Source organism: Streptosporangium amethystogenes subsp. fukuiense (assembly GCF_042665875.1).
Classification (GTDB): domain Bacteria; phylum Actinomycetota; class Actinomycetes; order Streptosporangiales; family Streptosporangiaceae; genus Streptosporangium; species Streptosporangium fukuiense.
The window spans coordinates 1262579-1376108 of sequence record NZ_JBHTEE010000001.1 but is presented as its reverse complement, the minus strand read 5'-3'; the positions used below and the strand labels follow the sequence as shown (position 1 = coordinate 1376108).

At 70.7% G+C, this 113530-nt stretch carries 101 protein-coding genes and 1 pseudogene (1 of these 102 only partly in view); 65 read left to right on the top strand and 37 right to left on the bottom strand.

Features of this window, described 5'->3' with window-relative positions; genetic code table 11:
* Positions 1–162 precede the first annotated feature (162 nt).
* Entirely contained in the window at positions 163–603 is a 441-nt protein-coding gene (locus ACFQVD_RS05920) for a cold shock domain-containing protein (RefSeq protein WP_343977972.1), read from the bottom strand.
* A gap of 348 nt (positions 604–951) precedes the next feature.
* Positions 952–1602 carry an SRPBCC family protein gene (locus ACFQVD_RS05915; RefSeq protein ID WP_343977975.1) on the bottom strand — a complete coding sequence of 217 codons (651 nt, stop codon included), beginning with the start codon at positions 1600–1602 and terminating at the stop codon, positions 952–954.
* A 300-nt stretch (positions 1603–1902) separates the two neighbouring features.
* On the opposite strand from ACFQVD_RS05915, the gene ACFQVD_RS05910 reads away from it, so the two are divergent.
* Complete coding sequence (locus tag ACFQVD_RS05910; protein WP_343977978.1) at positions 1903–2865, top strand: threo-3-hydroxy-L-aspartate ammonia-lyase; 963 nt, start codon at positions 1903–1905, stop codon at positions 2863–2865.
* Between the two features lie 53 nt (positions 2866–2918).
* Here the strand turns inward: ACFQVD_RS05910 and ACFQVD_RS05905 are convergent, their stop codons facing one another.
* From ACFQVD_RS05905 to ACFQVD_RS05890, 4 genes are all read right to left on the bottom strand, one after another.
* Positions 2919–3107 carry a hypothetical protein gene (locus tag ACFQVD_RS05905; protein ID WP_343977981.1) on the bottom strand — a complete coding sequence of 63 codons (189 nt, stop codon included), beginning with the start codon at positions 3105–3107 and terminating at the stop codon, positions 2919–2921.
* Between the two features lie 270 nt (positions 3108–3377).
* Positions 3378–9749: a PKD domain-containing protein gene (locus ACFQVD_RS05900; protein ID WP_343977984.1), complete on the bottom strand. Its 6372-nt coding sequence runs from the start codon at positions 9747–9749 to the stop codon at positions 3378–3380.
* Positions 9750–10276: 527 nt separating this feature from the next.
* Positions 10277–11284, bottom strand: coding sequence for a 1-aminocyclopropane-1-carboxylate deaminase (locus tag ACFQVD_RS05895; RefSeq protein ID WP_343977987.1), 1008 nt, complete (start codon positions 11282–11284; stop codon positions 10277–10279).
* 28 nt (positions 11285–11312) lie between these two features.
* Entirely contained in the window at positions 11313–12008 is a 696-nt protein-coding gene (locus ACFQVD_RS05890) for a GntR family transcriptional regulator (protein WP_343977989.1), read from the bottom strand.
* Between the two features lie 164 nt (positions 12009–12172).
* Here ACFQVD_RS05890 and ACFQVD_RS05885 point away from each other — a divergent pair, with 164 nt between their 5' ends.
* The 3 genes from ACFQVD_RS05885 to ACFQVD_RS05875 all read left to right on the top strand — a co-directional run bounded on the left by ACFQVD_RS05885 (position 12173) and on the right by ACFQVD_RS05875 (position 15203).
* A complete protein-coding gene (locus ACFQVD_RS05885) occupies positions 12173–12874 on the top strand; it encodes a CBS domain-containing protein (protein ID WP_343977993.1) in 702 nt (233 codons plus the stop codon).
* 464 nt (positions 12875–13338) lie between these two features.
* Entirely contained in the window at positions 13339–14322 is a 984-nt protein-coding gene (locus ACFQVD_RS05880; protein ID WP_343977996.1) for a hypothetical protein, read from the top strand.
* 173 nt (positions 14323–14495) lie between these two features.
* Positions 14496–15203 (top strand): hypothetical protein, encoded by a 708-nt coding sequence (locus ACFQVD_RS05875; RefSeq protein WP_343977999.1) that lies wholly within the window; start codon positions 14496–14498, stop codon positions 15201–15203.
* A 92-nt stretch (positions 15204–15295) separates the two neighbouring features.
* Here ACFQVD_RS05875 and ACFQVD_RS05870 read toward each other — a convergent pair whose 3' ends face one another.
* On the bottom strand, positions 15296–16111 hold the full coding sequence (locus ACFQVD_RS05870) for an IclR family transcriptional regulator (RefSeq protein WP_386270549.1): 816 nt from the start codon (positions 16109–16111) through the stop codon (positions 15296–15298).
* A 169-nt stretch (positions 16112–16280) separates the two neighbouring features.
* Between ACFQVD_RS05870 and ACFQVD_RS05865 the strand changes: the two genes are divergently transcribed.
* The 9 genes from ACFQVD_RS05865 (at position 16281) to ACFQVD_RS05825 (ending at position 27254) form a co-directional block, all read left to right on the top strand.
* Entirely contained in the window at positions 16281–17570 is a 1290-nt protein-coding gene (locus ACFQVD_RS05865) for a flavin reductase (RefSeq protein WP_343978005.1), read from the top strand.
* 40 nt (positions 17571–17610) lie between these two features.
* A complete protein-coding gene (locus ACFQVD_RS05860; protein WP_343978008.1) occupies positions 17611–18888 on the top strand; it encodes an acyl-CoA dehydrogenase family protein in 1278 nt (425 codons plus the stop codon).
* Positions 18889–18926: 38 nt separating this feature from the next.
* Positions 18927–20366 (top strand): aldehyde dehydrogenase family protein, encoded by a 1440-nt coding sequence (locus ACFQVD_RS05855; RefSeq protein ID WP_364157959.1) that lies wholly within the window; start codon positions 18927–18929, stop codon positions 20364–20366.
* A gap of 217 nt (positions 20367–20583) precedes the next feature.
* Positions 20584–22017: an aldehyde dehydrogenase family protein gene (locus tag ACFQVD_RS05850; protein ID WP_343963055.1), complete on the top strand. Its 1434-nt coding sequence runs from the start codon at positions 20584–20586 to the stop codon at positions 22015–22017.
* A gap of 299 nt (positions 22018–22316) precedes the next feature.
* Positions 22317–23843, top strand: a complete 1527-nt coding sequence (locus tag ACFQVD_RS05845) for an ABC transporter substrate-binding protein (protein ID WP_343963056.1) — start codon at positions 22317–22319, stop codon at positions 23841–23843.
* Positions 23840–24793 carry an ABC transporter permease gene (locus ACFQVD_RS05840; RefSeq protein WP_343963057.1) on the top strand — a complete coding sequence of 318 codons (954 nt, stop codon included), beginning with the start codon at positions 23840–23842 and terminating at the stop codon, positions 24791–24793. Before ACFQVD_RS05845 ends, ACFQVD_RS05840 begins: the two co-directional genes overlap by 4 nt.
* Positions 24790–25617, top strand: a complete 828-nt coding sequence (locus ACFQVD_RS05835; RefSeq protein ID WP_343963058.1) for an ABC transporter permease — start codon at positions 24790–24792, stop codon at positions 25615–25617. Before ACFQVD_RS05840 ends, ACFQVD_RS05835 begins: the two co-directional genes overlap by 4 nt.
* Positions 25610–26524 carry an ABC transporter ATP-binding protein gene (locus ACFQVD_RS05830; RefSeq protein WP_343963059.1) on the top strand — a complete coding sequence of 305 codons (915 nt, stop codon included), beginning with the start codon at positions 25610–25612 and terminating at the stop codon, positions 26522–26524. Before ACFQVD_RS05835 ends, ACFQVD_RS05830 begins: the two co-directional genes overlap by 8 nt.
* Positions 26517–27254 (top strand): ATP-binding cassette domain-containing protein, encoded by a 738-nt coding sequence (locus ACFQVD_RS05825; protein WP_343963060.1) that lies wholly within the window; start codon positions 26517–26519, stop codon positions 27252–27254. The genes ACFQVD_RS05830 and ACFQVD_RS05825 overlap by 8 nt, the downstream gene beginning before the upstream one ends.
* A 3-nt stretch (positions 27255–27257) precedes the next feature.
* Here ACFQVD_RS05825 and ACFQVD_RS05820 read toward each other — a convergent pair whose 3' ends face one another.
* Together ACFQVD_RS05820 and ACFQVD_RS05815 are read right to left on the bottom strand one after the other, a co-directional pair.
* Complete coding sequence (locus ACFQVD_RS05820) at positions 27258–28559, bottom strand: LLM class flavin-dependent oxidoreductase (protein ID WP_343963061.1); 1302 nt, start codon at positions 28557–28559, stop codon at positions 27258–27260.
* Between the two features lie 73 nt (positions 28560–28632).
* Positions 28633–28914, bottom strand: a complete 282-nt coding sequence (locus tag ACFQVD_RS05815; RefSeq protein WP_343963063.1) for a Dabb family protein — start codon at positions 28912–28914, stop codon at positions 28633–28635.
* 88 nt (positions 28915–29002) lie between these two features.
* Here ACFQVD_RS05815 and ACFQVD_RS05810 point away from each other — a divergent pair, with 88 nt between their 5' ends.
* The 13 genes from ACFQVD_RS05810 to ACFQVD_RS05750 all read left to right on the top strand — a co-directional run bounded on the left by ACFQVD_RS05810 (position 29003) and on the right by ACFQVD_RS05750 (position 42252).
* Complete coding sequence (locus ACFQVD_RS05810) at positions 29003–30637, top strand: nitrilase-related carbon-nitrogen hydrolase (protein WP_386270545.1); 1635 nt, start codon at positions 29003–29005, stop codon at positions 30635–30637.
* On the top strand, positions 30634–31440 hold the full coding sequence (locus ACFQVD_RS05805) for an oxidoreductase (RefSeq protein ID WP_343963066.1): 807 nt from the start codon (positions 30634–30636) through the stop codon (positions 31438–31440). Before ACFQVD_RS05810 ends, ACFQVD_RS05805 begins: the two co-directional genes overlap by 4 nt.
* Complete coding sequence (locus ACFQVD_RS05800) at positions 31437–32348, top strand: alpha/beta hydrolase family protein (protein ID WP_343963067.1); 912 nt, start codon at positions 31437–31439, stop codon at positions 32346–32348. The genes ACFQVD_RS05805 and ACFQVD_RS05800 overlap by 4 nt, the downstream gene beginning before the upstream one ends.
* 8 nt (positions 32349–32356) lie before the next feature.
* Positions 32357–33493 (top strand): aromatic ring-hydroxylating dioxygenase subunit alpha, encoded by a 1137-nt coding sequence (locus ACFQVD_RS05795; protein WP_343963068.1) that lies wholly within the window; start codon positions 32357–32359, stop codon positions 33491–33493.
* On the top strand, positions 33468–34184 hold the full coding sequence (locus ACFQVD_RS05790; protein ID WP_343963069.1) for a hypothetical protein: 717 nt from the start codon (positions 33468–33470) through the stop codon (positions 34182–34184). The genes ACFQVD_RS05795 and ACFQVD_RS05790 overlap by 26 nt, the downstream gene beginning before the upstream one ends.
* Positions 34181–35104, top strand: coding sequence for a hypothetical protein (locus tag ACFQVD_RS05785; RefSeq protein ID WP_343963070.1), 924 nt, complete (start codon positions 34181–34183; stop codon positions 35102–35104). The genes ACFQVD_RS05790 and ACFQVD_RS05785 overlap by 4 nt, the downstream gene beginning before the upstream one ends.
* On the top strand, positions 35095–35859 hold the full coding sequence (locus ACFQVD_RS05780; protein WP_343963071.1) for an SDR family oxidoreductase: 765 nt from the start codon (positions 35095–35097) through the stop codon (positions 35857–35859). The genes ACFQVD_RS05785 and ACFQVD_RS05780 overlap by 10 nt, the downstream gene beginning before the upstream one ends.
* Positions 35856–36488 (top strand): hypothetical protein, encoded by a 633-nt coding sequence (locus ACFQVD_RS05775; RefSeq protein ID WP_343963072.1) that lies wholly within the window; start codon positions 35856–35858, stop codon positions 36486–36488. The genes ACFQVD_RS05780 and ACFQVD_RS05775 overlap by 4 nt, the downstream gene beginning before the upstream one ends.
* On the top strand, positions 36485–37228 hold the full coding sequence (locus ACFQVD_RS05770; RefSeq protein ID WP_343963073.1) for a maleate cis-trans isomerase family protein: 744 nt from the start codon (positions 36485–36487) through the stop codon (positions 37226–37228). Before ACFQVD_RS05775 ends, ACFQVD_RS05770 begins: the two co-directional genes overlap by 4 nt.
* 217 nt (positions 37229–37445) lie before the next feature.
* The gene (locus ACFQVD_RS05765) at positions 37446–38420 is read left to right on the top strand and encodes an alpha/beta hydrolase family protein (protein WP_343963074.1); all 975 of its coding nucleotides are present in this window, start codon (positions 37446–37448) and stop codon (positions 38418–38420) included.
* A 95-nt stretch (positions 38421–38515) separates the two neighbouring features.
* On the top strand, positions 38516–39421 hold the full coding sequence (locus ACFQVD_RS05760) for a hydroxymethylglutaryl-CoA lyase (protein WP_343963075.1): 906 nt from the start codon (positions 38516–38518) through the stop codon (positions 39419–39421).
* A gap of 71 nt (positions 39422–39492) precedes the next feature.
* Complete coding sequence (locus ACFQVD_RS05755; protein ID WP_343963076.1) at positions 39493–40989, top strand: class I adenylate-forming enzyme family protein; 1497 nt, start codon at positions 39493–39495, stop codon at positions 40987–40989.
* 12 nt (positions 40990–41001) lie between these two features.
* Complete coding sequence (locus ACFQVD_RS05750) at positions 41002–42252, top strand: DUF4437 domain-containing protein (protein ID WP_343963077.1); 1251 nt, start codon at positions 41002–41004, stop codon at positions 42250–42252.
* A 20-nt stretch (positions 42253–42272) separates the two neighbouring features.
* Here the strand turns inward: ACFQVD_RS05750 and ACFQVD_RS05745 are convergent, their stop codons facing one another.
* Positions 42273–42893: a hypothetical protein gene (locus ACFQVD_RS05745; protein ID WP_343963078.1), complete on the bottom strand. Its 621-nt coding sequence runs from the start codon at positions 42891–42893 to the stop codon at positions 42273–42275.
* Positions 42890–43024 carry a hypothetical protein gene (locus ACFQVD_RS05740; RefSeq protein ID WP_343963079.1) on the bottom strand — a complete coding sequence of 45 codons (135 nt, stop codon included), beginning with the start codon at positions 43022–43024 and terminating at the stop codon, positions 42890–42892. Before ACFQVD_RS05740 ends, ACFQVD_RS05745 begins: the two co-directional genes overlap by 4 nt.
* Positions 43025–43267: 243 nt before the next feature.
* On the opposite strand from ACFQVD_RS05740, the gene ACFQVD_RS05735 reads away from it, so the two are divergent.
* Positions 43268–43903 carry a helix-turn-helix transcriptional regulator gene (locus tag ACFQVD_RS05735; protein ID WP_343963080.1) on the top strand — a complete coding sequence of 212 codons (636 nt, stop codon included), beginning with the start codon at positions 43268–43270 and terminating at the stop codon, positions 43901–43903.
* Here ACFQVD_RS05735 and ACFQVD_RS05730 read toward each other — a convergent pair.
* The 4 genes from ACFQVD_RS05730 to ACFQVD_RS05715 form a co-directional block, all read right to left on the bottom strand.
* Positions 43882–44784: an alpha/beta hydrolase family protein gene (locus ACFQVD_RS05730; protein WP_343963081.1), complete on the bottom strand. Its 903-nt coding sequence runs from the start codon at positions 44782–44784 to the stop codon at positions 43882–43884. The two genes, ACFQVD_RS05735 and ACFQVD_RS05730, sit on opposite strands and share 22 nt — an antisense overlap.
* A gap of 215 nt (positions 44785–44999) precedes the next feature.
* Entirely contained in the window at positions 45000–45620 is a 621-nt protein-coding gene (locus tag ACFQVD_RS05725; protein ID WP_343963082.1) for an isochorismatase family protein, read from the bottom strand.
* A 109-nt stretch (positions 45621–45729) separates the two neighbouring features.
* Positions 45730–46926 (bottom strand): CaiB/BaiF CoA transferase family protein, encoded by a 1197-nt coding sequence (locus ACFQVD_RS05720; RefSeq protein WP_343963083.1) that lies wholly within the window; start codon positions 46924–46926, stop codon positions 45730–45732.
* Positions 46923–47555, bottom strand: a complete 633-nt coding sequence (locus tag ACFQVD_RS05715) for a GntR family transcriptional regulator (RefSeq protein WP_343963084.1) — start codon at positions 47553–47555, stop codon at positions 46923–46925. Before ACFQVD_RS05715 ends, ACFQVD_RS05720 begins: the two co-directional genes overlap by 4 nt.
* 319 nt (positions 47556–47874) lie before the next feature.
* Here ACFQVD_RS05715 and ACFQVD_RS05710 point away from each other — a divergent pair, with 319 nt between their 5' ends.
* Entirely contained in the window at positions 47875–48561 is a 687-nt protein-coding gene (locus ACFQVD_RS05710) for a class I SAM-dependent methyltransferase (protein ID WP_343963085.1), read from the top strand.
* A gap of 158 nt (positions 48562–48719) precedes the next feature.
* Here ACFQVD_RS05710 and ACFQVD_RS05705 read toward each other — a convergent pair whose 3' ends face one another.
* Positions 48720–49295 (bottom strand): helix-turn-helix domain-containing protein, encoded by a 576-nt coding sequence (locus ACFQVD_RS05705; RefSeq protein WP_364158007.1) that lies wholly within the window; start codon positions 49293–49295, stop codon positions 48720–48722.
* A gap of 212 nt (positions 49296–49507) precedes the next feature.
* On the opposite strand from ACFQVD_RS05705, the gene ACFQVD_RS05700 reads away from it, so the two are divergent.
* The 4 genes from ACFQVD_RS05700 (at position 49508) to ACFQVD_RS05685 (ending at position 54317) form a co-directional block, all read left to right on the top strand.
* The gene (locus ACFQVD_RS05700) at positions 49508–50263 is read left to right on the top strand and encodes an SDR family NAD(P)-dependent oxidoreductase (RefSeq protein WP_343963087.1); all 756 of its coding nucleotides are present in this window, start codon (positions 49508–49510) and stop codon (positions 50261–50263) included.
* A gap of 145 nt (positions 50264–50408) precedes the next feature.
* Entirely contained in the window at positions 50409–52037 is a 1629-nt protein-coding gene (locus ACFQVD_RS05695) for an FAD-dependent oxidoreductase (protein ID WP_343963088.1), read from the top strand.
* 133 nt (positions 52038–52170) lie between these two features.
* A complete protein-coding gene (locus ACFQVD_RS05690; RefSeq protein ID WP_343963089.1) occupies positions 52171–52803 on the top strand; it encodes a TetR/AcrR family transcriptional regulator in 633 nt (210 codons plus the stop codon).
* A complete protein-coding gene (locus ACFQVD_RS05685; RefSeq protein WP_343963090.1) occupies positions 52800–54317 on the top strand; it encodes an MFS transporter in 1518 nt (505 codons plus the stop codon). Before ACFQVD_RS05690 ends, ACFQVD_RS05685 begins: the two co-directional genes overlap by 4 nt.
* A gap of 273 nt (positions 54318–54590) precedes the next feature.
* Here ACFQVD_RS05685 and ACFQVD_RS05680 read toward each other — a convergent pair whose 3' ends face one another.
* Entirely contained in the window at positions 54591–55805 is a 1215-nt protein-coding gene (locus ACFQVD_RS05680; protein ID WP_343963091.1) for an acyl-CoA dehydrogenase family protein, read from the bottom strand.
* Positions 55806–56059: 254 nt separating this feature from the next.
* Positions 56060–57010, bottom strand: coding sequence for a glucosyl-3-phosphoglycerate synthase (locus ACFQVD_RS05675; RefSeq protein ID WP_343963092.1), 951 nt, complete (start codon positions 57008–57010; stop codon positions 56060–56062).
* 132 nt (positions 57011–57142) lie between these two features.
* Between ACFQVD_RS05675 and ACFQVD_RS05670 the strand changes: the two genes are divergently transcribed.
* The gene (locus tag ACFQVD_RS05670; RefSeq protein WP_364158017.1) at positions 57143–58927 is read left to right on the top strand and encodes a hypothetical protein; all 1785 of its coding nucleotides are present in this window, start codon (positions 57143–57145) and stop codon (positions 58925–58927) included.
* Positions 58928–58950: 23 nt separating this feature from the next.
* Here the strand turns inward: ACFQVD_RS05670 and ACFQVD_RS05665 are convergent, their stop codons facing one another.
* On the bottom strand, positions 58951–60420 hold the full coding sequence (locus tag ACFQVD_RS05665; protein WP_386270537.1) for a helix-turn-helix domain-containing protein: 1470 nt from the start codon (positions 60418–60420) through the stop codon (positions 58951–58953).
* A gap of 434 nt (positions 60421–60854) precedes the next feature.
* Here ACFQVD_RS05665 and aceA point away from each other — a divergent pair, with 434 nt between their 5' ends.
* Positions 60855–62147, top strand: a complete 1293-nt coding sequence (gene aceA, locus ACFQVD_RS05660) for an isocitrate lyase (RefSeq protein ID WP_030909255.1) — start codon at positions 60855–60857, stop codon at positions 62145–62147.
* Positions 62148–62322: 175 nt separating this feature from the next.
* Here the strand turns inward: aceA and mihF are convergent, their stop codons facing one another.
* Positions 62323–62631 carry an integration host factor, actinobacterial type gene (mihF, locus tag ACFQVD_RS05655; protein ID WP_343963095.1) on the bottom strand — a complete coding sequence of 103 codons (309 nt, stop codon included), beginning with the start codon at positions 62629–62631 and terminating at the stop codon, positions 62323–62325.
* Positions 62632–62794: 163 nt separating this feature from the next.
* On the opposite strand from mihF, the gene ACFQVD_RS05650 reads away from it, so the two are divergent.
* Positions 62795–62968, top strand: coding sequence for a hypothetical protein (locus tag ACFQVD_RS05650; RefSeq protein ID WP_343963096.1), 174 nt, complete (start codon positions 62795–62797; stop codon positions 62966–62968).
* Positions 62969–63328: 360 nt separating this feature from the next.
* Entirely contained in the window at positions 63329–63616 is a 288-nt protein-coding gene (locus ACFQVD_RS05645; protein ID WP_030909250.1) for an HU family DNA-binding protein, read from the top strand.
* 96 nt (positions 63617–63712) lie between these two features.
* Here the strand turns inward: ACFQVD_RS05645 and ACFQVD_RS05640 are convergent, their stop codons facing one another.
* From ACFQVD_RS05640 to ACFQVD_RS05625, 4 genes are all read right to left on the bottom strand, one after another.
* Complete coding sequence (locus tag ACFQVD_RS05640; RefSeq protein ID WP_343963099.1) at positions 63713–64528, bottom strand: ABC transporter ATP-binding protein; 816 nt, start codon at positions 64526–64528, stop codon at positions 63713–63715.
* An 83-nt stretch (positions 64529–64611) separates the two neighbouring features.
* Positions 64612–66195, bottom strand: a complete 1584-nt coding sequence (locus ACFQVD_RS05635) for a serine/threonine-protein kinase (RefSeq protein ID WP_386270536.1) — start codon at positions 66193–66195, stop codon at positions 64612–64614.
* On the bottom strand, positions 66192–67796 hold the full coding sequence (iscB, locus tag ACFQVD_RS05630; protein ID WP_386270535.1) for an RNA-guided endonuclease IscB: 1605 nt from the start codon (positions 67794–67796) through the stop codon (positions 66192–66194). Before iscB ends, ACFQVD_RS05635 begins: the two co-directional genes overlap by 4 nt.
* A gap of 344 nt (positions 67797–68140) precedes the next feature.
* Positions 68141–69247 (bottom strand): alpha/beta hydrolase, encoded by a 1107-nt coding sequence (locus ACFQVD_RS05625; protein ID WP_343963102.1) that lies wholly within the window; start codon positions 69245–69247, stop codon positions 68141–68143.
* 453 nt (positions 69248–69700) lie between these two features.
* Between ACFQVD_RS05625 and ACFQVD_RS05620 the strand changes: the two genes are divergently transcribed.
* From ACFQVD_RS05620 to ACFQVD_RS05610, 3 genes and pseudogenes are all read left to right on the top strand, one after another.
* The gene (locus ACFQVD_RS05620) at positions 69701–70777 is read left to right on the top strand and encodes an RNA-guided endonuclease TnpB family protein (protein ID WP_343963103.1); all 1077 of its coding nucleotides are present in this window, start codon (positions 69701–69703) and stop codon (positions 70775–70777) included.
* 351 nt (positions 70778–71128) lie between these two features.
* The gene (locus ACFQVD_RS05615) at positions 71129–71338 is read left to right on the top strand and encodes a hypothetical protein (RefSeq protein WP_343963147.1); all 210 of its coding nucleotides are present in this window, start codon (positions 71129–71131) and stop codon (positions 71336–71338) included.
* Positions 71280–71774, top strand: a pseudogene (locus ACFQVD_RS05610) (ATP-binding cassette domain-containing protein); the annotation flags it as partial. The gene ACFQVD_RS05615 and the pseudogene ACFQVD_RS05610, both read left to right, overlap by 59 nt.
* A gap of 27 nt (positions 71775–71801) precedes the next feature.
* Here ACFQVD_RS05610 and ACFQVD_RS05605 read toward each other — a convergent pair.
* Complete coding sequence (locus tag ACFQVD_RS05605) at positions 71802–72275, bottom strand: hypothetical protein (protein WP_343963104.1); 474 nt, start codon at positions 72273–72275, stop codon at positions 71802–71804.
* Between the two features lie 104 nt (positions 72276–72379).
* Here ACFQVD_RS05605 and ACFQVD_RS05600 point away from each other — a divergent pair, with 104 nt between their 5' ends.
* Both ACFQVD_RS05600 and ACFQVD_RS05595 read left to right on the top strand, forming a co-directional pair.
* Positions 72380–72934, top strand: a complete 555-nt coding sequence (locus tag ACFQVD_RS05600; protein WP_343963105.1) for an MFS transporter — start codon at positions 72380–72382, stop codon at positions 72932–72934.
* Positions 72935–72975: 41 nt separating this feature from the next.
* The gene (locus tag ACFQVD_RS05595; protein WP_343963106.1) at positions 72976–73719 is read left to right on the top strand and encodes a YcnI family copper-binding membrane protein; all 744 of its coding nucleotides are present in this window, start codon (positions 72976–72978) and stop codon (positions 73717–73719) included.
* Between the two features lie 87 nt (positions 73720–73806).
* Here the strand turns inward: ACFQVD_RS05595 and ACFQVD_RS05590 are convergent, their stop codons facing one another.
* The 3 genes from ACFQVD_RS05590 to ACFQVD_RS05580 are packed head-to-tail and all read right to left on the bottom strand — an operon-like array spanning position 73807 to position 76920.
* Positions 73807–74766, bottom strand: coding sequence for an ABC transporter permease (locus ACFQVD_RS05590; RefSeq protein ID WP_343963107.1), 960 nt, complete (start codon positions 74764–74766; stop codon positions 73807–73809).
* Positions 74753–75781 (bottom strand): ABC transporter ATP-binding protein, encoded by a 1029-nt coding sequence (locus ACFQVD_RS05585; protein WP_343963108.1) that lies wholly within the window; start codon positions 75779–75781, stop codon positions 74753–74755. Before ACFQVD_RS05585 ends, ACFQVD_RS05590 begins: the two co-directional genes overlap by 14 nt.
* Positions 75778–76920: a LolA family protein gene (locus tag ACFQVD_RS05580; RefSeq protein ID WP_343963109.1), complete on the bottom strand. Its 1143-nt coding sequence runs from the start codon at positions 76918–76920 to the stop codon at positions 75778–75780. The genes ACFQVD_RS05585 and ACFQVD_RS05580 overlap by 4 nt, the downstream gene beginning before the upstream one ends.
* 193 nt (positions 76921–77113) lie before the next feature.
* Between ACFQVD_RS05580 and ACFQVD_RS05575 the strand changes: the two genes are divergently transcribed.
* The 4 genes from ACFQVD_RS05575 (at position 77114) to ACFQVD_RS05560 (ending at position 81488) form a co-directional block, all read left to right on the top strand.
* Complete coding sequence (locus tag ACFQVD_RS05575; RefSeq protein WP_030909203.1) at positions 77114–77788, top strand: response regulator transcription factor; 675 nt, start codon at positions 77114–77116, stop codon at positions 77786–77788.
* Between the two features lie 13 nt (positions 77789–77801).
* Complete coding sequence (locus ACFQVD_RS05570; protein ID WP_343963110.1) at positions 77802–79238, top strand: sensor histidine kinase; 1437 nt, start codon at positions 77802–77804, stop codon at positions 79236–79238.
* Positions 79239–79297: 59 nt separating this feature from the next.
* Complete coding sequence (locus ACFQVD_RS05565; RefSeq protein ID WP_343963112.1) at positions 79298–79936, top strand: TetR/AcrR family transcriptional regulator; 639 nt, start codon at positions 79298–79300, stop codon at positions 79934–79936.
* Between the two features lie 133 nt (positions 79937–80069).
* Positions 80070–81488: a pyridoxal phosphate-dependent decarboxylase family protein gene (locus tag ACFQVD_RS05560; protein ID WP_343963114.1), complete on the top strand. Its 1419-nt coding sequence runs from the start codon at positions 80070–80072 to the stop codon at positions 81486–81488.
* Positions 81489–81498: 10 nt separating this feature from the next.
* Here ACFQVD_RS05560 and folP read toward each other — a convergent pair whose 3' ends face one another.
* Positions 81499–82332, bottom strand: a complete 834-nt coding sequence (gene folP, locus ACFQVD_RS05555; RefSeq protein ID WP_343963116.1) for a dihydropteroate synthase — start codon at positions 82330–82332, stop codon at positions 81499–81501.
* Between the two features lie 95 nt (positions 82333–82427).
* A complete protein-coding gene (locus ACFQVD_RS05550) occupies positions 82428–83297 on the bottom strand; it encodes a LysR family transcriptional regulator (protein ID WP_343963118.1) in 870 nt (289 codons plus the stop codon).
* Positions 83298–84038: 741 nt separating this feature from the next.
* On the opposite strand from ACFQVD_RS05550, the gene ACFQVD_RS05545 reads away from it, so the two are divergent.
* Complete coding sequence (locus ACFQVD_RS05545) at positions 84039–85688, top strand: LCP family protein (RefSeq protein WP_343963120.1); 1650 nt, start codon at positions 84039–84041, stop codon at positions 85686–85688.
* Between the two features lie 108 nt (positions 85689–85796).
* Here the strand turns inward: ACFQVD_RS05545 and ACFQVD_RS05540 are convergent, their stop codons facing one another.
* Positions 85797–87851, bottom strand: coding sequence for a spermine/spermidine synthase domain-containing protein (locus ACFQVD_RS05540; RefSeq protein WP_343963122.1), 2055 nt, complete (start codon positions 87849–87851; stop codon positions 85797–85799).
* A 170-nt stretch (positions 87852–88021) separates the two neighbouring features.
* On the opposite strand from ACFQVD_RS05540, the gene ACFQVD_RS05535 reads away from it, so the two are divergent.
* From ACFQVD_RS05535 to ACFQVD_RS05525, 3 genes are all read left to right on the top strand, one after another.
* Complete coding sequence (locus ACFQVD_RS05535) at positions 88022–89380, top strand: S8 family peptidase (RefSeq protein WP_364158355.1); 1359 nt, start codon at positions 88022–88024, stop codon at positions 89378–89380.
* 289 nt (positions 89381–89669) lie between these two features.
* Positions 89670–90161, top strand: coding sequence for a nitroreductase family deazaflavin-dependent oxidoreductase (locus ACFQVD_RS05530; RefSeq protein ID WP_343963126.1), 492 nt, complete (start codon positions 89670–89672; stop codon positions 90159–90161).
* A gap of 81 nt (positions 90162–90242) precedes the next feature.
* Complete coding sequence (locus ACFQVD_RS05525; protein WP_343963128.1) at positions 90243–90476, top strand: hypothetical protein; 234 nt, start codon at positions 90243–90245, stop codon at positions 90474–90476.
* 117 nt (positions 90477–90593) lie between these two features.
* Here the strand turns inward: ACFQVD_RS05525 and ACFQVD_RS05520 are convergent, their stop codons facing one another.
* Together ACFQVD_RS05520 and ACFQVD_RS05515 are read right to left on the bottom strand one after the other, a co-directional pair.
* Complete coding sequence (locus tag ACFQVD_RS05520) at positions 90594–91337, bottom strand: ABC transporter permease (protein WP_343963129.1); 744 nt, start codon at positions 91335–91337, stop codon at positions 90594–90596.
* The gene (locus ACFQVD_RS05515; protein WP_343963130.1) at positions 91334–92176 is read right to left on the bottom strand and encodes an ABC transporter ATP-binding protein; all 843 of its coding nucleotides are present in this window, start codon (positions 92174–92176) and stop codon (positions 91334–91336) included. Before ACFQVD_RS05515 ends, ACFQVD_RS05520 begins: the two co-directional genes overlap by 4 nt.
* 76 nt (positions 92177–92252) lie before the next feature.
* Here ACFQVD_RS05515 and ACFQVD_RS05510 point away from each other — a divergent pair, with 76 nt between their 5' ends.
* On the top strand, positions 92253–92903 hold the full coding sequence (locus tag ACFQVD_RS05510; protein WP_343963132.1) for a TetR/AcrR family transcriptional regulator: 651 nt from the start codon (positions 92253–92255) through the stop codon (positions 92901–92903).
* A gap of 92 nt (positions 92904–92995) precedes the next feature.
* Complete coding sequence (locus ACFQVD_RS05505; protein ID WP_343963133.1) at positions 92996–93937, top strand: ion transporter; 942 nt, start codon at positions 92996–92998, stop codon at positions 93935–93937.
* An 11-nt stretch (positions 93938–93948) separates the two neighbouring features.
* On the opposite strand, the gene rpsD is transcribed toward ACFQVD_RS05505, so the two are convergent.
* Complete coding sequence (rpsD, locus tag ACFQVD_RS05500; protein WP_343963134.1) at positions 93949–94563, bottom strand: 30S ribosomal protein S4; 615 nt, start codon at positions 94561–94563, stop codon at positions 93949–93951.
* 88 nt (positions 94564–94651) lie between these two features.
* Here rpsD and ACFQVD_RS05495 point away from each other — a divergent pair, with 88 nt between their 5' ends.
* Together ACFQVD_RS05495 and ACFQVD_RS05490 are read left to right on the top strand one after the other, a co-directional pair.
* Positions 94652–95377 (top strand): DUF2470 domain-containing protein, encoded by a 726-nt coding sequence (locus ACFQVD_RS05495; RefSeq protein ID WP_343963135.1) that lies wholly within the window; start codon positions 94652–94654, stop codon positions 95375–95377.
* Between the two features lie 451 nt (positions 95378–95828).
* The gene (locus ACFQVD_RS05490) at positions 95829–96023 is read left to right on the top strand and encodes a CsbD family protein (protein ID WP_030909134.1); all 195 of its coding nucleotides are present in this window, start codon (positions 95829–95831) and stop codon (positions 96021–96023) included.
* 88 nt (positions 96024–96111) lie between these two features.
* Here ACFQVD_RS05490 and ACFQVD_RS05485 read toward each other — a convergent pair whose 3' ends face one another.
* Positions 96112–96417, bottom strand: coding sequence for a hypothetical protein (locus ACFQVD_RS05485; protein ID WP_343963136.1), 306 nt, complete (start codon positions 96415–96417; stop codon positions 96112–96114).
* A 97-nt stretch (positions 96418–96514) separates the two neighbouring features.
* Here ACFQVD_RS05485 and ACFQVD_RS05480 point away from each other — a divergent pair, with 97 nt between their 5' ends.
* From ACFQVD_RS05480 to egtD, 12 genes are all read left to right on the top strand, one after another.
* The gene (locus ACFQVD_RS05480; RefSeq protein ID WP_343963137.1) at positions 96515–96880 is read left to right on the top strand and encodes a hypothetical protein; all 366 of its coding nucleotides are present in this window, start codon (positions 96515–96517) and stop codon (positions 96878–96880) included.
* A gap of 422 nt (positions 96881–97302) precedes the next feature.
* Complete coding sequence (locus ACFQVD_RS05475) at positions 97303–97569, top strand: hypothetical protein (protein ID WP_343963138.1); 267 nt, start codon at positions 97303–97305, stop codon at positions 97567–97569.
* Positions 97570–97867: 298 nt separating this feature from the next.
* A complete protein-coding gene (locus ACFQVD_RS05470) occupies positions 97868–99400 on the top strand; it encodes a S1 family peptidase (RefSeq protein ID WP_343963139.1) in 1533 nt (510 codons plus the stop codon).
* 371 nt (positions 99401–99771) lie between these two features.
* The gene (locus tag ACFQVD_RS05465) at positions 99772–101274 is read left to right on the top strand and encodes a S1 family peptidase (protein ID WP_386270534.1); all 1503 of its coding nucleotides are present in this window, start codon (positions 99772–99774) and stop codon (positions 101272–101274) included.
* A 245-nt stretch (positions 101275–101519) separates the two neighbouring features.
* Positions 101520–102737: an ABC transporter substrate-binding protein gene (locus ACFQVD_RS05460; RefSeq protein WP_343963142.1), complete on the top strand. Its 1218-nt coding sequence runs from the start codon at positions 101520–101522 to the stop codon at positions 102735–102737.
* Between the two features lie 18 nt (positions 102738–102755).
* Positions 102756–103721, top strand: coding sequence for a carbohydrate ABC transporter permease (locus ACFQVD_RS05455; RefSeq protein ID WP_343963143.1), 966 nt, complete (start codon positions 102756–102758; stop codon positions 103719–103721).
* Complete coding sequence (locus ACFQVD_RS05450) at positions 103718–104566, top strand: carbohydrate ABC transporter permease (protein ID WP_343963144.1); 849 nt, start codon at positions 103718–103720, stop codon at positions 104564–104566. Before ACFQVD_RS05455 ends, ACFQVD_RS05450 begins: the two co-directional genes overlap by 4 nt.
* 140 nt (positions 104567–104706) lie before the next feature.
* Positions 104707–106500, top strand: coding sequence for a DUF2264 domain-containing protein (locus ACFQVD_RS05445; protein ID WP_343963145.1), 1794 nt, complete (start codon positions 104707–104709; stop codon positions 106498–106500).
* A gap of 292 nt (positions 106501–106792) precedes the next feature.
* Entirely contained in the window at positions 106793–108052 is a 1260-nt protein-coding gene (gene egtA, locus ACFQVD_RS05440; RefSeq protein WP_364156419.1) for an ergothioneine biosynthesis glutamate--cysteine ligase EgtA, read from the top strand.
* A gap of 70 nt (positions 108053–108122) precedes the next feature.
* Positions 108123–109484: an ergothioneine biosynthesis protein EgtB gene (gene egtB / locus ACFQVD_RS05435; protein WP_343978795.1), complete on the top strand. Its 1362-nt coding sequence runs from the start codon at positions 108123–108125 to the stop codon at positions 109482–109484.
* The gene (gene egtC, locus ACFQVD_RS05430; protein WP_343978798.1) at positions 109485–110201 is read left to right on the top strand and encodes an ergothioneine biosynthesis protein EgtC; all 717 of its coding nucleotides are present in this window, start codon (positions 109485–109487) and stop codon (positions 110199–110201) included.
* 142 nt (positions 110202–110343) lie between these two features.
* Positions 110344–111324 (top strand): L-histidine N(alpha)-methyltransferase, encoded by a 981-nt coding sequence (gene egtD, locus ACFQVD_RS05425; protein WP_343978801.1) that lies wholly within the window; start codon positions 110344–110346, stop codon positions 111322–111324.
* A 304-nt stretch (positions 111325–111628) separates the two neighbouring features.
* Here the strand turns inward: egtD and ACFQVD_RS05420 are convergent, their stop codons facing one another.
* Together ACFQVD_RS05420 and ACFQVD_RS05415 are read right to left on the bottom strand one after the other, a co-directional pair.
* The gene (locus tag ACFQVD_RS05420) at positions 111629–113212 is read right to left on the bottom strand and encodes a right-handed parallel beta-helix repeat-containing protein (protein WP_343978804.1); all 1584 of its coding nucleotides are present in this window, start codon (positions 113210–113212) and stop codon (positions 111629–111631) included.
* A gap of 227 nt (positions 113213–113439) precedes the next feature.
* On the bottom strand, positions 113440–113530 hold the end of the coding sequence (locus ACFQVD_RS05415) for a pectate lyase (RefSeq protein WP_343978807.1). It continues 1169 nt past the right edge of the window; only the last 91 of its 1260 coding nucleotides appear in the window; its start codon lies off the right edge, out of view; it ends in the stop codon at positions 113440–113442.

Genomic DNA, 113530 nt, shown 5'->3' with positions numbered 1-113530 from the left:
CGGGACCGGTGCCCCGGCGATCTCCGCCGCACCGCTCGGCCCGCGGCGCGAGAAGGACGGCCCACATCACCCTCACCGGCGCGTCGGCCGGTTCTCGTTCGGCGACCGAAGCGGCCGCGGCCCGCGCATCCGGGAGGACGCGCGGGCCCCACGACAGAGGTGTCAGTCGTCGACCCAGCCGTGGGATCGGGCGAACGCCAGAAAATGCCGCCGGACCTGCCCGATCTGCGCACCCGTCAGCGTGGGCGCGTTCTCGATGAGCAATTCGGTGACCGCGCCACTGAAGGACTTCGCCGACAGCACGTCGCACACGCCGTCGTCGTCGCCGAACTGCGGGGAGGCGACCGAGGAGGACGTCACCGACGGCGCCGTCACCGCGACCGGCCGGCGCGCCGACGGCGGGTCCACCAGGCTGACCGTCGACACCTTCAGGCCGCGCTCACTCTCCATGACCTCGTACTCCACCCGAAGGCCCGGCTGAACCACATGCCGGTTCTCACCGAAGTCGTTGGCGTGGAAGAACACATCCTCGCCTCCTCCGACAGCGGCGATGAAACCGTATCCGCGCACCTCGTCGAAACGGAGGATCGTACCGACTGCCACCACAACACCACCTGCACAGAGAATCGCGACGCTCTACATGATCTTGCCGGATCCCTCCGGCCCAGGGATCCGGCCCGCCTGTCGCGCCGGATCACCGCTCTCCTCCTCATCGCTCTGTCACCCACCACCCGACGGCCCGGGCACCTCGCGGCCGGATCCAGAACCCGATCCGTGTGCGTTCCCGGCACCGGCCGCCTGCCGGAGCCCGCCGAGGGAGCGGGCCGGCACCGTCCCCGTTCAGGCCGGACGACCCGATGCTAGCCCGGACGGCGCGCCGCGCGCACCGATCCACGACCACCTCGACCGCTTTCGCCGTCCGTTCACCGGCTCCCCCGGCCGACCGGTGCGTCAGAGCTCGCTCGACGCCTCAGCGGCCGGGGCGGTGTAGGCGGCCATGACCTGATCCGCCGCCGCCTTCGCCCGGGCCTGGTCAGCACCCGCCGCGACGTCCGCCTCGTACCACCCCAGGCTGCTGAGTTCCATGAACCGCCTGCCCTGGTCGGACGCCACCCATGCCTCGGCCTCCTGCGGGTCCACGGCCTGTGCCGACGACAGATGGATGGCCAGGCCCACGAGCCCCAGGTCCCAGCCGACGCCGAGCGCGCCGGGCCCGAACTCCTCCCACCTGTCGTCGACATGAGCGATGTGCTCGAGTTCGAAACGCGCCCCGCCCCCGGGCTCGGCCGTCAGCCGGACTTCGATCCAGCTGATGTCCCCGCCGTACTCCCAGGTGGCGGCGTAGCCCTTGGGCGGGTCGCAACGCTCGATCCTGCCGCCGGCGTTGCCTTGAAGCTGGTAGCGGCCATGGAGCCGCAGGTCACCGGAGATGGGCAGGAACCATCGGGGGATGCGCTCGGGGTTGGTGCAGGCGTCCCAGAGGTCTTCGATCTCGGTGTCGTATGTCTGGCTGATGGTCACGACACGCGCCTCACCCGCCTCGAGCACGCGGCTGCCGACCTGCCGCCGTACGGCGCTGATCTGCCGGGTGACATCGATCATACGGTTCTCCTCTGGTCTGGTCCCTCGCCGGGATGGTGGAGGCGACATCGCGCAGCGGTTCGGTGCTCACCATGTGGAGGCGCCCCGGAGCGTGCCAAGAAATATTAGAACGTGCTTGAGTGGTGAACGGGTGGTTCGGTAAACACGTTCGACAGAGCAAGCCGGTCACCACGGCAGGCGGCAGCGGCGCTTTCCGCGCTCTGGGTAGGATCCTGCCCTCGCAGGAGGAGTACGGATCACCCAGGCCCCGGGCCGCCGAGATCGTGGCCCCGGCCGTGTCCAACAGAGAAGAGCCAGCCGATGTCCCAGTCGCCGACCTACGACGACGTCCGGAGCGCCGCCGCCCGCATCGCGTCACAGGCCCACCGCACCCCGGTGCTGCGCTCGCGGCTGATCAACGAACGCGTCGGTGCCGATGTGGTGTTCAAGTGCGAGAACTTCCAGCGTGTGGGCGCGTTCAAGTTCCGCGGCGCGTTCAACGCCCTGTCCCGCTTCACCCCCGGGCAGCGCCGCTCCGGCGTGATCACCTACTCCTCCGGCAACCACGCCCAGGCGATCGCCCTGGCCGCCCGGCTGCTGGACATCCCGGCCACGATCATCATGCCGCACGACGCGCCGGCCGCGAAGGTGACCGCCACCGAGGGTTACGGCGGGCAGGTCGTCCGCTACGACCGCTACACCGAGGACCGGGAGGAGATCGGCCGGGCGCTGGCCGCCGACCGCGGCCTCACGCTGATCCCCCCGTACGACCACCCCCACGTGATCGCCGGTCAGGGCACCGCGGCCGAGGAACTGTTCGACGAGGTCGGCGAGCTCGACGCGCTCTTCGTACCGCTGGGCGGCGGCGGATTGCTGTCCGGCACGGCGCTGTCGACCCGGGCGCTGTCACCGGACTGCGCGCTGTACGGCGTCGAACCCGAGGCGGGCGACGACGGCCGGCGATCACTGCGCCAGGGAACCATCGTGCACATCGACACCCCGAAGACCATCGCCGACGGCGCGCAGACCCAGCACCTGGGCACCTACCCGTTCGACATCATCCGCCGCGATGTCAACGACATCCTCACCGCCACCGACGCCGAGCTCGTCGAGAGCATGAGGATCTTCGGGTCCATCATGAAAACGGTGGTCGAGCCCACCGGATGCCTCGGTTTCGCCGCCGTCCGCAATCTCGCCCCCCAGCTGCGCGGGCAGCGGGTCGGTGTGATCATCAGCGGGGGAAACGTCGACCTCGACCGTTACGCGGCGCTGCTGACCTCTTGACCCGGCGAGCATCGACGCGACGCTCGCCTGCCGCACCGGGACGGGGAGGCGATTCACCTGCCCGGCAGCCCGCCCGCCGCACATGACCTGATCCGGCGGCGGGCTCCGTCCCCGGAGTCCGGATCCTCAGGGGTCGGCAGGCGATCGGCGAGACGGTCGACCCCCTGCCTGATCAACTGCCCGTACCCGTCGTCACCGAGCGCGTCGACCGAGGCGCGTCCGCGCCGGTGGCCCAGCTCCATTCCTTGGCCGATCCTGACCATCGTCGCGTCGGGCGTCGCGAAGCAGTGAACCGAAGGCAGATGTCAACACCCCGTTGATATGGAGACGGCGTGCTGTGATCCCTCCCGGGAGGCTCACCGTGTCAACGAGTCGTTGACACGGAAGGGTGACAGTGAGGGCCAGGCGGATGGAGCGCTTTCATGCTTGCTCAAGCGATTTGAGTGTGATTGGGGGTTTGAGCCGGATGTCCGCGGGCCTCAGGTGGTCTGAGGCCCGCGGAACTGTCAGGTTCAGCCGCTGACGCGGATGACGCCGGTCACCGGTGAGGTCGAGCCGGTCGGCTGGTTGTCATACACCAGCTTCCCGTTCTTGTCCCATGCCCTCACCCGCAGCTGGTCGGTGCGGTCGAGGGGCTTGCCGGAGTCGACAGCCGTGATCTCGAAGCTGACATCGGTGCTGTCGTTGACCCGTGCCTTTCCGCGCAGGATCGTGGTGCCGTCCGCCGCGGCGAGCACCGTGTAGGAGGTGTCACGCAGCTTGAAGTCGGGGGCCTGATAGTTCAGCGCCCCACTGGGCGTGGTGGCCTTGCGCGGGTAGCGGGCGGTGACCGCGAAGGTCGCCGTGCCCTCCTTGGCGCAGGCGGTGCTCAGCCGGCAGGCGCCGGCGGGCGAGGTCATCTGACCGGCGCCCACCAGCGAGCTGACCGGGTCGTAGACCAGCACATACATCGTGGCCCCGTCGACGGTGTCTGCGCTGGCCGCGCCGCCGTAGTCGTCGGTCACCGTCACCGCGATCGGGTAACGGCCGGCCTTTGTGAAGGTGTGCGAGCCGGTGACCGTGCCCTTACCACCGTCTTCGGCCACCGCCGCGGCCACCTGCTGTGTGCCGACTGTCCAGGTGGCAGTGTGGGTGTCGGCGGTGCCCGGATCGGTGAAGGAGGCGTTCAGCGACACCGGGGTGCCCACGGCCACGATCTTGCCGGCGGCCGGCGCCTTGACCGTCACCTCGGGTGCGGCGTTGGTGACATGGACGGTGAGCCGGGCGGTGCCCGTGGCGCCCTTGTCGTCGGTGACCGCGAGCACGACCGTGTGGTCACCGGCCGAGGCATACACGTGCTGGAGCTTCAACTGCCCCGCGGTCAAAGGCAGCGGCCGCGGCCCGGCCCCGTCCCCGTAGTCGGCGCTGTAGGTCCAGGAGCTGGAATCGGGATCGACGAACGAGCCCATCCCCACCCAGCCGCTGCCCGCCTCGACGGTGTCGAAATGCGTCTCCAACGTCACGACCGGGGCCTGGTTGGGGGTGTCGGCGGATACCACGGTGGCCTGGAAGGTGGCGGTGGCCTCCAGACCACCGTCGTCCTTCACCGTCACCGTGACCGGATACGTCCCCGCAGTGGCCCACTGGTGCTCCAGCGTGATCTGCCTGGCCCCGTCGGGCGTCACCGGCCGGGGGCCGGCCCCGTCGCCGTAGTCCACCCTCGCGCTCCAGGAGGTGGAATCGGGGTCGGTGAAGGTCACGACGCGCCGCAGCCTCTCCCCTGCGGTCAGCTCGACGTCGCCTCCGGCGTCCAGCACCGGGGCGGTGTTCGCCGCCGCCTCCTCGATGAGGTACGGCACGGCGGCCGTCCCGAGGGCGCCGCCGCTGTCGGTGACCATCACCAGCGCGGTGCCGGTGCGCGGTGTGGTGAAGGTGCGGGTCACCTCGATGGTGCCGCCACCGGGCCGCTGGGTCACCTCGGCCTCCACCGGGGGCCCGTCTCCCCAGGCCACTTTCGCGGTGTGGGTGTCACCGGCGTCGCCGTCGGTGAAGGGGATCTTCAGGGTGAACGGCTTGCCCACCGTGCCCCGCACCGGCGCGGCCGGCACCTGCACGACCGGTGTGCCGCCGGCTTTGGCGCCCTGACCCGTCAACGACACGGTGAACGCCGGCTCGGCGCCCTCGGCGGTGGTGAAGGTCAGCGCACCGCCGGCCGGGCCTTCCACGGTGGGAGCGAACCTGACCTGCACCGTGCACGCCTTACCCACCGCCAGCTCCACCGGACAGTCGTTGGTTTGGGTGAACGGCCCGCCGGCCGCGATCACCCTCAACGGGATCGGATCGTTGAGCCGGTTGGTCAACGTCACCGCGTACGGTTGGCTGACCTGGCCGATCTGCACCGCATCGGCCCAGTTGACCCCGGCAGTGTTCAACAACGGACGAACCGTGGAGGTGACCTCCGCCCCATTGTTTTCGATCTTGGGGTCGGACACGGCCAGGCTGTCCGCCATCGCGTGGGTCTTGAACTCGGTGCCGTCGGCGGTGCCGGCCGGAATGGTCGCACTCACCTCGACGGTGGCGCTCCAGCCCTTCTCCAAGACCTTGACCGTGTTGCGGAACCCGCCCTTGATCGGCGCGCACTTGCCCCGCCAGGTGTCACAGGCCGCGCCGGTGACGCCCGGGGGGGTGAACACATCCAGCCGAACATCGGTGGCGGTGTCCTCACCGGTGTTGGTCACCGTGGCCGTCCAGGTCACCTTCGCCCCCGGGCCCGGCTCGGTGGCCGACACCGCGGCGCTGACCTCCAGATCAGCCTGCGCCGTGGTCGGGGTCAGCAGGAACGACCGGTCCCGCTCGGGGAAGCCTTCGCTGTCCGGCGAGCGGTCGCGCACGTAGCCCTGCACCAGGATCTGGCCTGAGGAGTTGATGTCCTGTACCTTCCTCACGCCCATGCACGGCTGGATCGTCTTCAGGGCGTCCTGCGGGCACAACGGCCGAGACAGCACACCCGCCAGCGGGTACTTCGTGCCGTCCACCCACATCATCGGCTGCTTATGCCAGCCGAGATAAGGCTCCTGCTCGAAACCGACGATCACACCGTTGTCGTTGACCGCGGTCGCCTCACCCACACCCAGATCGGTCGGCTTGCCGTCCTTCCACACATGGGCGCGCTTGATCGTTTTGCCCTCGTCGCGGCCGCACCGCAGGGTGCCGACTACCAGACCGGCGTTGTTGATGTCGGAGGTTTGGCCGGCCGTCGCCGCACACCCCTCCACCGTGCCCGCGAGTTTGGTCAGCACACCATCGGTGTAGACCGCAGGACCCGAGTCCTGGGGGAGACCAGCGGCGTCCCGGCCAATCGCGTAGCCGCCCGTGACCGCACCGCGGCCGTTGATACGCGGGAGGTGGTTGGAGTACGGGTCGTCGTCGTAGCCGAGGCCCTCAGCGTACTCGGAAGGCAACGCAACCGCGGCCCCCCGGTCCCATATCACGTACCTGCGCACACCCGCATCACCGAACACCTGGCCGTTGTCGTTCACCGCGATGGCGGCGCTCACCGTGTTCGTCGCACTGTTGCCCGGCTGCAGATCGGTCACCGACCCGTCGTTGCGCCAGATAACGGCGTGCCGGGAGTTGCGGCCGTTCACCGACGCCACCGCCCAGCCGGACACATCCCCAGCCTGGTTGATGCCCAAGGCGCCGGCCCCGCACCTGTCGGTACTGCTGGAGCCGTCGGTGCAGGCCGGACCCCCCAGCTCGGTCACCTGCCCGTCCTGCCAGCGCACCGCGTGCGCCTTGCCGTCCTTGGTCACCGTGGCCGCGACCTGACCGCGGTCGTTCAGCGTCTCCACGTAGGTCCTCGAGGCGTCCCCGCCGGGCAGCGTGCCGATCTCGGTCACCTTGTAGGTGCCGAACCGTGCCTCCACCGTGTGCGCCTCGTTCATGACCAGCGTCAGCGCACCCGCGCCCCGCTCCTGACCATCGACCACCCACCCGATCGGAACACGCCCGGCCTCGGGGGTCGCGGTCACCGTCACCGTGGTACCGGGCCGATAGACCTCCTGCGCCGGCGACGCCGCCACCGAACCACCCGGCCCGGCCGATAACGTCAACGCGAACTCCCGGGTGTCCGGCTGCTTGACCTCGATGACATCAAGCGCGTCCCGCACGCCCTTGGCCGTGTCGGCCTTCACAGTGACCGCATACACGCCGTCAGCCAACGGCTCAGACGTGCCGCCGTACACGCCGTCATCGGCCGAACCGTCCCCGCCGGCCCCGTCATCGCTCAACGTCAGCTCAACACGGGTGGCGTCCTCCGCGAGCAGGACGGCCTTCACCGGTGCCCCGGTCACCGGCCGCCCGTCATCGGTCACGGTGGCCGACACCTTCACCCGGCCATCCTCTGACGGCTGCCGGACCTTGACCGCCACCTTCACCGGGTTACCCGCGACCCAGGCCACCACACCGGCCGTGACCGGCTCGGTGCCCGTGTTGGTGAGCTCCAGCTTCCAGGCCCCGGCCTGCGGCTTGGCGACCCTCAACCCCTGGATGGGCTGCTTGGCGGCGTCACCACCACCGGCGTACGACGCGGCCGGCTTGCCTGAGGGATCACGCAACAGCATCCCCACCGTCGCCGGCAACACCCCGGTGACACCGAACCCCGTGCCCGAGGGAACATCCAGCGGCACGCTCACCGTCTCACCCGGCGCCACCGTCACCGTAGGCGTCGCGAACGTCGAGGCAGCGTTGACGACGGCATCGCCATCGCCTTCGGCTGCGGTCGCGAGTGCGGTGCCCTCATCACGCTCCCCGGCGACGTCCTCAGCCGACTTCGCGTCCGGCCGCATATTCGGCCCGAACTCCACACCACCCGGATTGCTGGTGCTAGCCAGCACCGACGCAAGCCGTGTCTGAATGTAGGAGAGGGAGTTCGCCGGCATCTTCGAGTGACTAGTCAGGGTGTAGGGGATATCGGTATATGTGAACTTCGCGCTCGATTCCGGAACGTATGAGTCACCGTCTTCGGTCGGTAAGGTGACGTCACCGTCTTCATCAAACCCGGTGCAGTATACGCCGTTGCCCACGCCCACGAGATTGGAAGCCGTCACACCCTTCAGGTCGGTGACGTACTTGTTGAGGACTGTTTTGGCGTAATGCTCGCTCGTTTCGAGCAGGGCCGGCCAGTAGGACATAGGGGCGTTCACTTTGCCCAAACCGGCGATGATCATGTCCGCACAGGGAGTTCCCCTGTTCGGTGTGCCCATCTGGAGCATGCGATTCACCGCCGGCTTGCCGTCCCACGACTTCGGCATCAGGGTAAAGATGTATCCCCGGGCGATCAGGCCGCCCATGCCATGGCCGATGAGGTCGACATGGTTCGCGCCCTCCTTTTCGCGCACCTCCTCGACGTAATCTGCGACTTCCTTGGCGTTATCAAGGAGGTTCAGGGTCCCCTTGAAAGGGAGCCACACATTACCGGTTTCGAGTGTGTCGACCGCATATTTCTTCAGTCCCGGGTGAGCGGACGCCAGGATAGACGCGTAGTCGCCCCATGTTTCTTCGGCGTCGCTCTTGAAGCCGTGCACCAGAACCGCCGGCTTCGGCCGGACGATGATCGGCTCGGTTCTGCTGACGCTTCGATCACCGCCGGTGAAGAGCTGCGCGGTCATGGCGCGCTCCGAACGCGCTCGGCCCTTGTGCCAGGCGAAGCCTGCGGTGTCCCAGACCACCTGCCTCGTGATGGTCTCGTTCGGGGCGAAAATCAGGTCGATCCTCCCCCCGGGCAGGGTCTTAGCGGACACGTCCTCGACCAGCTGCAGCTGCGCGGACGCGGGCTGGTCGGTGCGGTTGACGGTCTCGACGGTGATGCGGACCTCGTTGCCGTCGACCGTCCCGTTCTCCGGCACCGGCACCCACTCCTTCAAGGGGTACAGCCGCGTCTCAAGTTTGAGCGACTTGATGGTGGGCGGAGTGAGTCCCAGGTCGAGCAAGAAGGCGTGGTCCTCAAGCGACGAGTCGTACCGGCCGACAACGGCGACCTGGCCGAGGTCGTTGATACCGGTGGCATACCTGAGGTTCACGTCCCAGCCCGCCGCTCGAACCGGGTCGGTCAGGTCGGTTCCGTGACCGTTCACATATATAGCGGCTCGTGGCCCGCCGTTAGAGGCGTACATCATTCCCGCGCCAATGCCGGAGTTGTTGATCGCCTCCACCCTGCCGCCGAAAGGGGTCGTCTGCTCCACGGCCCTGCCGCCTCCATCCCAGATGATGGGGATGTCAACGCCACCGTCCTTCCCGTAGCCGGAGACCTGGCCCTCGTCATTGACGCCGGTGGCCCGGGTGTCGGTACCGGCGAACTTCAGAAGGTCTCGGCTCATGTTGAGGGGCTCGCCGGGCTTGGTCCGGAAGGCGGAAAAACCGATGAGCGGACCAGGGTCTATGTCGGCGAAACCGACGACCGAACCGGAATTATTCAGCGAGCTAGGCTCAAAGTACTGATCCTTGAACGCTTGGAGCTTCAATAGAGAACCGTCGGCATCGCGTATCCAGCCCATGCCCGCGATTTGACCGCGGTCATTGATAGCCAGTCCCCGCCCGTCCAGGGGAGTTGCTTTGCCGTCTTTGAAGAGAAAGGAGCGCGTCGTGTCGCCGGTGGTGACAACCACCGCGCCGTCGTCGTTGACGTCCCAGGCGATACTCGCGCCGATGTCGCCGCTGAGGCTCCCGTGAATATCCGTGACGGATCCATCGGAAAACAACACGGCTTTAGGAGGCCTACTGGGATAATTAACGTTCCCGATCGCCCCAGCGACCTGGCCTTTGTTGTTGATGCTGTTAAGGTAGGCACTATTGCCCTCGAGGGAGCCGAGATCGATAAGCTTGACTCCGGACTCCGCGGCCGCCACTTTCTCGCCCCAAGATGATGCTGAGCCGGACGCCGCCAGCGCGGGTAAGGGTATGACGAGGGAGCCGACCAGCGCGGCTATCAGGGGAAGTGTGATCCGCTGAGCGGAGGCACGATTTGATAACCAGCGCAAAGGAGTGACTCCATGACTATGGCCGTGCCCTCCGAGCACGACTGGGGAATGTCGGTCACCGATCGTGACCGGTCGCGCTTGTGGGCCGCTTGGCCTCGATTGCAGCGAGCTTGTCGAAGGCATGCGGCACCGCCGTGGTCGATCGAGAGAGCTTCACACTCCGCACCTTCGACCCGGAGACAGGCGAGCCGAACGGACCCATCAGCGCGCACGACTTCGCGCGTGAGCTGATCCATGCCTTGGATCTCTGCGAGGACGCCCGGTGCTACGTTCCTCAAAGGCAGTGGCTAAACCGGCGACGTAGCTGTCCGGGGACCGCTGGTGGGCGTCCCCAGCCCCAAGGTTTGGCCCGCTGGTTGAGCTGGGCGGTGGCGATGCGGGCGGGGACGCGGGGGTCAGCGGAAGAGGGCGCTGTAGGCGTTGACGGCGGGCTGCCCGCCCAGGTGGGCGTAGAGCACGTTGGAGTCCGGGCCGATCTCACCGCTGCCGACCAGGTCGATGAGCCCGGCCATGGACTTGCCCTCGTACACCGGGTCGATGATCATTCCTTCCAGGCTGCCGGTGAGCCGCATCGCCTCCAGCGTCGAGGAGACCGGGATGCCGTAGAGGTCACCGGCCCAGCCCTCCAGCACGGTGATCTCGTCCTCCCGCAGGTCACGCCCGAGACCGATCAGCTCGGCGGTGTTGCGGGCGATCCTCTCCACCTGCGCCCGGGTCGCCTCGATCTTGGCGGAGGCGTCGATGCCGATCACCCGGCGGGGACGGTCCTGGCCGGCGAACCCGGCGATCATCCCGGCGTGGGTGGAACCGGTGACGCTGCAGACGATGATCGTGTCGAAGAACACGCCGAGCTCCCGCTCCTGCTGCTGGACCTCGTAGGCCCAGTTGGCGAAGCCGAGGCCGCCGAGGCGATGGTCGGAGGCCCCCGCCGGGATCGCGTAGGGCACGCCACCCGCCTGGCGCACCTCCGCGAGAGCCTGCTCCCAGCTGTCCCTGAAGCCGATGTCGAACCCCTCGTCGACCAGCCGCACCTCGGCACCCATGATCCGGGAGAGCAGGATGTTACCGACCCGGTCGTTGACCGAGTCGGGCCAGTCGACCCAGCTCTCCTGGACCAGCAGGGCCTTCAGCCCCAGCTTGGCCGCGACCGCCGCGACCTGCCGGGTGTGGTTGGACTGCACGCCGCCGATGGAGACCAGGGTGTCGGCGCCCTGGGCGAGTGCCTCGGGGATCAGGTATTCCAGCTTGCGGGTCTTGTTGCCGCCGAAGGCGAGACCGCTGTTGCAGTCCTCCCGCTTGGCCCAGATACGCGCTCCGCCCAGGTGCGCGGTGAGCCGGTCGAGCGGGTGCACCGGGCTCGGCCCGAACAGCAGGGGATAGCGGGGAAAGTCCGCGAGGGACATGTCGTACTCCTTGGGTTTCCGGGGCGATTCAGCTTGAAAGTCCCCACGCGCCGCCGGCCGCGTCCCCGGTCGCCGAGTCCAGCAGTGGTGCGAGGGTCTGCCAGTTGGCCCGCGCGGCCAGCGCGGCGCCGTCGGCGTCCCCGGCCGCGCACAGCGCGATGATCTCGTCGTGCATCTCCACGGATCCCCGGCCGGTGAGCGAGGAGAAGCGCAGCCGCTCGACCCGGCGCAGCGCGGGGGTGACCTGCTCGAGCACCGACCTGACCACGTTGTTCGCGCACGCCGTGACGGCGACCTGGTGGAAATCGTCGTCGGCGGCCAGCGCCCCGTCGACGTCACCGCGCCGCAGCGCCACCGCGAACCGCTCGTTGGCCTGACGCATCAGGTCGAGTTCCTCGCCCGACAGCACCGGCACCGCTTCGCGTACGGCCAGTTCGTGCATGGCCGCGGCGACGGACTGGGCGTTGCGGGTCTCCCTGTCGTCCAGCGGGCTGACGATGGTGAACCGGCCCGGTTTCGTCTGCACGAGACCTGCCTGTTCGAGACGGGCCAGTGCCTCGCGGATCGGCGTGCGGCTGATGCCCAGCCAGCTGATCAGATCGGCGTCGTTGAGACGTTCGCCGGGCGCGAGGGTGCCGTCGACGATCGCGTCGCGGAGGACGCGGTAGGCGTCCTCCCGCAGCAGGGACCTGGCGACGAGACCTTGGTTCTTCGGGACCGGCATGCAAAATATTGCACATCACACTTTGCGTATTGTCAATCGGCCCCGAACGCCGGACGCGCCTCACCAGGACCGAAAGACCACCGATGAAGGACTTCCGACCCTCACCCCGGGACGCGTCCCGCTGTCCAATGGAGGAGAGGCCTTCCCCCTTCGAGGAGGAAACGATGCGCGTGAAGGTGAACGAGGTCATGACGCGAGCTGTCGCGTCGGTCAACGGCAGCACGCCGTTCAAGGACGTCGCCGAGGTGCTCATCGCCCACGGGGTGAGCGCGGTGCCGGTCGTCGACGCCGAGAACCACGTCCTCGGCGTCGTCTCGGAGGCGGACCTGCTGGCCAAGGAGGAGTTCAAGGAGCAGTACTACCGCGAGGGCTACCGGCCGCCGCTGCGCGCCCGGCTGCGGTACCGGCTCAGCCGGGAGGGGCGTTCCGCCCAGGAGAAGGCCCGGGGCGACACCGCGGCCGAGCTGATGACCGCGCCCGCCGTCACCATCACCCCGAACGCCCCGGTGGTGTCGGCGATGCGACTGATGGACGAGCGCGGCGTCAAACGCCTGCCGGTGGTCGACCGTGAGGGCAGGCTGGAGGGCATCGTCAGCCGCCAGGACCTGCTCAAGGTGTTCCTGCGCACGGACGACGAGATCGCCCGCGAGATCAGGGAGGACGTCCTCGATCACTCCCTGTGGGTGGACACCTCCCAGGTGAAGGTCACCGTCAAGCAGGGCATCGCGAAGCTGAGCGGTCACATGGCACGGCACAGTGACGCGCTGATCGCGGCCCGGATGGCGCTGCGGGTCCACGGGGTGGTCGACCTGATCGACGAACTGGAGTGGGACGAGGACGACACCCCCGCGTGGCAGGGCCGGTAGGAGTACCCACCCGGACGTCACGTCGGCGACCGGGGCCGGCGGCGCCTGGAACCTGCCTCCTCATCAGCGGGCACGGAGAAGCCGCCCGCGCCGACCAGCGGCGCGGGCGGCTTCTCCGTGCCCGCACCGGCCCGCCGGGAGGCGAGCCACGCCCCGGACGACAGCTGGAACGTTCCCCGGAAGATCAAGCGATTCCGGGCATTGCATCGCGCGGACCTGAAGCCATACTGTGCGAAACAACGTTTCCATTTTTGCGAAACGGTGTTTCCATTTTCTCTGCCCGGAACCCGTGAAGGGGTGCCTCTTGACGCGTATCGATCAAGGCGTGATCTAACCCCGCGCTCGCCCCGGCCGGTGCGTTCACGACCGTGCCGGACGGCGTCATCCCGGGTTTCGGGAGCATCGCCGGATCTGCCGGCCCCGCCGGGCCGGTACCACCCCCCACCGAGCACACAGGGAGAAAAGTGAAGGTCAACGTCAACAGACGTCCCCGGAGGATCATGGCCGCGTTCGCCGCCGTGATCGGCGTGCTCCTGACGACCACGATCATGGCCGCCCCGGCCGCGCAGGCCGCCACGGCGTGCGGCGGCTACTCCTCGAGCACCACCACGTGTGTCACCGACTCCACGACCATCGCGGGAACCTCGTACAACCTGACCTGGTACCTGCCGAACGGCACCGCCACGGCCCTGATGCTCGCCCAGCACGGATTCAGCCGCAACTGCTCGCATCTGCGCAACACCAGCAAGGCGATCGCCGAGAAGGGCGTCATGGTGTTCTGCGTGGACGCCGACATGAGCAACGGCAACCCCGCACTGGGCAACCAGCTCGGCGACCTGCTCGGCTCTCGCGCGATCACCCCGCCGAACGGCAAGGCCCTGCCGGTGAAGTACATCGTCGGCGGGCACTCGGCCGGTGGCCACTTCGCGAGCGTCGTCGGCGCCCGCCTGGCCGGCAACGGCTACTCGAACCTGAAGGGCGCGATCCTCTTCGACGCGGTGGCCGCCTCGGGCTTCACCGAGAACCTCCTCGCCGTCTCGGCCGGCAACACCCGCCCCGTCCTCCAGATCGCGGCGCGGCCGAGCGTCATCAACCTGTTCAACAACTCCTTCGGCGCGCTGGCGGCGCTCGGGTCGAACTTCGTCGGCATCCAGCTCGTATGGACCAAGTACACCCTGGGCATCCCCTCCGGCGGCAGCTGCCACATCGACTCCGAGGGCGAGAACACCGACGCGATCGGCATCCTCGGCGCCACCTGCTCCCCCAACGCCACGCAGACCTCCTGGCTGCGGGACTTCGCCTCGACCTGGGCGCGGGACCTCGCGACCGGCTCGTACACCGCCTCCCACTACTGCACCGACTCCGACAACCTCTCGACGTGCGGCACCAAGGCCAACGTCGTCCTCGGCGGCGGCCTGCCGCTCGCGGCGGTCATCCCGAACTCCTGACACCGGGATCCGCCAGACATGAACGGTGCCGCCGGACGGAAACGGTCCGGCGGCACCGTGCGTCGAAGGGCCCCGTTCGAAAGGGGCCGGCTCTCCCCGGCCCGCCCCCCTTTCCCATCGTGTTTCGGACACTGTAACTTCGTTTCCAAACTTGACGATTAAGGGAGTGTTGAGTGGGACCTCATCCGCACGGCTGGTGGATCGTGCTCCACCTGGTGCTGTTCGTCTTCTGGCTGGGCGGGGACCTGGGCGTCTTCTACTCCAGCAGATCCGTGCTGAATCCGGCACTGACCCCCGCCGCTCGCGCCACCGCACTGAAGATCATGAGCGGCCTGGACCTCGGCCCGAAGATCTGCCTGGTGCTCTTCCTGCCCAGCGGGGTGACGCTCATGGCGCTCGAACCGCACGGGGCCGAACTCTTCGGCGTGCGCCTCTTCCCGCTCTGGTCGGTCCTGCTCGTCTGGGCCTTCGCCGCCCTCTGGCTGGTGCTGACCGTGGCCGACCACCGCACCCACGGCCGATTCCCCCGGGTACGGCAGGCCGACTGGGCGATCCGGATCGCGCTGGTCGCCGCGATCGTCGGGGCGGCGGGCTACACCCTGCTGGCCGACCGTCCCTTCGGGGTGGACACGAACCCCCGATGGCTGGGGGCCAAGCTGCTGCTCTACGCGCTGGCCCTCGCGGCCGGACTGGGCATCCGGCTCAAACTCCGCGCCTTCGGCCCCGCCTTCGGCACCCTTGTCAGCACGGGATCGACTCCGGAGGTGGAGCGCACGTTGCGCGGCTCCGTCGACGGGTGCCTGCCCTATGTCTGGGTGATCTGGGGCAGCGTGCTCGCGGCGGCCGTGTCGGGCGTGTTCAAACCGGGGGCGCTTCTCTGAGGGCGCCCCGCGCTCGCCCCGCCTCACCGTGACGGCTCCGGGAGAGAACCCGGCCGGCACGGGGGGCGGGGCACCTCACCGCCGCGGACGAATCAGCGGCGGTGACCGAGCTGGGCCGAAAGACGGTCGGCGGCCTCGACCACCAGGGGCGCCGACTCCTGCAGGTGTGACTTGAACCGGGTGCTCGGCCCGGACACGCCGATCGCCGCGATCACGCCGCCGCCATGGTCGAACACGGGGGCGGCGATCGATGTGGCGCCCTCCTGCCGCTCACCGTAGGAGGTGGCGTAACCCCGGCGCCGGATCGCGGCCAGCTCGGTGTGGAGCTTGGCCGGATCGGTGATCGTCTTGTCCGTGAGCGCCTCCAGGCCGTGCCGGCTCAGGTAGCCCTCGACCTCCTCCTCACGCAGGAACGCCAGGATGGCCTTGGAGGGACCACCGGCGTGCAGCGGGTAGGGGATGCCGAGCGAGACCTCTATCCGCAACTCCTGCTCGGGGACCACCTGCTCCACATAGAGGCGGGTGTCACCACGCCGTACCGACAGCGTGGCGGTCTCCTTCGTGCGGGCCGCCAGCCCGCGCAGCTCGGGGCCCGCCATGGCGCGCAGGTCGGTGCGGGCCAGATAGGCCCGGCCGAGCGCGATCGCGGCGTGCCCCAGTGAGTAGCGCCTGGTGACCGGGTCGGCCGCGATGAGCTCGCGGCTGCGCAGCGCGGTCAGGATACGGTGCACGGCCGCCTTGGTCAGGCCGAGCTCCGCGGCGATCTCGGTCACCCCCAGATCCGGACGGTTGCTGCGCCCGAACAGCAGCAGCACGTCCATCGCGCGTTCCACCGCCGCGATCGACCGGCTCTGGCCGTCGCCCTCGTCCGCAGCATCCGCCGGTCTCACGCTGGTCCTCGCTGACACCCGGCCCTCCTCTCCTCTTCGCAGGAGTCCACTCTACGGCGAGAGATTTCCCCATTGGAAACACGATCAGCTCCGCCTGGAAACACGGTCACCCCCGCGTTGACACCGGCCACGCAATCTCGTTACCTTCAGCGGTACAACGTTTCCAACAGTGAAACAGCGAGGGGCAGTGGCTACTGACGGTGTTTCCTTCCGCGCGGTGCTGGCGCAGTGGCCGAGCGGCGTGGTCATCGTGACGACCGGCACCGCCGGCGGCGAGTGGCACGGCATGACGGCCAGTTCGTTCTCCAGCGTCAGCGTGGATCCGCCGATGGTCCTGGTCTGTCTCGCGAAGACCAGCCGGACCCACCGCCTGGTCGAGGAACGGGGAACGTTCGCCGTGAGCATCCTCGGCAGGGACCAGGCGGCGCTCGGCCGCCGGTTCGCCGGGCAGGAGCCCGCGCCGGACGGCCTGTTCGCCGACGCGCACTGGGGCACGTGGGTGACCGGCTCCCCGGTGCTCGCCGACTCGATCGGCTGGCTCGACTGCCGGGTCGCGCACGCCTACCCGGGCGGCGATCACACGATCTTCGTCGGCGAGGTGCTGGCCGCGGACACGCCCCGGCGGGTGGCTCCCGTGCTGTTCCACTCCAGGGCCTGGGGCCAGCTCGCCGACCCGCTTCCCGACGAGGTCGCCGTCGCCGACACCGGCCTGCTGTCGATCCTGCGCACCCGCGGCTACGAGGAGGCCCGGCTGGCCAGGATCTCCCGCGCGCTGCGCGCCGCGGGCACCAGGGTCCGGCTGTTCGACCCGTACGGCGATCCGCTTCCCGCCGACGACCTCGACCCGGTCACGGCCTCCGCGTTGATCGCGGAACCCACCCGGGTCCAGTCCGCCGTTCGCGCGGGTGCCGGGGTGGTCGAGTTCGTCGTCTCGGCGGAGGAGTACAGCGCCTCCGCCGCACGTGCGGGCGCCGGCCCGCCGGCCCTGGAGAGCGCGGCCGCGACCGTGGAGGCCGCCCGGCGGGCGGGTCTGACGACGGTCGCGCACATAACCGAGTCCTTCGCCGAGGATCGCGCGGAGGCCGTCGTGTCCGCGGTCGGACGGCTGGCGGACCTCGGCTGCGACGAGATCGGGCTGGAGGAGGGCAGGCTCCCCGCCTCCCCGCTGCGGGTGCGCGAACTCCTGCGGGACGCCTCCGCCTCGGCCCGGTCCGCCGTCCTGCGAGTCCGCCTGCGAGAGCGGAACGGGATCGGCATGGTCAACGCGCTGGTCGCGATGAAGAGCGGGGTAGGACACTTCGACACCACGCTCGGCGGAGTGGACGGCTCACTCCCCGGGGAGGACGTGCTCTTCCTGGCCTCCCAGCTGGAGGTCGCCAGCTCCGTCGACCGTACCGCCCTGGTCGCCGGCGCCACCGAGCTGGAGAGCTCCTGGGGTTCTCCCCTGCCCGGACGCACCTACCGATTCGTCAGTTGAACCCGTACCACCCGACTCCACCTGCCTGAGGGGGCACAACGTGACCGACAAGCTGACCGGCGAACGTCTCGTCGACGACATGACCGATGCCGAGCGCGCCCGCGCCGCCCGGGTCGAGGCGGTGCTGCCCGCGCTGCGCGCCGCCGCGGCCAAGGCCGACGAGGACGGCCTGTTCCCGATCGAGCACCTCGCGCTGTTGCGCGAGGCCGGGCTGCTCGGGCTGGTGGTTCCCGAGGAGTACGGCGGGCTCGGCGGCACGCTGCGCGACCTGGCCGCGGCCACCTTCGCGATGGGTACGGCGTGCCCGTCCACGGCACTGGCCTACTTCTTCCACAACACCAGCGCCTCCCGGGGGCTGCTGCCGCTGGAGGCGATCGAGGCGGGCCTGTTCACCGATGAGGAGGTCCCCGTGGTGCGGGCCTTCGCCGAGAAGGTGCTGACCCGGATGGCGTCCGGGACGTGGCTGGCCAACTTCGCCTCGGAGTCGGTCAAGAGCTCCGGCGCCAACATCACCATCGCCACCACCGCCCGCCGTACCGAGGGCGGCTGGGTCCTGGTAGGCGAGAAGTCCTTCGGCTGCGCCACCGGGGTGGCCGACTACTACCTGACCACCGCCAAGCTGGAGGGGTACGACACGGCCGAGGGCCTGGTCACCTTCTTCGTGCCGCGTGACGCGCCGGGGGTCTCCGCCCGCGCGCCGTGGGACGGTCTGGGCATGCGGGCCACGGCCAACAACGGCATCCGGCTCGACGGCGTGTTCATCCCCGACGACGAGGCGCTGACGATCCCCGGGGCGTTCACCCGGATGCTGCAGATGAGCCGGGGCAGCTTCGTCGGCAACCAGCTGGCCATCTCCGCCGCCTACACCGGGTGCGCGCAGAACGTCTACGACGTCGTGGTCGAGGAGCTCACCAAGAAGACCTTCGCCGACACCGGGCGGCCGATCGCCTCCAGCCCGATGCACCAGGTGCTGTTCGGCGACATGACGGTGAACCTGGAGACCGCCTACCTGTGGCTCCGCCGCCAGCTGCAACTGGAGACCGCCGAGCCGCCGCTGCGGTCCAAGCCCGAGGTGTTCCGGCAGTGGCGGATGGGCAAGGGCTCGGTCACCGAGGCGTGCTTCCAGGTCGCCCTCGGCGCGTTCAAGGCCTCCGGCACCTCCGGCGCGATGATGGGCGGCGTGGTCGGCCGCGCCCTGCGCGATCTCGCGATGGGGCTGGTGATGACCTTCCCCGCCGAACGCGGCAAACTTGAGGCCGCCCAGATGGTCACCCAGGCCAAGGAGAACGAACTGTTCGCCACCGCGGACCGTCCGTGACACGACCGGGCGCACCCGAGAGCAGCCCTGGAGCATCCATGATCGACATTCCCGAAGTCCAGGACCTGGTCGACGGCACCTGGACCACCTGTACCGACGACCTGGGCTTCGACCTGGAGGACCCCGCGACGGGCAAGCCGGTGACCCGGGCGGTGGGCACCTCCGCCGCCCGGGTCGGCGCGGCGCTCACCGCGGCCGAGAACACGTCGGCCTCCTGGGCGGCGACCTCGCCTGAACGCCGGGCCGAGATCCTCGGCTCCGCCGCCGACGCGCTCGAAGCGCGGATCCCGGCGATCGTCGCCCTGGAGTCCTTCGCCACCGGCGTGCCGATCCGCCAGACCGCCCCGCTGGGAATGATCATCGGGGGCGCGTTCCGGCTGGCCGCGGGACAACTGCGCGAGGGCCTGCTGCTCAGCACCGAGACCCGTGAGGACGGCCGCACGGTGGAGGTGCACCGGCTTCCCCTGGGCCCCGCCCTGTGCCTGGTGCCGTGGAACGCCCCCGCGCCGATGGCGGCGCACAAGACCGCCAGCGCGCTCGCCGCCGGCTGCCCGGTGATCCTCAAGGTGAGCGAATACGCCCCCTACGGCTCCCAGCTGCTCGCCCGGGTCCTGCATGAGACGCTCCCCCCGGGTGTCTTCCAGCTCGTCCAGGGCGGCCCGCGGACGGGCGAGCGGCTGGTCGGCGACCCGCGCGTCCGCGCGGTCTCCTTCACCGGCGGCCTGGCCGGGGGCCGGTCGGTCGCCGCCGCCTGCGCCGCCGGCCTGCGCCCGGCCCAGCTGGAACTCGGCGGCAACAACCCCCTGGTGGTCCTGCCCGACGCCGACACCGAGACCGCCGCCCGGGCCGCGGCCGACCTGCTCACCACGCTCAACGGCCAGTGGTGCCGGGCACTGGGCCGCCTCATCGTGCCCCGCGACCGCCTCGGCGAGCTCGTCGAGGCCGTCGGCGAGCGGCTGCGCGCGCTGCGCGCCGGCCCCCCGCTGGAGGAGGAGACGGACTTCGGCCCGCTGATCCACTCCGTCCATCTGCGGCGGGTCCGCGACGCGATCGCCGCCGCGGGCGGCCGGGCCGTGTCGTACGGGACCGTACCGGAGGACGGCAACTTCCTGGCCCCCACACTGATCACCGGCACCGACCTCACCGACGAGATCTTCGGCCCCGCCGCGGCGGTCGTCCCCTACGACACCGTGGACGAGGCGGTCGGCCTGGCCAACGCCACGCCGTACGGGCTGGAGGGGTACGTCGTGGGAACGGACGAGGAGCGGGCCCTCACGGTCGCCCGGCGTGTCCGGGCCGGCGAGGTGAAGGTCAACGGCTCCAGCGTCATGAGCCTGCACCTGTCCACCCCGCGCCCGGCCTGGGGCCTGTCCGGCCTGGGCGAGGAGGGCACCCACGAGACCCTCCGTTTCTTCACGGGCGCCAGAGTCGTCGGGGTGGAGGGCGGCTTCGCCCTCCACGGAAGACGGCGACCGTGAGGAGTGTGCCGCCGGCCGGGACAGGCCCGGTGGGCCCTGCCACGGCGCTCGCGCCGGCCGAGCTGACGGCCGCGCGAGCGCGCCCGCCGCGCACCGGCCTGATCTCCTCTCGTGACGCCCGCTGACCGGGGGCGGGGCGCCGTGCGGTCACGGGCCCGGGGCGGGCCCCCGTCTCGTCCGTACCACCGCGGGACAAGAGCCCGCGTAGGGAGATCCGATGCGTGAGACCGTGATCGTCAGGGAGAACCCGGCTCGCGTCGACGAGCTCGTCGGAAGCGTGCCGGTCACGGACCCCACCGGGGTGGACGAGGTCGTCCGCCGGGCCGACGACGCGTTCCGCGAGTGGTCGCGGATCCCGGTCGCGGAGCGGGTCGCCACCCTGCGGCACGCCGCCGACGCCGTGTCCGCCCGGCTGGAGGAGCTGGCGACACTGCTGGCCCGGGAGACCGGCAAGCCGCTGGCCGACTGTCACGGCGAGATCGGGTTCGCCGTCACCTTCCTGCGCTGGGCCTGCGACCGCGCCCCGGCGGCGCTGGCCTCCCTGGAGGTCGACGACGACGCCGGGCGGCTGGTGGTGCGGCGCAAGCCGTACGGGGTGGTGGGCTGCGTGACCCCGTGGAACGCCCCGATCATCCTGGCGATGCTCAAGCTGGGGCCCGCGCTGGTGGCGGGCAACACGGTCGTGCTCAAGCCCGCCCCGCTGGCACCGCTGACCGTCACCGAGATCACGGCCATGCTGCCCGCCGCCTGGGTGATCCACGGCGGCGCGGAGACCGGCCGCGCGCTGGTCGGTCACCGGCTCGTCCGCAAGGTGGCGTTCACCGGCGGTGAGGCCGCCGGGCGGGAGATCGCCGCGACGGCCGGGGCGATGATCACCCCCTCGGTGCTGGAGCTGGGCGGCAACGACCCGGCGGTCTTCCTGCCGGACTACACGCTGACCGACGCCGACTACGAGCGGCTGGTCATGGCCTCGTTCGCGACCAGCGGGCAGGTGTGCATGGCGGCCAAGCGGCTGTACGTACCGCGGGCGCGGAGCGCGGAGTTCACCGAGGCGTACGTCGCGGCGGCCGAACGCGTCCTGGTGGTCGGCGACCCCCTGGATCCGGAGGTCACCATGGGGCCGGTCATCTCGGCCACCGCGGCCTCCCGGATCCGCGCGCTGGTGGCGACCTCGGTGGCCGTCGGAGGCGGGAGGGCGGTGCCGCTGGGCCGATCCGCCCCCGGCCATGACCCGGGATCAGGATATTTCGTGACTCCGCAGCTGGTCATCGGCCTGGACGATCACGCGCCGCTGGTGGCCGACGAGCAGTTCGGCCCGGCGGTACCGCTGCTCGTCTACGACGACGAGGACGAGGTCCTGGCCCGCGCCAACGCGGGCGAGCTGGGCCTGGGCGCCTCCGTCTGGTCCGCCGACGAGGAGCGCGCCTTCGCGCTGGCGGACCGGTTCGAGGCCGGGTTCGTCTTCGTCAACACGCACAACCGCACCGGCATGTCGCTGCGCGCGCCCTTCGGCGGGGTCAAGCGCAGCGGCTACGGCCGCGAGTACGGCGAGGAGGGACTGCTGGAGTACGTCCAGTCCACGGTCGTCCACGCCCCGGCCGCGTTCCGTCCCGGCGGAGGCGGTATGGCCGCGGGCGCCTACCCCGGCTGACCACACCTTTCCGAAGACAGGCCGCGAGCGCCCGGGGCGGCCCGGCGGGCATGCCCCCGCCGCGCCGCGGCCGTCCAGCGGTCTCCGCGTTCCCCGCGTTCCCCGCGGCCCGCACGGCCTCCGCGACCTCCGGCCATGACAGGTCATGACAGGTTGCGGATGTTCGAAGCGCACCGCGGGAGAAGTCCCAGGGATCTCCCCCAGCCACGGGGCCGCACCCCTTGACGATCTCCCAATCCCCTCCTAGGTTTCCTCTATCGTAACGGCGTATCTCATAGAGATACAGGAAAGGTGGCGTCGTGGAACTCACTCGCCGAAGGATCCTGCAGATGGGCGGGCTGGCTGCCGCGGCGCTCGCCACCGGGTGCGCGACCACGCCGAAGACGGCCGGAACGGGAACGGCCGCGGCGGGAGCGGCCGGCGCGCCGCTCGTCGTCGCCTCCCCGGCCCTGACCAACTCCCTCGACCCGGCCGCCGCGCTCTCCAATGTGGGAGCCACCTTCAGCGCCCAGGTCTACGAGCCGCTGCTCACGTTCGGCGCGGACGGCAAGCTGGAACCGGCTCTGGCCACCGCCTGGCGCGTGATCGACGAGCTCACGGTGGAGTTCACGCTCCGCCAGGGTGTGAAGTTCCACCGCGGCGGCGCCTTCGACGCCGCCGCGGTCAAGGCCAACGTCGATCGGCTGCTCTCCGGTGACCCGGCGTTCGCCTTCCGCGTCGGGCAGATGGGCACGCTCTCCGGCGCGGAGGTGGTCGGCCCGGACACCGTGCGGATCACGACGGACAAGCCTGACCCCATCCTGCTGAACCGGCTGGCCAGGCTGGCCATCACCGACCCGGCGATCTTCAAGGAGAAGCCGGGCAGCGTCGCCTCGGGCACCGGCCCCTTCAAGGTCACCGCCTACGCCCCGGCCAAGAGCATCGACCTGGAGGCGTTCCCCGACGCCTGGCGGAAGTCCGAGAGCGTCAAGTCCGCCCGCATCGTCTCCATCCCCGACCCGGGCACGCTGACCACCGCGCTGCGCACCGGCGAGATCGACGGCGCCTACGGCCTGCCGCCCTCGGTGGCGGCGGAGCTGGCCGGCTCGTTCGTCGTGAAGCCCGTCCCGGCCGGATCCTGCGCGATCCTGAGCATGATCGGCGAGGTGGAGCCCAAGCTGCGCGACAAGCGGGTGCGGCTGGCGCTCAACCTGGCCGTCAACAAGGAGGAGTTCGTCGCCTCCGGGCTGTCGGGCTACGGCGAGGTGCCCAACGGGCAGCTGCTCCAGCCCGGCTACCTCGGTCACGACCCCTCGCTGGAGGCCTTCCCGCACGACCCCGAGCGGGCCAGGGCCCTGCTCAAGGAGGCCGGCGCCGAGGGCCTGACCCTGAACATCGCCACCACCGCCCTCTTCAAGCAGCAGGCCGAGATCACCGCCGGCTACCTCGCCAAGGTCGGGATCAAGTGCGAGGTGGTCATCCAGGACCTGTCGAGCTTCATCACCTCGCTGCTGAAGAAGAGCGAGACCCCCCTGCTGTACTGGCAGACCGACTACGTCGACCTGCACGACATCTCCGGCGTCAACCGCCTCGGCCCGCAGCCCAAGGGTGTGCAGCGGCACGTGGAGGACGAGGAGTACATCAAGCTGTTCGCGAGCAGTCAGACCGAGATGGAGCCGGCCAAGCGGGAGACGATCATCAAGGCGATGGCCAAGCGGCTCCATGACGAGGCCGGGGTGGTCTTCCTGGCCTGGCCGCAGACGGTCTACGTGCACTCGTCCAAGTCCGACCTGACGCTCAACAGCGACGGCAACGTACTGCTCGCCGAATCCAGGAAGGGTGCATGAAGACAGACCGTACGGGCCCGCGCGTGCTGCGCGCGGGCGCGGTATGGCTGGTCCGGCTCGCCGTGACGGTGCTGGGTGTACTGACCCTGCTCTTCTTCCTGCTGCGTCTGTCCGGTGATCCCGCCGCGGTCCTCGTGGGCCCCGGCGGCACCCTGGAGGACATCGAACGGGTCCGCCGCGAGCTCGGCCTGGACCTGCCGCTGTGGACGCAGTACGGCGCGTTCCTCGGCGATGTCGCCCGGCTCGACTTCGGCGTCTCCGCCTACACGGGGGAGCCCGCCATCTCGGCGGTGCTGGTCCGGCTGCCGCTCACCCTGCAGGTCGTCGGTGCCACGCTCGCGCTCGCGCTGCTGATCGGCGTCCCGCTCGGCATGCTCGCCGCGGCCCGGGCCCGCCGTCCTTCCGGCCGGGCGATCACGGCGGGCGCGGCGGCCGCCCAGGCGGTCCCGAACTTCGTGCTCGGCATGCTGCTCCTGCTGGTCTTCGCGCTCTGGCTCGGCTGGCTGCCGAGCTACGGATCGGAGAGCCCGCTGCACTCGGTGCTCCCGACGTTGACCCTGGCCGCCTTCACCGTCGCCCGCGTCGTGCGGCTGGTGAGGGCTGGCCTGCTGGAGGCGCTCTCGCAGGACTTCATCCGGACGGTCCTGGCCAAGGGCGGCAGCCGCCTGCGCGTGCTGGCGCGACACGCGCTGCCCAACGCCTTCCCGCCGGTGCTCGCCTTCCTCGTGGTCGACAGCGCCTACCTGTTGTCCAGCACGGTGATCGTCGAACAGCTCTACGCCTACGACGGGATCGGCAAACAACTGGTGGACGCGATCTTTCAGCGGGACTACCCGATCGTGCAGGCGACGGTGTTCGTGGTGGCGGTACTGGTGGTCGCGGTCAGCGCGGTCGGCGACGTGCTCGGCGCGCTCGCCGACCCCAGGGTCAGAAGGGAGGCGGCCGGATGAGGCCGTCGGTGCGGATCGCGTTGGCGGGACTGGTGCTGATCGCGCTCGCCGTGGCGGTCGGGCCGCTCCTGCTCGGCGTGGACGCGCTGGAGCAGGATCTGCCGGCCAAACTGGCGCCGCCGTTCTGGATGGAGGGCGCGCTGGCCGGCCACCCCCTCGGCACCGACCAGCTCGGCCGCGATCTGCTGGCGCGCGTCCTGGTCGGCGGGCGGACCTCGCTGCTGGTGGGCTTCGCGGCCAGCACTCTGGCCTGCGCGGTGGGAATCGTGGTGGGGCTGCTCTCGGGCTACCTCGGCGGCTGGATCGACCGGTTGATCATGGGCCTGGGCGACCTGTGGATCGCCTTTCCCTTCCTGGTGCTGGCGATCGCGACCATCGGTGTCGTGGGCTCCTCGACCCCGATCCTGGTCACACTGCTCACCCTGGCCGGCTGGGTCACCTCGGCCAGGGTGACCCGGACGATCGTCAAGCAGGTCAGGGGAGAGGACTACGTGGCCGCCTCGGTCGGTGCGGGCGCCGGTCACCTGAGCGTGCTGACCCGGCATCTGCTGCCCGCGGTGGCCAGTGCCAACCTGGTGATGTGGACCTTCGTGGTCGGCACGATGGTGCTCGTCGAGGGCGGCCTGTCCTTCCTCGGTCTGGGCGTGCGTCCCCCCGCCCCCTCCTGGGGCACGATCCTCAGCGACGGGCGCGAACTGCTGGAGACGGCCTGGTGGATCCCGCTGTGGCCGGGACTGGCGCTCACCCTGACCGTGCTCCTGGTCAACCTGCTGGGCGACGGACTCCGTGACGCCCTCGATGTTCGGATGGACGACCATGCTTGAGGTGAAGGACCTGGTGGTGACCGCCGGCGGCGTGCGGATCGTGGACGGCGTCTCCTTCGAGGTACGGCCGGGCGAGGTGCTCGGCATGGTCGGCGAGTCGGGCTCCGGCAAGACGATGACCATGCTCGCGGTGGCCGGTCTGCTGTCCGGCCCCGCCAGGGTCGCCGGGGGGACGGCCGTCCTGGACGGCACCGAGCTCACCGAGGCCAGGCTCGAACGGCTCAGGGGACGCCGGATCGGCTTCGTCTTCCAGGACCCCGCGACGTCGCTCAACCCGCTCATGCGGGTCGGCACGCAGATCTCGGAGGTGCTGCGGATCCACGGCGTGAGTCGCGGCGAGGCGCGACGGCGGGCCGCGGAGCTGCTGGAGCAGGTCGGCCTCGGCCCGGAGCGGGCCGGGAGGTATCCGCACGAACTCTCCGGCGGGCAGCGGCAGCGGATCGTGATCGCGATGGCCATCGCACTCGGGCCGTCGCTGCTGATCGCGGACGAGCCCACCACCGCTCTGGACGTCACGGTCCAGGAGCAGGTCATGCAGGTGCTGCGTACCGCGCAGCGGGAGACGGGAGCGGCGACCGTGCTCGTCAGCCACGACCTCGGCCTCGTCGCCGAGGCCGCACACCGGATCGCGGTGATGTACGCCGGCCGCCTGGTCGAGACGGGAACCGTGGAGGAGGTCCTCGGCGCGCCCCGCCACCCCTACTCCGCCGCGCTCATGCGGTCCCGGCCGCGGGTCGGCACGGGCCGGGGGCCGCTGCCGGTGATCCCCGGGTATCCGCCCGCGCCGAAGTCACGACCACCCGGCTGCGCGTTCCATCCCCGCTGTCCCGTCGCGCTCGACCGCTGCGTGAAAGAGACCCCGCCGCTCGTCGGCGGCGTGGCCTGCTGGGCGGTGCAGGATGGCTGAACCGCTGCTCCGCGTCACGAACCTGCGCAAGAGCTACGGCGCGCTGCACGCGGTGGACGGTGTGACGTTCGAGGTCGACCGGGGCGAGACGCTCGCGATCGTGGGCGAGTCCGGCTGCGGGAAGTCGACGCTGGCCCGGTGCGTCGCGCGGCTGACGCAGCCCACCGGTGGGAGCGTGCGCCTGGACGGGGTGGAGCTGGCCCCCCTGTCACGGCGGCGGCTGCGCCCGCTGCGATCCCGTTTCCAGCTCGTCTTCCAGGATCCCTCGACCTCGCTGAATCCGCGCTGGACGGTCGGGGAGATCGTGCGGGAGCCGCTGCGCCTGCAGGGCGTGCGCGGGGACGTGCCCGGCCTGCTCGCGGAGGTGGGCCTGGACCCGGGACTCGCCGACCGCCACCCGCACCAGCTCTCCGGCGGGCAGCGACAGCGGGTGGGCATCGCGAGGGCGCTGGCCCTCTCCCCCGACCTGCTGGTGCTCGACGAGCCGGTCACCGCCCTGGACGTCTCGGTGCAGGCCCAGATCATCAACCTGCTGCTCCGGCTGCAGGAGGAGCGCGGCCTGGGCTACCTGTTCATCTCGCACGACCTGGCCGTGGTGAGCGCCGTCGCCCATCGGGTCGCGGTGATGCGCGCCGGCCGGCTGGTCGAGACAGGGCCGGCCGAGCAGGTGCTCGGCCGGCCCTCGCACGACTACACCAGGGCACTGGTCGCGGCCGTCCCCGGCACCTGACCGCTACGCGTGTGCCACGACCGGGCGCGCGAGACCGTAGTGCCCGCGAAGGGTCCGGCCCTCGTACTCGGTACGGAACAGGCCCCGGCGCTGCAGTTCCGGCACCACGTGGTCGACGAAGTCGTCCAGGCCGCCGGGCAGCGTCGGGGGCATCACGTTGAAGCCGTCGGCGGCGCCTTTGACGAACCATTCCTCGATCTGGTCGGCGATCTGCTCGGGGGTGCCCGCCACCACGCGGTGCCCCCGGTTGCCGGACAGGCGGCGGATCAGCTGTTCCAGCGACAGGTTCTCCCGCCGGGCCATGTCGACGATGACCCCGGCCCGGCTCCGCTGGCCCTCGACCACCCCGGGGATGTCGGGCAGCGGCTGGTCGAGCGGGTGCTCCGTCAGGTCCACGCCGAGCATCTCGGAGATCGTGGCGACGGTGGACTCGGGAACGACCAGCGCCCCGAGCTCCTCCTGCAGCTGTGCCGCCTCACGCTCGGTGGAACCGACGATGGCCGACAGGCCCGGCAGGATCGCCACCTCGTCGGGGTTCCTGCCGTGCTTCACGACCCGCTTCTTGAAGTCGGCGTAGAACGCCTGGGCCGAGTAGATGACCGGCTGCGCGGTGAAGACGGCATCGGCGTAGCGGGCGGCGAACTCCTTGCCGTCCTCCGAGGAGCCGGCCTGGACCAGCAGCGGCCGGCCCTGCGGCGAGCGGGGGATGTTCAGCGGCCCGCTGACCTTGAACCGCTCTCCCTGGTGTTCGACGGCGCGGACCTTCTCCTTGTCCGCGTAGATGCCCTCCGTCTGGTCGCCGAGGACGGCGCCGTCCTCCCAGCTGTCCCAGAGCTTGGTGACCACGTCCACGAACTCGGTGGCCCTGGCGTACCTGACGGCGTGCGGCGGAAGGCTCCCGCCGAAGTTGCGCGCCTCCGACTCGCTGGCCGAGGTGACGATGTTCCACCCGGCGCGGCCGCCGCTGATGTGGTCCAGCGAGGCGAACTTGCGCGCCACGTTGAACGGCTCGTTGTAGGTGGTGGACATGGTGGCGATCAGGCCGATGTGCTCGGTGACCACCGCCATCGCCGCCAGCATCGTCAACGGTTCCAGTCCGCCCAGGGTGTGGTACTTGATGTCACCCCAGAAGGACAGGGAGTCGGCCAGGAACACCGAGTCGAGTTTGCCCCGCTCGGCGGTCCTGGCCAGCTCCTGGTAGTGCCGGATATCGGTGACTCTGGATGGGTCCGCGCCCGAGGTGCGCCAGGCGGCCTCGTGGTGACCCACCCCCATGAGGAAGGCGTTCAAGTGGAGCTTTCTCATCTCATCCTCCAGCCCCGCGTGGTGTTTCTCATAGAGAAACTTTGTTTCGAAGAAGGAGACTAGCAGGATTGGATCACGAATCGTGGTCCACCACGGCACGGGCTGCGAGCCTCGGGTGGAGCCAGGCCGCCACCTCGAGATGCGCCGGGTGCTCCTGGTATCCGCGCAGTTCCTCGGCGGACTCGTGCCGCGTGATCAGGCACAGGTGGTAGGAGACCGGCGACCCGATCACATCCAGGCCGACGACGAGATCCCGGATCTGCTCGACCCGGCCTCCCATGCCTTCCAGCAGCTCCCCGGCCTTCGGCGCGTCCCTCGGGTCGGCGAACTTCATCAGCACCACGTGGGTCAGCACGATTGCCTCCTAGACATTTCCTCCGGTTTCGCGAGATCCTATGTCTCGGAAACACCGTTTCTCTAGACGTAACAATCGAGGAGTGCACATGGTACGCGTCGCCGCGGCGCAACTCGAGACGGGCCAGGACCCGGCCGCCAACCTGGCCGCCTGTCTGCGCGCGATCGACTCGGCCGCAGCCCAGGGAGCCGAACTGATCGTGCTGCCCGAGTTCTGCAACCACCTGTCCTGGTACGAGGACCGCGCGCACGCCCGGCGGCTGGCCTGCCGCCACGGGGACCCGTTTCTCACCGCGATCTCCGAGCGGGCCGCCGGGCACCGCGCGTATGTCAAGATCGGTGTCACCCTCGCCAGGGAGGACGGGCGCACCACCGGCGCCTCCCTGCTCTACGGCCCGGACGGCGCCCTCCTCGGCGAGGCCGACAAGCAGACCCTGATGGGCGCGGAGAACGACCACCTCGATCCCGGGACGGCCGTGGGCCCGGTGATCTCGACCGAACTCGGGCGGCTCGGCATGTACGCCTGCATGGAGGGCGTGATCAGCGAGGTCACCCGCGGGCTGACGCTGCGCGGCGCGCAGGTGCTGCTCAACAGCCTGAACTCGTTCGCGGTGGACGAGGCGAGCCTGCACATCCCCGTCCGCGCCGCCGAGAACAAGGTGTGGGTGGTCGCCGCCAACAAGGTCGGGCCGCTGATCCCCGCCGACATGCTGGAGTCCGTCGGCGCCGGGCTCGGCGTCCCGCCGGAGTGGCTGCACGGCGCGGGCGAGAGCCAGATCGTCGCCCCGGACGGCACGGTCGTGGCCAGAGCACCGCGGGCCGGCGAGGCCGTGGTCGTCGCCGACATCGACGTGACCCTCGCCGACTCCAAGCTCCGCCCCGACGGCACCGACATCCTCGCCGCCCGCCGCCCCGCCCTCTACCGGCCGATCGCCGCCGAGCCCCGCGGCCGCCGGGCGCCCGCCGGAGCCGAGCGCCTGACCGCGGCCGTGGTCAGACCCCGCGACGAGCCGGGCACCGCCGAAGAGCTCATCGGACAGGCGGCCGCGGGCGGAGCGGAACTGATCGTGCTCCCCGAGCTGTGCGGGGTGAGTGCCGAGGAGGCGGCGCGAGCCGTCCGCGGGACCGCGGCGCACGTGGTACTCAGCGAGATCCGCCAGGGGGCGCACGAGGGACTGCTGATCTCTGGCGAGGGGGTCGTGGGACGGCAGCGTGCCCTGCACCCCGTCACCCGGCACGCCGGGCGGGTCACCTCGCTGGGCGACGGCCTGGAGATCTTCGAACTGCCCTGGGGCCGGCTCGCCGTCATCGTCGGCGACGATGCCCTGTTCCCCGAGACGTTCAGGCTGGCGGCGCTGGCCGACGCGGACGTCGTCGCGGTGCCGTTCACCCCCTCCGAAGCCTGGGAGCTGGAGTACGGCCTGTTGGAACGGGCCGCGGAGAACCGGCTCAACGTCGTCGCCGCCGGCCACGACGGACCGGCCGGCCTGGCCGGGGCCATCTTGGCCACCCCCCGGGACTTCACCCTCTGGACCGCCTGGGAAGGCCCGTTCAGCGGCCGCATCAGCCACCCGATCGTCACCCCGGTCAAGAACGGTGACCGCTCGGTAAGCGCCGATCTCCACCCGGCGCAGGCCGTCAACCGACACGTCTCACGCGGCACCGACCTGGTGGACGGCAGACCGTGGCGGCTGGTGGACGCACTTCAGAAAGGAAACCGATGAAGGAAACGTTGCAGTACGTCGAGCAGATGCTCGACGAGTCCCCGGTCATCGACGTCACCGAGACCTTCGAGCAGCTGCGCACGATACTCGCCGAGCTCAAGGCGAAGATCGACGCCAGGTTCGAGCTGACGCGCGACCCCTCCAGCGACCGGTTCGACAGCTACGGCACCTATCCCGACGGGCCCGGCGGCCGGATCGAGGCCTACACCGGGCCGGAGATGGACTGGATGGTCCACTCCTGGCTGGGCAACCCGAAGGCGAGCTTCACCAACCTGCACCTGACCGCCTGGCTGGGCCCGCAGATCGACGTGCCGCACCTGGGCATCGCGCTGCTGGTCTGGCCGGAGGGCTGGTTCTACCAGGACTTCATCCCGCGGGTCAACCCGGTCGAGCACGGCGACTACCACGACCGCTACTACGCGCCGCTGGACGCCGACTGGGTGCGGTTCAAGGAGGAGAACCCGGACTTCACCTGGTTCACCAGCCGGGCCGGGTTCGTTCGCGCGAGCCTGTCGTCCAACGCGTACTGCTACTCCTTCCCGCGCGCCCAGCAGCACATCGACGTGGTCCGCGAACTGCTCCACGCCCGCGTCGACCGCTGGCTGCGCTGGGTGGACGAGGCCGACCCGGTGCCCGAGGCCGACCGGCCCGCGCTGGCCGCGACCGACCTGGCGATCCGCCGGAACATCGCCGACCGCGACCCGGCCAACGTCATGGGCGTGCGCTACTTCGGCGAGGAGACGACCGACAAACTGGTCCGGGCACTGTGGGGCGGCGACCGCGTGCTGCCGAGGCCCACATGATCCGATCGCTGTGGTGGGCGGCGAAGACCGGGGGCGACCCTCCGTTCGACACCTCGCACCTGAAGGTCTACTACCCGGCGGCGCCGGACGGTGACCGGCTGACCGGGGTGTTCCGGCCGGAAGGCGGGCCGTACCCGGTGGTGCTGTTCCTGTCCGGGATCAACGTGGGTCAGGACGCCTACCGATGGCTCGCGACCGAGATCGCGGCCGCCGGGTTCGTCTGCGTGACCTTCGACCGGGTGGGCGAGTTGTTCGGCGGCGAGTACGGGCTGACACCCGGCGTCGACCTGGACGCCGCCCGGCCCGGGAGCTACGGCTCACGCCCGACCTGCCCGGCGATCTCGGAGATCCTGTCCGCGCTGGCCGAGATCGACCTGCTGAAGGGCGCGATCGACCTGGAGCGGGTCGCGCTCGGCGGGCACTCGGCGGGCGGCTCCCTGGTCCTGCAGTCGGCCCGGCACTTCCCCGAGGTGAAGGCCGTGTTCGCCTACGGCGCGCACACCATGGTGGCCACCATGCTGGGCTGGCCCGCGGGGACCGTGGTGCCCGCCCAGGTGGACTGCCCGGTCCTGCTCTCGGTCGGCACCAGGGACGGCGTGATCATGGGCAGCTCGGACCGGTACGGCCAGGAGGAACACCCGGCCGATCCCGTCACCCGGACGTTCGACGAGGCACTCACCGACCGGGACGGATCCCACCTGCTGGCCGTCATCGAGGGGGCCAACCACTTCGGGATCGCCGACCCGGTGGACCCGACCGCCGCGCGGGCCTTCCTGGACCTGCCGGCCGAGGCCGAACCACAACCGGTCCTCGCCGGACTGATCACCATGTTCCTGCGAACACACCTGTGCGGTGACGACCACGCCCGGTCGGAACTCGACGGCCTGCCTGGCCTGCATCGCCGTTAGGAGGAGAAGTGCTGAAGAACTTCTGGTACGCGGTCGAGTTCGCCCACGTGGTCGACAGCAGGCCGCGACGGATCACCTGCCTCGGTCAGGACTTCGTGATCTGGCGCAAGCGCGACGGCAGCGTGGCGTGCCTGTCCGACCTGTGCGTGCACCGCGGCGGCGCACTGTCGATGGGCAAGGTCGTCGAAGACCGCGTCGTCTGCCCCTACCACGGCTGGGAGTACGAGTCGGACGGCGCCTGCATGAAGATCCCGGCCAACCCGCCGGGGCGGGGCATCCCGAAGAAGGCGCGGGTGGACGCCTACCCGGTGGTCGAGAAGTACGGCATGGTCTGGGCCTTCCTCGGCGACCTGCCCGAGGAGGAGCGGCCGCCGATCCCGCACATCCCCCAGCACGACGACCCCAGGTACCGCGCCGTCTACTGGGAGACCGTGCTGGAGGCCAACTACGAGCGCGCCCTGGAGAACGTGGTCGACGCGGCCCACACGCCGTTCGTGCACGGCAGCGCGTTCGGCGACCCGGGCAGGCCGGAGATCCCCGACTACGAGGTGACAGAGACCGAATGGCACGCGGAGGCCGACGTACAGTTCAGCCCGCCGCCCGCCCCCGGCATCTGGGGCATGCTCTACCGGACCAAGGAACGCCAGCCCGTGGTGGTGAGCAACGGCTGGTACCTGCCCAACATCGTCAAGCTGCACGTGCGGCTGCCCTTCGGCGACCTGATCCTGTACGACCACAACATTCCGCTCAACAGGGACCGGACCCTCGTGAAGATCGTCGGTTACCGGACCTTCTACACCGGCAAGTGGGCGGACGCCAGCGCGGCCAAGCGGATCGGCAAGATCTTCGAACAGGACCGGCCGATCGTCGAGAACCAGCGGCCGGAACTGCTGCCCTTCGACCTCTCCGCCGAGCTGCACATCCGCAGTGACGCCCTCCAGGTCTCCTACCGGCGGCGCCGCCAGCAGCTGATCGACCGGGGCTGGTGGATCGGCGAGGACGACGACGCCAACAGTGCCGCCGCGCGCCGCGAGGCCACGGTGATCCCCTCCCCGGCCCGCCGCGACAATCCCGAACTCGCCCGCGCCTGGGTGCACAAGCCCCGAGGAGAGAACACCGATGAGCCTGCCCGCCGCGCTGAATGAGCGTGTCCTCGACCGCCTGCTCGCCGCCACCGAACTGTCCCCCATCGCGGACACCGATCTGACCAGCCCGATGTCCCCCGCCCCGGTGGGCCGGCTGCGCACCTTCGGCCCTGCCGCCTCGGAGCCCGCGGGCGACGCGCGACCGGCGAAGGTGGTGGCGGTCAGCCTGGTGGTGCCGATGATCGGGCTGGACAGCCACATGATCTTCGCGTTCACCCGGCCGGAGTCGGCCGTGCCGCACTTCACGCTGGACGCGGTCGCCTCGGCCGACTATCACGCCATGCACCTGGACCTGATCCCCCGCCTCGAACTGGCGACCCATCTGGGGTATCTGGACGCCTGCTTCCTGCCGCTGACGGAGCCGCTGGAGGCCGCCTGGAGGATCGACGGCGTCTCCCCCGCCGCGATCGGCCCCCGCCAGCGGGCGATGATGTCCCCCTGGATGGTGGTCTGCCGGGCCACCGAGGATGCCTTCGCGAAGCTCGGCCCGACCGTCGACACCTACCTCGACCACTGGCTGAGCCTGCTCGAGGCGGGTGTGCCGGATCCGGGCGACACCGACCTCGCCGCCCGGGACACGGCCAACCGGGCCAACCTGTTCAGCCCGGAGGTGGACCCGGTCTGGCACCAGGTCACCCGGCTCATCGGCGCGGAACAGTCCGACCTCGTACGTGGAGAACTGATCTCGTGACCGACACGACGCAACCCAGCGAATGGCAGCGGCGCATCGCCGGAGAGTGGCACGGCCGCCCCTCCCTGTTCGACGCCACCGGCACCTGGCAGGGATACGAGGACATCCGCCGCTCCTCGGACTTCGTCGACGGCGTGACCACCTACTACATGGACGGCGGCCTGGAGGGCGGCGGCCCCATGGCCGGAAGGTTCCGGCTCGGCGCCCCGTTCGCGTTCGGCGTCGTCGACTCCGACGCCAACCGCGTCTACACCGGCCCCGACTTCTACGGCACCGGCCAGCCGTACGGTTCCTTCGTCGACTCCCACTACTACGGTCCCGGCTGGCAGGTGGACCTCAACACCTGGAACCAGGTCCTCGCCGACGACGACGTCCAGGTCTACTCCTCGATGCTCTACCAGGGTCCCGCCGTGGTCGGCTGCTTCAACGGCCTCTACACCCGAGACCCCGCCAAGGTGGCGGACTGGCTGGCGGCCGAGACCCGGAACGGGCCGGTGCCCCACATCCTGCCCACCAAGACCCCGGGAGCCTTCTCCGGCACCTGCGAGGTCTTCGGCGCCGACCAGAAGCCGCGCGGCACCGTGGACGTCACGGTCGAGGTGGAACCGCTGGACCTGCTGCGGGCCCGCCACCACGTCACCTGGTCCGGAGCCCTGGACCGCCGCCACACCGTCGAGGTGCGGCGTGACGGCTTCCGCTCCTTCTACGAGGGTCCCGAGGCCTGGGGCAACGCGCAGGCGTACGGCCGGGCGAACTACTCCAGCCTGCACTTCCGCGACGTCTGGAAGCTCAAGGGGCGCGAGTTCATGATCGACGCCACCCCGGGGATGAGCGCCGGCAAGACGATGGCGGTCGCCTACGAGCTGTTCGACGGCAACGTGCTGTCCGCCGTCGTCCACGGGGTACTTCGATGGTCGTAGTCGTGACGGGCGGCACCAGGGGCATCGGGCTCGGGCTGGTCAGGGAGTTCCTCTCCCGCAAGCAGCGAGTCGCCTTCTGCGGCCGCAGTGACGAGTCCGTCAAGAAGGCGCTGGCCGCGCTGGACAGCGATCAGGTGCTGGGGATGGCGGCGGACATGGCCGACCGCGCCCAGGTTCAGGCGCTGTGGGACGCGGCCGTCGACCGGTTCGGCTCGGTCGACATCTGGATCAACAACGCCGGGATCTCCCAGACACGCGGGCCGCTCTGGGAGCTCCCGGCCGCCGAGGCGGCGGCGGTCGTCGACGTGAACCTGACCGGTGTGGTCAACGGCAGCGCGGTCGCCATCAGCGGGATGATCGAGCAGGGTCGCGGCCACGTGTGGAACATGGAGGGTCTGGGCAGCGACGGCCGTACGGTCGCCGGTCTGTCCGTCTACGGCGCGAGCAAGCGGGCGGTGACCTACCTCACCCTGGCACTCGCCAAGGAGGTGCCGCCCGGTGTCTCGGTCGGCCTGCTCAGCCCCGGCATGGTCGTCACCGACCTGCTCATCCACGACTACACGCCGGACGAGCTGGCCAAGGCCGCCCGGATCTTCAACATCCTGGCCGACCGGGTCGAGACCGTCACCCCGTGGCTCGCCGAGCAGGCGCTGACCCGGATCCGCAACGGCGCCCACGTCCGCTGGCTGACCCAGGGCAAGATCCTCGCCCGGTTCGCCTCGGCCCCCTTCTCGAAACGCCGGGTGATCCCGTGAGCGAGTATCCCGTCCCCCTCGCGGTGGAGGACTTCGTCCCGGTCGTGCTGACGACGTGCGGTGTCATCCTGCTCACCCGGCATGTGGACGCCAGATACCGGCCGGGTGTGTTGCTCGCCGCGGTTCTCATCGGTGCCGGCGGGCTGGCCAAGGCGTCGTGGAAGCTCACCGTCGCGCTCGGCGGCCCGGACCTGACCTGGCTGGAGCAGCTGCTGTTCCCGCTGCTCACCGCCGGGTTCGGGCTGCTGGCCTGGATCCTGGTCAGCCACCACCACTCCCGGACGCCCCGCTGGGTCCCGCCGCTGGTGATCGGCCTGTCCCTGCTGTGCGCGGGTGGCGCCGCGCTGGCCGGGGGCATGTTGCCGCTGCTGGTCAGCACCACGGTCTTCGCCACTCTCAGTGGCGTCCACCTGATCCTGGCCGCCCAGCGGAACCGCGACCCGCTCACCGCCGCCCTGTTCGGCCTGCAACTCCTGGGGTTCTTCATCCTCAGCCCGCTGGCCGCCCGACCCGACCAGACGCTGGCCCTGCAATGGGTCGAACAACTGTCCAACAGCGCGGCACAGGCCGGATTCGCGATCGCCGCGTTCCGGCTGTGCCGCCCCCGACGGCTGGAGGCCGTACGATGACCGACGCGCTCGGCTGGCGCCGCAAGTTCGGCGTGATCGCCCCGTCCACCAACACGATCGTGGAGCCGGACTTCTACCGGATGACCGTTCCCGGGGTCACCGCGCACTTCAGCCGCATCCACATCCGCGACCAGAACATGGCCGGGAACGAGGGCATGGAGCGCCTGCTCGACCAGATCCGCGAGGAGATCGGCTCGGCCTGCGAGCGGGTGATGACCTGCGAGCCGGACTACATGGTGATGGGCATGTCCGCCGAGACCTTCTGGGGCGGTGTCGAGGGCAACCGGCAGTTCGTCAAGCAGATCCACGACCTCACCGGCCTGGAGGTGGCGACCGGCGCGGAGGCGTGCGAGCGGGCGCTGAACCTGTACGGCGCGCGCAGGCTCGGCGTGGTCACCCCCTACCAGCCGGTCGGCGACGAGAACGTGGTGCGGTTCTTCTCCGAGATCGGTTTCGACGTGGTCGCCATCGAGGGCCTGAAGTGCCCCACGGCCGTGTCGATCGCGCACGTCACCGAATCCACCCTGCGCGAGGCGCTGATCGAGGTGGACTCCCCCGACGTGGACGCGATCGTGCAGTGTGGCACCAACCTGTCCATGGTCGGCCTGGCCGACGAGGCCGAGCGGTGGCTCGGTAAGCCGGTCATCGCCATCAACGCCGCCACTTGGTGGATGGCGCTGCGCGACAACGGCGTCGAGGACAAGGTGTACGGCGCGGGCCGGCTGCTGCGCGAACACTGAGGGCCCGTCCTCGACCACCTCACCCCGGCCGCGCGAACACCAGAGGCCCCGCCTCCCTGCCGTCCCACTCTCGCCGCGCGAGCACTGAGGGCCCACCCCGGCCGCGCGAACACCGGGGGCCCGCCTCCCCGCCGTCCCACCTCTCGCCACGCGAGTGCCGAGTACGGTCCTCGACCGTTTCTTCCCCATGCCGTAAATCACCCCCACTGGAGGAAGCATGCCTATTTCCACTACGTCCACTCGGCGGATTCGCGCCGGGCTGGTCGCCGCGGCGCTCACCGTGGCGACCGCGCTGACGCCGTCGGCGGCCCTCGCCAACGGTGCCGCCGTGTCCACCGCGTCCACCGCGTCCACCTTGACGTCGCCCTCCTGGGTCGGCCAGTACGAGACGCAGATCGGCAACGACCCGGCCACCGTCTACTACCCGGCCGCCCAGACCCCCCTGCCGGTCGCCCTGCTCCTGCAGGGCGCGAACGTGCCCAGGGAGAGCTACAGCGAATTCGCCAAGATCGTCGCCGGCTTCGGCTTCGCCGTGGCCGTCCCGAACCACCAGCGCGCCGTCGGCCCGATCTCCGGGCTCTTCCCCGAGCAGTCCCAGACCAACGCCGCCGTGACGTGGGCGGCGGCGGAGAACACCCGCGCGGGCTCCCCGGTCGCCGGACGGCTGGACGCCAACCGGCTGGTCCTGCTCGGGCACTCCTTCGGCGGGGCCGCCGGGCTGTTCGCCATCGGCAACACCTGCACGGTCCCGTTCTGCTTCGGGCCCGTCTACCAGCGTCCCGCGGCGCTGCGCGCGGCGGTCTTCTATGGCGCGAGCACGACGACGCCCGGCGGCGGCGCCGTCCCGATCGCCAACGCCGGGGTACCGGTCGCCCTCGTCCAGGGCGGCCTGGACGGCAACAACCTGCCGGCGGCGGCCCTGGCGACCTACAACGGTCTCGGCGCGGCGCCCAAGGCGCTCGTCACGGTGACCGGCGCCAACCACTTCGGTCTCACCGACACCCAGACCCCGGCCGGCGCCGTTCCCGACGCCACCCCGCAGACACTGACGCAGCAGGAGAGCATCGACGCCGCGGCCAAGTGGAGCGGGCTGTTCCTGCGCGCCTCGCTCGGTGACACCCTGGCCGCGGCCTACGTCTACGGCTTCGGCGACGCCTCCGACCCGAAGGTCACGGTGATCTCGCAGCGCTAGTTGCATACAATCTGCTGACAAAATCTCAAAAATCATCGTATATGTAGATTCATTGCATACAACACTGATACACCTGGAACATGTCTTCTCCCCGCATGAACATCGTTGAGGTGGGGCCCCGGGACGGTTTGCAGAACGAGGCCGTCCCGGTCGGCACCGACGCCAAGGTGGCCTACATCGAGGCACTGGCCGACGCGGGCCTCACCCGCATCGAGGCGGTCAGCTTCGTCCACCCCCGCCTAGTCCCCCAGATGGCCGACGCCGAGCAGGTGATGGCCCGCGTCCCCCGGCGCGACGGGCTCAGCTACATAGGTCTGATCGTCAACGGGCGCGGCCTGGACCGGGCCCTGGCCGCGGGGGTGGACGAGGTCAACGTCACGATCGTGGCGACCGAGACCTTCTGCCGGCGCAACCAGGGCATGACGGTCGCGGAGGCGCTGGACTCCTTCGCCGGGATCGCCGCCCGCGCCCACGCGGCCGGGCTGCGGGTCACCGCGACCGTCGGGGCGGCCTTCGGCTGTCCCTTCGAGGGCGAGGTGGCCCCCGGCGGCGTGGCCGAGCTGGTGCGGCGGTGCGCGGACACCGGGGCCGACGAGATCGCGCTGGCCGACACGATCGGCGTGGGCGTGCCCGCCGACGTACGGCGGCTGACCGGGGCCGTGCGCGAGGTCACCGACCTGCCACTGCGGTTCCACTTCCACAACACCCGCAACACCGGCTACGCCAACGCGCTGGCCGCGGTCGAGGCGGGCGCCACCGCGCTCGACGCGAGCAGCGGCGGAATCGGCGGCTGCCCGTTCGCCCCGGCGGCGACCGGCAACATCGCCACCGAGGACCTGTCCTACGCACTGCGCCGCTCGGGCATCGCCACCGGCGTCGACCTCGACCGGCTGCTCTCGGCCGCCTCCTACATCGGTGAGCGGCTCGGCGCGCCGCTGCCGGCCCTTCTCGGGCGCGCGGGCGACTTCCCGCCCGCCTCCCCCACCCCGGCTCTCCGTTGACGAACGCGCCTCGCGCGCGACATGCTACCAATAATGGAAAGCCGTTTCTCCATGCGAAACATGAGGATCTCATGCAGCTCTCCATCGCAGGCGGAATCCGCGAGCTCGCCGCGGCCGCTCCCACGACGGTCGCGGTGGTCGACGGCGACCGGAGACTGACCTATCGCGGCCTGGACGACCGGTCCAGCCGCCTGGCGAACGCCCTGCTGGCCGCCGGACTGCGGCCGGGCGAACGGGTCGCGCTGCTGCTCGGCAACCGGATGGAGTACCCGGAGGCCGCGGCGGGCATCGCCAAGGCGGGGCTGGTCATGGTGCCGCTCAACCCCCGGCTGACCCCCGGCGAGACCGCCTACATCCTGGGGCACTGCGCCGCCCGCGCCCTCATCCTGGACGAGGCGCTGGCGGCGGCGGTGGACGGCGTCGAACTGCCCGGCACGGTCCTGTCCATGGGCGGCAACCGGCTCGGGCCGTCCTACGACGCGGCCCTGGCCACAGTGGGCGCGAGGGACCCGCGGATCGAGGTGGACGAGCGCGAGCCGTTCTGCGTGGCCTACACCTCCGGCACCACCGGCCGCCCCAAGGGCGTGGTGATCAGCCACCGGTCGCGGTCGCTCACCTTCTACGCCTCGGCTCTGGAGTGGGGCCTGGGCCCCGGCCGCCGGACGATCGCCGTGGCCCCGATGTACCACGGCGCCGGGTTCGCCTTCGGTTACGCGCCGGTGCACACCGGCGGCACGGTCGCGATGCTGCGAGGCTGGGACCCCGAACGGCTGCTGGCGATGATCGAACGTGAGCGCGCCCAGTCGGTCTTCCTGGTGCCCACCCACGCCCACATGCTCCGCGCCCTGGGCGAGAAGGCGCTGCGCGACCACGACCTGTCCTCGCTGGACACCCTGTACTTCAACGCCGCCGCGCTACCGCGCGCGCTGAAGGAATGGGTGCTGGACACCTTTCCCGGCGTCGGGGTGCACGAGCTGTACGGCTCGACCGAGGCCGGGATCATCAGCGACTGCCGCCCGGCCGACGCCCGCGACAAGATCGGCTCGGTGGGCCGCCCGTGGTTCATGACCGAGGTCAGGGTGGTGGACGACGAGGGGAACCCCGCCGACCGGGGCGAGCTGTTCAGCCGCTCGCCGTACCTGATGAACGGCTACCTGGACGACCCGGCCGCCACCGCCGCCTGCACCACCCCCGACGGGTTCCTCACCAGCGGCGACATCGTCGAACGCGACGAGGACGGCTTCATCTACATCGTCGACCGCAAGAAGGACATGATCATCTCTGGCGGGGTGAACATCGCCCCGCGCGAGGTCGAGGAGGTCCTGACCTCCTTCCCCGGCGTCGCCGACGCCGCCGTCGTGGGCCTGCCCGACGAGCGGTGGGGCGAGCAGGTGGCCGCCTTCGTGGTCGTCCTGCCCGGCGCCGCGGTCGACGCCGAGGCACTGGCGGCGCACTGCCGCACCAGGCTGGCCGGCCCCAAGCTTCCCCGGCAGGTCGAGTTCGTTCCCGCACTACCCCGCAACGCCGCAGGAAAGATCCTGAAGCGCGAGTTGCGTGACAACCACTAAGGAGAACCGTTCATGCGGCCGCATGTCGAAATGATCCACGAGGACGACTACATCTGGCACGCCGCCGAACTGCCCGGCGGCGAGGGCAGGGCCAGCGAGCGACGGCTGTCGGCCGACGAGGAGGACGGCTCCGGCTCCCTGCGCCTCGACTTCCACACCGACTGGGGCCGCGGCCCCGGCATCCACCATGCCAACACCGAGTACTACGTGCTCGACGGCTCGATGACGTACGGTGGCCGCCGCATCGGCAAGGGCGGCTACCTCTACCTGCCCAAGGGCGTTCCCGCCGACGCCGTCACCTTCGCCGAGGGCACTCGGATCCTGCACTACCGCGAGTACGGCGACGCCGGCTTCGACCCCATGCAGAGCCTGGCCGCACCTCGCTGGGAAGGGGCTCGCGAGGACGTCATCGTCATCGACTCCGAGGCCATGCGGTGGGACGCGGTGCCGAACGCCGGGCCGATGCCCGGCCTGTTCATCAAGTACCTGCACGTCGACCCGGTCACCGGTTTCTACACCCGCCTCGTCCACGCCCAGGAGGGCTGGGCCGACCACCGCCTGGCCCACCACCCCTGCTACGAGGAGGCGTACACCGTCCAGGGTCACATGGAGTACAACTTCGGCACCCTGGACCTGGGCACCTACTTCTTCCGCCCCGCCCGGGTCAAGCACGGCCACTTCACCACGATGGAGGGCGGCGCCACCTGGCTGCTGCGCTCCGACGGCGAGCTGCACAACTGGTACACCGAGAACGAATGGGTGCGCTGGGGCGGCGAGGCCATCAACTACGGCCCGGAAGGCGGCCGGATGCGCTGGTCCCAGTCCGCCCACGACCTGGGCCGGGGCCCCTCCCGCCGCACCGAGCAGGACCTGGAGATGCTGCGGGCGTCCCTGGCGTACGCCCGCGAGCAGGGCGCCGTCGACACGGACGTCCACCCGCACGGCCAGGGCACCGACAAGAGCCTCATCGCCATCGCCAAGGCCGTCGACGCGGCCCGCCTGCAGGGCGGTCACGGCGACCACGACCACCCGCACGACCACTCGCACGACCACGAGGAAGGGCACGCGCACGGAGCGCCCGCCCTCGACTGGGGCGCCGATCCCGCCACGCTGGAACACCCCGACGAGCGCACCGACACGGGCGCCCACGACCGGGGACATGGCCGGGCCTGGAAGTCGGGCGACCCCATCCCCGCCCCCATCATCTCAAGCCTTCCCGTCCGCTCCCGCTCCCGCGGCTACTGGGACGGCGAGGGTCTCTGACCGCACAGCCGTATCCCGGGTCAGCCCCTTCCCGAGCCGACTCCGGCCGCCCCTCGTCTGCCATCGCGGTCGACCGTCGCCGCGATGGCCGCGAACAGTACGGCCTCACCCGCGTTGCCCAGGATGGGCAACGCCACGGCGGCACCCGCGGTCGCCAGGAGCGCGGCCGCGCCCAGGAAAAGCCAGGGCGTGCGCCACCGCACCCACAGCACGATCCCCACGACCAGCAGGATCACCGTGGTGATCAGCGCCGGGATCGGCGGGCCCGACGGATCCACGGAAACGTAACGCAGGGTGTCCGACCACCATCGGGGCTCCAGCCGCAGATCCGCCAGGCCCACCACCTCGAAGACGATCAGAACGCCGGCCAGACCCCACGCCGGAACGACCGGTCCGCGACGCACGAGGGCCGCCCCGTGGACGATGAGGAGCGGGGTGAGAACGGCATGGACGGCGAAGCGGCCGGTGTTGAGCGCCTCCAGCCCCGGCCCCTCGCCGATCAGCCGCCCGGCTCCGACGACCGCCGAGTCGTAGGCGACCCCCATCCCGACCACGAACGGGATCCACCGGCCTGATCGCGCCAGTTGTACGGCCAGAGCCAGCTGGATCAGGGCCAGCCCGCCGTACAGGACCGAGATCACGGCTCGTGGCCGACGACGGCTCCGGCGGCGACCGTGAGCGGGATCCGCCCCTCAGGTCCCTCGGGCGGTCCCTTGGCCGCCGAAACGGCCCCACGGTCGACGGACTCCATCCGCGCGCCCCTGTCCGGCACAGTCGCCTCCTAGACGTTTCCTCTGGTTTCGCGAATCCTACTTCTTGGAAACATTGTTTCTCTAGAGGTAACATGAGTACACATAGATCTCGATCGAGGGCGGCTCTCCTCCGGCGCCCACCACGCGGGCGATTGACGGTGGCGGCCCGCCCGCGACATGCTCTTGAACAGCCGACGACATGTGGCCTTCGATCCCCGCGACGCGAATGAATCCGTTCGGAGGAGACCAGCTATGGTGCGGTCATGAAGGGCCGGTACCAGGTGTATTTCGAGCGCGCCTGGATCCCGATCACAGCGGTGGACAGGCTCGGCAGGGTCAGGGAGAGCAACCCCGCCTTCCATGCCGCGGTGGCCCGCACCGCCGAGGAGCTGGACGGCCTCCCGGCCGAAGAACTGCTCGCACCCGGCGAGATCGACACACAGCGGCCCTACTGGCAGATGCTGGCCCTCGGTCGGCTCGACGTCTACCGGACCCGGATACGGCTCGTCCGCGGGAACGGCACCGTGATCCGCGCCCGGATCAGCGCCTCCGTCGAACACCGCACCGACGGCCTGCCCTGGCGGGTGGTGACCGTACTGGACGAGATCTCCTCCGCCGCGCCCGCGCTGAGCCCGCTCCAAAGCACGGTGCTGCAACTGGTCACCGAAGGCGCGTCCAACGCGCAGATCGCCCGGCGGTTGTACCTGACCCGCCAGGCGGTGGACTATCACCTGGTACAGCTGCGCATCAAGCTCGGCGCGGAAAGCCGATCGGCGCTGGCCGGACGGGCCTTCGTGCTGGGCCTGTTCGTGCCCGGCATCTGGCCGCCGACCCTGCACCCGCCCCGGACCGCCGAGGCGGGTGCGCCGGAGGCCCGCTACCGGACGCCGAGGAACTGAACGTCCGGGTCGGTCTGTGCGGCCGTGCCCCAGACCGCGTCGTACTGGGCGGCGTCGTCTCGGAGGTAGTACAGCAGCCAGGCGGTGGTCACCCGGCGGGTGATCGTCTGCTGGGCGGCCCGGGTGATCGAACCGCTGTCGCAGCCGAGGCCGCCGGAGTCGGTGAAGCCGCAGTGGAAACCACCGGCGATCGTGCGCAGCTGCTTGGGAGCGAGCTTGGCGTTGTAGATGGGGATCTGGTGACCCGACGGGCCCGCGACGGTGTCGCCCGCACCGGCGACCAACTGCATGGGAACCGCCGTGGTGGCCGCGGCGGCCACGGCCGAGGGGTTGGTCTCGGCCGCGGCCAGGTTCGTCACCGTCCGCACCGCCGGGTTGCGCGCGGCGGCCAGCACGCTGGCGCCGCCGCCCATCGAGTGCCCCGACAGCCCCAGCCGGTCGGTACGCACGTGGGCGTTGAACCGCGACCCGGCGACGGTGTTCTGCGCCACCATCCAGGTCAGCGCGGCGTTCAGGTCATCGGCGAAGGCGCTGTGACTGGGGAGCAGGCCGCCCTGCGAGGTCGGCATGACCGTGATCACGCCCCAGGAGGCCCAGTGGCCGCCCAGAGAGGCGTACTTGCTGATGCTCTGAAAGAACCCGTGGCCGAAGGCCACCACGGGGAACTGCCCGGCCGCGACGGCCGTGTTGCTTCCCGCCGAGGTCGCGGGGTAGTAGACCCGGGCACTGAACGAGCGACCGGAGGCCGAGACGCTGACGTCGGAGTAGCCGACCGGGTGGGAGCCCGGGGCGGACAGGTCGGCGGCGAGGGCGGGGGCGGCCGTGAGGAACAGGAAGGGGATCAGGAGGATCGCACAGACCCTGATCGTCCAGGAGCGCATGATGCTTCACCAGCTTTCACGCGGGGGGTTGTTACCTGAATTTTGGAAACTTCGATTCTCCTATGGCAACAGTGAGAGATCCGGACTAGGCAAATGCCAAAAGGGTCCAGGGAACACGTCCGCGAGGTCGTCGCAGGACGGCCCGCCCGTACGTGGGGACCGGCGGCCGGTCCCCGCGTACGGACAGGCCGTGGACCCGGCCGGGTGGGTGATCCTCATACGGTCGGCGGACCGAACCGTTCCAGCACCGCCGCCTCGTCCCACACCTCGCCGTACTTGGCCTGGATGTCGAACAGGTTCGCCTCGTGCGGCCGGGGGTCGCGGTCCCCGACCGCCTGCCGCACCACGACCGGCACGAACCCGTGCTGTATCCCGTCGACGGCGGTGGCGCGCACGCAGCCGCTGGTGGACACGCCCGCGATGACGAGCGTGTCCACCCGCAGCGCGTTGAGCGTCGAGGCCAGCACCGTACCGAAGAAGGCGCTCGCGTACTGCTTGACGATCACCGTCTCCCCCGGCCCGGGCGCGACCTCCGGCATCAGCTCGCCGAGCGGCCCGCCACCGTCCACCAGGTGGCGCAACGGGGCCACCTTGCGGAAGAACAGGCCGCCGTCGACGCCGCCGGGGCCGAAGGCGACCCTGGTGTGGATCACTGGAACGCCCGCCGAACGGGCGGCGGCCAGGACCCGCGCGGCCGAGTCCAGGCAGTCGCGCGAACCCATGTAGAGCTCGGCGCCCGGTTCGAAGTAGGCGCGCATCAGGTCGATGAGGATCAGCGCCGGACGCTCCCCGAAGGGCAGGGAACGCCCGTACACCTCGTCGTGGTCCCTGATCACACGCGGCTCCGGAGCCGGCGGGCACCCGCCGCGCGGTGCGCGAGAGGTTCCTCGGGCGTGAGAACGCGGACGGTGGGCTGGTGGGGCATTGGGGGGGCTCCTTTTGGTGTCAGATGACTCCGGCGGCCGACAGGCCGGTGAACTCCGCCTCCGTCAGGCCGAGAAGCCCGCGGTAGACCTCTTCGTTGTGCTGCCCGAGCGCGGGCCCGGCGCTGCGCACGCTTCCGGGGGTGTCGGAGAGCTTGGGGACCACGTTCTGCATGGCCAGCTCGCCGAAGTCCGGGTGCGGGACGCGGACGATGGCCTCACGGGCGGCGAAGTGCGGATCGGCGAACATGTCCTTGGCCGTGTAGACCCGCCCGGCCGGGACACCGCCCTCGTGCAGCGACCGGAGCAACTCCTCCGCGGGGATCCCCGCGGTCCAGGCCGCGATGATCTCGTCAAGCTCGGCCATGTTCGCGCCGCGCGCGCCGTGGGTGGCGTAGCGCTCGTCGGCGGCCAGCTCGGGCCGGCCCATCAGGGTCGCCAGGCGGGTGAAGACGCTGTCCTGGTTGGCGGCGACGAGGATGGTGTCGCCGTCCTTGGTCGGGTAGACGTTGCTGGGCGAGACGTTGGGCAGCACGGTGCCGGTGCGCTCACGCTGGTAGCCGGCCTGCTGCCATTCGGGCACCATCGACTCCATCATGGCGAGCACCGCCTCGTAGATCGCCGAGTCGACGACCTGGCCCCTGCCGCTGCGCTCGCGCTCGTGCAGCGCGACGAGCGTGCCGACACAGGCGTGGGTGGCGGCCAGGGAGTCGCCCAGCGAGATGCCGGCACGCGCCGGCGGCCGGTCGGGGTCGCCGGTGACGTGGCGGATGCCGCCCATGGCCTCGCCGATCGAGCCGTATCCGGCTCGGGGGGCGTAGGGGCCGCTCTGGCCGAACCCGGTCACCCGGGTGATGACCAGGCGGGGATTGATCTCGTGCAACCGGGCCGGGGACATGCCCCAGCGCTCCAGGGTGCCGGGCCGGAAGTTCTCCAGCAGCACGTCCGCCCGCTCCACGAGCCTGATGACCAGGTCCTGCCCCTCGGGGGTGCGCAGGTCGCAGGTGACCGACTTCTTGTTGCGGGCCACGACCGGCCACCACAGCGACTGGCCGTACGGCTTCTCCCGGCCCCACTGGCGCATGGGGTCGCCCCTGCCGGGGTCCTCCACCTTGATGATCTCGGCGCCGAAGTCGCCGAGCAGCTGGCCGCAGAACGGCCCGGCGAGCAGCTGGCCGAGTTCGACGACCCGGATGTCTCCGAGCGGAAGGCCTCTCACGTCTTGTTCTCCTGACGACGGGGACCGAGCAGGGACGCGCGGGCGGAGAACAGGTGGGCGCGCATCACGGCCTCCGCCCATTCGGGGTCTCCGGCGCGTACGGCCGCCACGATCTCGATGTGATGGTTGACGCTGCGGCGCATGGCCTCGGAGTCGAAGGCTCCGTAGGTGCGCAGCAACACGGGCGAGTGGACCAGCGAGCTGATCGACTGGGCGAGCACCTGACTGCCGCCGAGCCTGACCAGTGCCTGGTGGAAGTCGGCGTTGAGGCGGTAGACCGCCTCGACGTCGCGGCGCTCCGCGTGCTCGGCGAGGGTCACCGCCAGCTCGTGCAGGCGCGCGATGTCCTGCTCCGTCGCGACGGCCGCCGCCTGCCGGACGGCCAGTCCTTCGATCCTGGCGCGCAGCTCGAAGATCGTCTCTAGGTCGGCGCGGGGGTACACCACGACTCTGGCGCCCTTGTTGGCCGTGATCTCGACCAGCCCCTCGGCCTGCAACCGCCGCAGCGCGTCGCGGACCGGGGTCCGGCTGACGCCCAGCGCCTCGGCCAGCTCGACCTCACCGAGGTGGTCGCCCGGCTCGTAGTGACCGTTGAGGATCAGGCTACGCAGGCTATCGACTGTCGACATGTATACACCCTTACCGAATATTCCCCAAGAATGGCACTTGGGGAGGAAAATGACAAGATTTTGCATACAACTTGAGAAGTGTCGGTACGGTGATCGAGAACAACGGCTTCCCCGGCGGACCGAGCCGGAGATCGGCCCCGCACTCCCGCAGTCGCCCCCGGTGAACGCGGCCGGACGACGCACCGCCGAGCTTCGCCATGTGACGCCGTCGACGACGGACGGCCGGGCCGGGCCGGGCCGGGGAACGGACGTCGCCCGAAGGCCACCACTCCGTTCTCTCCGCCCGCGTCCCGGCACGCCGCCGCACAGAATGGAGATCATGACTCCACGACGGCTCTACCAAGGCACAGGCCCTGGACCGATCACCCCGGACGGCTGCTCGGTCGAGTACTACACCACCCTCACCCCCAGGGGCGAACCCGAACTCGTCCACGACGCGATCCCGGCCGGGGCGAGCATCCTCGAGCTCGGCGCGGGCGTGGGCCGGATCACCCACCGCCTGCTGGAACTCGGGCACGAGGTCGTCGCGGTCGACGAGTCGCCCGAGATGCTCGCCCACATCCGCGGCGCCGAGACCGTGTGCTCCCCCATCCAGACCCTGGCCCTGCCCAGAACCTTCGACCTCGTGCTGCTGATGTCGTTCGTCATCGAAACCGCCGACGACGACCTGCGCGCCGCGTTCCTGCGCACCTGCGGCGCGCACGTCTCCGCCGACGGCTGCGTCATCCTGCAGCGCCAACCCCCCGAGTGGTACGACACCGTCCAGCCGTTCGAACGCGACGCCGGCCCCGGTCACACCGTCAGCATGACGCGGGTCAGCCGCCCCGCCCCCGGCCTGCTCGACGCCACCATGGAGTACACCATCGGCGAGCGGCGCTGGACCCAGACCTTCGTCAGCCACCGCCTCGACGACGACCGCCTGGAACACGAACTCAACCAGGCGGGCCTGACCGTTTCCGGTTTTTTGGACGGCGACCGCGGGTGGGTACGCGCCACACCTCTGTGACACCCGCCTCTTCCCGAACGGCCGGAGCAGAGCCGGCAGCGGCCCGCCGGTGACACCGGGCACCAGGCCGCCGCCTCACCGAAGCGGTCGTCGCGAGCCCGTCCGGGGAGAGCCCCCGTCTCACCCTTGCCCCGGCCCGTCCGCGAACCGTGCGGCGCTCATCCGCCGGAGACGGGCCGGGGCTCGATTCCGTGGCGGAGCAGCGCCCACACCCGCTCGGCGGTCGTGCGCCGCTCGGCGGCCGGGAGCCTGGCGAGCAGCCCGGCGAGCATGCCGACGGCCAGTACCAGGTCATCGGCGGTGACGTCCTCGCGGAGCCGACCGGCGCGCCGGGCCTCGGCGAGCGTGCCGGCCAGCAGGCCGGCCACCCGGTCGCGCACTTCGACGACGCGGAGATCACCGGCCGAGGGCACGCTGACCATGTCGATGAACGCGGTCGAGGCGATGGTCTGCTCGGTGAGCAGAGCCAGCATGTCGGCAAGGGTGGTGCCGGGTTCGGCGGCCAGCGCCTCCAAGTCGGCGACACTGTCCTCGAACACGGCCAGCGCGAGGCTGACGCGGTCCGGAAAATGCCGGTAGAGGCTTCCCTGGCCGACTCCGGCCACGCGGGCGACCGTGGTGAGCGGTGCGTCGTATCCGGCGTCGGCGAAGACCTCGCGGGCGGCCGCTATCAGCGCCGCCCGGTTCTCCGCCGCCGCACCGGGTCCTCTGTTGGGTCGACGCGTGACAGTCACAGCGGCTATGTTAGCAACCGGACGATATAGTCCGGTTATTTCCGGAAGTGCCATGAATCATGACGCCGGTCCCCCGCCACAGGTACGGCGGGGCATGCTCGGCCGTCGCGATTCGGCGCGACACGACCACCACGGCAACAGCACCGCCTTGACCCCGGGCCGCACCGCCGGAGCCCTGGCACCACCGCCGCCCCCACCGAAAGGACGCCCCCTTGACCACCGGCACCTTCGACGACCGCGTCGCCCTCATCACCGGCGCGGGCTCCGGGATCGGCAGGGCGATGGCCGTCGCCTTCGCCAAGGCCGGCGCCCGCCTCGTGGTCTGCGACATCGACCCCGACAGCGCCAGGCGAACCGCCTCCGACATCGGAGACGCCGCCGTCCCCGTCACCGCCGACATCTCCGACGAGGCGTCGGTCGCCGCGCTGGTCGAGACGGCGATCAGCACGTACGGACGCGTCGACGTACTGTGCAACAACGCCGGCATCGTGGACACCATGGCCCTGCCCGCCGACATACCGGTCGAGTTGTGGGAGCGGGTGCTGCGCGTCAACCTGACCGGCACCTTCCTGGTCACCCACGCCGTCCTGCCGCACATGCTGCGCCAGGGCGGCGGCGCGATCGTCAACACCGCCTCCGAGGCCGGCATCCGCGGCGGCGCGGCCGGCGCGGCCTACACCGCGTCCAAGCACGGCGTCGTCGGCCTGACCCGCAGCCTGGCCTGGGCGTACGCCAAGGACGGCATCCGCTGCAACGCCATCCTGCCCGGCCCCACCATGACCGGCATCGCCACGAACACGACCTTCGATCCGACGGGCACCGCCCGGCTCGGCCCCGTGCTCGCACTCGGCGAGCGGATGGCCCAGCCCGAGCAGATGGCCGACGCCGCCCTCTTCCTGGCCTCGGACGCCGCCTCGTTCGTGAACGGCGCGATCGTGCCGGTGGACGGCGGCTGGTCCGCGGCCTGAGACATACCGGCCCGTCCGCGCACCGGCATCTCTGTTGACTCGGCGAGCACTCATCGCAGAGACTACGACCTCAACCGGACGCAACTGTCCGGTTCTGTGGGAGTTCACCGACAGAGCCGTCGCCCGCAATCCGAAGGAAGTCGCGATGACAGATCAGTGGGACAACCTCGTCGACGTACTCGTCGTGGGCTCGGGCGCGGCGGGCCTGACCGCGGCCATCGCGGCGGCCGACCGCGGGATGGACGTCCTGATGGTGGAGAGCACCCCGAGATGGGGTGGCACCACCTCGGTCTCCGGAGGCGGGCTGTGGATGCCGGCCAACCCGCTCATGATCCGGGCCGGCGCCCGGGACTCCGCCGAGGAGGCCCTCCGGTACATGAACGACGTCATCGGCGACGCCGGACCGGCCTCCTCGCACGAGCGCAGGACGGCCTTTCTCCAGACCGTTCCCGAGGTCGTGACCTTCCTCGGCCGCCGGGGCGTCAGGTGGAGGAGATCCCCCGACTACCCCGACTACTATCCGGACCGGCCGGGCGGCAAGGTGGGTCGCTCGATCGAGGTCGCGGCCTTCGACACCAAGCTGCTCGGCGACTGGTACGCCACCTCCCGCGCCAAGGACAGCATCCCGCTCCCGCTCATGACCGACGACGTGTGGTTGCTGGCCCGCGCCTGGTCCACCCCCGGCGGCTTCGTCCGCGGCGCACGCTTCGTCTTCCGCTCACTCGGCGCCTTCGCCGGCGGAAAGCGCCCGGTCGGCATCGGCGGCGCACTCGCCTGCTCGCTCATGCACATCGTCCGCACCCAGCAGACCCCCGTCTGGCTCTCCGCACCGCTCGTCGACCTGATCCTGGAGGACGACGGCGTGGTGGGCGCGGTGGTCGAAAAAGACGGTCGGCAGCGGCGGATCCGCGCCCGGCACGGCGTCGTCCTGGCCGCCGGAGGCTTCGCGAACAATACCGAGTGGCGTCTGAGGCATCACGGCGTCCCCGGCTACTCCTCCGCCCCGGAAGGCGATCTGGGCACCGCCATCGAGCTGGGCGCCCGGGCGGGCGGCGCGCTGGAACTCATGGACGACGCCTGGTGGGGCGCGTCCCTGGTCGGCCCCGACGGCACGGCCCGCTTCCTCGTCTCGGAGCGGTCCTTCCCCTTCTCGATCATCGTGGACGCGAACGGCGAGCGCTTCACCAACGAGTCGGCGTCCTACATCGACGTCGGGCACGCCATGCTGAGTCACGACGTGACCGGCCCGATGTGGATGATCACCGATGTCCGGCACACGCGGCGCTACCTGAACTCCGCCCTGATCGGGCAGGCCAGGAAGTGGAGCCGCGCCGGCCTCCTCGTTGAGGCCCCCACCATGGAGTCGCTGGCCGCGAAGATCGGCATCGATCCCGCACGGCTGCGCGCCACCGTCGGGCGCTTCAACGGCTTCGCCCGCACCGGCGTCGACGAGGACTTCGACCGTGGCCGTACCGTCTACGACAACTACTACGGAGACCCGCGGGTCAAGCCCAACCCCAACCTCGGCCCCCTGGAGAAGGGCCCCTTCCGCGCGGTCCGCGTCTACCCCGGCGACCTGGGCACCAAGGGCGGCCTGCTCACCGACGAGCACGCCCGCGTCCTGCGCGAGAACGGCTCGGCCATACCGGGCCTGTACGCCGCGGGCAACACCACCGCCTCGGTCATGGGCCGCACCTACCCCGGCCCCGGCTCGACCATCGCCCCCGCCGTCGTCTTCGGCTACCGCGCCGCACGGCACGCCACATCCCGCTGACCTGGGCACCACGACCCCGAACACGGCGGCGGCCACCGGCGCGCGGACAATGCCGGCAGCCGGCGACGTGAGGCTTTCAGACAACGAGGTATCGTTTAAGACATAAATGTCGCAAAAGATACGGAGTTGACTGATGGCTGTGAGTCGCGATCAGATCATCGTCGCCGCGATCCAGCACCTCAACCACGACCCTGCCGCCTCGATGGCCGACATCGCCGAGGCGACCGGAGTGAGCCGCGCCACCTTGCATCGGCACTTCAGCGGTCGAGAAGAGTTGCTGCTCGCGCTCGGCCACCGCGCGCTGGATCGATGGGAGGAGGCCCAGGACAGGGCCGGGATCGAGCAGGCCGCCCGCTCCGCGGAACCGGTAGTGATCACCACCGCTCTGCGGGAGATGCTGAGTGGGCTGATCGACGAGGCCGAGGAGTACAACTTCGCGCTCACCGACCTGGTGATGTCGGTGCCCGAACTACGGGAACGCGGTGATGAGCTGGAGGGCAGGGAGATCCTGCTCTACCAGGCGGCCCAGCGCGCCGGGGTCCTGCGGACCGACCTGCCGGTGCGCTGGATCAGCAACACGGTGTACGGCCTGCTGCTCGCCGTACGGGAAAGCCTGAACCGGGGCGACGTCGCCCGGCGCGACCTTCCCGGGATGCTGCACGAGACCTTCTTCCGCGGCGCCGGCGAGCACGATCCTCACCATGGCGGAGATGATTCGCAGGGCAGTGCCGGGGAACATGGCCCGCAGGGCGGGAGGAGGGCATGACGCGCACCTCCTACGCACCGTCGACGGAGCCCGGTGTGTCGCGGCGGCGGCGCTGGGCCGGGCTGGCGGTACTGTCGGCGAGCCTGCTGCTGGTCGTCATGGACATGACCATCCTCAATGTCGCCCTGCCCGCGATCTCGGCCGACCTGCGCCCCGGCGCGGTCGAGTTGCTGTGGATGGTGGATGTCTACGCGCTGGTGCTGTCCGGTCTGCTGGTCACGGTGAGTGCACTCGGCGACCGGTGGGGCCGCAAGAAGATGTTGCTCACCGGCTTCGCGCTGTTCGGACTGGCCTCCACGGCGGTGCTCTGGGCCGACTCACCCGGCGAAGTGATCGCGGTGCGGGCGATGCTCGGCGTCGGCGGCGCCATGATCATGCCCTCCACACTGTCGATGATCCGCACCCTGTTCACCGACCCCAGGGAGCGGGCGACCGCGCTGGGCGTCTGGGCCGCGATGGCCGCCCTGGGCGGCGCGCTCGGGCCGATCCTGGGCGGGCTGCTGCTGGAGCACTTCAGCTGGCACGCGGCGTTCCTGGTGAACGTTCCGGTGATGACGGCGGCGATCGTCGCCGGCCTCTTCCTGCTCCCCGAGTCACGCAACCCGCGCCCGGGCCGCTGGGACGTGTTCGCCACGGCACTGTCGATCACCGGGATGGTCGCCCTGGTCTACTCGATCAAGCAGTTCGGTAAGGAGGGTCCGGCCGACATCGGCCCGTGGGTCACCCTCGGCCTCGCCGTGGTGACCCTCACCTGGTTCGTCCGGCGTTGCCTGAAACGCTCCGATCCGCTGCTGGAGGTTCGCCTGTTTCGCAGCCGGCCGTTCACCGCGGGCACGATCGCCGCGCTGAGCACGTCGATCGCGATGGCGGCGATGATGTTGCTGATGGCGCAGTGGATGCAGCTCGTAGGCGGCTACTCCCCGCTGGAGACCGGCGTGCGGCTGCTGCCGACCGCGCTGGGCGCGCTGGTGCTCTCGCCGCTGGCGCCCTCGCTGGCGGTGCGCCTCGGGACCCGCCCGGTGCTGGCCGGAGGGCTGGTGGTGTCCGGGCTGGGATTCGGCGTGCTGTACGCCGCGCCCGCCACCTATCCGTGGATCGCCGTGTCGCTGCTGCTGATCGGGCTGGGTATGGGCTCGCTGGCGATCGCCTCGGCGGTCATCATGGCGGGTGCGCCTCCAGAGAAGGCGGGCAGCGCCGCCGCGATCGAGGAGACCAGCTACGAGCTGGGCGGCGTACTCGGCGTCGCGGTGCTTGGCAGCGTCGCCGCCGCCGTGTACCGGGAGGCGTTGCCGGCCACCGCGGGTGATGCCGCCCGCGAGTCGCTGGCCGCCGCGATCGAGGTCGCCCGCCAGGCCGGAGCCACGGGGAGGCACTTGGCCCAGCAGGCCAAGGCGGCGTTCACCTTGTCGTTGGAGATGACCGGGCTGGCCGGGGGCGTGCTCATGCTCGCCGCCGCGCTCGCCGTCTGGTGGCTCGTCCCGCGCGACCTCGACGTCACCGCCGGGCACAACTGATCGCCACACACCGCCGACCAGGGGTCGAACGGTGTTGACGCTCCGGCCCGCAAGGCAGGCACCGCCGGACGGAGCGGAGTTGCGCGGCGGTCCGGGCGAGATCGTGGATTCGCCCCAGACGCTGTTACCGCCGACGCGCAGGACGCCGCCGCCGTACGGGTCGGCGGTCAGCGTGATCTGGGCGATCTGGGCGCCGTTGACGTACCGGCGTGGTCGCCGCCACCGTCGCGCTGTCCCCCATCCCTCAACGCCTCTCAGTGGAAACCGGCATCTTCAGCGAACGGGCAGGCCGGTCACGGCGCGACCGATGATCAGGCGCTGGATCTCACTCGTCCCCTCGAAGATGGTGTAGATCTTGGCGTCGCGGTGGAAGCGCTCGACCGGGTGGTCGCGGGTGTAGCCGGCTCCGCCGAGGATCTGGATGGCCTGGTCGGTGACCCAGACCGCGGTCTCGCCGGCGACCAGCTTGGACATGGAGCCCTCGGCCTGGCCGAAGGTGCGGTTGTTGCGGGCCATCCAGGCGGCACGCCAGGTCATCAGACGGGCGATGTCGACGCGGGTGGCCATGTCGGCCAGCAGGAAGGCGATGGCCTGGTTCTCACCGATCCTGCGGCCGAACTGCTCGCGCTCGCGGGCGTAGTCGCGGGCGTACTCGTATCCGGCGCGGGCGATGCCGACGGCCATCGCCGCCACCGAGGGGCGGGTGGTCTCGAAGGTCCGCATCGCGCCCTGCTCTCCGGCCCGCTCGCCGGAGCGGACGCGGGCGAGCCTGGCGTCGAGCTTCTCCCTGCCGCCGAGCAGGCAGGCCCCCGGCACGCGCACGTTGTCCAGGACGACCTCGGCGGTGTGGGAGGCACGGATGCCGTGTTTCTTGAACTTCTGGCCCATCGACAGGCCGGGGGTGCCGGCCGGGACGACGAAGGACGCCTGGCCGCGGGCGCCCAGGGAGGGGTCGACGGAGGCGACGACGACGTGGACGTCGGCGATGCCGCCGTTGGTGGCCCAGGTCTTCACACCGTTGAGGATCCAGTCGCCGCCCGAGAGGACGGCGCGGGTGCGGATGGCGCCCACATCGGAGCCGGCCTCGGGCTCGGAGGCGCAGAACGCCCCGAGCCTGACCTCCGAGGGGGTGCCGAACATCTGCGGGAGCCACTCGCCCAGCTGCTCGGGGGTACCACTGGCCGACAGGGCCGCGGCGGCGAGGCCGGTGCCGACGATGGACAGGCCGATGCCCGCGTCTCCCCAGAAGAGCTCCTCGAAGGCCACGGTCAGGCCGAGCCCGCTCGGCTCGAACCACTGCTGGGCGAAGAAGTCGAGGGAGTAGAGCCCGATCTTGGCGGCCTCCTGGATGATCGGCCAGGGGGTCTCCTCGCGCTCGTCCCATTCGGCACCGGCCGGGCGGACCACCGAGCGGGCGAAGTCGTGCACCCAGTCACGCACCTCGCGCACGTCGTCACTCAGCTCCGGGCAGAAGCCGCTCTCGCTCATCGTCCGTGCCTCCTCAGCGTGCGTTACCAACGGTAACACCCAAACTTTACCGGCGGACGGACCGCTCCGCGCAACCGCAGGACCGCCCCTTCTGCGGCAACGACCGGCGAGCGGCCCCGCTTTCCGAGATCTCCTTCACCGCCGCCGGCCTTCCCGAGGCCCGGCTCACCGCCGTGCGGGAATGCCACCGGGCCGCGCACTCCCGAGCATCGCGGGCTCCGTACGCCGCCCGGGATCACGCCCGCGCGACGTGGTCAGCGAGCGGCGCGGTAGGCGGGAACAGTGATCATCGGCGGGCGTTCGGCGACGGCGACGTCCCGGACGCTCACCTGGTGGCCGCTCGCGCCCCGGCGGAACTGGGCCAGGCGGGGCGAGGGGCTGTGCAGGGAGACCATCATGTTCTGGCGCTCCAGGCGCGACCAGGAGGTCTGCAGGATCTGGGCGGCCATCCCGCCGAGCGCCTCCGTCGACTGGTGGGAGTGGACCCGGCGGCCCAGGTCGACCTGGGCCAGGGCGTCCAGCCCGGCGAGGTCGAGCAGGTCGATCAGCAGGCCGAGCTCCACACCGTAACCGGTGACGAAGGGCACGCTCTCCAGCACGGACCTGCGCCCGGCGTACTCCCCGGCGAGGGGTTGCACGAATCCGGCCAGCAGCGGCCAGTGCAGGTTGAGCAGGGGACGCGCGACGAGCTCGGTGACCCGGCCGCCACCGCTCTGCACGTTCTGCAGGGGCCGGTCGTAGCAGCCCTTGACGTAGACCACCGCCTCGTCGGCGAGCAGCGGGCCGAGCAACCCGGTCACGAAGGAGGTGCGGAACTCGCGCAGGTCGGCGTCGATGAACACGAGCAGGTCACCGGAGGTGGCGGCGAGGGACTTCCAGAGCGCCTCGCCCTTGCCGTCCAGCGGTTTGAGGTCGGGCAGGACCTCGTCCTGCGCGATCACCGTCGCTCCGGCGCGCGCGGCGCGCACCGCGGTGTCGTCGACGGAGCGGGAGTCGATGACCACGAGCTCGTCGACGAGCGGCGCGGCCTCCATCAGGTCGCGGCGGATCGCGGTGACGATCTCCCCGACCGTCTCCTCCTCATCGCGCGCGGGCAGCACGACACTGATCGTCGTCTCACCCTTGGCTCTCAGCAGCTCCGGCAGCGACCAGTCGCCCGAGGATGAGGTGCGCTCGCGTAGCCATGCCTCGACCTCAGGCAGCACAGCCCACCCTTCCCATCACCTCGGTACTTACGGGTATCACCTTATGTGGCGCTGATTCCGCGCAAGTACCGGCTCCCGTCCCCACCGCACGGGTGGGAAGATCAGTCCAGTCCGGCATGAGGAGGGGAAGGCATGGACCCGGTAGCCGTGCTGCGGGCGGCACGCGCCGTCCGCGACGAACTCGACAGCTTGATGGGTGGTGCCTCCGCGGAGCTTCGCGATCGGCTGGATCCGCTGCTGGCCGAGGCCGGCAGCCGGCCTCCGGGGCAACTGGCCGACGCGATCGTCATGCTGATCGCCCAGTACGGCCCGGCCTGGAACCGGCTCTCCGCGCTGCTGAACCTGGAGCACGGCCTCGCCGCCGCACAGGCGGTCCCCGTGCCCACCGACACGGGCCCGCAGGATCTGGGCGGGGCCGGGTACGGCAGCGGATACCACGATCCGCCCCCCACAGGTGCCATGAGTCTCGACTGGATGCGCCCCGACCAGGCGCCGCCGTCCGAGACACCGCGGGCACCCTCCCCGCAGGCACCGCCGGCGCCGCCCGCCGGGAGCCGAGGCTCCTCGATGCTCGGCCGGCTGACCGGGGCCTTTCGCAGGCGGCGCGGGGACTCGCCCGCCCCGGCGCCCGAGTCCGAGTGGGAGGGGATCCCGCTGATCGAGGCGCCCACCGAGTCGGTCTCGGGCTGGGGCACGGAGGTGTCGATCGGCGTCGCCCCGGGCCGGGGGCAGGACGGCGGCGCGGCACCGCGCGAGCCGGTCGAGCTGGACATCCAGCTCGTCGCCGAGGGCTTCGACGCACCGGGCGGGTGGCAGGTACGGCTGCGCGTCGACGCGGCGTCGCCCTACCCCCGCGCGACGGTCAGCCTCGTCGCCCTCGCGCAGCAGGAGCCCGAGGTCGCCCGGCAGATCCAGGCGATCTGTTCGGTGCGCGGCCAGGTGGTCGGGTTCGGCCTGCGCTCGATCACGCTGCACGGCTCGCCCGGCAGGCTCGGCCGGGAGGAGCCGCCCGAGCCGGTCGCCGGCACCCGGATCCGTCCGGCCCTCGTGGGCGAGCCGGCGGACGTCACGGTGGCCATCGTCCACGGTGACGAGCCGGGACGGCTGTGGTGGACCTACCGGTCGCCGCACTTCGTCACCCCCGACCGGGCCGAGCTCTGCGACCTCGGCATGCGGGCCTCGGAGTTCGGCCGGCAGCTGACCGGGCAGGGTCGCCTCTCCGAGGAGCTGGGACGGAAGGTCGGCTCGCGCGTGCCCAGGGGGTTCTGGGAACTGCTGAACGCGGTGGCCGGCCGGGTGGCACCGCGCCGCCCGAGCGTGCTGATCCTCTCCCAGGAGCCGCACGTGCCCTGGGAGCTGGCCGTGCTGGAGCATCCGTACGACCCCTCGCTCCCCCGCTATCTGAACTGCCAGGCGGTGACCGGCCGCTGGCCCCTCGGTGGCCGGCGCCCCGAGCTGCCGCCCCCGGTGAGCGCGCGGGCGGATCATGTCGCGGTGGTGTACGACGAGGCGCAGGCGCACCCGCTGGTGACCGAGTACGGCGCCACGCAGGTCTCCTCCGCGCTCGGCGACGTCCTGGGCGTGCTCGGCCAGGGGCCGGACGTCGTCCACCTCACGGCCGGCGGATCCGCGGCCGAGGCGCTGGGCCGTGACCTGGCCGGCGCCCCGTTCGTCTTCCTGGAGGAACCGGGGGACGCCCAGGCGTTCCTGCTCGCCGGCGCGAGCGGGGTCGTCGAGCCGCTCTGGCCGGTCGGCGGGGGCCTGGCCCGGGAGTTCTACCGGCGCTGCCTCAGCGGTGAGCCCCCGGCCGAGGTGCTGCGGTCCATGCGCGCTCAGGCCCCCGACAGCGCGGGCGCCTACCGGTTCCACGGCCACCCGTCCCTGACGCTGCGCCGGACGCCCCCGCCCGCGGAGTGAGCCACCGGGCCCGGACCGCGTGCTCAGTGGATGGCGTGGCGCTCCAGGAAGGTGTAGACGTCGGCCTCGTCGACGCCGGGGAAGGATCCGGGCGGCAGCGCGGCCAGGATGTGGGAGTTGCCCCGGGCCGAGGGCCAGGCGTATCCCTCCCAGCGCTGGGTCAGCTCGGCGGGCGGGCGGCGGCAGCAGTCGCCGTTGGGGCAGTCCGACTTGGTGCGATTGACGGTCTCGCGCCCGCGAAACCAGCGTGACTCCCGGTACGGGACACCGAGGGTGATGGCGAAGTCACGCTCGCGCGACGGGTCGACGTGGGCGACGCAGAAGTAGGTGCCGGTGGGCGAGTCCGAGTACTGGTAGTAGACGGAGAAGCGGTCGGGAGACAGGAAGACCTGGCGCCCGGACCACTGCAGGCACATGCGCTGGCCCTCGATCGCCCCCTGCTCGTCGGCGGGAAAGACGATGCCGTCGTTCTCGTACGCCTTGTAGATGATCCCGCCGGCGTTGTTGCGGACGAAGTGGCAGCTCAGGTCGAGGAAGTGGGTGGCCAGGTTGGTGAAGCGGTGCGCGGCCATCTCGTAGGAGACGGCGAACACGTCGCGCAGGTCCTCCACGCTCAGCGCCCGGTCCTTCTTGGCCTCCCTCAGGTACGGCACGGCGGCCGTCTCGGGCACCAGGATGGCGGCGGCGAAGTAGTTGGCCTCGGTCCGCTGGCGCAGGAAGTCCGCGAAGTCGCGGGGCTTGTGGTGCCCGAGGGAGAGGTGGCCCAGGGTCTGCAGCAGGATCGTGCGGGGGGTGTGCATGCCGACCTGCTCGTGCTTGACGTAGATGCGCCGGTTGCGCAGGTCGGAGATGGAGCGCACGGTGCGCGGCAGATCCTGGACCGTCTGCACGGTGTAGCCGAAGTGGCTGACCAGCGCCTGCACCGTGCTCTGCGACAGCGCTCCGGAACGGTAGCCGACCGCGGCGAGCGCCTCGGCGGCGGCCCGCTCGATCTCCGCGAAGTAGTTGCCCTGTTCACGCTGCTTGCGGCGGAGCTCGGCGTTCGCGGCACGGGCCTCCTCGGGGGTGGCGGTGCCCTTGGCCTGGCGTGAGCGCAACTCCCCGTAGAGGCCGAGGATGTGTTCGAGCACGTCGTTGGGGACACGCGCGGAGACCTTCAGCCTGGCCAGGCCGAGCCCGGCGTACAGGGGGTCGCGCTGCGCCTCCTCCAGGGCCATCTCCAGCTGCGCCCGCCGGTTGGGGGCCTGCCTGCGCAGTAGTTCCTCGATCGGCACGCCGAGCGCGGCGGCCAGGGACTTCAGCAGCGACAACTTCGGTTCGCGCTTGCCGTTCTCCAGCAGGGAGAGCTGGCTGGGCGCCCGGTTCACCCGTTCGCCCAGGTCGGACAGGGTGAGGCCGCGCTGCTTGCGCAAGTGCCTGAGACGCTGGCCGAACGCGATGAGATCGAGCTCCTGCGTCAAGGAAAGCGGTTCTTCACCCACCAAAGATGCCATAGCACGATGCTAAACGAAATTTCCTAGGAAATTTCACAGCCCCACGCGCCACCTGGGAGAACGTCGCCGCACCCACGCCGGGAATTCCGATCTGCCCCGTGGGACGGAGGAGGCGGGGCGCCGCCGCGGCCTCCGGGGCACCGCGGAGACCGGCGCCGAGGTGACGGTGTGACCGATGGTGACCGACGGTGACCGTGGGGCCGGATTCCGGAGCCTCGGCCTCCGGCGCCCCACGACCGGCAAGCCGCAAAGCGCACTACCGGAATTGGTCTAGTCCATAGCGAAAACTATGAAGTTCTTCCCATCTGAATACCGATGAGTATTGATGATAAAGGAAGAATCTTCATTCTTTCGTTGGAGTCGGCCTTGTTCGACCGTTTTGTCGGGGCACACACTCGGACTAAGGCACCCAGGGGACGAAAAGGAGTTACACCATGAGTGATCGCCTCAAGGGAGCCGCAGACGAGCTGCGGCGCGAGTGGGAGACCAACCCTCGCTGGAAGGGCACCGAGCGGACGTACACGGCCGAGGACGTGGTTCGACTCAGAGGGTCCGTCCAGGAGGAGCACACTCTCGCCCGGCTCGGCGCCGAGCGGCTGTGGGACCTGCTGAACACCGAGGACTACGTGCACGCCCTTGGCGCGCTGACCGGCAACCAGGCAGTGCAGCAGGTCAAGGCCGGTCTGAAGGCGATCTACCTGTCAGGCTGGCAGGTCGCCGCCGACGCCAACCTCGGCGCGCAGACCTACCCCGACCAGAGCCTCTACCCGGCCAACTCGGTCCCGGCAGTGGTCCGCCGGATCAACAACGCGCTGCTGCGCGCCGACCAGATCACCTGGTCGGAGGGCGACCAGGACGCGCCGCACTGGCTGGCGCCGATCGTGGCCGACGCGGAGGCCGGCTTCGGCGGCGTGCTGAACGCCTTCGAGCTGATGAAGGGCATGATCGCCGCGGGTGCCGCGGGCGTGCACTGGGAGGACCAGCTCGCCTCGGAGAAGAAGTGCGGCCACCTGGGCGGCAAGGTGCTCATCCCCACCGGCCAGCACATCAAGACCCTCAGCGCCGCCCGCCTGGCCGCGGACGTGCTGGGTGTGCCGACCCTGGTCATCGCGCGGACCGACGCCCAGGCCGCGACGCTCCTGACCACCGACGTCGACCCCCGTGACCAGGCGTTCACCACCGGCGACCGCACCGCGGAGGGCTTCTACCGGGTCCGCAACGGCGTGGACGCCTGCATCGCCCGCGGCCTGGCCTACGCGCCCCACTCCGACCTGCTCTGGATGGAGACCTCCACCCCGGACCTGGACGTGGCCCGCGAGTTCGCCGAGGCCATCAAAGCCGAGTACCCCGACCAGATGCTGTCCTACAACTGCTCGCCCTCGTTCAACTGGAAGAAGCACCTGGACGACTCCACCATCGCCAAGTTCCAGCGCGAACTCGGCCACATGGGCTACAAGTTCCAGTTCATCACGCTGGCGGGCTTCCACTCGCTGAACCACTCCATGTTCGACCTCGCCAGGGGCTACGCCGAGGACGGCATGACCTCCTACGTCCAGCTCCAGGAGGCCGAGTTCGCCGCCGAGGCACGCGGCTACACCGCCACCCGCCATCAGCGCGAGGTCGGCACCGGATACTTCGACCTGGTCAGCACGGCCATCGCGCCGGACTCCTCCACCACGGCCCTGAAGGGGTCGACGGAGGAGGAGCAGTTCGCAGAGGCTCACTGACTCTCCGGACCGCGCTCGCCCAGACGACTTCCGGGGCATGGAACGGTTCCCCGGGCGAGCACGACGACCAGGTCGTCGACCGAGGCCCCGCCGTACGGATCTCCCCCTAATCCGTGCGGCGGGGCCTTCCCGTACCCGTGGCGCGCCCTGAGGCGACCACGCGGGGGCGGTCGCCTCAGTGGCCGACGGCCTCGATGAGCTTGCGGCGCTGCTGGGCGCCGAGACCGCCCAGCCTGCGTGCCTCGTCCACGTCGGCCTGCGCCATCAGCTGCGCGGCCTTGACCGTTCCGACTCCGGGCAGCGCCCGGAGAGCCTGGGAGACCTTGATGCGCTTGGCGATGTCGTCCTCGCGGCCAAGCAGCTGCTCCAGGCTGAGAGCACCGTTCTTGACCTCGGCGAGAAGCTTGGCACGGGCCGTACGGGTCTCGGCGGCCTTGACCAGGGCGGCCTGACGCTGTTCGGGGGTGAGCTTGGGCAAAGCCATGGTGTTTTCTCCCTGATGACGGTAATTCCAGCGTCCTGTTACCCAAAGCGGCTGGGTTAATCATCGGAGAGCCTACGGATAGATCCACAGGACCCGTACTGTGCATCACGATATGCCCGTTTGGTTACCCCGCCCTTACCCGGCCCTCCGTAGCCTCGGGCTCATGGGTATCTGGCGAAGCCCTCAGGGCATAGAGGTTGAGGCCATCGTGGTTCACGACGGCCCCTGTCTGCTGGTCACCCGCCGGATCGACGGGCGGCGGGTTCTCGTGGCGTACTGCATGAACATCCGCGAGGTCGGAGAGCACGTCGATCTGGCGGAGCTCGCCCCCGCGTAGGCGAACGCTCAGGATCGGACCACGACCGAGTCCAGTTCGGTACGGCTGTCAACTTCTGCGGCCACTGGGGCGTCAGACTGGTCAGGGAGGCTCGATGGATGTTCTGGTCGGCCTCGTTGACGAAGATCTCCGCCTGGAGCTCATCCTCGTCGAGGCACTGCACACCGAGGCGGAACGGCTGGCCGCCCAGCCCGACCGCTGAACGGGGACGGGGCCCGCCCCACGAACCGGGCGGGTCCCGTCCCACCGGCGACCGATGGAGGACGGGGCTCGATTCCTCGGGCGGGGATGGCGTTAACTTTCTCCTTGACCTCCTCCCCACGGCTTGAGGCCCGGGGTCTCCACGCTCAAGGAGATGTGATGAACAAGCGCGAGCTGATCGAGAAGGCCGCCGCCGAGGCCGGGCTCACCCGACGGCAGACGGCCGCGGCTCTCGATGCGATCCTGGGGACGATCCAGACCGCGGTGGCGGCCGAGGACAAGGTGGCGATCCCCGGGTTCGGATCCTTCGAGATCGTCCACAAACCCGCACGGACCGGACGCAACCCGCAGACCGGCGAGCCATTGGAGATCGCGGAGACCTGGACGGCGAAGTTCAAGCCCAGCCCGGGGTTCATGGGCCTGATCCGCCAGCGCAAGAAGGACTGACCATCCCGGGCGTGGCCTTTCGGACAGCTCACCATCGCAGGCCGCCCGGCCCCTCACGCCTCCGCCGCCGAGGTGGACGAGGCGATCGCGCGACCCTCAGCCGCGTACCGCGCGGGCGGACCAGCGGCCATCGAGGTGGTCGACGCGCAGCGGCCGCCCGAAGCACTCCGAAAGGTTCTCCGCGGTCAGGATCTCCGCCACCGGACCACCCGCCTGGGTCCGGGCGTCGCGCATCAGCAGGGCGTGGGTCGTGGTGGCCGGGACCTCCTCCAGGTGGTGGGTGACGGTGACCGTGGTCAGCACCGGGCGGGTCGTCGCCAGGTCCTCCACGGCGGTGATCAGGTCCTCTCTGGCGGGCAGGTCGAGCCCGGCGAACGGCTCGTCCAGCAGCAGGATCACCGGGTCGGCCATCAGGGCTCTGGCGACACGGACGCGAGCCCGCTCGCCCTGGGAGCAGACGCGAAAGAGCCGGTCGGCGAGGTCCTTGCAGCCCATGTCCGCCAGCAGACGGTGGGCGCGCTCGTGCTCGGCGGGTCCGTAGCGGTCCCAGAGCGGGACGCTGGACCCGGTGTAGCCGGTCAGGACCACGGTGTGCGCGGTGGCCCCCTCCTCCTCCAGCAGTTCTTCGTCGACGAGCCGCTGGCTGGCCGCGACGAGGCCGATGTGGCGGCGCAACTCCCGCAGGTCGACCCGGCCCAGCCGCTGGCCGAGCACGGTGACGGCCCCCTCGGTGGGATGCCGGACGGCGGCGGCCAGTGACAGCAGCGTGGTCTTGCCGGCCCCGTTGGGGCCCAGCACCACCCAGTGCTCTCCGTACCCGACCCGCCAGCCGATGCCGTCCAGCAGGGTCCGGCCGACCACCCGGACCCCGACACCGCTCAGCTCCACCGCACCGGGCACAGGCTCGCCCATCGGTCTCCCCCTTCGCCTCGATTCGCGGCGCTCACTTTAACCGATCCAGCGATATTTCCTGATAAATCGTCTGAACAGGTCATTCAGCCCATCTGTACGGAAGGGCTGGGCATGGGGGTGATCGTCGTCCCCGAGGGAGCGGGAGCGGTGGGCGTCGGAGACGGGCTCTCCCCGTCACCGGTCTGCGGGATCTGGGTGAAGGAGGGCCTGGGGCTGCTGGAGGCCGTCTGGCAGTCCCGGTTTCTCCCCCTGCCCTTCGCGGTCGCGTCCGCGCAGTCCTGCCGGTCGTCACCGTCGCCGGGCGAGCCGCCCGAGCCCCGCGGACGCTCCGGCACCGGATCCTCACGACCGTCGTGGCCGTCATGACCGTCATGGCCGGTGATGGGCAGCGAGACAGTCCTGGTGGTGGTGATCTGGACCGTGGCGGGAGTGGCCGGAAGGACCGTCCGTGGCCTGCCCGCGGGCGGCCGGGTACCGGCGCGGAAGACCGAACCGGAGGGCGTGCCGTCGGCGGGCAGGACCAGCGGCGCCGGCTCGGGCATGCCCGAGCCGGCGCCGGAACCGATCCCGCCGCCACCGGCCGCGGCGGCCACGGTGACCGCCGCCATGGAGACCGTGGCCAACGCCGCGAAGCCGGCCTGCGACAGGTGCGCCCCCCTGCCCGGCCTGGCCCTGCGCGAAGCCCTGGCGGGGATCTCCACCGGGACCGAGGGCTCGTCGTGGAACGAGGGCGGCGTCGCGAGCCGCACCCTCCCAGCCCCCGGCGCGTGGGGCACCGGGGTCCAGATCTCCGCCAGCACCTCCGCGACCGCCTCGCGCAGGTCCCACGGGTCGCCCACACCACCCGCGGCGAGCAGCGCGCCGAGCAGGTCCGCGGCCCCCGGCCGGTCGGCGGGGTCCTTGGCCAGGGAGGCCTCGACGACCGGGCGCAGCAGCGCGGGCACCGAGGCCAGCCTCGGCGGCTCGACCATGATGCGCCGGGTCAGCACGTCCGCCTCACCCGTGCCGAAGGGATGGTGGCCGCAGGCCGCGTAGGCCACCAGGCAACCCCACGCGAAGATGTCGGAGGCGGGCAGCGCGAGCCCGCCGGTGAGCCGCTCCGGGGCGACCCAGCCGGGACTGCCCATGACCTGCCCCGCCTGCGTGTGCGCGGCGAGAACGTCGATGTCCCTGGCGATACCGAAGTCGATCACACGCGGACCGGTGTCCGACAGCAGCACGTTGCCCGGTTTCAGATCCCGGTGGACCAGCCCGGCCTCGTGCACCGCGACCAGCGCGGCGGCCACCCCCAGGGCGACCCCGTAGGCCAGGTCGGGGGTGAGCGGGCCGTGCGTGGAGACCACCTGGGAGAGTGCGGGGCCCGGAACGTACTCCGACACCAGATAGGGGCGATCCTTGTCCGTGCCGTCCTCAATGACCGCGGCGGTACAGAAAGGCACCACTCTCCGGGAGAATCTCACTTCCTCGGCGAAACGGGCGCGGAGCGTGGCATCGTTGAGGTGCATCGGGTGCGGAGTCTTGATCGCCACCACTCCGCCCCGCGGGTGTTCGGCCAGATAGACGATCCCCATGCCGCCCGTTCCGAGGCGGCCGAGCAGAAGGTAACGGCCGATGATGACCGGGTCCCCGACGGTCAGCGGCCGCACACCGGCCGGCAAGCCGCTCATCGATTACCTCCAGCGTGAAAACCCAGTCCTTCAGAGCCGGGAGGAAATGCGGCACGGCGCCGCGCTTCTGGTCGGGTGGTGTAGCCGTAGCCGTCGGCTCGCTGGAGCAGACGCACATGGCGGTGGCCGATGCCCTGCGCGGTGCCGTGCCTGGTGGTGATGTTGAAGCTGCCGTTAGAGCGGACCGCGACGCGGCCGGTGTGGACGCCCGCTTTCTTGCCGCTCGGCACGACGGCGCGGACCAGGTCGCCGGTGGCGAACCCCCTGACCTGCTTGATCCGGGGCAGCCGCAACCTCGGAAAGCCGTACTTGTCGGTGCGGGTCCGGCAGTAGGTGCCGCGCCCGGTCGCTCGGACGACCAGGACCGTCGACGGCCAGACGGTGACGGCCTCCAAATCGCCGACGTGCAGCGCGTCCAGGGTGTGGGACTTCGATGCGCCGGTACGGGACCGGTTCCACTTTGTGCGACCACCCGACGCCGTGGCTACGGGCAGCCCGGTGGCGGTCAGGGCCCGCCACAGCGCCCACCGGGTGGCATTGACCGCCGCGGCGTCCCGCAAAGGAGCCTTCGCCTGCCGAAGAATCTTCGCCAACAAGACAGGGTCCTCCTTGAGGAACTCCTGTACCACGGTGGCGTTCTTGGTCTGATTGCACGAGATGCAGGCCAGGGTGAGGTTGCCGATGCGGTCGGAGCCGCCCCGGCTACGCGGGTGGATATGATCGATGTTCAGCGGCACGCCGATCGCCCCGCAGTAGGCGCACGCCCGCCCCCACTTGGTCAGCAGGTACTCGCGCACCTCGCAGGCGACCAGGGTGCCCCGCTGGTACTCCACCCCTTCCAGCGGCCTGCCGGCCGACAGGGCGTGGGTGTCGAACGCGACCCGCTCCACCTGGATGGCCCGCACCGGCGCCCAGCAGGTCAGCCGCGACACCCACGACAGGGTGGTGTCGACACGGTGCCGCAGCGACGGCGCCAGCCACCCCTGCGGCTTGGTGCGGTTGTTGAAGCGGGGGGCGCGGTAGCGCAGGTTCCGCGACCGGCGGCTGCGCCGGTAGGCGGCCCGCGCGACGAGCCGGTCGCGGATCGCCGCGCCCCGATGGTCGAGCTGGATCGCATACTTCCCGGCCCGGCTGCCGTGGTGTTCGGTGAACACGGCGATGCCGGTGTGCCTGCTGCCGGGGTCGATGCCGACTGTGACGCCTTGGACGGTGGAGTTGACGCGGGTGCGGTCCTTCAGCCGGATGACGAACGGGGTGTGCCGGACCACCGCCGCCCGGCCGGATGCCAGCAGGCGGCGGGCACGGGCCGGATGGCACGGATCGAGCGGGTAGCCGTGGGCGTCCAGGACGAACACGGCCACATGGCCCTCACGGGCCGCTCCCTCAGGCGCCGAGACGCCCTCGGGGTGACGCCGGCCCAGGTGGGTGCCGCCCGGACCGGTCTCCCCTCGCCCATGTTCCACGCCGGTGCCCGGCGATGCCGGTAGTCCGCAGGCCGTTTCGTCCCCACCCTCGGGGTTGTCTGCTCCTGCGGATTCCAGAGCGGCAGGCTGAGGAAGCACCTGCCGGTGGGTCTGCTCACCTACGTGAAACGTAGTCATCAAAACGCACCTCCTTGAGCTGATGACTCGGGCTGGTCAACGCGGGGCTTCAAAGCGCATCGCTGCACCTCAAGCCCCCTCCTTCAGGAGGGGGTCGTTGACCCTCATTGAGCCTCTCGTGCGCGGGCTACGGCAAGCACACTGTGACGGGCTTCAGGCGCCCTTCGCTGCCGACAGGCCAGAAGGGATATGAGAGGTAAGGCGAATGATCCCCGGGGGTAAGAAATCCGTGGTGCGCAGGATGCCTTTGAGCCTGGACTGGACGGCGTGACCGGCGGGAGGGGCCCGCGCGGCCGGACAGGTCACCAGACCCCGAAAGCGGCGGATCCGCCGCTCCGGCGCGCTCAGGCGACCGCGGAACCGGACTGCGCCGGCGGGATCCCCGGAGCGCAGGCGTCCTCCGCGGGAAGCCCGGACACGGAAAGATCCGGAGCCGTGAGGTCCTGGTCGGCGAGGTCCTGGTCGAGTACGTCCCGAGGGAGGGCCTCTCCGGCAGACCGGTGCTCCTGCGCGGCGGCGAGGAAGCGGGCGATGTGCGAGTAGACCTTGCGCGCCTCGGGGACGATGTCGGCGAGGATGGCGAAGACATGCGGCATACGAGGCCACTCCTCGTACATGACCGGCACTCCGGCCGCGCGGGCCCGCTCGACCACCCGCCGGCCCTCGTCACGCAGGACCTCGGTGGAGCCGGTGACGACCATCAGCGGCGGCAGGCCGGTGTAGTCGCCGAGGACCGGGGAGAGCAGGGGGTCATGGGGGTCGAGACCGGCCGTCCAGCGGCGGGCGAGCCAGTCGACGCGGCCGGCCGGGATCATCGGATCGAGCATCCGGTTGACCCTGCGGGGCGCACCGGTGAGATCCGTCCACGGCGACAGGCACACCGCGGCGGCCGGCAGCGGCATGCCCTGGTCGCGAAGCGCCAGCAGCGTGGCCAGGGTGAGGTGGCCGCCGGCCGAGTCCCCGCCGAAGACGATGTCGGCGGGGTCGTAACCCTGCCCCAGGAGACACCGGTAGGCGGCGATCGCGTCCGCGAGCGCCTCGGCCGGCCTGTGGACCGGCCCCTGGCGGTAGTCGACCGCCAGCACCGGCCGCCGGGTCGCGGCCGACAGGCGCCAGGTGATCGACCGGTGGGTGACCGGGGAGCAGACGAAGTAGCCCCCGCCGTGGAAGTAGAGCAGGACCTTGCGCTCGTCGAGCTCCTCGCCCGCGCGGACCCACTCTCCCGGACACGGCCCGGCCTCGTCGGGTGTCACGCGCACATGGACGGGCAGGCGGAGCGGAACCCGGCCCGCCAGAGCCACGATGCGCGAGGCCGCGACGAAACCGATGTCGGTTCTCAGCAACAGCTGGGAGGCGGGTTTGAAGGTGCCGCGCATGATCGCGTTGAGGGCCGCGGCCTGCCAGCTGAAGGGGTAGGCCGGACTGACGTCCACATTTATCTCATAACGCATGGGGGACCTCCACAAAAGGACATTCCCCTCAGAACATGCTTCTACTGGCGATTGTACATATCGACCAGATTGCAACTATGTATCGCACCGGTATCCAGCACACCGGGGGACATGACCGAATCCACGCGACATCCCAGCGAAAGCCCGCCATCGGACCGGGCCACCACGCGCCGCCCGGATCCCGTGACCGGCTCGCACCCGCTCATCGCCAAAAATCCATTGCCCCTCCCCGGACCACCCAGGAGGATGGGAGGACCGTTCTGACGCCCACCGGGAGGCAGCCTTCCTGCTCTACGCGCGTATCGCTGGGTACGGCTTCCGCCGCCACTCCACCTACCGCGCCGCCGCCGGAGCCTTCACCTGAACTACAGCGTGGAGGCACCGTCGTTCACGGCGGGGAGGAAACGCGGGAAAACGGTGCCGTCCGGTAGCGGTGAGTGACAGGATCGGTGCGTGCTGGTGACGGAGCTGCTGAAACTTGCGCCCTCCCCCGAACAGGGGCGGGCCCTGCTGGCGACGATGCGTGCCTGTAACGCCGCCGCGACCAGGGCCGCCGAGGTCGCATTCGCTCACCGCACCGCGAACAAGATCGCCCTGCAAAGGCTCGTCTACGCCGAGCTGCGCCACGAGTTCGGGCTGTCGGCGCAGATGACCGTTCGCTCCATCGCCAAGGCCTGCGAGGCCTACAAACGCGACAAGACCATCAAACCGGTCTTCCGGGAGTTGGGGGCGGTCGCCTACGACCCGCGCATCCTCACCTGGAAAGGCTCCGAGGCGGTCAGTCTCCTCACGGTGAGCGGCCGGGTCGTCGTCCCTGTCCTCTACCGGGGCCGGTGGCTACAGAGTGCGGGGGCGACCTTGCGGGGGCAGGCGGATCTCGTCTACCGCGACGGGGTGTTCTTCCTCGCCGTGGTCGTCGAGGTCCCCGAACCGTCACGGCAGGAGGAGCCGCAGGGGTGGCTGGGGGTGGATCTGGGGATCGTCAACCTCGCCACCGACTCCACCGGTGAGCCCTACAGCGGCAAAGGGGTGCGGGCGGTGCGGCGGCGCAACGCCCGGCTGCGAGCCAAGCTCCAGGCCAAGGGCACCAAATCGGCCAAGCGGTTGCTGAAGAGGCGCCGTCGTAAGGAGTCGCGGTTCGCCCGGAACGTCAACCATGTCATCGCCAAGAAGCTGGTCGGCAAGGCCAAAGACACCCGGCAAGGGATCGCCCTGGAAGACCTTCAGGGCATCCGGGATCGGGTCACGGTTCGCAAGGCTCAGCGTGCCGACCTGCACTCGTGGGGTTTCCATCAGCTGCGCACGTTCGTGACCTACAAGGCCGCCCTGGCCGGGGTGGTCGTGCGGCTGGTGGATCCGCGCAACACCTCCCGCACCTGCCCCGGGTGCGGCCATATCGACAAACGGAACCGTCCCACCCGGGATGAGTTCTGTTGTGTTTCCTGCGGGCTCGCTGGCCAGGCGGATCACATCGCGGCGATCAACATCGGTCGCCGGGCAGTGCGTCACGCTGCCGACGACGCGGCCTGAACCGTACCTGCCAGGTACGGCGAGGAGCTGCAAGCTCGGTCTCTTTCAGGGCCGAGAAGCTGACCAACACCGTCTTCGGCATCCTCCGCGCCTACGTCCTGATCGCCCTCTGGCAAGCCCGCCCCGGCCTCGCCGGGTACGACCTCGCCGGCGCCGTCACAGCCGGCCTCATCCTGGGGGTGGCCGTCAGCTTCGCCCTGCGCTACCTGGTAGCGCTGTCCGCCTGCTGGATGGTCAACGACCGGGGCGTGCAGTCGCTGTCACAACGCTCTTCTTCAGCGGCTTGGTCCTGCCACTGAACCTCTTCCCGGGCGGCTCGGCACCCTGGCCGAGGCGCTCCCGTGGTCGGCCATGGTGCAGGTACTGCAGGTACCCGCCGACCTCTACCTCGGTAAGCGAGACGTCCTGGAAGCCCTGGGGTTCCAGCTCGCCTGGGCGGTGGCACTACTGGCCCTGGGAACCCTGGCCACGGGCACCGCCCTCAGGAAGGTCGTGATCCAGGGTGGTGTTCGGTCAGCGGACGACCCTGTGGTGGGATCTGCCACTGCGGGACAGTTTTGAACTGGTCCGACATCTTTACAAAGTAGATCAGAAAGATTTCCGGCGGCGGCTGACCGAGCTGACCGAACTCCTCGGCCTCGCCGGATTCATGGGCACTCCGGTCCGCCAGCTCAGCCTCGGCCAGCGCATGCGCGGCGACATCACCGCCGCGCTCCTGCACGACCCCGTCGTGCTGGTGCTCGACGAGCCCACGATCGGCCTGGACGTGGTCAGCAAGGCCGCCATGCGCGACTTCCTGCTCCGCCTCAACGCCGAGCGCGGCACCACCGTCCTGCTCACCACCCACGACCTGGGCGACATCGAGAGGCTATGCCGCCGCGTCATGCTGATCGACCACGGCAGCCTGGCCTTCGACGGCACCCTCGACGGCCTGCGCGCCACCGCCCCCGGGGAGGTCTCCTTGGGGGACGTGGTCGCCCGCCTTTACTCCGCCTGATCCCCGGGAAGGCCGGTGGCCGGAAGCTCAGCGGTAGTCCTGCTCGCCGGACTCCTCGTACTCCTCCTCGTCCCGGAACCGCGGGGCCCAGCGGGAGGGCATCAGTACCGGCAGGAACAGCAGGACGCCGAGGAGGGCGTAGACACCGGTGGTCAGCAGCAGTCCCATGCCGCGTCCCGCCTGCAGGAGCAGCTGGTGGAAGGTGGGGTCGTCGGGAACCAGGCCCATGGCGCGGCGGACGTCCAGGGCGTAGACCACGGTCCAGGCGAGCAGCACCATCGACGGAACGAAGGTGGCCAGCGGGGAGACACGGCCGGCGACCACCAGGCCGACCAGGAGGCCGATCGCGGCCATCACCCCGAGGGCGATCCAGATCCTCGAGCCGCTCTCCGCGGCAAGGGGCGCCGGCCCCACCCCCGCCTCCTGCACCGCCCAACCGGCGCCGAAGAGCAGCACCGCCGCCATGACCAACCCGACAAGCACCCCGGAAACGTGCCGCATCCCTACCACCTCGGATTGAAGGATCTGTCAGGATCGCGGCAACCATAGCGACAAAAATCTTAAAACGGCAGACACCTCAGCGGCATGAGAACATATGGGGCACCATGCGCGCCCACCTCCCGCTACGCCTCATGCGCGCGGCCGCCTTCTCGGCCGTCTGCGTGACGCTCGCCGCCCTCGGCCACGTGGTCGCGGGCGGTTCCGGCCCGGAGCCGTGGGCGGTGGCGGGCGGCGGAGCCGCGGTCATGGCGGTGAGCGTGCTGCTCGCCGGGCGCGAGCGGTCCACCGCGGCGATCAGCACCGTGCTGTCCGTCCTGCAGCTGTCCTTGCACGAGTTGTTCCTCCTCGGTGACGCCACCGGGATTCCAGTGGCCCCGCACCCGCATGTCAGGGGGCTGGGCGAGAGTCTCGGCATGCTCGTCGCGCACCTCACCGCGACGCTGGTCACCGGATGGTGGCTGGCCCGCGGCGAGACCGCCCTGTGGGCGCTGCTCCGCTCGGCCCGGCACCGCCTCGGCGCGATGTTCCGGCTGCTGCGGCTCCCGGCCGTGGCCGCGGCCCCGCCGCGTTCCGCCCGCACCCCGGTCACGCCCGTCCTCGCGCGTGCCGTTCTCCGTCACTCCGTCAGCCGGCGCGGCCCTCCACTCCCCGCCGCCTGACCCGCCCCCGAAATCCTGAAATCCCGAAGTGGAGAACCCCCATGCCGCTTTCCCATGCCCGCCGTCTGGCCACCGTCACCGCCGGTGTCGCCGCTCTCACCCTCGGTCTCGCCCTGCCCGTTCTCGCGCACGTCACCATCAATCCCAGCAGCGCCCAGCAGGGTGGCTTCACCAAGGTCGCCTTCCGGGTCCCGAACGAGCGTGACGACGCCTCCACGAACAAGCTGGAGGTGACCTTCCCCGTCGACCACCCGCTGGCGTTCGTCTCGGTCAAGCCGGTACCCGGCTGGAAGGTCGAGGTGATCGAGGGCAAGCTGCCCAAGCCGGTCACCACCGAGTACGGCGAGCTCACCGAGGCGGTCACGAAGGTCGTCTGGTCGGGCGGAAAGATCGACCCCGGCCAGTTCCAGGAGTTCGAGGTGTCCATGGGCAAGCTGCCCACCGACACCGACCAGCTCGTCTTCCCCACCACCCAGACCTACACCGGTGGCGAGGTCGTCAAGTGGGCGGACGAGCCCAAGGCCGACGGTTCCGAGGCCGAGCGTCCGGCCCCGGTGCTGAAGCTCACCCCCGCCTCCGCCGAGGGGGACGGTCACGGCACCGCCACCTCCACGGCGCCGTCGGCCGCGGCCGCGCCGACCACACCGTCGGTGGCCCCCGCCGCCTCCGCGTCCGAGAGCTCGGACGGAACCGCCCGCCTGCTCGGCGGGGCCGGCCTGGTGCTCGGGCTCGTCGGGACCGTGGTCGGCGCCCTCGGCCTGCGCCGTGGCGGCCGCGCCTCCTGATTCCACGGGACGGCCCCGGAAAGGTCCTTTCCGGGGCCGTCCCGCGTTCATGCGCCAGAGCAGGCCCGGCCCCGCCGGAGCCGGAGTTCAGGCGGTGATGTCCTTGCCGGTGAAGCGGGCCCAGGCGATGGAGCAGAAGACGGCGGCGTAGGCGGCGAAGACCAGCAGGCCCTGCCCCATGTCACCGGTGGCCACCGGGTCCCGCAGCACGCCGTCGAAGCCGCTCCACCACTCGGTGAGCAGGTACGGCTGGAGCACGGACAGCTGCGGAACGGCTCGCAGGACCTGGGCCGCGATGACGATGACCACGGTCGAGGCGATGGCTCCGACGGACACCTCGGTCAGGGTCGACAGGGCCAGCGCGACGGCGGCCAGGGCCGCCATGCCTGCGGTGACGTACAGCACGACGACACCGATCCGCAGCACCCCGTCGAGGAAGGGGATCGTCCCTCCCGACAGCAACGTGATCGGGCCCGCCGGGAACAGCAGCAGGCCGACCAGGAGCGCGGACAGCGCCACCGCGGTGACGGCGGCCAGGCAGAAGACGACCACGCACACGTACTTGACCGCCAGCAGGCGGGTCCGGCCCGCCGGGGCCGCGAGCAGGTAGCGCAACGTGCCGATGCCCGCCTCCCCCGCGATCGAGTCCCCGGCGACGACCGCGACGCAGACCGGCAGCATCAACTGCACCAGCAGCGAGAGCGCGGCGAAGGTGAGGAACAACCCGTTCCCGGTGATCCGCTCGAAGATCACCGGAGCGCCGGCCCCGTCCCCGCCGGTCCCGGCGAACATCCGCAGCGCGATGCCGATCAGCACCGGGATCACGGTGAGCACCCCGAGCATGGCGAGGTTTCTGGGCCGCCGGAACGTCAGGCCGATCTCCGAGCCGAGCAGCCGCAGCCACGCCCTGGGGGCGCTCACCGCCCGCGGCGGGGGAATCGGGCGCCCGGCCGTGGCCTGCCCCGCCGGCAGGGCCGGATCATGGCCGGGGACGGCGCGTGCGACGTTCCCGATGGACACGGCTTCCCTTCCGCTAACCGTCGACATCGAATCCCTCCCCGGTCAGGCCCACGAACACGTCCTCAAGGGTGGGCCGCTGGACGGCCAGGCCGCGGACGGCGACGCCCCCGGTGACCAGGGCGGCGCACACCCGCTCCGGCAGGCCCGCTCCCAGCGCCGCGCTGACGTCGCCGTCACCGAGACGGATCTCCGGCAGGCCGAGCCCGGCGAGCACCGCCGCCGCCTCCTCGACGTCGGGGGTCTCCACCCGGATCCTGACCGTCTCCGATGCCCGCAGGTCGGCGATGGGCCCCTGCGCGACCAGCCGTCCGGCCCGCATGACCGCGACGTGGGAGCACATCTGCTCCACCTCGGCCAGCAGGTGGGAGGAGACGAAGACGGTGGTCCCCTCGGCGGCGATCTCCTTGACCAGGCCGCGCACCTCGCGGGTGCCCTGCGGGTCCAGCCCGTTGGTCGGCTCGTCGAGGATCAGCAGTTCCCTGGGACCGAGCAGGGTGGCGGCGATGGCCAGCCGCTGGCGCATGCCGAGCGAGTAGGCCCGGTAGCGCTTGCCCGCCGCGGCGGCCAGGCCCACCCGTTCCAGCGCGAGCCCGATCCTGGCCGAGACGGTGCGCGGGTCGGCCGACGGGTCGGCGGCGTCGTAGCGGCGCAGGTTCGCCTCGCCCGACAGGTAGGGGTAGAAGGCCGGCCCCTCGACCAGCGCCCCCACCCTCGACAGCACGCCGCCCACCCCGCCGGGCATCGGCGCGCCGAGCAGCCGCCACTCGCCCGCCGTCGGCGCCACCAGGCCGAGCAGCATGCGGATGGTGGTGGTCTTGCCCGAGCCGTTGGGGCCCAGGAAGCCGAACACCGACCCGCTGGGCACCGCGAGATCGAGGGCGTCCACGGCCACCTGCCCGCTCCCGAACCGCTTGGTCAGCCCGCTGGTGACGATGGAGAGCTCCGCGCCGGGCGCCTCTCCCCGGGCACCGCCCCCCGGATCCCCGCCGCGGGATCCGGGGACGTCCACCGCGAGCCCGGCGTCTGTCGGCGTCCGGCTCATTTCCGACCGGCCGCCTCGGACAGTTTCTCCGGGGTGACGGCGCCGACCAGCAGGCGGCCGTCGTCGGTCAGCAGCGCGGAGATCAGCTTGGTCTGGATGACCTTGCCACTGCCCCAGGTCCCGCTGATCGGCTTGGCCGACTTCAACAGGGCGTCGCCGATCGCGCCGATGCCCGCTCCCGAGGGGCCCTCGCCCTGGCCAGATCCCTGGCCGGTGAGTTCCTGCTCGGAGACGGGGATCACCGCGACCGTGGTCCAGCCCTCGCCGACGGTGCCGACCTCACCCCTGAGCTTCTCCGCGTTCTCGAAGCCCTCGCCCGGCTCCGGCCGCCGCTCCTTGAGGAGCTCGGCGAGCGACGTCTCCTCGACCTTGGCGCCCGCGGGCGGGGTGAAGGCGAAGTTCTCCGCGGCGGGCGGGGAGAAGGTGACCGAGGTGAAGCCGACCTCGAAGGCGGGCTCGGCCGCGCTCCTGGCGTAGACCTGGACCCGCAGCGGGACCAGGGTCTCCCCGTCCAGCGCCAGCTTGACCTCCTTGACCAGGGACGAGGGGTCCTTGGGGGCGAACGCGAGCTGGTAGGCCGCGCGGTCGGCGACCTTCTCGGTGTTGCTCACGCTGACCACCGTGTCGGCACCGACCCGCCGCAGCAACTGCTGGGCGAGCTGCTGCGGCGTGGTCGCCGTGGGCAGCGCCTCATGGGCGCGGGCCGCCTCCTCGCCCTGTTTCCCGCTCCCGGCCTTGACCCGGGTGGCCTTGTTCTCGTCGCTCTGCCACAGCCAGACCTGGTCGCCGTTGGTGATCAGGTCGGTCTCGCTCATCCGGCCGGGAAGGGCGAAGCGGACCTTGTCCGCCCCTCCGTACCAGACCTTGAGCTCGTGCGAGCCCGAGAGCAGGGCGACGGGCGAGGATCCGCCCATGCCCGGCACCTCCGGCAGTCCGGGCAGCCCGAGTGAGGCGGTCTGCATGACGGTGCCCGACATGGGTTTCAACCCGGCCCGGCCTGCCTGGGCCGCGCTCGCGAGCAGTTGCTCGGCGGTACGCTCGGGCAGGACGGGATCCCCCTGGACGGCGGCGATGACCGGACCGGCTCCGATGGCTCCGGCGATCAGCGCGATCGTGGCGGCCGGCACGGCCCACCTCACCGCACGTCCACGTCTCGCTCGTTCTGACATCTCATTCCTCCACGCTATGCCGTCGGTGCCTGTGAACAGCAGCCTGCGGGACGGCTCCTGTGCCGAGGCTGAGACAGACTGAGAGGGCTCACAGGATTCTCAGCCACCTCTCAGGCCGGGTGGTCGAGGATGGGAGCGTCCAAGGTGGGAGAAGGGGTGGATCATGCGGGTTCTCGTCGTGGAGGACGAGCGGCGGATGGCCGCGGCCCTGCGGCGGGGTTTGCAGGCCGAGGGGTTCGTGGTCGACCTCGCGCACGACGGGGAGGACGGCCTCCACCAGGCCAGGCACGGCGAGTACGACGTGGTGGTGCTGGACATCATGTTGCCCAGGATCTCCGGCTACAACGTCTGCAAGCAGCTGCGGGCGGAGGAGAACTGGGTGCCGATCCTGATGCTGTCCGCCAAGGACGGCGAGTACGACATGGCCGACGGGCTCGACCTCGGCGCCGACGACTACCTGACCAAGCCGTTCTCGTACGTGGTGCTGGTGGCCAGGCTGAGGGCGCTGCTGCGGCGCGGCGCGCACCGGCGCCCGTCCGTGCTGAGGGCCGGGGACCTGGCACTGGATCCGGCGCGGCGGCGCGTCACCAGGGGCGAGACACCGGTGGAGCTGACGCCCAGGGAGTTCGCGCTGCTGGAGTTCCTGATCCGCCACCACGACGAGGTGGTCTCCAAGACGGAGATCCTGGAGCACGTCTGGGACACCTTCGACACCGACCCCAACGTGGTCGAGGTCTATGTCGGCTACCTGCGGCGCAAGATCGACGTGCCGTTCTCCAGGAACGCGCTGCAGACGGTGCGGGGAGCGGGGTATCGGCTGGCCGGCGATGGCGGCTGACGTGGCGGCTGACATGGCGGCTGATCCCGCGCCCCGGCCCCGCCCGGCTCCCCCGGCCGAACCGCCCCCGGCGACCGGCGCGACCCCGGGGGGAAGGGGTCGCGCGGTCGGCCTGTGGCGGCGCCGGAGCCTGCGCTTCCGGCTGACCGCGGTCGCCTCGGCCGTGCTGGCGGTGGCACTCGTGGTCTCGGCGTACGTGATGATCGGCGTGCTCCGCAACGCGCTGCTGAGCACCATCGACGACTCGATCTACCAGCGGGCCAGGGAGGCGGTCTCGCTGGCCGACGCCGAGCGGCTGCCCAACGAGATGACCTCGCCGGACGGCACGCTCCTGCAGGTGGTCGACGGTACCGGGCGGATCACCCACACCACCGCCGGCACCGACAGGCTGGTGCCGCTGCTGAACACCGCCGGCCGTGCCGAGGCGATCGGCGCGGCCGAGGCGCGCTTCCTGGACGGAAAGCCGTACGGCATCCCGCACGTGCTGCGAGTCCGGGTGCTCAGCGCCGACCGGGGAAGGACGGTGATCGCGGCGCGCCCCTTCAGCGAGGTGCAGACCAGCATCTCCACGGCCGGGCACGTGCTGCTCGTCGGCACACCGCTGCTGCTGATCCTGCTCGCCGGGGTCAGCTGGGTGATCATCGGCGGGACCCTGCGGCCGATCGCGGCACTGCGCCGGGGCGCGGAGGAGATCACCGACACCGCCCGCTCCCATCGCCTGCCGGTGCCCGAGGCGCGCGACGAGGTGCACAGCCTGGCCACGACGCTGAACGCGATGCTGGCCCGGCTGGAGAAGGCGGACATCCGGCAACGGGCCCTGGTCTCCGACGCGGCGCACGAGCTGCGCAGCCCGCTGGCGAGCATCCGGCTCCAGCTGGAGGTGGCGCTCGGCCATCCCGAAGGGCAGGACTGGCAGGAGACGGCCGAGGGCGTGCTGGAGGACACCATGCGCCTGTCCCGGCTGGCCGAGGACCTGCTCGCGCTGGCCCGCCTGGACGAGCGCGGCGGCACACCGGCGCGCAGCGAGCCGGTGGAGCTGGACCAGCTGGTCCAGCAGACCGTCGAGCGGTACGGCCAGGCCGTCACCGTGCGGATCGGCGACGGCCCGATGGTGACGACGGGGGACGCACTGGATCTGGGACGGGTGCTGGTCAACCTGGTCGACAACGCGCTGCGGCACACCCGCACCGTTGTGCTGGTCGAGTTGCGGGACGAGGGAGCCGACGCCGTGCTGACCGTCACCGACGACGGGCCCGGCATTCCCGAGCTCGACCGGGAGCGGGTGTTCGACCGGTTCACCCGGCTGGACAGCGCGCGCAGCCGCGACGAGGGCGGGGCCGGTCTCGGCCTGGCGATCGTGCGCGAGACGGTGCACGCCCACGGCGGCGCGGTCCGTCTGGAGGACGCCGCACCGGGTCTGCGGGCGGTCGTACGACTTCCGCTATCTTGACCAAGGATTGTCGATCGCCTCCTTGGTCAGGTGATCGATCAGGATCTAACGTCGCATTCATGACTTCCGGTGACGGCAGCGGGCGAGAGCCGATCCTGCGGGTCGCGACCAGCCTGTTCGCCGCCCTGGGATACGACAGCACGACCACAAGCCAGATCGCCGAGGCCGCCGGGCTGAGCGTCGAGGCCCTCACCGAGGAGTTCGGCGGCAAGCGGGAGCTCTATCTGGAGATCATGGAGCGCACCTACCGGGCCGAGCGGGCGTCGCTGGAGGAGGTACTGACCGGCGCCTCCACCGCGACCCCCGAGCAGACGGCACTGCTGATCCACCGGATCGCCGACCACTACCTCGACTTCTGCCTGGCCCATCCGGAGTTCCCCTCGCTGTGGATGCACAGGGCGCTGTCGGACGCCAGCGACCTCACCGAGCTGGAACGGAGGTACATCCGGCCACAGGTCTCCTACGTCCAGAGTGTGATCACCCCCACCGTCGAGGCGAGGCACCTCGGCCCCGACGTCGACCTGGAGTACGTCTTCTGGTCGATGGTCTGGTCCGTGCACGGCTTCTGCCAGGGCGGGGTGCTCGACGAGAACGGCGACCGTCAGGGTCCCGAGGACCCCGACGCGCTGCGGCGGTTCCGTATCCACCTGCACCGGATGATCCATCGTGCCGCCGCCCTGCCCGGCTCACCTCCCTGACACCTTCCGGCGCGCCCGCGGGGCGAGAGCCCGGCGCCACGATCCGTATGATCCTGGGGTATTCCCCTGCGGCCTCTGCGGGCCGCGTCCCTTCCGGCACGCGAGCCGTGCGAGCCGTCCCCCGAGGAGACCGATGAGCCTGCCTGACAAGGGCCGCAGCACCGAGGAACTGCTCGCCGAGATCACCCGCCTCAGACGGGACGACCTGCCGGTGCGCGGCGGCAAGGTGACCGCGTACGTCTACGACACCGGGCGCCCCGAGGTGCACGAGGCCGCCGCCAGGGCCTACTTCGAGATGCTCGAGGTCAACACCCTCGACCCGACGGCGTTCCCCAGCGTCGTGGAGATGGAGAAGCAGGTCGTCGGCGCGGTCGCCGAGCTGCTCGGCGGAGGTTGGGGCATCTTCACCAGCGGCGGCACCGAATCGATCATGCTGGCGGTGAAGGCGGCCCGGGACTCCGGGAAGACCGCGGGCCGCCCCCGGATGGCGGTCCCGGTGACCGCGCACCCGGCCTTCCACAAGGCCGCGCACTACCTGGGGGTCGTGGTGGACGCGGTGCCGGTGGACCCGGTGACCTTCCGGGCCTCCCCCGCGGCCGTCGAGGCCGCGATCGGCGAGGACACCGTCCTGGTGGTCGCCTCGGCTCCGTCCTACCCCCAGGGCGTGATCGACCCGATCTCCGAGATAGCCGCGATCGCCGCCGCGCGCGGCGTGCCGTGTCACGTGGACGCCTGCGTGGGCGGGTGGCTGCTGCCGTGGCTGCGCGAGGCCGGGGCGAATGTTCCGCCCTTCGACCTGTCGGTTCCCGGGGTCACCTCGCTCTCGTGCGACCTGCACAAGTTCGGCTACTCCCCCAAGGGCGCGTCGGTCGTGCTGTTCGCCGACCCGGCGCTGCGGCGCCGGGCGTACTTCGCCTCGGCGTCGTGGCCCGGCTACACGGTGATCAACGCCACGGTGCAGAGCTCGAAGTCCGCCGGCCCGCTGGGCGGCGCGTGGGCCACTTTCCAGGCCCTGGGCAGGGAGGGCTACCTGGAACTCGGCCGCACCACCCTGGCGGCGGCCCGCACGCTCCGCGAGGGCATCGCGAAGATCCCGGGGCTACGGGTGCTCGGCGACCCCGAGTCCGCGCTGGTCGCCTTCGGCTCGGACGAGGTGGACGTGTTCGTGCTGTCCGACGAGGCCAGGAAGCGGGGGTGGTTCCTGCAACCGCAGCTGTCGTACGCGGGTATCCCGGCCAACATCCACATCACGGTGACCGGGGTGACCCTGCGGGGTGTCGAGGCGATGCTGGAGGTGATCGCGGAGGCGGCGGAGGCGGCCCGCGGGCGCGGCCCCGCACGGTTGCCCGAGGGGCTGGTGGAACTGATCGCGGAACTGGACCTGGACACGCTGGACGACGAGACCTTCGGCGAGCTGGCGGCCTCGGTCGGGGTGGATCTGGGCGGTTCCGGCCAGCCGGAGATGGCCGTGGTCAACGCTGTCCTGGACGCCCTCCCCGCCGACCGCCGGGAGGCGGTCCTGATCCGCTTCCTGTCCGTCATCTACTCCTGACGCGCCGGCGTCATCGCCGGAGCCCGGCGACGGTGGCCAGGGCCGCGCGGGCGGACGCGGCGTCGTGGACCCGGAACACCCGGGCGCCCTGCCAGGCGGAGACCGCCAGCGTGGCCATGGTCCCCGCGTGGCGCTCGTCCACCGGGAGCCCGCCGAGGGTCTCACCGACGAAGTCCTTGTTGGAGACCGCGACGAGCACCGGCCAGCCGGTGGCGACCATCTCGTCCAGGCGGCGGCTGATCTCCAGGGAGTGCCAGGTGTTCTTGCCGAAGTCGTGCGCCGGGTCGATGAGGATCGACTCCCTGGAAACTCCCGCGGCGACGGCGCGTTCGGCGAGGTCGACGGTGTAGCCGATGACGTCGGCGACCACGTCGGCGTAGGCGACACGGTGCGGGCGGGTGCGGGGGGCGACCCGTCCCGCGTGCGCGCAGACCAGGCCGATGCCGTGCTTGGCCGCGACGGAGGCCAGGTTGGGGTCGACCCCGCCCCAGGTGTCGTTGAGCAGGTCGGCGCCCGCCTCCGCGACGACCTCGCCGACCTCCGCACGCCAGGTGTCGACGCTGATGACCAGCCGGGGGTGGCGCCGCCTGACCTCGGCGACCAGGTCGGCCACCCTGCGGATCTCCTCCGCGGGGTCGACCTCGTCACCGGGACCCGCCTTGACACCGCCGATGTCGACGATGTCCGCGCCGCCGGCGACGGCACCGTCCACCGCCTCCAGGGCCGCCGCGAAACCGTAGGTCCTTCCCCGGTCGAAGAAGGAGTCGGGGGTGCGGTTGACCACCGCCATGATCGCGAACTCACCGGGCCGGAACTCACGGCCTCGCAGGTGCAGAGTAGTCATCGAGACCGAGCCTATAGCCCGGTGTCGGAGAGGACGGCGCTCCCACCTGCGCCGCCTCTGGGGGAAACTTGGAAAACTGACGAGCCTCGGGGCTCCTACGCGGCCGACCCACTTTCGGCCACGGACAGGAACTCCTGGGCGATGGCGGGCAGCCGCCGTCGCGCGTGAACGATGGCGATCACCCGGCGGACCGAGGGATCGAGGGTGCGGACCACGAGTCCGGCGCGGGCGGCCTGCTCGGCCATCCCCCGGTACCAGAGCATCGAGGCCGTACCCGAACGGACGGTGTTCAGCCAGTTGCCGCGCTCGTCGAGCTGCGTCGCCGCCACGGGGGCCACACCGTGCTTGGCGAAGAGCGCGTCGAACTCCCTGCGCCGGGTGCTGCCGGGGACCGGCAGCACCAGACGCATGCCGTTGAGTCTCCTCACCGGCACCGGGTCGGGCAGGTCCACGCCGGGCGGGGAGATCAGCACGATCTCCTGGCGCTCCAGCGGGTGGCTGACCAGATCGGTGGGGACGGGCAGGTCCGTCAGGCCGAGGTCGGCCCGCTGGTCCCTGATGGCGCTCACCACGCCGTCCCGTCCGTCACAGCGGACAATCTGAATGCGTACCCCGGGATGTTCCGCGGTGTACGCGGGGAGAAGGCGTCCGGCCAGCCCCGGTTCGAGGCTGGGTATCGAGGCGATGCGGAGCTCCGCCTCGGAGGTGTGGCCGTGCGTGGACAGTGCCTCGATCTCGCGAACGGCATCGAGTGCCTCCCTGGCCAGCTTGACCACCCGGCGCCCCTGTGCCGTGACGACCACGCCACGTCCGGAACGCGCGAACAACGTCATGCCGAGCTCTCGTTCCAGATCCCTGATCGCACGGGAGAGCGCGGGTTGCGCGATGTACAGCGATCTGGCCGCGTCGGTCATGGTGCGATGCTCCGCCGTCGCGACCACATAGCGGAGCTGCTGCAGATTCATGCCTCGAAGCTAGGTCACGAGCCCCGGATCGGTCCGGCACATCGCGGAGATCACCTCGGCTGATTTCGGAATGTAATCGAACGCAGCGACATCCGTGACGGATGATAAATCAGTATGCTTACGCCCCAAATTCGGCAAAGGTCCCGGCCGGTAGCGCGCATCGGGGCCCGGGTTCGCGGGGAGACAGCTTGGCGGCCGGCGGGCGGACCCCCTCCGACGCGGGGTTGGACGGCCCGCGAGGGCGGCCCGGGACCGTCCTCGGCCTTCACCGCACCGGCCCGGTGAGCCCCGCCCCGACCTCCCGGCACCCCCGTGACCACGGCTTTCCGGCGAGCGACGACCGGCGTCCGCACCGGCAGGGAGAAGCGCGGGGCGTGGCGGTGATACCCGGCCGGCACCGACCCCGTACTGGCGTCATAGGTTAAGGGGCCATTTACCGTAGATTGGTCATCTGTCTGTCGTGTCCAGGTATGGGGACTAGAATCCTGGCAAATTCCGTTCAATCGGGGAGCCTTGGCTGTTTTGCCAGGTGGACCGGGGCAAAACGTAGTAGGAAGCGGTGTGACGATGCACCTTGGGCAAGACTCGGGGGATCTCGCCGGCGAAAGCGGGAAACGGCGCCCCCGGCGCCGCGGCGGGAGCCGCGGCGGGGGTCCCGGTGCGGGCTCCGGTGCGAGCCACGGCGGCGCGCAGGGTCCGGCCGAAACGCAGCCTCCCCCTCCCGCGCCCCAGGTCCACAACGTGTCCGACGGTCCCCAGGACGCTCCCGACGGGCGGGGGACGCTCCCCCCACCGGCTCAGCCCGGCACTCAGCCCGGCACGCGAGGCCTCTCCGACGGGCAGGGGACGCCCCTCCCGCAGGCCGGGGCCGCCTCGGGGCCCGCCGGACCGTCCCGCCCGGCCGGGGGACGGCCCCGCTTCGCCAGGCCGCTGACGGTCGGCGCGCTGATCGGCTGGACCGCGCTGTCGGTGATCCTCCCCGGCGCGGCGCACCTGCGGTCGGGACGCCGCCGCGTCGGATACATTCTGCTAACGATCTTCGGTGCGCTGCTGCTCGCCGCTCTGGTCGGCGGGCTCGTCATCAGCAGCGACGGGAACACGGGCTTCGTCGCCCGGGACAGCACGCTGATGACCGGGGCGGCCCTGGCCATCGCCGGCGCGCTCGCCTGGTTCCTGCTGGTGCTCTTCTCCTACATCTCCCTGGGGCCGGAAAGGCTCAGCGGCCGGGGACAGATCGTGTCGGGCATCGCGGTGGGCGTGCTGTGCGTGTCGGTGATGGCGCCGTTCGCGCTGACCGCGAGCACCGTGCTGACCCTCAAGGAGGCCGCCAACACCATCTTCGAGAGCAACGCGGGCAATCCCACCGCCGCCCCGGTCAAGCACGAGGATCCGTGGGGCGGGCGCGATCGGGTGAACTTCCTGCTCATCGGCGGCGACGGGGCCGGGAACCGGGAAGGCGTGCGGACCGACAGCATGAACGTGGCCAGCGTGCACGTCGCGACCGGCAACACCGCCATGTTCAGCCTTCCCCGTAACCTCCAGCACGTCCGCTTCACCCCGGGCACCGCGCTCGCCAAGCAGTTCCCCAACGGCTTCATGCGCGAGTTGCCGAACGGCGGCCTGCTCAACGAGGTCTGGCAGTACGCCGAGGACCACCCCGAGGTCGTGCCCGGCAAGAAGACGGGGCAGCGAGGCCCCGCGGCGCTCATGGACGCCATCGGCTACACGCTCAACCTGAAGATCGACTACTACGCCCTGGTGAACATGTTCGGTTTCGCCCACCTGGTCGACGCCATCGGCGGCCTGAAGATCAAGGTGGAGCGCGATGTCCCGTGGGGCGGCCTCTACGGCACCGCCGGGACCATCAAGGCCGGATACCAGAAGCTCTCCGGCGAGGAGGCGCTCTGGTACGGGCGCTCCCGCGTCGGCAGTGACGACTTCTCCCGGATGGCCCGCCAGCGCTGCGTCATCGGCGCCTTCGCCCAGCAGGCCACCCCCTCGGTGGTGCTCACCAACTTCGCCAAGATCGCAAGTGTGGCCAAGAAGTCCGCCAAGACCGACATTCCCCGCGAGTTGCTTGAGCACATCACCGAACTGGGGCTGAAGGTCAAGGACGCCAGGATCGTCAGCCTCCAGTTCGTGCCGCCGGAGTTCTACACCGGCTCACCGGACTGGCAGAAGATCCGTGCCGCGACCGCCAAGACACTGCGCCAGTCGGTGCGGCCCGCCCGCCGCCCCCAGGCCGCGGGGGTGACCGCCTCCCCCGGCGCGAGCGGCGCGACGCCCACCGCCACGCCCAAGCCCTCCAGGAGCACGACGGTCCAGCCGAGCCAGACCCCCACCCAGAACGGCAAGTCCGCCCAGTCGCTGGACGAGGCCTGCGGGTTCTGACCGGTCCGGCGACCACCCCGCGCGCGGCGGCCCGTCCTCCTCGGAGAGGAGGACGGGCCGCGCTTCTTCCTCGACCCCGTGCTCTTCCGGGGCCGTCGCGTCCCCGGCTCAACCGGCCCCGACGGTCCTGGCGGTCCTGGGCAGCAGGGCGAAGGCGCCGAGATAGACCAGGCCCGCCACGATCAGCAGTGCCTGGTAGCCGATGACCAGCGCCAGATACTCCAGGCAGCCGCCGACCATCGCGCCCAGCAGGTTGGCGCCGAAGGACACGGTGGCGTCGGCGGAGTCGGCGAAGCGCTTGGCGAAGACCACGTTGGCCGCGAAGATCGGCAGGAACGCCACGACCACGGCAACCACCGCGCGCAGCGGCAGCGGCAGGCCCAGCAGCCAGGAGTTGGGCACCAGCCAGGCCAGGACCAGCCCGGCGAGCAGCACACCGTACATCACGGGCAGCGACGGCACCCTGAAGCGGCGGGTCACCTCCACCGCGGCGAGCACGGCGATCAGCACCCCGCCGAACACGATCGCGTTCACCACCCAGGTGGTGCCGAACAGCAGCGCGAACCCGGTGACGCTCTTGGTCTCCAGCAGCAGGAACGCCACGCCGAGCAGGAAGAGGTCGGCGTACGGGCGCATCCGGCGGTACGGACCGGCGACGGCGCGGACCGCGAACAGGCTGACGAGCAGGATCAGCCCGAGGGTGATGAGGTAGATCTGCGGGATCGTCCGGTCCTTCAGGTAGAGGAAGGGCCGGTCGTCACCGCTCGGTGGCGGAGTGTCGGCGGTCGCCCCCGCCCACTCGGTGCCGCACGCCTGCGCCTCGGTGGTGAGGCCCGCGGTGATCACCGCCTGCTGCCCGGTCTCGCTGACGATGTCGACGCAGGGCTTGTGGCCGAAGGCGGCCTGCATGGTCGCGCCGAGGCGGTCGACCAGCCAGGTCTCGCGGTAGTAGTTGTACATCGAGAAGGCGCCGCCCGGCTTGAGGTGGTCCCTGGCCGCCTCCATCGCCTGCTGGGTGAACAGGTAGCTCTCCAGTCGCAGCGAACTCGCCCCGGAGACCAGGGTGAGCGAGTCGGGCAGCGCGAAGAGGATCAGGTCGTACTTGCCGGACGTCCTTTCCAGGAAGGCGCGGCCGTCGGTGACGTGGGTGGTGACCCGGGGGTCGTCGTAGGGCCTGTCCGGGTGGTAGGAGCGGCCGAGTTCGAGCAGCTTGGGGTCGATCTCCACCGCGTCCACGTGCTTGGCGCCCTTGGACAGCGCGATCGACACGTCGGTGCCGCTGCCCGCACCCACGATCAGCACGTCGTCCAGCCTGCCGGAGGCGGCCCGCTCGTACGGCAGGGCGTATTGGCGCTCCCACTCCAGACGGCTTTTCGCCGGGGTGGCCTGCTGGTGCGGGATGCCGTTGACGTCGATGTTCATCAGCGGCACGTCGTTCCAGTAGCCGCGCACGTAGGTCACCTTGTAGTAGGGCGACCACAGCGCTCCCGCCGTCAGCGTCTCCGTCGCGAGGGCACCGACGATGACCAGTGACGGGACCAGCAGCGCCACCCGGGCCCAGACCCTGCGGGGCCGGAGCAGCACCGCGTAGGCGATCGCGGTGATCGTCCCCCACACCACCGGGGGTGCGCTGAGGAACGACAGCGCGGTGAACAGCCCGATGCCGCTGAGGCTGCCGATCAGGTCGTAGCGGTAGGCCTCCAGCCGTTCGAGTTCGGGGAAACACCGTCCGACCAGTTCGGCCGGGCCCATCAGCACGATCGCCGCCGCGGCGAAGATCACGGGCAGGATCAGCCAGGGCGGCGGGCCGCTGGCGCTCAGGCTCGTCCAGTACAGGACGCCCTCGGTCTGGCGGTCCACGGTCACCGGGAAGAGCAGCACGACCAGGACCAGGACCGCCAGCACGATCGGCGAGTAGTAGGGCTGCCGGGTGCTGCGCCCCACCCGCAGGAAGCCGAGCCCGATACCGAGGAAGGACCCCAGCAGGACGAAGTTGGTGAAGTAACTCAGATGAACGATGTTCGACCCGGTCCACCGGATCAGGGCCAGTTCCAGGAAGAGCATGAAACCACTGGCCACGATCAGTCTGGGACGGGTACCCAGCCAGTGCGTGTGCCGGACATCGGAATGGGAGGTTGGCGTCGTCTCCGCCGCTGCGGTCATGCCGTCCAACGCTAGTGACCGGCACCCGCTCAGGGAAGGAAATCCAGGCTCACCGTTTGCACCGGTTAAGTGGCTTGGAGCCTGATAGAAGGTGATTTCAGCGGCTGGACGCGCTCCAGGTGGATGCAGGAATGTGGTGGGATCCGATCCCCCGACTCCCGGTGGTGCACATGCGAGTCCTGCTCCAGCTCCGCCCCTCCCCCGACGTCGTCGCGGCCGTCGCCGACCCCGCGGTGAGCACGGCGGCGGCCGACGTCGCCGACCCGCTGCCGGGGGTCGTCGTGGACCCCTCCTTCTCGCCCGTCGTCGTACCCCGCCCGGTGCCCGGCGCCGGAGGCGATCCTCTCTCGCTCAACCAGCCGCTGACGTTCTCCTTCGCCGCCGACGAGGCCTCCGTCCTGGTCCGCGGGGAGATCTCCGACGACGAGCTGTCCACCCGGATCACCCTGCTGCCCACGCTCCGCCCCGACGTCGTGGGGGTCTTCGCCGACCCGACGATCGAGCGGGGCCTCACCTGCGGCGGCACGCCCCCGGTGGGCGACTGGCGTGACGTGGAGCGACTGCTCCACGTCACCGAGCTGGCCGGTGACGGCCTCGACGGCTCGGGCGTCGCGCTCGCGGTGCTCGACACCGGAATCAACTCCGCGCACGTCGCCCGGCACCTCGGCCGCGACGTCACCGTCGACGGGCGGCGCAGCTGGAAACCGTCGGGGGTGCAGGGCAGGGCGGGTGAGTTCCCTGTCGACCACGGCACGATGTGCGCCTTCGACGCGCTCATCGCCGCCCCGAAGGCGTCACTGATCGACGTGCCCGTGCTGCTCTCCCGGCGCCCCGGTGGCTCGGCCCTGGACGGCCTGCTGTCGGACGCGGTGGCGGCCTTCGCCCACCTGCGCACCGTCCTGGAGGCCCAGCCCGCCGCTTCGCGGTCCCTGGTCGTCAGCAACAGCTGGGGCTCCTTCTCTCCCAGCTGGGACTTCCCCGTCGGCCACCCCGGCAACTACTCCGACAACCCGGCCCACCCGTTCAACCTGATCGTCTCCAGCCTGGAGCGGGCGGGCGCCGACGTGTTGTTCGCCGCGGGGAACTGCGGGCGCGACTGCCCCGACGGCCGGTGCGCGTACCCGGACCGGCCGATCACCGGCGCCAACTCCCACCCGCGCGCCCTGTCGATCGGCGGCGTCGACACCCGCGGCGAGCGGGTCGGTTACTCCTCTCAGGGGCCGGGCCGCCTTGTCGCCCGCAAGCCGGACCTGTGCGCCTACACCCACTTCTCCGGCTCCCGGGCCTTCGGCGACGACGAGGCGGACTCGGGCACCTCGGCCGCGTGCCCCGTCACCGCCGGCCTGGTCGCGGCCGTGCGCACCCGGTGGCCCTCCTCCCGCCTGTCCCCCGCCCAGCTGCGCACCCTGCTCCGGCGCACCGCCGACGACCGGAGCGACATCGGCTTCGACCACGATCACGGCTACGGCGTCGTCGACGCCGCCGGGATCCTCGCCTCGCTGCGACGCCGCGCCGAACGCGCGCTGTGAGGTCAGGCTCCTGATCGCCGTACGGCTGCCCGACGCGACGCTCACGCAGGCCAGGCGGTATCTGGAGCCGCCGGAGAAGGAGAACCCGAGAATTCCGTACGGTCCCCCGGCCGGCCTTTCGTCAGGGGGTCTCACGGGCGGCCGAGCCATGCCTGGCTCACGAAGAGGCCGCGAACACCGGGCTCGGGCGTCCTGGTGCCGGACGCCCGGGCCCGAAGGTTGACCTAGCACTTGCTACGCCTTACGGTGGGGCGCACGCCGGATCGGGGCGAGAGATTGCGAGATCGCTGTGCGCCGACGCCTCATCGGGATGCTCAGGCCGTTCGTCCAGTGGCTGTCGGCGACGGACGCCTTCGCCAGGATCGCGCCCGGGATCGTGCCCAGAATGGACCGGGCCGCGCACCGCCTGACCCGGGGCAGGGTCGTGCTGAGCGACCAGATGCTGCCCACCCTCATCCTCACCACGACCGGCAGCAAAAGCGGCGAGCCGCGCGTCGCGCCGGTCTCCTGCCTGCCCGAGGAGGACGGCGGCTTCCTGCTGGTCGGCTCCAACTTCGGCCGCCCGAACCACCCCGCCTGGAGTGGCAATCTCATCGCGACCCCGGAGGCCACGGTGAGCTTCCGGGGCCAGGTGTCACCGGTCACCGGCCGCCTGTTGACAGGCGACGAACGGGCCGACGCCTGGGCGCGGCTGGTCGGTGCCTGGCCGGTCTACGACCGCTACACCGAGCGGGCGGCCGACCGCGAACTGCGCGTCTTCCGCCTCTCCCCTCGCCTCTGACCGGCCACGCCTACGGCGCCGTCGACACTCCCGGGATCCTCGCCTCGTTGCGGCGCCGCGCCGAACGCGTACCGTGAGGTCATGCTTCTGATCACCGTACGGCTCCCGCCCGACGCGACGCTCGCGCAGGCCATGCGGCACCTGGGGCTGCCGGCGGAGGAGGTCGACACCGGCTACGGCCTGGTGCCCATCGATCCCGATCAGGGCCTGTACGGGCTGCGGGTGACCGAGGCCGCGGCCCGCCGCGTCGACCCCACGGCGGGCGAGGGCCCCTACGCCGATCCGAGGATCGAGCCGTACGGCCCCCCGGCCTGATCCCCGAAGGTCGTCGTGTGCCGGGGCGGGTCGGGGGCGCGGCGCGTGCCGCCAGGCCCGGGTCCGTGGCGGAGGACCGGAAGGCGCGGTCGGCGCGGTATCCGGCGGTCTCGGCGGTCAGGCGTTCTCGCGGTTGAAGACGCGGGTGCCCACCAGGACACAGACCACGGAGAGGACCGCGGTCACGGCGACGCCCGCGACCACGGTCATCGTCGCGTAGCGGCCGACGAACAGCTCGCGTATGGCCTCCAGCACGTAGCGGAACGGCGTGAGGCGTGACAGCGCGTCCAGCCAGCCGGGCGCCATCGACATCGGCAGGAACGCACCGGACAGCAGGACCAGCGGGACCACCGCCGTACTCATGACCGGCGCGAACGCGTCGGGATCCATGACGAGCGCGATCGCGTTGGAGAGCGCGGCCAGGCCGACCCCGAGCAGCGCCATCAGGGCGAGCGCGAGCAGCACTCCGGGGAGCGTCGCGCGCAGACCGAACGCGTAACCCACCGCGATCAGCGTGATCGACTGGATCAGCAGGGTGAGCGAGCCGGCCAGCACCCGGCCGAGCAGCAACGAGACGCGGTGTGCCGGGGTGACCCGCAACCGGTCCAGCACGCCGGCCTGGGCGTCGAAGACGATGCCGAAGCCGGACAGACCCGCGCTGAACAGCCCGACCTGGACCAGCAGGCCGGGGATCAGTGTCTCCCAGGTGCCGATCGTGGCGAACAGCGGGCCGAACAGCACCAGGTAGAGCAGGGGTTGCAGGACCCCGAAGACGATTCCCGCCTTCTGCCGCAGGGAGATCCGGACGTTGTGCCGGAAGATCAGCCAGGTGTCACGGACGATGCCCGTCAAGCCGTTCACCGCTCCTCACCCGCCGCGCCCGGACCCTCGGTCGTTCCGTCGGCGACCCGGGCTTCGAAAGCCGTTACGCCTGCCGGCCGGGAACCACCGGGCACTTCACCGCCCGGCGGATCGTCTCTCAGAGAGCGGCCGGTGATGGACAGGAAGACGTCGTCGAGGGTGCCGGTGCCCCCCTTGAGCTCGGCCGGGGTTCCCTCGGCGACGATCACACCGTGGTCGATGACGAACAGACGGTCGGCGAGCGTGTCCGCCTCTTCGAGATAGTGCGTGGTCAGGAAGACCGTGAGGCCGGCACCGTCGCGCAGGTCCCTGATCCGGTCCCAGAGAGCGGCCCGGCTCTGCGGGTCCAGGCCCGTGGTGGGCTCGTCGAGGAAGAGCAGTGACGGGTTGTGGACCAGCCCGAACGCGAGGTCGAACCGGCGGCGCTGGCCACCGGAGAGAGCCCCGCCCGGCCGCTCCCGCAGCGCGGTCAGCCCGAGTCGGCCGAGCACCTCGGCGACCCGGTCCCGCGCCTCGGCCGGGCGCATGCCGTAGAGCATCGCGTGGAGTTCCAACTCCTCCCCCACCGGGTTCGCCGGGGCGATCCCGCCGCTCTGGGACACGTAGCCGATGCTCCGCCGCACGCCCTTCGGATCGGTGATCAGGTCGTGCCCGGCGACCGTGGCACTGCCCCCGGTAGGACGGAGCAGTGTGGTCAGCATGCGCATCGTGGTCGTCTTTCCCGCGCCGTTGGGACCGAGGAACCCGACGATCTCCCCGGTCTCCACCGTCAGGTCGACGCCCCGGACGGCCTCGACACCGCCGGGGAAGGTCTTGCTCAGAGCTGATGTCTTGATCATTTGATCGCCTCCATTCGTAAAGTAACACCAAATTTGGTGTCACTGCAAAATTCACCCGACCCCATAGGATGACCTCATGAGCGAGGGCCTGCGTGAGCGCAAGAAGCGGGAGACCAGGGAGCGCATCTCCGACATCGCCACCGGGCTGTTCATGACGCGAGGCTTCGACAGCGTGACGGTGGCCGAGGTCGCCAGGGCCGCCGACGTGTCGGTCAACACGGTCTTCAACTACTTCGGCACCAAGGAGGACCTGCTCTTCGACCGGCGGCAGGAGGTGGAGGAGCTGCCGAGCCGGGTGGTGCGGGAGCGCGGGCCGGGAGAGAGCGCACTGGGCGCACTGCGCCGCGACTTTCTCGACGCGCTCGACACCCGGCACCACCGCTACGGCTTCCACGAGGGCAGCGACGCCTTCACCCGGATGATCGCCGAGAGCCCCTCACTCAACGCCCGGATCAGGGAGATGAACGAGGCACGCGAGCAGGTCCTGGCCAGAACGCTCGCCGACGAGGCCGACGCCGACCCCGACGACCTCACTCCCACGTTCGCCGCCGCCCAGATCTGCGCGGTGCTGCGCGGGCTGACGGCCCACGCCGTCCAGCGCATGCTCGCGGGCGAGAGCCTCGACGACATCGCCCCTGACCTGCGGCGGCAGGCCGAGCGCGCCTTCGAGCTCCTGGAGTCCGGCATCGGTGACTACTGCGTCAGGTCACCGAGCGTCCCGCACTGACCCGGCCCGGCTCCCCTGGCGGAACCGGACCGCCGTCAACGCGTTACGATCTTGGCTTGTCCTCGGCCATCCGATCCCCTCAGGAGCCACCCGTGCCGACGCGCGAGCGTCTCCGCGCCGTGCTGGAAACATCCCGTTTCCAGCACTTCATCACCACCGTCATCGTGATCAATGCGGCTACACTCGGGCTGGAGACCTCGGCCACGGCCGTCGAGCGGTACGGCACGGTGCTCACCGTGATCGACCATCTGGCGCTCTACATCTTCGTCGCCGAACTGGCCGTCAAGCTCTACGCCCAGGGCCCGCGGTTCTTCCGCAACCCGTGGAACCTGTTCGACGCCGCGATCGTGACGGCCTCGCTGCTGCCCACCGCGGGCGGGCTCTCGGTGCTGCGGGCGCTGCGGATCCTGCGGGCGCTACGGCTGATCTCCGTGGTGCCGAGCCTGCGCAGGGTGGTGACCGCGCTGCTCACCGCGGTGCCGGGGATGACCTCGATCGTGCTGCTGCTGGGACTGGTGCTCTACGTCGCGGCGGTGATGGGCACGAAGCTCTACCACGCCACCGCTCCCGAGTATTTCGGTGACCTGCCCACCTCGCTGTTCACCCTGTTCCAGATGATGACCGGGGACGCCTGGTCCGACATCACCCGCGAGGTGATGGACGAGCACCCGGAGGCGTGGGTGTTCTTCGTGGCGTTCATGCTGGTGTGCACGTTCGTGGTGCTGAACCTGTTCATCGCGGTGGTGGTCAGCGCGATGGAGGAGGAGCACGCCGAGGAGTCCGTGCAGGCGACCGCGGAGTTGGGCAGAACGGTGCTCGCCGAGTTGGCCGCGCTCCGGGCCGAGGTGCGGGAGCTGCGAGAGCAGATCCCCGCGGCGCGCGGCAGCGGTCCGGGTACGGCCGCGAACGGCAGGCCGGGAGGCGACGGCGCGGGGAGCAACGGCGCGAGAGGCAACGGTACGGGTGCCAACGGCGCGGGTGCCAACGGCGCGAGAAAGCCCGCCACCCGGAAGGTGGCGGGCCGACGCCGCTGACAGACGTCAGGTCAGCGCGAGTAGAACTCCACCACGAACTGTTCGTCCACCGGGACCACGACCTGCTCGCGCAGCGGGCGACTCAGCAGGGTGAACCGAAGCTCGGCGTGGTCGACCCCGAGATAGGCGGCGACCCTGTCGTCCGCGTACACACCCTCGGAGGCGGCGACGAAGGGTTGCATCCGGCGTGACTTCTCACGCACCGCGACGACCTGGCCCGGCCTGACCAGGTAGCTGGGAATGTCGACCTTGCGGCCGTCCACGGTGATGTGACCGTGGGCGACGTACTGGCGGGCCGCGTAGATGGACGGGGCGAGGCCGGAACGTAGCACCAGGGAGGCCAGCCGCGTCTCCAGCAGCACCACCAGCTCGGCGCCCGCACGGCCACCGCCGCGCAGCGCCAGGTCCCAGTAGCGGCGCATCTGGCGCTCGGAGACGTCGTAGTACCAGCGCAGCTTCTGCTTCTCCATCAATCGCAACCCGTAGTCACCGGTCTGCCGCCGGTTGGTCTTGCGACCGTGCTCACCCGGCGGGTAGGGGCGCTCCTCGAAATATCGGACGGCCTTGCGGGTCAGCGGCACGCCCGCCCGGCGGGACAGGCGCACCTTCGGTCCGGTGTAGCGCACGCTCGCTCCTCTATGGTTAGGTTTACCTTAGTTAGGCAAGGCTAATCTTATACAGCAGTTTCTCCCCGACCTCAAGGAGAGCCGGTCCATGCAGCCAGTCACCGCTCCGCCGATCCCCGAGCGGGTCCGCACCCTCGCCGCCGGCGCCGCTCCCACCCACGTGTCCGTCGCCGGAGGCGCCAGCCCCGCGATGCCCGCCAGGGGGGGTGTGGACGGCGCCGGCCGGCCGGTGCTGCTCGTCCTGCCGGGCGATCCGCTCCATGGCGCCCGGGATGAGCCCGTGGTGACCGTGGACCTGACGTCGAATCGCTCTCTGGGGGAGCACGAGCTCTCGCGCGGCCTGCTCAAGGTGCAGGGATGGGCACAGCCCGTGCCCGCGGCCGAGGTGCGACGGACCGCTGTGGCGATCGCCGAGCGCTGCCCCGACGAGGCGCTGTTCGAGGTGCTGGAGGGGACTGACGGCCCCAAGCTGCTACGTGTCGACGTCGGCAGGGTGATCTATCTGACCGGCCCCGAGTCGGGTGTGCTGGACGCCGAGGAGTATCTCGGCGCCACCCCCGACCCGCTGATGAGCGAGGCCGAGCGCATGCTCCAGCACGTCAACGGCGCCCATCGCAGGCAGCTGGAGACCGCCCTGTGCTCCCTGCTCGCCGAGCCGGTGCCGGGAGCCTGGCTCTGGGAACTCGACCGCTTCGGCGCGACGGTCCGCTGCGGCGTCGAGGACCCGACCCTGATCCGGCTCCCCTGGCCCTCGCCCATGGCCGACGCCGAGTCTCTCGAACAGGCCGTACGCTGCCTGCTCTGCCACCGCTGACGGAGCGGCCGAGTAGGCCCGGTCAGCGGCTGGAAAAGGCCGGCCGAACGGCCGGGGAAGAGCGAGGAAACGAATACCCGCGACCATAGTCCGGTTCGGAAGCACGAATTCCGTTCGTTCGCTGTGCGCGCTTTTCGCTGGAAGCGGAGAACCGATCGTTTCGTTTTCACGCCGGGGCGGCGGTCTCATTCGCGAGGCGTGGATGTTTCGCCCTCGTCGCGCGACGCCCGAGGGCGGACACGATCCCGCCGCACGTGATGCTCACCACGCCGTCTCCACCCCTTCCCTCAGACCCGCGCCACGGACCGGATTCCAACGGCCCGCCCGTGCCGCGGGGGCGTCGCCACCGGCCGGTCGGCGCCGGGTCCGGGCATCGGACATGTTTACTCCCTTCCACAGCGGAGAAAGGGACTGCGTGGGCTAAATTCCACAAAACGGGAGGAACTACACCATGGGTGCCGACGACAAGCTTTCCAACAAGGCGCAAGAGGCCAAGGGCAAGATCAAGGAAGGCGTGGGCCGCGCCACCGGCGACGAGCGCCTTGAGGCCAGCGGCAAGGACGACCAGGCCGGAAGCCGCTTCAAGCAGGCCGGAGAGAAGGCGAAGGACAGCGCGAAGAAGGTCAAGGACGCCTTCAAGAGCTGACCCACGATCGCCCCGTGGCGGGGGTCCCGGCGTTCCGGGACCCCCGCCGCCATGTCCGGTCCCGTTTCGAGGGGGACGAACCGGGCCTTTAGGAGACGGGGCCGACCTCCGGCTCCGGGGACCCGGACCCGTCCCTGCCCTCCACCTCGTCCTTCGCGTCCTCGACGCCCCGCTCGGCCTGGCTCGCCCCCGCTGAACCTTCTTCTCCCGGGGTACGGCGCACATCGTCCGGGTCCGCCAGAAGCGGCCGCTCGGGGAAGGTGGTGTCCGCTCCCGACCGTTCCGCCACGATCCTGCTCTCGCCGTCGGCGCCTCGTGGACCGGCGGGAGGCAGGCCCTCTTCCGAGACGTCGCGCTCCACCGTGTTCTCGTTCACCTCAGGGTTGTCGGTCATGCCAAACCTCTCCCCTGGCCGGGTCCGAATATGTCGCCGGACAGGACATCGAGCCGGTGAGCGGGGTAGTGGGAACCTCGACGAAGGGAGCAAGGTCATGACAGTCACCCAATTCCGTGATCTGCCGCTGGCCGACCACGACAGGGAGTGGGACAGCGAAGCGGCCGACAGGCGCGTTCGCACGTGGGCCGGCGCGGAGGAGGAGCCCAATGCCCGCTACCGGGAGGCCCACCTCTGGTACGACGGTGACGAGCCGGACAACTTCGGAAGCTACAAGCTTCCCGTCGCCGACGTGATCGGCGGCGAACTCAAGGCGGTTCCGCATGCCGTGCACGCCGCGGCGGCGATCATGAATGGGGCGCGAGGCGGGATCAAGGTGCCGGCGGAGGACGTCGGCAGGATCAAATCCCACCTGGCCAAGTACTACGCGAAGATGGGCGAGACCCCTCCCTGGGAGCACTGACCCTGGGAGCATTGACCCGATCTCGCGCCTCACGTTCGGTTTCGGCCCGGCCCGACGGACACCGCCGCCACTCCGAGTCGGCCCCGGCAGTGCCTTCGACGTACGCGAGGGCGGGTTCGCGGCCCGCTCCGGCCCATGGGCCCATGGTCACCGCGCACGCCCGCCCCTGCCCGGCCTCGCCGGCACCACCGTGACGGCCCGTACGCGCCGCGGCGGGGCATCGGGCCGCGGCGACCGGATCGGGAGCGCGCGTCCGGTTCCGCGCACCGGTGTCCGCCCCGATTCCAGGCGGGTACCGGTGCCGCCCGAACGCCCCGACGGCGTCCGATCCCGCGAAGCCGGAACAGAGCGTGAAATACGAGCCCGGACGCTTGACGAGGCGGTATCCGGGTACAGGGAGCGTCCGCGACCAAGGAGAGAGTGTGACTTCCGAAGAACAGCTGCCCGAAGAGACCTCGGCGACCGGGAAGCCCATGGTCGGTGCGACCCCGCGCGATGTGGTCCACATTCGCCTGGGCTCGTTCGCCCTGGTAGCGGTGATCGCCCTGGGAGCGCTCGGTCTCGTGGCCGGTATCACCTGGCTCACCGTCGTGATGGCCGTACTGGCCGTGGCGGTGGTCGTGGACATCGCCCTCGCGGTGCGCCGCCAGTCGCGCACCGCCCCGAACAGGACGACGGAAGCGGGCTGAGCCGCCGCACGCGATCCGGGGGCCCCGCCACGCCCGACCTCGTGAGGCCGTGCTGACCCATGCGCGGCGACGGCATCGGCCGCGTCCCGGTGACGGCGGACGGCGGCCGCCTCGGCGCAGCCGATGATCAACCGGGCGAACGGGCACAGCTGAAATCACCCTCCGCGTGGCGCGCGGCATTGAGGCCCTGACCGGCAACGGCTGGATTAGCATGGCGTCGCCCACATCGCATGATCAACCTGCGATACGTGGTGCTCTCCCCCCTCACGCCCGGAAAGCCGAGGTCGAGGAGAGACCCATGTCCCGCAGACACGCCATCACCACGGGATGCCTCCTGGTGATCACCGCGCTCACGTCGGCGCCCGTCCCGGCCGTCGCCCAGGTCCGAACCGCGAACGCTCCCGCCGTCCCGGTCGCCTGGAAACCCCCGGCGGGCATGATCGAGGCACTCCAGCGCGACCTGCACCTCACCAAAGAACAGGCCCAGACCCGCCTGCTCAACGAGACCCGCCTGGCGACGGTCGAGGCGGACCTGCGCGGGAGACTCGGTGCGCGCTTCGCCGGCGCCTGGTTCGTCGGAACCGTCGCGCAGCGACTCGTGGTCGCCACCACCTCCGAGGCCGACATCCCCCAGATCGTCGCCACCGGCGCCCGCGCCGAGATCGTGAGCCGCTCCCTGTCGGACCTGGCCGCCATCAAGGAACAGGTGGACAACACGCCGGCCGCCCGCAAGGAGACCGGAGCCGTGCGCTACATCGACGTGCGGAGCAACAAGGTGGTCGTCCTCTCCAAGGACGTCGTGGTAGCCTCGAACGCCCTGGAGGCCTCCGGCGCGGATCCGGTCGCGGTGAAGGTCGAGCCCTCCAACGAGACCCCTCAACTCCTCGACGACCTCGTGGGCGGCAACGCCTACTACATCGGGACCACCGAGCGCTGCTCGATCGGCTTTCCGGTGACCCGCGGAACCCAGAACGGTTTCGTCAGCGCCGGCCACTGCGGCAAGCGGGGCGACACCACGAGCGGCTCCAACTGGACCGCCCAGGGTGTCTTCCAGGGATCGAGCTTCCCCGACAGCGACTACGCCTGGGTCTCCGTCAACGCCAACTGGACCCCCAAGCCCGCGGTGAACAACGGCTCCGGGGGCACCGTGCCCGTCGCCGGCGCCAGGCCGGCCATCGAGGGCGCCTCGGTCTGCCGGTCCGGCTCCACCACCGGCTGGCACTGCGGCACCATCCAGCAGCGCGACACCAGCGTCACCTACCCCCAGGGCACCGTCTACCAGTTGGCCCGCACCAGTGTCTGTGCCGAGCCGGGCGACTCGGGTGGCTCGTTCATCTCCGTGGACCAGGCCCAGGGAGTCACCTCCGGCGGCTCCGGCAACTGCACCGCCGGGGGCGTCACCTACTTCCAGCCGCTCGACGAGATCCTCTCCGCCTACGGCCTGACCCTGATGACCGTGGGCGCCACCACCACCCCTCCCGGCACCACCCCGCCGAGTACGATTCCGCCGGGCTCATCCCCCTGCAACGGCTACCCGAAGACCGTCGCCGGCAAGCTGAACGACGGCCAGTCCGTCTACCAGCCGAACAACAGGTACTACCAGACGGCGGCCCCCGGCCAGCAGTCCGCCTGCCTGGACAGCGATGACAACGTCGACTTCGACCTCTTCCTCCAGAAATGGAATGGCACGAGCTGGGTCACCGTCGCCACCTCCGACAGCCCCGGCCCCGACGAGCAGGTCGGCTACACCGGCACGCGCGGCTACTACCGCTACCGCGTGACCTCCGCGAGCGGCTCCGGCTCCTACACCCTGAAGTACAAGACGCCCTAGAGTCCGTGCGGTGGACGCCCCGTCGCGACGGGGCGTCCACCCGGTGTCCCGCTTCCCGGGAAACCCCACCTCACGGATGACCCGACCTCACCGATGACCCGCGAAGGCCTTCCCCCGAGGAGGAAACGATCGCCTGAACCCGTGTCCGGCGGTCGTCACCTCGGCGCAGCCGACGATCAACCGGGCGAACGGGCCACGAGCGGAACACAGCGACAGACCTCGGCCGAAATCACCCTCCGCGTGGCGCGCGGCATTGAGGCCCTGACCGGCAACGGCTGGATTAGCATGGCGTCGCCCACATCGCATGATCAACCTGCGATACGTGTTGCTCTCCCCCTCACGCCCGGAAAGCCGAGGTCGAGGAGAGACCCATGTCCCGCAGACACGCCATCACCACGGGATGCGTCCTAGTCATCGCCGCGCTCACGTCGGCCCCCGTCCCGGTCGCCGCCCAGCCCCGGAAGGCGAACACCTCGGCCGCCTGGAAACCACCGGCGGGCATGATCGAGGCACTCCAGCGCGACCTGCACCTCACCAGGGAACAGGCCCAGACCCGCCTGCTCAACGAGACCCGCCTGGCGACGGTCGAGGCGGACCTGCGCGGGAAGCTCGGTGCGCGCTTCGCCGGTTCCTGGTTCGTCGGAACCGTCGCGCAGCGACTCGTGGTCGCCACCACCTCCGAGGCCGACATCCCCCAGATCGTCGCCACCGGCGCCCGCGCCGAGATCGTGAGCCGCTCCCTGTCGGACCTGGCCGCCATCAAGGAACAGGTGGACAGCACTCTGGCCGCTCGCGAGAGTACGGGAGCCGTGCGCTACGTCGACGTGCGGACCAACAAGGTGGTCGTCCTCTCCAAGGAGGTGACGGTGGCCACAGACGTCCTGGAGAACTCCGGCGCGGATCCGGTCGCGGTGAAGGTCGAACCCTCCAACGAGACTCCCCGCCTGCTCGACGACCTCGTGGGCGGCAGCGCCTACTACATCGGGACCACCGAGCGCTGCTCGATCGGCTTCTCGGTGACCCGTAGCCCCCAGAACGGTTTCGTCAGCGCCGGCCACTGCGGCAAGCAGGGCGACACCACGAGCGGCTCCAACCGACTCCCTCAGGGCGTCTTCCAGGGGTCCGTCTTCCCTGGCAGCGACTACTCCTGGGTCTCGGTGAACGCCAACTGGACACCCACCCCCACGGTGAACAACGGCACCGGGAACACCGTGCCCGTCGCCGGCGCCAGGCCGGCCATCGAGGGCGCCTCGGTCTGCCGGTCCGGCTCCACCACCGGCTGGCACTGCGGCACCATCCAGCAGCGCGACACCAGCATCACCTACCCCCAGGGCACCGTCTACGGGCTGGTACGCACGGACGTCTGTGCCGAGCCGGGCGACTCGGGCGGCTCGTTCATCTCCGTGGACCAGGCCCAGGGAGTCACCTCCGGCGGCTCCGGCAACTGCCTGGCGGGCGGTGTCACCTACTTCCAGCCGGTCAACGAGATCCTCTCCGCCTACGGCCTGACCCTGACGACCTCCGGCGCCACCCCACCGGCCACCAACCCGCCGGGCACGTCCCCCTGCAGCGGCTACCCGAAGACGGTCACCGGCAAGCTGAACGACGGCCAGTCCGTCTACCAGCCGAACAACAGGTACTACCAGACGGCGGCCCCCGGCCGGCAGTCCGCCTGCCTGGACAGCGATGACAACGTCGACTTCGACCTCTTCCTCCAGAAATGGAATGGCACGAGCTGGGTCACCGTCGCCACCTCCGACAGCCCCGGCCCCGACGAGCAGGTCGGCTACACCGGCACGCGCGGCTACTACCGCTACCGCGTGACCTCCGCGAGCGGCTCCGGCTCCTACACCCTGAAGTACAAGACGTCGTGACGTTCCCCCCGGCGTGAAGCCGTACCGCCTTCGCGGCACCTCAGAGGTCCCCGCGTAGCGGGCGGTCCGGCCGGGGGACGCCCCGTCGCGACGGGGCGTCCCCCGGCCGGACCGCTCCCCAGGGGGCACCTCACGAATGCCCCACACCTCCCTCTCCTCCGTGTTACCAAAGCGTTTCTCAAGGGGACTGAACTTTTTTCACACCTTACATTATCCTCCGTTGCACCCCCCGACAGGAGGAAGAAATGATCAGGAGAGTCACAGGGGCCGCGACGGGTATGGCACTGCTGGCCGGGCTTGTCGCATGCGGCGGCGGCAACGGGACGGCCTCGGAGGCCACGACACTGACCTACTGGATGTTCCAGGACCGCACCCCTCAGGCGGGGGAGGTCGTCGAGAAGCTGCGCACCGACTTCGAGAAGGCCAACAACGTCACCGTCAAGATCGTCAAGATCCCCAAGGACGACTACAACACCAAGCTGGGCAGCACCGTCGCCGCCGGCACCGTCCCAGACGTCGGCATCCTGGACCAGCCGCTGGTGGCCAGGTACGCACTCGACGGCACCATCAGCGAGATGCCCGCCGGCACCGTCGACGAGAAGGCGTACTACCCGGGCGCCCTGAACACCAACAAGGTGAGCGGCAAGATCTACGGCCTGCCGCTGGACCACACCGCGGTGGCGCTCTTCTACAACAAGAAGCTGGTGCCGACGCCGCCGAAGACCTGGGACGAACTCAAGCAGACGGCCGCGAAGGTCCACCAGGACGACCCGAAGATCGCGGGCATGGTGGTGCCCAAGGGCGACGGCTACGGCGGCTGGATGTGGCCGGGCTTCCTCGCGGGCGCCGGCGGCTCCCTCGTCGACGAGAAGGACAAGAAGATCCTGTTCGACCAGCAGCCCGGTGTCGACGCGCTCCAGCTCTGGGTGGACCTGCTGCCGTCCTCCCCCAGGGCGATCACCGACTCGGACAAGGCCTTCGAGAACGGCCTGGCCGGCATGATGCTCTCCGGCCCGTGGGACGTGGCCAACATCAAGGAGCAGTTCCCCGACCTGGAGTTCGGCACCGCCCCGCTGCCGTACAAGACCGAGCCCGCCGGCAACATCGGCGGTGAGAACGCGGTGGTCTTCAGCAAGGGCAAGAACGCCGAGCTGGCGTGGAAGTGGCTCACCTACCTGACCAACGCCGACAACAACACCGCGCTGGCGCAGGCGCTGGGGGGCTTCCCGACCAACGTGGCGGCGGCGGAGAGGGACGCGGCCACCTTCGGGCCCGACCAGGCGGCCTTCCTCGAGCAGCTCAAGGTCGCCCATGCCAGGCCGGCCCTGCCGGAGTGGATCCAGATCAACGACGAGATCATCGCCCCCGCGATCGAGTCCGCGCTGAGCGGCAAGGCCACCTCCCAGCAGGCGCTGACCGAGGCGGCGACCAAGACCCGCGCGCTGCTCGGCTGGAACGGCTAACGCGAAAGCGAGGCAAACGTGGCATCTCCGGTGCTGGCTGACAAGCCCGCCGTGACGCCCCTCCCCGGGCGGCGCCGCCGCCCGGGTTTCGGGCGGCGCGACCACGTCATCGGGTGGCTCCTGATCGCCCCCGCGGTGGTCTATTTCGTGATCTTCCTGCTCTACCCCGCGCTGGCCGCGCTGTACTACAGCTTCACCGACTGGAACCTGCGGTCGGCGCCCAACTGGGTGGGGCCGGCCAACTACTCCGACCTGCTCTTCGACGACGTACGGTATCCGCACTTCTGGAAGTCGATCCGGGTCACCCTGCAGTACACGCTGATCGCCGTACCGCTGACGCTGGCCACCGCGCTCGCCCAGGCACTACTGATCAACACGATCCGCCGTGGTTCCAACGTCTTCCGGCTGCTACTGTTCCTGCCGGTCGTGACCGCCGAGGCCGCGGTGGGCGCCATCTGGCGCTGGCTGTACGACCCGCAGTACGGGCTGGTCAACAGCCTTCTCGGCCTGTTCGGCGTCCCCGGGCAGAACTGGCTCAACACCCCCGAGCTGGTCATCCCGGCCCTGTCGTTCATCGCCGCCTGGCAGTGCGGCATCTCAATGATCATCTATCTCGCCGGGCTCAAGGGCATCCCCGACTCGATCCGCGAGGCCGCGATCATCGACGGCGCCGGCCCCGTCCAGCGATTCTGGAAGGTCGTCGTGCCGATGCTGCGTCCCACCACCTTCTATCTGCTGGTCACCGGCGTGATCGCGGCGCTGCAGGTCTTCGGCCTGGTGTACGTGATCTTCTCGGGCGGCGGCGGCAGGAGCGTCACCGGCGGCCCCGAGCAGTCGGGCCTGACCTACGTCCTGCACCTGTACCTGTTCGCGTTCCGCTACGACGCGATGGGCGCGGCCTGCGCGATGTCGTTCATCCTGTTCCTCTTCATCATGATCATCACTGCGCTGCAGTTCAAGTTCGTCAGGCAGGAGGCGTCGTGAGGACGGCCGGTAAAGCGCGGCTCGCGCCCGTCTACATCGCCCTGGTGCTGCTGGCGGCCATATCGGTGATCCCGTTCCTGTGGATGCTGGCGACCTCCTTCAAGCACGGCCCGGACGTCTACACCAAGGTGCCCAGCCTGCTCCCGCTGGACCGCAAGACCGGTGAGTGGTCGGCCACGCTGGAGAACTACGAACACGTCCTGCAGGTCGGCGGGCTGGGCCAGGCGTTCCTCAACAGCGTCTGGGTCTGCCTGATACTGGTTCCCGGCAAGCTCCTGGTGGACGCGCTGGCCGCCTACGCCTTCGCCAGGATCCCCTTTCCCGGCCGGGACAAGCTGTTCGTCGTGCTGCTCGCGGGCATGATGGTCCCCACGATCACCCTGCTGGTGCCACGCATCCACGTCACCCAGGCGCTCGGCATGTTCGACTCCGGATGGGGCCTGATCCTGCCCAATGTCGCCTCGGTCCTGGACATCTTCCTGCTGCGCCAGTTCTTCATGTCGCTGCCCGGCGAGCTGGAGGAGGCGGCGCGCATCGACGGCGCCGGACGAATGCAGATCTTCTGGCGCATCATCGTCCCACTGTCGAAGCCGGTGCTCGCGGTCGTGACGATCACCAGCTTCATCTTCCACTGGAACGACCTGGTCTGGCCCCTGGTGGTGCTCAACGACCCCGAGCTCTACACGCTGCCGCTGGCCCTGCAGCAGCTGGCCAGCAGCGAGTCCGGACGGGCGTACTACATCATGGCCGGCGCCGCCCTGGCGGTCATCCCGGTCATCGTGGTCCTGCTGATCTTCCAGCGCCGCATCATGCAGGGGATCGCGTTCACCGGGCTCAAGAGCTGACCGTGCACTCAGCGCGGATCCGGCCCGGGCGGCCACGGTCACCGATCATCGGAAGGGGGTCCGCGGCGGTGGAACGACCAGCCATGTCATCGGCGTCGCCGGGGCCGGACGGGAGCGGGGCGCCGCATGACCGCGAGGACATGCGCCGGCTCGTGACCGAGCTCGTCCTGCCGCTGCTCCCCCGGCTCAGTCCGGGCCGGGCGCGGCTTCGGCTCGGGAGCAACACGGCCCACTACGGCGACGCGGCCGCCGAGCTGGAGGCGTTCGCCCGCCCGCTGTGGGGACTGGCGCCGCTGGCGGCCGGAGGTGGGTCCTTCGAGCACTGGGAGCTCTGGCGCCGGGGTCTCGCCGCCGGGACGAACCCCGGGCACGAGGAGTTCTGGGGGGCGGTGACCGACGTCGACCAGCGGCTGGTGGAGACCGCCGCGATCGGCCTGGCACTGGCCCTCGCGCCCGAGGCCGTGTGGGACCCGCTGAGCGGCCGGGAACGCGACGACCTCGCGGCCTGGCTGCTCCACTCGATGAGCGTCGAGGCCGTCGACAACAACTGGCGGTTCTTCCCCGTCATGGTGGGGCTCGGCCTGGACCGCGTCGGGGTGCGCTTCGACCCCGGGCCCAACCTCGCCCGCCTGGAGCGGCTGGAGTCCTTCGCGCTGGGCGGCGGCTGGTACAGCGACGGCCCCACCGCCCAGCGCGACTACTACGTCCCCTTCGCGATGCACTACTACGGCCTGCTCTACGCCACCCTGGCCGCCGACCGCGATCTGGGCCGCGCCGGGCGCCTGCGTGAGCGGGCGGCGGCCTTCGCGCTGGACTTCCAGCACTGGTTCACCTCCGACGGAGCCGCCGTGCCCTTCGGCCGGAGCCTGACCTACCGCTTCGCACAGGGAGCCTTCTGGGGTGCCCTCGCCTTCGCCGGAGTCGAGGCCCTGCCGTGGGGTGAGGTGAAGGGCCAGCTGATGCGGCATCTGCGCTGGTGGTCCGGGCGGCCGATCCGCGACTCCGCCGGCCTGCTCACTCTGGGATACGGCTACGCCCAGCCCGCTCTCGCCGAGCAGTACAACGCCCCAGGCTCCCCGTACTGGGCGCTGAAGGCGTTCCTGCCGCTGGCACTCGCCGCCGAGCATCCCTTCTGGACGGCGGGGGAACGGGCGGCGCGGGAGCTCGCCGCGACCAGTGTCCAACCGGAGGCGGGGGTCGCGCTGATGCGGTGCGAGCGAGGGCGGCAGGTCGTCATGCTGAGCGCGGGGCAGCACCACACGTGGGTGCGGCACGGCGCGGCGAAGTACGCCAAGTTCGCCTACTCGACGGCCTTCGGGTTCAGCGTGCCGGGCGGCTCGTGGGGGCTGGAGCAGGGTGCCTTCGACAGCACCCTGGCGGTGAGCGACGACGGGACGCACTGGCGGCCCTGCGAGGTGCCCGATTGCCTCTCCTCACGCGGCGGCCTGCTGCACGCCCGCTGGACGCCATGGCCGGACGTGGAGGTCGACACCTGGCTGCTCCCGCGTCCTCCGTGGCACATACGGGTGCACCGGCTGCGGTCGGGGCGCGGGCTGTCGTCGGCCGAGGGGGCGTTCGCCGTCGACCGAGATCCCGCCGCGTACCGCGCGGCCGAGGGCCCCGGCCACGCCCGCCTCGACTCCCCCGCCGGGCTGTGCGTGATCGAGGACCTCTGCGGGGCCCGGAGCGGGGAGCTGGTCCTCCCCCTGCCGGGTACCAACGTCATCGTGCCGCGTACGGTCATTCCCACGCTGCGCGGCGAGCACGAGCCGGGCGAGCACTGGCTGGCCTGCGCGGTCCTCGGCCTCTCCGGTCCGTGCTCTTCCACCCCCGCCCCCTCCGGCACCGGGCCGGCCTCGGGCTGGCCGGAACCGCCCGGCCTGGAGGAGATCTCGGCGCTTCTCCCCGGCGGCCACCCCTTCGGGGACCGCTGACGACATCGCGCGGCACGGCGGCACGGCCGGGAGCACGCGGTCTCCGGCCCGGTCGCGGAACGCCATGGCGGGTGGCCGGCCGACCAAGGAGGGAAATGTGTCGAAATCGCCCATAATGGGAACTTTCCCTCTAGAAGCACCATCACTTTCCTGAGCATCCCACCGGACATGGCACCGCGATGCCCGAGGGCCGGAACAGAGCGCCACACCGTCGTGACTCACCGATACCGCCCACCCCCTGAACATCACACAAGTCTGTAGATCCACAGATAAATGTTGAAAGGGGACGGGGATGACTGGTCTGGCGACCGAGAACACGCTGATCCGGAACGCCTCGGACGTGGAGGCCTTCGCACGGCAGTGCTTTCTCGCCTCCCCCGGCGAGCAGGTGGGGGTCGAGCTGGAGTTCCTGGTCTTCGACCGCACGGCTCCCGCCCGCCAGGTTCCGTGGACCAGGATCGCCGAAGTCCTGCCGCCGCTACCCGGCGGGAGCGTGGTGACCTTCGAGCCTGGCGGCCAGCTGGAGCTCTCCGGGCCGCCGGGCCCGCTGCCCGACGCGATCACCCGCCTCACCGCCGATGTGGACGCCGCGCGCGGAGCGCTGCGGGACGCCGGCCTGGTGCTCGCCGGGGTGGGACTCGACCCGCTGCGGCCGGCGTGGCGGCAGCTGCGCCTGCCCCGGTACGAGGCGATGGCGGAGTTCCTCGGCAGGCCGTACGGGGCGCTGATGATGTGCTCGACGGCCTCGATCCAGGTCAACCTGGACCTGGGCACCAGACCCGCGACCAGGTGGGACCGCACCCACCTGCTGGGTCCCGTCCTGGTGGCGGCCTTCGCCAACTCGCCGCTCAGCGGGAGCCGGCCATGCGGGTGGATGTCGGGCCGCCAGGCGGTGTGGGATCGTCTCGACCGCACCCGGACGGCCGCTGTCCCCGCCGGCGGCGACCCCGCCGCCGACTGGGCCGAGTACCTGCTCGACGCCCGCCTCATGGCCGTGCGCGAGGCCACCGGGAGCCCGGGGAACCCGGAGAGTTCCGAGGACGCACGGTATCGCCCGGTCCGTGATGGCTCGACCTTCCGCGACCGGCTGGCCGCGTCCGCGCGGCCGCCGACCCTGGCGGATCTGACCTACCACGCCACGACGCTCTTCCCGCCCGTACGGCCACGCGGCTGGCTGGAGATCCGCTACCTCGACGCCCAGCATCCGGCGAGCTGGCCGGTGTGCGCGGCGGTGACCCACGCCCTGGTGACGGACGACCGCGCGGCCGACGCGGCGCTGGCCGCGGCCGAGCCGTGCGCGGGAATGTGGCAGCGGGCGGCACGCCGCGGCCTGGCCGACCCCCTGCTGCGCAGGGCCGCCGAGTCCTGTTTCCGCGCCGCCCTCGCGGCGCTGCCGAGGCTGGGGGCGACACCGGCCCTGGTCTGCGAGGTCGCCGCGTTCGCCAACCGCCACGTGAGCCCCGGCCGCTCCCCGGCCGCCGACCTGCTGAACCTGGCCGGCGGGCCGGAACGGCGCCTGCCCGACTGGCTGGCCCAGGAAGGACGGATCTGACGCCCTCACCAAGGCCGGCCCGGGACCTGCCCGGGGCCGGGGAGCGGAATCTCCAGCACGGAGGTATCTGATGAGCGACCTCAAGGAACGGATCGCCGCCGGGCTGACCGCCGCGCGGAGCCGGTCCACCGCCTACACCGACGCCGAGGAGGACCTGCTGGTCAGGCAGCACTCGCCGCTGATGTCGCCGCTGGTGTGGGATCTGGCGCACGTCGGCAACTACGAGGAGCTGTGGGTGCTGCGGCAGGCCTGCGGGATCACCCCGCTCCGCCCGGAGATCGACGACCTGTACGACGCGTTCCGGCATCCGCGCGCAAGCCGCACGACCCTGCCCATCCTGGGGCCGGCGGAGGCGCGCCGCTACATCGAGGGCGTGCGCGGCCGGGTGCTGGACGCCCTGGACGCGATCGACCCGTACGGCCCCGACCCCCTGCACCGTGGCGGTTTCGTCTTCGGCCTGGTGATCCAGCACGAGCATCAGCACGACGAGACGATGCTCGCCACCCTGCAGCTGTCCGGCACGCCCGGCCTGGTCCGCGACGGCGAACTGCCGCCCGGCCGGCCCTCGGGTGCCGACGAGGTGTTCGTTCCCGCGGGTCCCTTCACAATGGGCACCGACACCCTGCCGTGGGCCTACGACAACGAACGCCCCGCCCACCGGATCGACCTGCCCGGCTACTGGATCGACAGGTTCCCCGTCGGCAACCGCGCCTACGCGGACTTCGTCGCCGACGGCGGCTACGACGACCCCCGCTGGTGGTCCCCGCAGGGCCGGCTCTGGCTGCAGCGGAGCCGCGCCTTCGCCCCGCTGTTCTGGATCTCCGACGGCGGCGCCTGGTGGCGCACCCGCTTCGGCCGGACCGAGCCCCTTCCCATGGACGAGCCCGTCCAGCACGTGTGCTGGTACGAGGCCGACGCCTACGCCCGGTGGGCCGGCAGGCGGCTGCCCACCGAGGCCGAGTGGGAGAAGGCCTGCGGCTGGGACCCCAAGGCCGGGCGGGCACGGAGATATTCGTGGGGGGACGACGATCCCGGGCCCGCCACGGCGAACCTCGGGCACCGGGCGGCACGGCCCGCACCGCTCGGCGCCTTCCCCGCGGGCGCGGGCGCCTACGGCGTCGAGCAGATGATCGGGGACGTGTGGGAGTGGACCGGCTCGTGGTTCCTGCCCCACCCCGGCTTCCGTAGCTTCCCCTACCCCGAGTACAGCGAGGTGTTCTTCGACTCTCGGTACCGGGTGCTGCGCGGCGGATCCTGGGCGTCCGACCCGGCCGTGGTCCGCACCACGTTCAGGAACTGGGACCGTCCTGCCCGCAGGCAGATCTTCTCCGGCTTCCGGTGTGCCCGCTCGGCCTCCCCCGAGGACTCGCCGGAGGAATCCCCGGGCCATTCACCGGAGCACTTCTCCGGGCGCTCACCGGGGCAGCGGTAGATGTGCCGCCACGCGGCCTGGCTGGGCGCCCCCCGTCCGCTGGCCTCACTGATCCACGAGCCCGGCCACGGCCTGCTCCGGCAGGCCCACGCCCCGCGCCTGCAGCGCTACGGCACCGTCAACGCCGACGGCTTCGGCATGGGCTGGTACGACGTCTGCCGCGCCGAACCGGTCCGCTACCGCCGTACGATCCCCATCTGGGCGGACGCCAACCTGACGGATATCGCCCGGGTCGCCCGCTCCGGCTGCCTGCTGGCCGCCGTACGGTCGGCCACCGCCGGGATGCCGATCGAGGAGAGCGCGACCGCGCCCTTCGCCGACGGGCCGTGGCTGCTCAGCCACAACGGCCGCGTGGCGCGGGAGGCGGTCAGGGAACTCGCCGAGGACGCGGAGAGCTCCTGCGACTCGGCGTGGCTCGCCGCCGCGGTGTTCACCCGGCGGCGCATGGGCGACCCGCTCGGCGAGGCCCTGGTGGAGGTCGTCACCCACGCCGGGGTGAAGGATCCCGACGCCCGGCTGAACCTGCTCGCCTGCGACGGCCGGTCGATCGCCGCGACCGCCTGGGGCGACACGCTCTTCCTCCACCTCGGGGACCACCCGCGCGACGGCGTGCTCATGGCGAGCGAACCGCTGGACGACCGGCCCGGCTGGCAGGCCGTACCGGATCGGACCCTGGTCCTCGCCGCCGCGGACGGCGTGCACGTCCAGCCGCTGTGACCAGGCAGCGGCGGCACCGCGGCAGCACCGCGGCAGCACTATGGCAGCACTGTGACGGAGAGGAGCCGGACCGCAGGAGAACACAGCACCCCGGTCACGGACCGGCGAGCGGGACCCGTGACCCACGGACCCAGGAGGCCTCGTGTCAGTCAGCCAGTCAGCCGTACACCTGGTGGACCATCTCGGCCGTGACCATCTTCACCAGGCACTCGAACACGACGTCCGCACCGGGCTGACGTCGACGCCCAAGTGGCTGCCGCCCAAGTGGTTCTACGACGAGGCCGGCAGCGAGCTGTTCTCCCGGATCACCCGGCTGCCCGAGTACTACCCCACCCGCCGCGAGCTGGCCATCCTGCGCCGGCACTCCCTCGACATCGCCACGCGCTCCGGCGCCGACACCCTGGTCGAGCTCGGCTCGGGGACCAGCGAGAAGACCGTGCTGCTGCTCGACGCCCTCTCCGCTACGGGAACGCTGCGCGTCTACACCCCGGTGGACGTCGACGCGGCGACCCTGGCCGACGCCGCGCACTGGCTCGCCTGGCGCTACCGCGGCCTGACCGTCCGGGCGATCTGCGCCGACTTCGAGGCGCACCTGGCGCTGCTGCCCCGTACCGGACGGCGGTTGGTGGCCTTTCTCGGCGGCACCGTCGGCAACCTCGCCCCGGCGGCACGCGAGGTCTTCCTGAAGGAGCTGCGCGCCACGCTACGCCCCGGCGACACCTTCCTGCTCGGCGCGGACCTGGTCAAGGACACCGACCGGCTGGTCGCGGCCTACGACGACGGGAGCGGGGTGACCGCCGCCTTCAACCGGAACGTCCTGCACGTGATCAACAGGGAGCTGGGCGCCGACTTCGACCCGGACGCCTTCGAGCACGTCGCACTGTACGACGCGCGGCACGAGTGGATCGAGATGCGGCTGCGCGCGAGCCGCGCCATGCGCGTGCGGATTCCCGATCTCGGCCTGCGGGCCTCCTTCGTGGCCGGGGAGGAGATGCGCACCGAGATCAGCGCCAAGTTCCGCCCCGAGGGGCTGCGCCGGGAACTCCTCACGGCCGGTTTCGGGACGACCCGCCAGTACATCGACCCCACCGGCGACTTCGTCCTTCTGCTCGCCCACCCGTGATCCGTGGCCGCCGCGATGTGCACATGCCACCTCCTCGCCCGGCGCGGCTCCTGGGACCATCGGGTCACGACGGGGGTCGACGGCACGGGCCCGGCCGTCGTACGCGGTCACGGTCAGGACAGCCGCCCCGAACTTGGGACGGCGAGCCTCCGGAAGAGCGGACGCGGTTCGGGAAGTCCACCGTTCCGGGCCGTGAACCGCGCGGCCGCCGTAGGGATGGTGACCATCAGCCAGGGCATGCCGGCGATGCCCTTCTTGGAGTGGCCGAGGAGAGAAGCCGTGCCGCGGGGTGTGAATCCGCGGGTCAGATGCGCGCGCCGACGTCGGCGCCGTTGGACGGGCGCAGGAAGGAGGAGGACGGGATCGAGCCGTCTGCCGCGCGGGGTCCGGTTATCGTGCTCGGATCGGTGCCGACGAAGGCCCAGGTGCCGCCGAGGTTCCAGGAGTTGCCCGGGCCGGAGGACGACGAGCCGAGCGAGGCCTGCGTCGCGTTCGCCACCGACAGGTTCTTGGTGAGGGTGGAGCTGGAACGGGCGAAGTCGAATCCGGTGCCGCCGTTGCGCCACGCGGTGTTGCGGTCGGCGGTCAGCCGGCCGGGGTTGCCGTTGTCGATGAAGCCGCCGACCGCGTTGTCGAACGCGATGGAGTTGCGGATCAGGTGGTCGGCCTGCGGGTCCGGGTCACCGCCGCCGAGCTTGAAGCCGTTGCCGTCTCCGGTGTAGTCGGGCAGGTTCCACCGGTTGAATCCGTTGCCCCACGCCACCGACGACTCCACGGTGATCGGGGACAGGAACATCCAGAAGTCCAGGCCGTCATCGGAGTTGTTCCACAGCCGGGCGCCGCGCACCACGTTGCCGCTGCCCGAGCCTTCCTTGATGGCCAGGCCGTCGGCGCTCTCGCCGTTCTTGCGCGGGTCGCGGTTGCCGTGGGCGTCCAGGTTGATGATCTGGTTGTTGCCGGAGGCGCCCTGAAGGTGCAGGCCCGACTCGTAGTTGTCCCGGGTGATCAGACGGTCGAAGACGTTGTCGCTGGTGTCCAGGCCGAAGATGCCGTACGGACCGTGGATGATCTCCAGGCCGGTCAGGCGCCACCAGTCGCCCTCGATGTGGATGGCCCCCCGCTCGGGGCGGGGGATGGAGGAGCCGACCGCGCCGGGCGTGTAGGGCATGTTCTCACCGTCGAGGATGACCCTTTCGCCGTTGTGGTTGCGCATCGTGATGGGCCGGCTCGGCGTGCCGTCTTTGAGGATCTGGATGTTGGTGCTCGGCGCGTACGTTCCGCCCCGAATGACGATGGTGTGGCCGGGCTGGGCCAGATCGACCGCCCGCTGGATGGTCTTCAGCGGCGCGCTGAGCGTGCCCGGATCGGCGTCGTTGCCGTTGGTCGCCACGTACAGCTCGTTGGCCGGTTGCGGCTGGCCCCCGGTCTCGACGTCGAGGTAGTCGATGTTGGGCAGCCCGGCGGAGGTGGTCGGGGTGAGCCGGATGGTGTTGCTGCCCGCGTCGACCGGTACGGCCAGGGTGCTGGTGACCCAGGCCGTCCAGGCGCCGGTGCCTCCGAACGACGGGGTCGCCACCGTGGATCCGTTGACGATCAGGCCGGCGGGCCGGGCGGTGGTGGTGCCGTTGGCGAAGCGAATCCCCAATGTCGCGACACCGGCACCGGAGGCGTTCACGGTGAACTGGGCGTAGGCGCCGGTGGCGTTGTCTCCGTTGCAAAAACCGCTGCCGGAGTAGCCGGACCAGTTGGAATCGATGGTGCCGGTGCAGGCCGCGGGCGAGGTCTCGGCCTCATAGCGGATGGGCGCGGCGTGCGCCGCGTTCCCGGACAGCGCGACGAACAGGCCGGCGAGCAGGCCGGCGCACGCGAGGAAAGGCGTCAGGCGCATCGTTGGTCTCCAGGATCGTTGCATCGTCGGACGACGAGTGGAGGCGGGACCGCCACAGGTTGGTCTCTCCGGCGCCTTGGCCCGGCTCCGGCGACGGACACGACGCGAGAAGCCGCCACCGTTGCACGTCTGGGCGGTCGATGTGGTCTCGTGGTCGCGGCCAAGGTCGTCTTTCGGGAACGCCGGGCAGGCGGGCGGGGACGTGCCCGCCCGCCTGCCCGGGATCTCTAGCGGCGGGTGATGTCGGATTCGGAGTACAGGCAGTGCGTGCCGTCCGGGCCCTCACCGATCTTGGTGGGCTCACTGCCCTTCGGCACA

What these genes read in the sequence shown, in the direction of transcription:
- ACFQVD_RS05495 (WP_343963135.1), top strand. Translation starts at nt 94,652, where the DNA reads ATGCAGCCAGTCACCGCTCCGCCGATCCCCGAGCGGGTCCGCACCCTC.
- ACFQVD_RS05905 (WP_343977981.1), bottom strand. Translation starts at nt 3,107, where the DNA reads ATGGAGCTGGGCCACCGGCGCGGACGCGCCTCGGTCGACGCGCTCGGT.
- ACFQVD_RS05730 (WP_343963081.1), bottom strand. Translation starts at nt 44,784, where the DNA reads ATGCGCTCCTGGACGATCAGGGTCTGTGCGATCCTCCTGATCCCCTTC.
- ACFQVD_RS05780 (WP_343963071.1), top strand. Translation starts at nt 35,095, where the DNA reads ATGGTCGTAGTCGTGACGGGCGGCACCAGGGGCATCGGGCTCGGGCTG.
- ACFQVD_RS05690 (WP_343963089.1), top strand. Translation starts at nt 52,171, where the DNA reads ATGGCTGTGAGTCGCGATCAGATCATCGTCGCCGCGATCCAGCACCTC.
- ACFQVD_RS05625 (WP_343963102.1), bottom strand. Translation starts at nt 69,247, where the DNA reads ATGCGTTATGAGATAAATGTGGACGTCAGTCCGGCCTACCCCTTCAGC.
- ACFQVD_RS05805 (WP_343963066.1), top strand. Translation starts at nt 30,634, where the DNA reads ATGAAGGAAACGTTGCAGTACGTCGAGCAGATGCTCGACGAGTCCCCG.
- ACFQVD_RS05770 (WP_343963073.1), top strand. Translation starts at nt 36,485, where the DNA reads ATGACCGACGCGCTCGGCTGGCGCCGCAAGTTCGGCGTGATCGCCCCG.
- ACFQVD_RS05470 (WP_343963139.1), top strand. Translation starts at nt 97,868, where the DNA reads ATGTCCCGCAGACACGCCATCACCACGGGATGCCTCCTGGTGATCACC.
- ACFQVD_RS05600 (WP_343963105.1), top strand. Translation starts at nt 72,380, where the DNA reads ATGCGCGCCCACCTCCCGCTACGCCTCATGCGCGCGGCCGCCTTCTCG.
- ACFQVD_RS05825 (WP_343963060.1), top strand. Translation starts at nt 26,517, where the DNA reads ATGGCTGAACCGCTGCTCCGCGTCACGAACCTGCGCAAGAGCTACGGC.
- ACFQVD_RS05750 (WP_343963077.1), top strand. Translation starts at nt 41,002, where the DNA reads ATGCGGCCGCATGTCGAAATGATCCACGAGGACGACTACATCTGGCAC.
- ACFQVD_RS05810 (WP_386270545.1), top strand. Translation starts at nt 29,003, where the DNA reads ATGGTACGCGTCGCCGCGGCGCAACTCGAGACGGGCCAGGACCCGGCC.
- ACFQVD_RS05765 (WP_343963074.1), top strand. Translation starts at nt 37,446, where the DNA reads ATGCCTATTTCCACTACGTCCACTCGGCGGATTCGCGCCGGGCTGGTC.
- ACFQVD_RS05800 (WP_343963067.1), top strand. Translation starts at nt 31,437, where the DNA reads ATGATCCGATCGCTGTGGTGGGCGGCGAAGACCGGGGGCGACCCTCCG.
- ACFQVD_RS05565 (WP_343963112.1), top strand. Translation starts at nt 79,298, where the DNA reads ATGACTTCCGGTGACGGCAGCGGGCGAGAGCCGATCCTGCGGGTCGCG.
- ACFQVD_RS05585 (WP_343963108.1), bottom strand. Translation starts at nt 75,781, where the DNA reads ATGAGCCGGACGCCGACAGACGCCGGGCTCGCGGTGGACGTCCCCGGA.
- ACFQVD_RS05670 (WP_364158017.1), top strand. Translation starts at nt 57,143, where the DNA reads ATGGACCCGGTAGCCGTGCTGCGGGCGGCACGCGCCGTCCGCGACGAA.
- egtB (WP_343978795.1), top strand. Translation starts at nt 108,123, where the DNA reads ATGAGCGACCTCAAGGAACGGATCGCCGCCGGGCTGACCGCCGCGCGG.
- folP (WP_343963116.1), bottom strand. Translation starts at nt 82,332, where the DNA reads ATGACTACTCTGCACCTGCGAGGCCGTGAGTTCCGGCCCGGTGAGTTC.
- iscB (WP_386270535.1), bottom strand. Translation starts at nt 67,796, where the DNA reads ATGACTACGTTTCACGTAGGTGAGCAGACCCACCGGCAGGTGCTTCCT.
- ACFQVD_RS05710 (WP_343963085.1), top strand. Translation starts at nt 47,875, where the DNA reads ATGACTCCACGACGGCTCTACCAAGGCACAGGCCCTGGACCGATCACC.
- ACFQVD_RS05850 (WP_343963055.1), top strand. Translation starts at nt 20,584, where the DNA reads ATGCGTGAGACCGTGATCGTCAGGGAGAACCCGGCTCGCGTCGACGAG.
- ACFQVD_RS05540 (WP_343963122.1), bottom strand. Translation starts at nt 87,851, where the DNA reads ATGACCGCAGCGGCGGAGACGACGCCAACCTCCCATTCCGATGTCCGG.
- ACFQVD_RS05465 (WP_386270534.1), top strand. Translation starts at nt 99,772, where the DNA reads ATGTCCCGCAGACACGCCATCACCACGGGATGCGTCCTAGTCATCGCC.
- ACFQVD_RS05830 (WP_343963059.1), top strand. Translation starts at nt 25,610, where the DNA reads ATGCTTGAGGTGAAGGACCTGGTGGTGACCGCCGGCGGCGTGCGGATC.
- ACFQVD_RS05575 (WP_030909203.1), top strand. Translation starts at nt 77,114, where the DNA reads ATGCGGGTTCTCGTCGTGGAGGACGAGCGGCGGATGGCCGCGGCCCTG.
- ACFQVD_RS05840 (WP_343963057.1), top strand. Translation starts at nt 23,840, where the DNA reads ATGAAGACAGACCGTACGGGCCCGCGCGTGCTGCGCGCGGGCGCGGTA.
- ACFQVD_RS05650 (WP_343963096.1), top strand. Translation starts at nt 62,795, where the DNA reads ATGGGTATCTGGCGAAGCCCTCAGGGCATAGAGGTTGAGGCCATCGTG.
- ACFQVD_RS05595 (WP_343963106.1), top strand. Translation starts at nt 72,976, where the DNA reads ATGCCGCTTTCCCATGCCCGCCGTCTGGCCACCGTCACCGCCGGTGTC.
- ACFQVD_RS05895 (WP_343977987.1), bottom strand. Translation starts at nt 11,284, where the DNA reads ATGTCCCTCGCGGACTTTCCCCGCTATCCCCTGCTGTTCGGGCCGAGC.
- ACFQVD_RS05915 (WP_343977975.1), bottom strand. Translation starts at nt 1,602, where the DNA reads ATGATCGATGTCACCCGGCAGATCAGCGCCGTACGGCGGCAGGTCGGC.
- ACFQVD_RS05640 (WP_343963099.1), bottom strand. Translation starts at nt 64,528, where the DNA reads ATGGGCGAGCCTGTGCCCGGTGCGGTGGAGCTGAGCGGTGTCGGGGTC.
- ACFQVD_RS05695 (WP_343963088.1), top strand. Translation starts at nt 50,409, where the DNA reads ATGACAGATCAGTGGGACAACCTCGTCGACGTACTCGTCGTGGGCTCG.
- ACFQVD_RS05820 (WP_343963061.1), bottom strand. Translation starts at nt 28,559, where the DNA reads ATGAGAAAGCTCCACTTGAACGCCTTCCTCATGGGGGTGGGTCACCAC.
- ACFQVD_RS05890 (WP_343977989.1), bottom strand. Translation starts at nt 12,008, where the DNA reads ATGCCGGTCCCGAAGAACCAAGGTCTCGTCGCCAGGTCCCTGCTGCGG.
- ACFQVD_RS05550 (WP_343963118.1), bottom strand. Translation starts at nt 83,297, where the DNA reads ATGAATCTGCAGCAGCTCCGCTATGTGGTCGCGACGGCGGAGCATCGC.
- ACFQVD_RS05760 (WP_343963075.1), top strand. Translation starts at nt 38,516, where the DNA reads ATGAACATCGTTGAGGTGGGGCCCCGGGACGGTTTGCAGAACGAGGCC.
- ACFQVD_RS05615 (WP_343963147.1), top strand. Translation starts at nt 71,129, where the DNA reads ATGGTGCAGGTACTGCAGGTACCCGCCGACCTCTACCTCGGTAAGCGA.
- ACFQVD_RS05460 (WP_343963142.1), top strand. Translation starts at nt 101,520, where the DNA reads ATGATCAGGAGAGTCACAGGGGCCGCGACGGGTATGGCACTGCTGGCC.
- ACFQVD_RS05715 (WP_343963084.1), bottom strand. Translation starts at nt 47,555, where the DNA reads ATGTCGACAGTCGATAGCCTGCGTAGCCTGATCCTCAACGGTCACTAC.
- ACFQVD_RS05535 (WP_364158355.1), top strand. Translation starts at nt 88,022, where the DNA reads ATGCGAGTCCTGCTCCAGCTCCGCCCCTCCCCCGACGTCGTCGCGGCC.
- ACFQVD_RS05445 (WP_343963145.1), top strand. Translation starts at nt 104,707, where the DNA reads ATGCGCCGGCTCGTGACCGAGCTCGTCCTGCCGCTGCTCCCCCGGCTC.
- aceA (WP_030909255.1), top strand. Translation starts at nt 60,855, where the DNA reads ATGAGTGATCGCCTCAAGGGAGCCGCAGACGAGCTGCGGCGCGAGTGG.
- ACFQVD_RS05665 (WP_386270537.1), bottom strand. Translation starts at nt 60,420, where the DNA reads ATGGCATCTTTGGTGGGTGAAGAACCGCTTTCCTTGACGCAGGAGCTC.
- egtA (WP_364156419.1), top strand. Translation starts at nt 106,793, where the DNA reads ATGACTGGTCTGGCGACCGAGAACACGCTGATCCGGAACGCCTCGGAC.
- ACFQVD_RS05525 (WP_343963128.1), top strand. Translation starts at nt 90,243, where the DNA reads ATGCTTCTGATCACCGTACGGCTCCCGCCCGACGCGACGCTCGCGCAG.
- ACFQVD_RS05510 (WP_343963132.1), top strand. Translation starts at nt 92,253, where the DNA reads ATGAGCGAGGGCCTGCGTGAGCGCAAGAAGCGGGAGACCAGGGAGCGC.
- egtC (WP_343978798.1), top strand. Translation starts at nt 109,485, where the DNA reads ATGTGCCGCCACGCGGCCTGGCTGGGCGCCCCCCGTCCGCTGGCCTCA.
- ACFQVD_RS05560 (WP_343963114.1), top strand. Translation starts at nt 80,070, where the DNA reads ATGAGCCTGCCTGACAAGGGCCGCAGCACCGAGGAACTGCTCGCCGAG.
- ACFQVD_RS05835 (WP_343963058.1), top strand. Translation starts at nt 24,790, where the DNA reads ATGAGGCCGTCGGTGCGGATCGCGTTGGCGGGACTGGTGCTGATCGCG.
- ACFQVD_RS05490 (WP_030909134.1), top strand. Translation starts at nt 95,829, where the DNA reads ATGGGTGCCGACGACAAGCTTTCCAACAAGGCGCAAGAGGCCAAGGGC.
- ACFQVD_RS05790 (WP_343963069.1), top strand. Translation starts at nt 33,468, where the DNA reads ATGAGCCTGCCCGCCGCGCTGAATGAGCGTGTCCTCGACCGCCTGCTC.
- ACFQVD_RS05885 (WP_343977993.1), top strand. Translation starts at nt 12,173, where the DNA reads ATGCGCGTGAAGGTGAACGAGGTCATGACGCGAGCTGTCGCGTCGGTC.
- ACFQVD_RS05645 (WP_030909250.1), top strand. Translation starts at nt 63,329, where the DNA reads ATGAACAAGCGCGAGCTGATCGAGAAGGCCGCCGCCGAGGCCGGGCTC.
- ACFQVD_RS05910 (WP_343977978.1), top strand. Translation starts at nt 1,903, where the DNA reads ATGTCCCAGTCGCCGACCTACGACGACGTCCGGAGCGCCGCCGCCCGC.
- ACFQVD_RS05755 (WP_343963076.1), top strand. Translation starts at nt 39,493, where the DNA reads ATGCAGCTCTCCATCGCAGGCGGAATCCGCGAGCTCGCCGCGGCCGCT.
- ACFQVD_RS05590 (WP_343963107.1), bottom strand. Translation starts at nt 74,766, where the DNA reads ATGTCGACGGTTAGCGGAAGGGAAGCCGTGTCCATCGGGAACGTCGCA.
- ACFQVD_RS05735 (WP_343963080.1), top strand. Translation starts at nt 43,268, where the DNA reads ATGAAGGGCCGGTACCAGGTGTATTTCGAGCGCGCCTGGATCCCGATC.
- ACFQVD_RS05855 (WP_364157959.1), top strand. Translation starts at nt 18,927, where the DNA reads ATGATCGACATTCCCGAAGTCCAGGACCTGGTCGACGGCACCTGGACC.
- ACFQVD_RS05635 (WP_386270536.1), bottom strand. Translation starts at nt 66,195, where the DNA reads ATGAGCGGCTTGCCGGCCGGTGTGCGGCCGCTGACCGTCGGGGACCCG.
- ACFQVD_RS05570 (WP_343963110.1), top strand. Translation starts at nt 77,802, where the DNA reads ATGGCGGCTGATCCCGCGCCCCGGCCCCGCCCGGCTCCCCCGGCCGAA.
- ACFQVD_RS05485 (WP_343963136.1), bottom strand. Translation starts at nt 96,417, where the DNA reads ATGACCGACAACCCTGAGGTGAACGAGAACACGGTGGAGCGCGACGTC.
- ACFQVD_RS05680 (WP_343963091.1), bottom strand. Translation starts at nt 55,805, where the DNA reads ATGAGCGAGAGCGGCTTCTGCCCGGAGCTGAGTGACGACGTGCGCGAG.
- mihF (WP_343963095.1), bottom strand. Translation starts at nt 62,631, where the DNA reads ATGGCTTTGCCCAAGCTCACCCCCGAACAGCGTCAGGCCGCCCTGGTC.
- ACFQVD_RS05605 (WP_343963104.1), bottom strand. Translation starts at nt 72,275, where the DNA reads ATGCGGCACGTTTCCGGGGTGCTTGTCGGGTTGGTCATGGCGGCGGTG.
- ACFQVD_RS05685 (WP_343963090.1), top strand. Translation starts at nt 52,800, where the DNA reads ATGACGCGCACCTCCTACGCACCGTCGACGGAGCCCGGTGTGTCGCGG.
- ACFQVD_RS05420 (WP_343978804.1), bottom strand. Translation starts at nt 113,212, where the DNA reads ATGCGCCTGACGCCTTTCCTCGCGTGCGCCGGCCTGCTCGCCGGCCTG.
- ACFQVD_RS05515 (WP_343963130.1), bottom strand. Translation starts at nt 92,176, where the DNA reads ATGATCAAGACATCAGCTCTGAGCAAGACCTTCCCCGGCGGTGTCGAG.
- ACFQVD_RS05480 (WP_343963137.1), top strand. Translation starts at nt 96,515, where the DNA reads ATGACAGTCACCCAATTCCGTGATCTGCCGCTGGCCGACCACGACAGG.